Raw genomic sequence first — 114,619 nt, forward strand, 5'->3', positions numbered from 1 at the left:
GGCAGGGATCATCCATCGCGCATTTAAGGACGTGAAAGATCCGAAGGGCTACGAGATTGCTCGGCGATCCGTGCTGCAGCTTGGCATTGATGATGCGCCAGAGATCTACAGTCCAAAGGGATTGCACGAAGTTCTGCAGGCTGCGCGAAGCATAATGCCGAAAGACCCAAACTTGCTTTCAGACGCGGCGGTTCAGCAGAAAATCGATATTGCCAACAAGAGCCGCGCGCCTTCAACGGCCCTTACTTTTGATCAGCGGATGCAGGTTGCCCAGGCGGGTAAGACGGATATCAACATGGGGGCAGCCGAGAAAGAAGAGCAGAAGGCGCGCGGAAAGCGGCTTGATGCAACAGCCGGCAAACTCCAAGAAAGGGCGGCCGCTGCTGAAAACACCATTGCGCAGTTGAACATTGCCCAGACACTCGACGTGCGCACTGGCGGCTTAGCTCCCCTCAAAAAATGGGCAGCATCCTATATTCAAGGCATCGGCTTCGATCCAACTGTGTGGGGTCTCGAGAGCGCAACAAACGCCCAAGCCTTCGAGGGCGTCATGAACAACATTGTCCTGACGAAGATGCAGGCGCAGAAAGGCCCGCAGACAGAGAACGACGCCGCGCGTATTGAGCAGACACTCGCGAATCTCAGGAACACACCGGAGGCCAACAAGTTCCTATTCCGATCTGCAGAGGCTCTGGCCAGGCGCGACCTGGAGCAGGCCCGGTTTTTTGAAGACCACTACGCCAAGAACCGAACCTATGACGGTGCCTTACGGGCCTGGGACCAGTTCAAGCGTGAAACGCCATTGCTCGCCACGGATCCAGATACCGGGCAGACCATCTTTTTCAATGAATTTGAACAGGGCGTCATGCGCGTCAATCGCGGTGTAACCCGTCAGCAGGTGGTTGAATTCTGGAGGACAGAATATGGCGGGTGAACAGCTCGTAAATCCATTCAAGGATCCGGGGTTTATGGAGCGCAGCGGGGGCGGTCAGCCGAATGCGCCGCCGCCTTCAGCAGGTGCCCCGCTGCCCAGTGGACAAAGAACGTCCGCAGGCCGGAAGCTGTATCAGGGCGAAGGCGGTGAACAATATTCCGAGAAGAGCATAACGGTCACGCATCCGTCGATTAACGGCGGTCAGCCTACAAACATCCCTTCGGTCTTCGGCGGGCAAATTCTTTCGGAGCAAGACGCAATCAAACGCATTGCGGCCTCTGGTGGCCGTGATCCAGAAACGGGTGAAGTGCTGCGGGTTTTTTCGTCGATCGATGAAGCCGTATCGGCGGCGCGCGCGCGATCAGATGGTTTCGGGCAGGAGATCCGTCAGCGCTCCGGCGGCTTGGTGAATCCCTTCAAAGACCCCGAATTTCTCCAAAAGACGGCGGGTGGGCCAGAGCTTACGCCAAGAATCCCTACGCATGGTGCCAATCCTTTGGATGCTTCCAGGCCACCTGCAGAACCGGCAGACGACAGCTTTTTACACAGAGCGGCCAATACAGTGAGGGACGTGGGCCAGTTTGTCGGAGATGCCTACACTGGAGATAAAACCCGCGAGTTCGATCTCCGTGAACTGCCGCAGAACATCATCAGAGAGAGCGGCGAGACGATTGCGCCAGGTGCGGATATCGCCTTGGCCCGTGGCAATCCCGCTGGCGAAGCAGCAATCTTTCAGTCGCGGTTTCCTGATGCTCAGATCGACTTTGATGCTCACGGGAACCCTATCGGCATCTTTCCCGATGGCCGGCGCTTTTATCTGAACAGGCCGGGCGCGTCGCTGCAGGACGCAACACAGCTCATTGTCGAGGGAACGTCGGCACTGGCCGGTGCTCGGCTTGGTGGCGGCGCAGGTTCGATTGCGGGAAAGGCTGGGCAGATCGGAGGGGCTGCGGTCGGCACAGCAGGGCAGAGTATTGGCTTGGACGTGGCAGCCCGGTCTCAGGGATCTGAGCAGCCAATCGATCTGGACCGCGCTGCCGTCGAGGCCCTGTTCGGTGCGGGTGGTGAGATCGCGGGATCTGCAGTCGGTGCCATCTTCCGCAGGTTCTTCGCCTCACCGGCCTATTTCAACAAGGCCACAGGAGAAGTTACAGAGCGGGGCCGGAAAGCCCTTGAAGAGATCGGCGTTGACCCTGATGTCGCATCCCGGCAGTTCCTGGAGCGCTTTGAGGACACTGCACGGCGCGCAACGACACCACAGCAGAGCCTGGCCTTAGCCGAGGCGGAGAGCCTGCCATCGCCTGTGCGGCTCTCCCAGGGCGATGTAACGCGTGATGTGACACAGCAGGCGACTGAGGACGCGCTGTTGAAGGGTGTGCACGGTGAGGGCGCCAAGGATGTGATGCAGGGCTTCCGGGCGAACCAGCAGGAGGCATTAAGGCAGAACATTCCCGGTGTCCAATCGAGGCTTTCTGGCGGCCAGCCTTTGGTTACGGCACCGGGTGAGGGCGCTGGCATGGCCACCACTCGCTTGAAGGCGCAGGCAAAGGCTGAGCGGGCGGGCGTTACTGCGGCTTATGACAAGGCACGCGCCAGCAATGCCGCTGTGAATGTCGAGGACGTGGGCAATCTGGCAAAAGACATGCGCCAGAGCATGGGGGATTTCGACATAGGGGCTCTGCCGAATGCCACGCGGGCACTGCGGACATTCGAGAGCTTCCAGGAGCTGGCTGGCGGCAAGATTACCGCCGTGAAGGTCGGGGCGATGGAACAGTGGCGCAAGCGTCTTGTAAATGCCATCCAGGGCGCTGAACGCACCAATCCGACAGAAGCTGCGGCGCTGAAACGTTTACGGGCTCAATACGACCAGTTCAGCGACACGGCTCTGGAGCGAGGGCTGATCACGGGTGACGATGCCGCGCTGGATGCTTGGAAGAACGCCAGAGACGCCCGCCGGAAGGTGGCGCAGCGCTTTGAAAACGACAAGATCGTCAAGCAGCTGGTTGATGGCGATCTATCTCCAGAGCATGCGCTGAATACGATCTTCGGGGCTGGAAAATTGGGCTCCAAGGCTGCCAGCGAGAAGGCGCTGCAAAAGATGAAATCTGTTCTTGGCCCGAACAGCCAGGAATGGAAGGCCATGCGGGAAGAGGCTTTTCTGAAGCTTGTGCAGAATCAGGATATCGGAGCACGCGGGCAGGATCTGGCAGTGCTGTTTTCCGGCGACAAATACGCGACGGCGCTTGATGCCGCGATGAGGAATTCGCCAACGCTGATGAAGACCCTCTTCACGCAGTCGGAAATCGGGTTGCTCCAGCAGCTTAAGCGAACGGCGCTCCAGGCTACGAATCGCGTGCCCGGCGCGGTCAACACCTCGAATTCGGCCTATGAGTTCTTCCGGAATGGCGCACGACGGATGTTTGGTGGTGCCTATGATCTCTCGGCTGCCGTGGCTAAGAAGGCCGCGGGCGGCGTCCCTGGACAGATGGCGGCCAACGCTGCGACCAAGGGACCTAGCGTATCCATCTCAACAAGTGGCCTTGGTGGCGCTGTCGGTGCCCTGGCTGGCGATGAAAAGAGCTATGAGCCCCCGCAGCAGCAACCGACTGGCGCGCTCAACAATCAGCAGGCCATAGCGCCAGCACCTCGGAGCCAGAATGCGTTGCGGGATCTCATGCAAAGTCGTCCGGAGCCGGTGAGCAGGAACGCCATGCGTGAATTCATTCAACCCGGTGGCTTGTCTGGGAGTGCTATGCGGGGTCTTGGGCTGACGACACCGGGCGGCCAGGCGATCGGCATGAAAGAGCTAAGGCGTATGGCCAAGGAAGCCGGACAGCCTGCCGAAACCATGGCGGTCGAGATGTTGGCCGAGCGGCACGGCCTTGAGGTTGTTGGGGCCAGCATTGTTTTCGATGACGGGGACAGGATGACGCTGCAGGAGCTCGCCACAGAAGCGAAGCGGGAAAAGGTGAGCGTGTCTGAGCTGATTAAGGCCTATCAGGAAGAGGACTTCGGCGGCCACGACGATCTTAACGACATCAGCCGTTAGGCCGATTCCTCATTGCAATGGACCAAGATGGCAATTCCCTCACGCCGAGCAAAATTCAACGCGCCGGCAGCAATTCTGTCTTGCGGTGGCCGGTAGACTGAAGCAACGCCGTATTTCTCGCGATATTCCGGCGTCTTGACGACTGTAACGCAGTAGGGATACCCGACCGGCACGGGGTTCGGAACCGGCCCGTATTCGCCGTGTTCCTGCTGTGCGCCGTGGTTTGGTTTCGGCGCCTCTTCAGCGCTTACCGACAGCGCCGGTAGGACAACGGCGAGCATAGCGAGAAGGCGTTTCATTCCTCAAATATGGCAACTCTGGGTTTCAGCAACAATCGGTTTTGCGGGGTAATCGGGTAAACGACTGAATCGATGGATCTATTTACTGGCCAGCAGATCGGCGGACCACCAGCAATGGCCGATGATTCTGTTGATTCGTTCACTGGCCAGGCAATCCAAGGTCAGGCTCGCGGCCCACAATCGCAGTCTCCGGGCGTCTCCTCCGCAGGCTTTGGCGGCAATCAGCTGCCTGGAGTTCCTGGTGAACATGATTTCTCCGGGGCGCTGCGCAACCGCGTATCTGCCGAGACGCAGCCGGGCTCTTGTCGTAGGTGCAACGAGACCCGGGACGATCGCGGGAGAGATGCTGCGAAACGTTGCGCTGCTCAAGTCTTTTGCGGTCAGTCATACGTACCGTCACGGCTCTCGGATGCTGGCTCAGCGAGGTCTCGCATCGAAGGCGAAGTACATGACATGGGTTTCGATATCGATGACGGCAGCCGGTGCTCTTGCAGAACAGTTCAGCGCCGTTGCAAGAGGCAAAGACCTAAAGGATATGGATGATCCGAAGTTCTGGTTGGGTGCCGTTCTGTCCCGCTGATCTCAAGCCCTCCACAGGCGCGCCCACCCGGCCAAAGACGAACCATAAGTTGCTGAATTTATGAGCGGACGGGTTTTAAGGAGGGACAACTTTCCGTCAGATCTCCACATCATAGGGCAGGAAGGCAATCTCAGCATCTGTGTAGGCATCCTTCCGAATCTGCTTATCATCTTTCCATCCGAATAAAATCTTGGACCGATCGCGGTGACGTTCCCTGCGACCCTCCTTAGTCGTCCACTTGCTACCCGAGCCTAAATCCACACCCACATTATACGTCCGCCCGAACACGTAGGTCTCTATGCCAAGGTTTTTTAGGTGGCGATGAAACTGAGCAGCGAAGCTGCTCATCGACTCGTTGACCCGGATCCCATCAGATGGAGTGTCCTCATCCCGGGCCAGTTTGCAGCAGATGAGGCTCACGACTGCAACACTACACATGCCTGCCGACCTCAACATTGCGGCGGCCGTGTCAGGTCCCCACTTGGTCCCCACCGTGTGATTCTTCCAGCTTCCGTGACCGATCAAATAAACTCGGGTACCTTCGTTCCAAAACCCCGTGAAAGCCGACCGGAGTTTCCTTGCGGCAGTAGCCAGTGAATCACTTTGCCCAATCCGACATGTCCTGTGGCTCCACCCTCTGTCCTCCGCATTGGCCTTAAGTCCGACAAGCGTGGGTTCGATTGGAAACTGGTTACCACCTTCCAATAAGATAGCGACCTGGTTAGTGTACTGGTCATGTTTCCCTGCAGTCATGATTCATATACCTTCGGCGCTAGTCCGGTCGGCGACACCGGTCACACCCTTCCGATTCGTGACGCCGGGATGAGGGAAATGAGCGGGTAAATACCTCGCCACGCCCGGGCCATCATCAATACCACGGGCACAGGGCATAGTGAACAAAGCACGATCCCGACACGGGTACAAGCCACTAGTGGGCCATGCGGCTAATTGTGTAGCGCATGTTTGGCGCGTTCTAGAACATCTTTTTCGACTTCTTGGACTATCTTGAGCTTGAGAAGTTCGTATGCTTCGTCATGGGGGATCGAAACTAGTTTATCGTCTTGTCGCGGGCTCATATATTTTAATTCCAAAGCGCCAAAAACCCAATTGTATCACATTAGAACTTATGCGTGAAAAACAACATGCGCTGCGAGGATAAGCTGCAGGTTTGCGAATGAGAAAAAATGTCGGGATGGCAATGCTCACTCCGAAGCAAGCTCGCTTCATCGAAGAACACCTGATGATGTCAACGCTATCCAGGCTGCGATCCGCGCGGGGTATAGCGAGAAGACAGCAGTTGACGAGTTCCGCTAAATCGCCTCGCCCACCACCTCAGCCAGCTCTGGCCCCCGGTTCCTGACATTCCCAACCGCCGGCCCTACAGGATAAGCGCTCATCAGCTGACTGGGATATTGGCCAGCAACAGCCAGTGCTTCCTCTGTCTCGCCATTGAGCCAGGCCTCATAGTCCTCTGCCTGCAAAATCACCGGCATTCGCTTGTGAATCCGTTGCATAAAGTCGTTGGCGGCCGTGGTCATGATGATGAAGGAATCGATGTCGACAGCCTCGCCTTTGCTCTCGCCTCGCCAATGCGTCCAGAGGCCGGCAAAGAAGATAGGTGTCTCGTCCTTGTTGCCGATCGCGTAGGGCTTGCCCTTGCCTTTCCACTAGTAGAAGTGCTGCACCGGGATCAGGCAGCGCTGGGACTTCACAGGCCCGCGGTAACTGGCTTTTTCGGTCACTTCCTCGGACTTGGCGTTGAAGGTGGCGAACTTCAGCTCCTCGAGCGGCTTCTTGAACCAGGACGGCACCAGTCCGAAGCGTGCGAGCGTGCTGCGGTGCTGTTCCCGGTCGCTGGCAATGATGGGCGCCAACTGGGTTGGGGCGATGTTGTAGGCCTCTCTCAGGGGCTCTGAGGGGATGCCAAGCGTTGTGAGCGTCGACATTGCGACTATCTGCTCCCAGGTGAGCCGGGCTGTGGCATAGCGTCCGCACATGCACGGCAGTTTATGTGGCTCGATCGAGGATGGGAATAACTGCCTGTTGTTCCCTTTTTGTTCTTGTTCTACGGTTAAGCAATGAAGGAACAAATCAGTCGCAGCGTTGCCTGGGCTCTCAAGCGATCGAAGACGATCACAAACCCGAAGTGCATTCCTCGTGCGGCTAGCGAGGTCACGGAGGATCTGCTGCAGTCACATGATGTAAAGCGCCGGCCGCCACCGAGTGGGCACAAGACACCGAGGAACGACTAATGATCGAAGATGAACTTGTATTGATGATGCAATTCGACGGCACTCAGGAGCGCGCACTTGAAATACGGGATTGGTTGAGGTCGTTCGCCGATGTACGGCAACTCGACAAGGCGGCTTTAATCAGCACGGCGTGGCAAGCTGATGGAGCGCTCTCCGTCTCGCTGTCACACGATGGGATTACGGAGCGGCTGAATACCGGCGACTGCGTTGTTCGGAACTTGGAGACCGCGACATTCCATGTCGTGTGCCCCGAGGACCTTGCAGACATTCCTGGCGAAGGGGAGGATATGGATTTGAGTCGGGTGCTCTACTAGCCGCCTGGAGAGGATCTACTGCAATCGTTCGTCAGTTCGCGGCAACTCTCGCGACAGCTCTTCCACTGCCTTCAAAATCCGCTTCCAAACGGCTTGGCCATCGAGGTCCCCTTTCTCGAGCATTCTGTCAGCGCGCATAGCTGCCTCTATAGGAGCATCCTTGCCGTACTGCTTGACGATCTCATTTGCGCATTGCCAGATTTCACGGTCGTTTATCATCAGGTGCCTACATGGCCTAGTTGATGTGGTTGTCATCGGCAGACGAAGCGCTCAGTAGCTTTTTGGAAGCATTCGCCAAGCGTTTCCAGATCACGCGCCATCGTCTGCCTTCCCTATGCAAAGCAGCTTCAGCTTGAAGTTGAGCTTTTGAGAGCATCTGGTGGCATCAACAGATCAGTCATACCCAAATATTCGCGAAACTGCACTAATTGAACAACAGACATGTCTCCATCTAATTCGCTTTTGGCTCGTTCTAGCGTCGTATGAGTAAGCTTTGTTTCGCTAGTGAGTGCCGTAAGTGTGTCTTTGGTGTCATGATCGAGCAGCTTTAGTTGATCGATTGTGCGGACTCCCTTTGTCCGAAGGTCGTCGAGCTTGTCAGGAAAAAACACACATAACTTGGCTTGCAACATCCAATCGATTAGTTGCTTCGCTGGAAAGGGTGTTGTGAAGAGTAAACGAATGAAGTCTGCTTGTGCCAAGTCGAAACATGAATCTACACCTTCATCAAGAAGCCGCATTCGGTCGTTCACCGAGATGCCTTGAATCAACTCCAGCGGAACTTCGATTCCTTCGGTGTCTTGTGGACGAGCGAAAACGCTTATTTTATCGGTAAAATGTTGCAGCACGCGCTGAGGGAAAATGCCGATAAGAAAGGCCAAAAGTGAAGAGATAGCGCCGCCGAATTTCTCAAGCGCTTCTGGGGCTTTCGATGGTGACCCATTACCTCCTATTATTTGATAAACAAGTAACGCAAGAATCGCAGCGAAAATCATCCTCACGCCGAGGGTATAATAGACGCCTGGTGAGAGGTCATTAGTTAAGTAGCGCCGGATTATTTCCTGCAGACCCCAGAGATATGCTCCGAGGAATGCGAGGCCGAAAAACAGCAATGACCCTAATTGATACTGCGCATGCGCACGTGCATCGCCCCCCGAGTTAATATTAGTTTGACTTCCGAACGACCCCCGAAGCAATAAGTTGAGTCCTTTGTTCAGATTCAGCTCCGCACCAAGCATGACCGCAGTTAAGCCGAGAAGTGTAACAACAAATGTAAATGTTGCAGCAAAGAAAAAGTGAACTTGCTTTGTCTCTCGACCGTAGATTCCCATATAATATTCGTAGTTGAGACTGAGTAATCTGCAAATTTCCATTAACTCACGCTTTCTTACTCGACGTCGAGCAATGAAATAACTGATTGCGGTGCAGGGAACAAACATCGACAAGGCAACTACGGAAAACGTGCGGTAGGCCACGCTTTCCCACTCATACGCGATGGATTCCGAAGTGTCTCCATAACAAAATCGGTGGAATAACAGCGGTCCAAGGATGAATAAAATGAGTGCAATTGTAGTGAGTCCAAAAACAGCTGCTTCTTTTAAATCTTTAAACAAGTCGTTGGCGTCCAAAGGGTTGTTGCCCTCCTGACCGTCTTTTTTCGTTTCATGAGGCATTTCAAAATCTTCCTTCGTTGAGGCTTGCGAAGGTCAAAGAGATCACGCCAAACTCACACTTAGTACTGCATCTATAAAAATCAGAATCGAAAATAATATTTTTATCAGTTATTTAGCCAAGATTGATGCTGCGTTGCATGTGGATTAGCGCCATTTAAACAAATTGCATGTAGGTGGGTAAAAAATTTCATGCAAACTCACCTTGAGTTAGTTTGCTACCCAACCGACATGTCTAGTATGATTAGCAACAATTGGTTGCAATGATAGCTAAGGCGGCGCCTAATTGGAACCCTTAGTGAATCTGCCTGTGACCGAATTCCCCTGCTTGCCTGAACTTTTTTAAGAAAAATGTCTCTGAATTTGGGGGGGTATGTACTTGATTTGTGGCAAGTGGTGATCATGACTGCACCTGCAAAACTCTTCGTTCAGACTTGCGGTGGTTTACGGCACTTAAGCGAAGCCTGAAGGAACTAATGCCAATATGACGTATGATGTCGCGAAGGATTTCCAAACGCTGATCGTTGGCATTCTGGGCTTTGCAGGCGTCATGACCACTCTTTGGTTCAACTCTTGGCAAGCAAGAATGCAACGACTAGCGGAAAGGCAGCACGAACGCGAGACCCTAAGGGCTGCGATACTCGAGGAATTGAAGATCATACACTATGCAACGATGCAAAACGTAGAGGCTGGGAACGAAGGATTTTTGTCCGAACCTGCCGCCAGTGCGGTACCTGTTTATCAGTTGAGCGACGCATACAATTCGTTTGTGGGAAGGCTTGGGCTTCTTTCAGAGGATGAAGTCGCTTCTATCATGCAAGCATACCTTTCTTACCGCGCCTTTCATGCAAATCTGACGCTTTTTGGTAAGCCTCTTGGGCACACTGGGGCCTTTGTTGAAATTCCTAGCCAAAAATCAGAGATCTTGATCGAGATGTATCAAAAACTCTCACCCAAGATCGAAAGTGCTATTCAAGCAATTGAGCGAGAACGAACCGCTTAAACTGTGTACTCGTTAGTGTGCCTGGAGCCAGATGCATAAAGAAAGAGGCGGGAGTTACCCCGCCCCGAGTGGTCGACAGGCAGGGGATTATTAGTCTCCTGTTGGCACGGCCTTCGCAGACAAGGATGCCGCTAAACTTCCGACAGCGCCAGAAAGGTCACCCAGCAGATCGGGCCAATGCTCGTGTGTGCTCTCGAACACACTAGATGCGCCATAGAACGCCCCAAGTGCGGCGTTTCCAACTTTGGGCCTGTGACCGTCAGCAGAGTTCAGGAAATCACCATTCGCGAGAGTGATGATTGTGGCCTCCGCGAATTTCAGCTTTTCGACCGTCTTTTCAAGGGCCGAAAGGTGTTTCCAGACTTCGGCCAGAGCCTCGGATGTTGCGGCTTGGTCCTGACAGGCTGTGTTGCTACTGGTAGTCATGCCGCGTCCTTCTCTTGCGTCTCTGTCGCTGCCTTGGCCTTCCTCGCGGCGTCTTCCTGCTCGTCGAGGTCCTTCCGCACCTGCTCAATGAGCGTCTCAAGGTGCTCACCGACAACCATGATGGCCATAAGCTTGCTGGAGGACGGCATCTGATCCCCAAGCGCACCCGGCTCCGCAACGGCGGCCAAGAGGCCGGCAAGGTTCTGACATAAGTCCAATTGGTCATCGATGGTGCTCATGCTGCTTTCTCCATAGTTGTAATGGCTACCTGCCGAGGGCTTAAGGCTGCTTCCTGCTTCCTGCGTCCTCAGGTTGAGGATTGAAAACTATTATCCCGTTTTACTAATCTCTTCAGCAAATTCAATTGCGCACTCCCTCAAGATCCGGGCTCGGCGCAGCAACTGAGCATCAGCCAAGTGGTGGTTGCGGCCCTGGCGCTTACAGGTAAGGCGGTTCTTGCGGAGATAAGCCAGTGTCTCGGCAGCCTTGCGCTTAGCCGTCCGTGGGCAGCGCATGGACAGGGCGATGCCAACTGCACCCATGAGGCCGCTACCAAGCTCCGGAGCCTGATTGTTGGCGATGATCTTCTGAGCGAGGGCGCAATGCGCTGCGGCGGTATCTGCGATCTCGTGTGCGCGCCTCTCGGCGGCCGCAGCCTCCATCTGGGCCAAAGCTGCATCCAGGGCGGAAAGCTTGATAGGGTGGCTGTCGAAGGGCATTTGCTGCGTCCGTGTTGCAATTGGCATCGGTAATGATTTAATATGCATCACCAAAGAACAATAAGCAACGTATTAAATCACAAATGAGGCAAATTAAATCATGATTAGCTCTGAGCAGATCCGGGGCGCGCGTGGCATGGTTGGGTGGTCAAGCCGCGAGCTTGCTGAGAAAGCCGGATTAGGGCTCGCAACGATTCAGCGAATGGAGAACAGGGGAACAGGGGCGAGTACAGCCGCAAACGTCGAGGCGGTCACGCGAGCGCTTGCTGCAGCCGGCATTGAATTCATCGCGGAGAATGGCGGCGGTGCCGGGGTGAGGTTCAAGGAGAGGGCGGGGGAATAGCGCCCGCATCCACAATTTGGTGACTTGTTTTAGCACCGTGAGGTTCTTAGGTTTTACCTGGCTGCCAAATCAGCATTGTCCATTAAGTTGGACCAAAACAGCATTGCGGCCTTTCGTTTCTCAACATGAAAGGTGCCTTTGATGGATAAGCAAAAGACGCACGATCACTCATCCTGCAGAAAGCAAGGAGGTCGTGTGGAGACCATGGATGATAACGAAGCCCGCCGCATCGTAAATGCGGCTATCGATAAGATCAGCGAAGAGACTAACGGTGATCGGGTTGCCTCGGTTAAGTGCCTTCGCAATCAAATGAAGGTAGATGATCAATTGTGGACTGCGCTCCAGATGCGTTGGGAGCGCCGCATCGCTTACGACGAAATTCACGACAGGATTTCCACAAAGCGCTCACGTGCCAGGAAAGGTACATCTCATAAGGCGCCTAAGCCTGACCGGAATTTGGCCGACGGCGGGTTAGATGCGTTGGCTCGCGCCAGGGCAGAGCAGCTTTCCGCCAAAAAGAGCCGCATCGCTTAAGCGCTATGCATGTGGCTCGTTTACAGGCCCCGCTACCAGATGTCGGTAGCGGGGCCGTCTTGTTTTGTGTGGCATTTAAGCTTCGCCTAATGGTCAGGCATGGGATGTAGTTTGGGTGGTCAGGCTAACTTTCATTTTAAGGCGCTAACCGAGTAGGCTGCGGGCTTCGTCGTAACCCCAGCTACAAGGAAACGGTCAATTGAGTTCTACGCGCCGCGTCTCGAGAGAAGAGCTCTATGCGCTGGTCTGGCAGAAGCCAATGGAACAGGTGGCGGCCGACTTAGAGATATCTCCAAAACGATTAAAGATCTTGTGCCATCGAGTGGACGTTCCTATTCCCATTGACGAATTCTGGGCTAAGAAGAAAGCTGGCGAAACTGTCGAGGCTTCAAGCCTGCCAACGCAAAAGCGGGGCGTTCAGGGCTTCGTCAAAATTCGTTTGAGCGAGGGGATCTCTTGCCTTGAAACGCCAACTGCAGATCATTCTGTTCACCAGGAGATCACTCCCGAGCCAGTGCTGAGTGCGCACGATTACAAGCGGCTCCACCCAAAGATCCGCTTCTGGGTTGATGAACACAAGCGGATTCAGGCAGAACAAAGGCGAGCAAAGCTTCAGGAGCAGAACGATCCATCGTTTGATGGGTGGTCCTGGGTAGACGACCCAAGAATCGACCTGACGACAAGAGATATATACAGATTTCAGTTTACGAGTTCGCTTCTTTACGCCATCGAAAAGGCGGGTGGTAGAGTTGCTGAATCCCCTGTTTCAGGCCGGCTTGTCGTCTTAGTCGACAATGAGAAAATCGAATGCACGGTCGTTGAAAAGATGGCGCGTTGGCGATCTCGATCTCTAGGCGACCCAGATGCTTGGTCGGCCTATCCCGAGCACCACAGTGGTGGCCTGCATTCGACTGGATTTTTGCGCGTCGAAATCACGACGCACTTGAACACCATACGACAACGAAAATGGATTGAAGCGTCGGACAAAAGGATCGAGACACAGCTATCCAGTATCGTGGCCGAGATCCTTGCGGCTGGGCCTGTACTGGTTGAGATGAGAAGTGCAAGAGAGGAACGCGAGAAGCAATACGAGAAAGAGCGGGCGGAGGAGCGTGAGCGAGTGCGGCTTCAGAGACTCGACAATGAGCGTTGGTCCAAATTTCAAAAGCTCGCGATTGATTGGGAAGAATGCCGCAGAATTAGGGTTTTCCTGGACGCTCTGCGCGAGAAAGCAAAAAGCGATACCGATACAGTCGTTGATGATCGCACAATCGCGGATTGGATTGCTTGGGCCGAAGCCAGGCTTTCACAAGTGGACCCTGCTCAGCGATCTGCCATTGAGATCGTCGAAGCCTTTATGCCTGACAGATGGGCGGGTTACTCAAGTTATGGCGCTGGCTGAACGAGCCAGATTCTCCGCGGCTACGATCTGAAGGCGATCGAGCTGTGGCTGGATGAGCGCAGCGGGATTAGTGAGGGGGATGAGCTTGATCCGCGTCAGGTGAGACCTACACCTAGTTCTCGATAAATCTAAAACTTGATAAATTATCAAGTTAGCGTTATCTTAACCGCATCTCGCGGTATAAAGGAACGTATCAGTGATCCCGTTAAAAAACGACGCGAATCGGATTGAAACGGAGTTCATTAACGAATGGGCTCGCCATCAACCGATGGACCTAAAAGTTGTAGTTGAATCCGTGGGGCTTCTTGGAACCGAGTTCCCTGATTTGGCTGACGTCGTGCATGTTTTGCGAACTGGCTATGTTCGTGTATCAGACATGTCGGATCGAAGAGGTCTCTGGACCATAGTCGGCGAAACTACCGATAACCATGTCCTGGAGTTGGAAATTGTGGTCGCGTCAGAGAGGTGCGAAGTCGAACTTCGAAGCGTGACGGTATTGAAGAGGAGTGAACTGTGATGGCTCTTTCATTGAATAGGAAAGAAGCCGTCGAGCATGTTGCCGATGTCTTTGAGGCGACTGCCCTCGGCGCGCCTTTCAAGGTTCTGCTGCACAAATCTGTGACGGTCTCGTTCGATCCGATCAGCAATGAGGTCGTGAGCTATAAAATCCCAGATATACCGCAACTGCTGGGTACTGTGCTTTTGACGCGTCTTTTGCACTCGCGCAAGCTGTCGGGGCCTGAGGTCAAATTTGCTAGAAAAGTAATCGGACTAAAGCAATCCGAGCTAGCCAGAAAGACAGAAGTAAGCCCGGAGCATCTTTCTCGCTGTGAGAATGGAGCAACACCCCTTTCTCCACAGGGTGAAAAGCTACTTCGTGTTTTTGCACTCAAGGAAGTCTTGAAGTTGCCAGACATGCCGAAAAGTGACGACAAAGCCAAGCTGGAGGATGCTCTTGATTCCATTTTTGACGATATGAGTATTAGCTCGGCTCATGCGGCAGGCGACGAGATTGAACTTCATTTCACTTGCGAGAAAAGTGAAATGGGGAAAGATGAGAAACCTCAAAATTGTCATATTAATTGGCAAGAAAACGATGAGAAAAAAGTCGCATAGCTCACAAAAGCCTTCGAGCTAAGTGGACCCGCGCGATTGAGCGCGGGTCTTTTTTTGCCATCACAAAGATCCCACACACCGTCGTATTCCACCCTCCAACACAATTGCCCTGCATTGAATTCCGTGTCAGTGTTTCCCGCTATGGGGGAGGCAGGATGCCGGCAGCATAGCTCGCAGCCCGCCTCGAGGAAGCGAGGGACGTATGGCACACTATCGACATTCCGCATTCATTGCATTGAATAGGAAGAACTGGGCATGAGCCTCAGGTTCTCCGATCTGGTGGTATACCCTGGGTATGATGACGTTATACCCTGAGTGTGATTTTTTCTTGTTTTTTGTCGCAAAAAATAACATATGAGTAATAAGTTTTGTGGAAAGTACTCCAATACGAAGCTGTTTACGACGACCTGATAGGGAGTGTTGACGATGCCGCCGAAGCAAGAATTTACAACGCCGTCGTTCAACTTAAAGAAGAAGGGCACACTCTACGGGGCAAAGTCAGTAAACCGCTAGGCGACGGGTTATTTGAACTCCGGATTCGCCACAAGCATATGGCATTCCGTCTTATTTATTTCTTTGACGGGGCCAACATTCCAATAGTTGTTGCATTTGTTAAGAAAACGCAGAAAACGCCTCCGCGGCTAATGAAGCTCGCAAAGGCACGAAAAAACGAAATGATTTTGGAGGGAAAGAAAGGTGTCGAAATTACGTTCCATTGATTTGAACCTCGCCCCCAAGTTAGAGAGGCGAGGATTTCGCGACGAGTGGTTCCAGATCAAACTCGAGGAGAGCGTTCCTGAGCAATTTCGAGAGCTGAGAGAGAGGCGCGGGCTTACCCAGAGCGAGCTGGCTGACGCGGCAGAAACGAAACAATCGATGGTAAGTCGCCTGGAGAAGTCTCACACCCCAAATTGGCAAGTCTCAACTCTGTTAAAGCTATCGCGTGCGCTTGATGCGCAACTCAAGATCACCCTTGAGCCCGCAGAGGAGGTGATTGCGAAACAGCGAAAAATTGAGTCACAGAGCGTGAATCTCGATGCAGCGAGCCAAATGGGTACTGTATGGGCTTCGGGCACTACTACTCAGACATCGTCAGCGTCACCGCAACGCGTTGGCGCAGTCTTCTATATTGAACACCTAGACAACGAATGAGTAAAAAAATCAGATTTCGCAATGTTCTACTGTGTGATGATATCAGGCAGGAAATCAGTAATAAGCTAATACTTATTGGGGTGTACACTGGCCACATAGTGTTGAGCGAGTTCCCTGCCAACATCAGGCTCGCAGTCTATGCGGAATTCAAACCCAGAGAATTGACGGTTGAAGATGTGCAATTGCGATACAAACTTGATGGTAAGCTTCTCGCAACGATTTCTGGCCGAGTTGAAGCGCACGACCTAGATAGCTGGGCTACAGCTGCGATCCCAGCACTTCCGTTGCAATTGGAGTCTATGGGCGAACTCTCAATTGAAGCGCAATTCGGAGATGGTTCAGTCGAAGTGATCGGTCGAAAACAGATCATTTCCGGTGAGGTTACTCGCTTAAGTCTTACCAACCAACCCGCGCCGCAGGTTGATGAGTAGTATTACCGTAACACTATCCATCAATTCCTTTTACGCCACTCCCACGGCATCTTGAACTCACTCCCCCACAGCCCCCTACCTGCTTCGCGCGCCTCAGCCTCGATTGGCAGGTACTCTGGGTTCGACGCCTTGCCTCTGTACCGGTAAGCCACAGCAAGGCCGTCCCGGATAATGCCGGCGCCCAAATCCTCGCCGTCAACCTTACAGACAGCCAATAACCGCTTATAGCGATCCCGCTTACTGGCCATACAGCGCGTCTCCTTGCCCAGCGTACGCTCGACCATCCATGCGGTTGCCATCACGCCGCAGGGCCACTCCTGGCCGTTCAAGTTGGCTTTCTGTCGGGATTCACAGGCGTCTATGCCGATGATGCGGATCCGTTCGCCCTTTATCTCCAGGGTATCGCCGTCAATGACGATTGCTGGGCCGGTGACGGTCTGGGCTTGGGTTGGAAATGCCAGGAACAGAGCAACCAAGGCGAGGATAACTCGCAAAAGACTCGACTCCAAGGTTGTTCGGGGTGCATCATAATTAATCATTTATTAACGAATTGGTTTATGCTGCAACTAATATAAGTTGTTTAGGGACTAAAATTCTCTGGGGGGCAAGAGAATGCGTGAAGAGTACGACACCTATTTTGTTAATCGACTTCAAGGAGATAGGAAACCACCAAGACCTACGCTAGACGATTTACACCTATTGGAGGAGCTTATTGGGGAAAAGCATAATTGGCGGTCAGATGCGTTGTATTTTTTTACGTTTAATATATATCTGATGGTGCTGCACCCCCTAAAGACCGTCAATCATCGCCCTAATTTGAACAATTTGTTGCATTCTGATGACGGTGAGTTGATTAGGCAGGATATCGAGCTAATTAAATCCAGATCAGAATACGTATCTAGAGCTCGAGAGAGGCAATATGTGTCGGCTACTTCTGTCGCAATAGCTTTGGGAGAAGTTGTTGAAGAATTACGGTAGACAAGTTTTCAGATTTGGGGACCAAAAAACAACCACGTAGGTGCAATGTGAGCACCGACCCCTCAAACACTGTTCGGGATGCAACGAACCACGAAAAAAGCGTCGCGATGGCGATGATAACATGCGCTGTTGCCATTTTCGGCCCCACCCTGCTGGGGATCATTGCTTTGTCGAACACGGTCAGCGATGACGCCCAAGTAGTATTGGTTGTAGGTGGAATTTTTATAGGAGCCTTCCTCTTATTAAGCATTTTATTTGGCGCACGAGGAATTACACATGGAGTTAAGCGAGGACCTTGGAACAATTTTGATTGTCAGGTTAAAGCCGGGTTATTGGGATTGTTTGTTATGTTAGCCCTTCCTGTTGGAACTATTTTTACTCGGCAAGCCTCTACTACTGATAATTTTAGTAAAGTAAGCGAATTACGGAAAGAATTGCAAGAAATGCAATCATCACTCGGTGATAAATTAGAGGCGCTAAATCAGTCTGTGGACGCAAATGCGGCGGAGATTAACCGGCTTGGAACTGGCATTGAAGGTCTAAGACAAGACATTGATGCGTTGGAAGTTACTCTACCCCAGAGGGACTAATTGGATTTCATATAGAAGCTCTGATCTCCGATCACTTTGACCGTATGGAGCTATTCGGCGAAGTGCCGTGCCCTCCCACACTTGGACTTTCTGAACTACGCAGCAACCTCAACAATTGATGTACTCGGGTTCGTCGTCCTTGCTAATTCCTTCGCCTGATCGAGACCTCGGCTCCCCCCTCATATCCATGCTCGCTTATGTTGTGAATTATTTTCGGCGACAATAACATTTGGTAGAGTTGGTCGCACTGTTCGAAATTTAAACTACGAGTGCAAATGGCTGACACTTGGTCTGCTCCGTGAAGCACCGGCAGCATCCGGGCGTGATCGCCTTCGAGGAGTGGCTACTGTCAGAGTGTGCTCGGGAGCAGGTCGCGGTTTTCGCTGAGCCGCTCAATCGTCGTCACGCGTTCGCGGCACTACCTTGACAGTACCATTCTGTGGATCCAGATCATTGCGTAGTCGATGAGCGATATCGGAAATCGATTTGACTCGACGCTGTACAGTCTTTTGAGAGTTGGTGTCTCCGAATACGCCTCCCGCTCGGGCGACATGAAAATTGTGTCTGTTGATCAAGTTGGTGAAATCGATACACCGACGCTGATATTCGTCGGGAAAAAGAGACGTAACCTCCCAATTAGATAGAGTTGCTGGAGGCTTTAAATAAAGTGGGTCTTTCATCTCTTCCGTCAGCGTTTTATTCGCGGCGATGATCACTTTAATAGTAGCCGCTGCCTGATGAGCTCGCTCAGAAACATGAGAGAGTTCTCCTGCAAGTATATTAGCGCCATGCCGTCGCCGGCGGCGTTGCTGATCGCGCTCATGCCTTTCCTGTTGTACCGCAGGAATATGAGCAGAGCGCCAAACTGCATAAGCCGTTCCTGCGGCTGCGATTACAGCTAAAAGTCCAGCGATTAGTGTCTGGAAAGCAAAAACGCAACTCCAGAAGCCAGCGCAGATAGGAGCGAGATCATTCAATGCTGAGTGCTCACCGAAAACTTCTTTTCATACTTCGTCAGGAAGTCGGCCGGCACCTTAAGCACATTCTCGTCGTCGTGGTCGATGACCTGGCAGGTGCAGGAAAACTGCCTTTGGCGCTTGTTGTCGTTGCAATGTTTTACAGCGTTAAACGCTGCAATTGACCAGTCTGGATGTCCGCGTGCGTGCCAGGAGTGATATTCGACGCGCAGGTCCGTATAGTCCCAGATCAAGCACGCAGACAAAGCTTTGTGCGGAGAGCCTCGGAGACCCTCTTGGTAAGGGTTTCGCTCTCCTTTTCTGTAACTGGAGCCGCTGCCAGCTCGCCCGACCTGTGCCTTCAAAATACGGCTCATGAGCTCTTCATAGATCCAGTCCGTGCCGGTCTTGGCAGGGGCATCCGTGGAAGCACTGACGGCCGAATCCAGTTGACCATTAGATGCCGGTTTCTGGACGCACGCACTCAAGACAATCAGGCCCATGCCTAAGGCGGCGACGGTCGAAGCTGCTCGCATATCCATCTTCCCCAACGAAATTACCTATCATTGCAGGCGGTATTGAAGCACGATCATAGATGGTTGGAAAAGCCTGTTCGGTAGGTGTCGGCCGACGGCAGTTCTATATTAAATCGCCCCACGTAGCGAAGGATCCGCATGCTGAGTGAATGTCCGATTTGCCAAAATAAGTACTCCACAGCTGCTCAAGTAGTTGTGAACGGTGGAGACCTTAGCGTTAACTGTCCCGTCTGCGGTCAATACGACTTGTCTGAAGAGGCCTGGAGAGACCTGTTGCACCCTCCTAAGCCTGCTGGACACAGACTCTCAGATTTGTGTCGTGCCAGACTGTCGCACCGCCTGCGAACTGGAAGTGGCGAGGATTTCTCTGATCGGCCTGACGTAAGATCTGAGTTCGTGATCAAATTTATCGAAAACGGCTGCACTGGGCCGAATCCTTCCGAACAGGCAACCAACATCATAAAATATGTGGGTAATGAAGTGGCCGTTTCAGGCGAACCTGTTCCCTCCTTACCCATTGAATTTTATGCCGTTGTTGGAGCGCCAAACCCCGAGTTTGCTGCGCAATTGGCGTTAGAGCTTGTGAGCAGGGGCCTACTCAGTGGGGTGAACGCCAGTAGCAAGGACGGAAGTGGCCTCATAAATATCAACCTTACGCTAGACGGTTGGGACAGTTACGAGGCTGAGAAACGAGGCCGGATAGCTGGAAATTACGGTTTTATGGCGCTGCAATTCAACAACGATATACTTGATTCATTCATCAAGAACTCCGTCAAGCCGGCCGTGAAAGAGGCAACTGGCTATGATCTTGTGGACATGCGCGATATTCCCCGTGCAGGAATCATCGACAACATAATGCGGGCTCAAATTCGCGACGCAGCTTTTGTAATCGTCGATCTCACCCACGATAATTCGGGAGCCTATTGGGAGGCAGGCTACGCGGAGGGTTTGGGGAAACCAGTTATCTACACATGTGAAAAAACCAAATTTGACGAGGCGAAGACGCATTTCGACACCAACCACTGCACAACTGTTCTGTGGTCTGTTGAAAATGGTGACGAATTTAATCTCGAACTGATTGCCACGCTGCGTCGCTCACTTAAGCTGTTTCCCGGAGCCGGTTAACGCAGCTGTTCGTCAATTTCGGCCACTGCCAAATTACTACAAAACTCATGCGGCCAAGCTGGCATCGGCAAGGGAACAAATGTAGAATCTCCTCCAGAACGGAGACGAGGAGATTGCGACATTGGGCGGCTGGGGTAGCGGACCAACCCTGTATCCGAAGCAGACGGTGGACGACACGCCGGAGATATCGGTCTTCGACCTGAACGAGGCCGGCGCCTTCGATCGCTTCGGAAGCACAACAGGCGAGGCGGCTATCGGTTGGGGGCACAGCGTTACGTTCGAAGCCCAGATGTACGGCGAGGATAATTCCAAGCTCAATCTGCGATACGCCGTAAACGGCAAATCAACGCTTGAAATCATCCTGCTTGAATCGACGCCATGCCACTACGGCGGGCAACGCTGGTGGTTCATATGCCCCGACACCGGGGAGCGGGTAGGGAAGCTGTATCTTGCTGGACGGCCGCCGTACTTCGCCAGTCGCAAGGCCCACAACCTGACTTACCGCTCTTGCCAAGACAGCGGAAAGATCAGCCCGATCATGCGGCTGTTCATGACGATATCCGATGCCGAACCGGCCATGCTCAAAACAGCGCTGAAACAAGAAGGACTTGTCTGATGGAAGCTAAGCCCAGCACCAATCGCGCGGGTCTGATGAAGCTCTTCAAGAAAACAGTTGTCGAGGACTTCGAGAAAGGCGGCCAGGAGGCCATAGAGCGCTGCACACCTTCAAAGGTGCCAGCTGGCCTGCAGCCTGTGACGGCCACGCCGGAGGACCTTATTGCCGAGTATGAGCGGCGCATTGTCGAGCTCAAGCGGGAGATCGAACAGAGAGCAGAGGGCCAGCAATCATGAGCAGGCGACGGAAGCCTTACTTCTGGAGAGACACGGCGTTTACTGCCTTGGTGGTCCTGAGCATGGGCGCGTTGTTGGCGATTGCTTTCGATCTAACACCGGCATGGGGCATATGACCCCGCAGCGAGTTTCGCGACAATTTCACGCGCGCGGGCGCGTTGGGCGCTCTGGGAGTGAGGGCTGGTAAATGCCGGGCGGAAGACCAAGCAAGTTCACTGAAGCTGTGGAAGAGCGGCTGATTGACGGTCTGATGGAGTTCAAGAGCATCAGCCAAATCTGCAAGGCACCCAACATGCCGTCGGCGAAGACAATCGCCAGATGGTTCCACCAATACCCGGAATTCCGGGAGCGCTATCTCAAGGTCTGCGAACTCCGCGAACAGATGTTCGTAGATGACCTCCTGTCGGACGGCCCCGGAGCTTTCACGACACCACGAGCCAGGCACGCTGCAGACCGAGCAATATCGGTGTTCAGGCGCATGCAGCCCAAGGGTTTGAGGTCTGGATTGACCATCTACTGGACCTGACTTTTGCTAATGATTTAGGAAATCTGGAAATGGGCGGATATGGCAGCGGACCGACCAGATGCCCGAAGACTGCGGCGGAAGATACGCTCACGCTGTCGATCTTCGATCTGAAGCGGCTTGGCGTCTTAGGCAAGGATTCGCGCACTGCGGGTAGCCTCTCCTGGTCGAGCGGATCCAGTATCAGCTATAGCGCGATGGTCTACAGCGCAGGCTACCCCAACATCCGCCTGGACTTCTCGTGTCGAGGCAAGTCCATAACCCAAGAGATCCAGCTCACACAGACAACCCTGGCCAGCGGTGGAAAACGTTGGTGGTTCTTGTGTCCGGTCACGTTTGAGCGTGTAGGCAAGCTTCACTTCGCGGGGAGCCCGCCACGGTTCGCCTGTCGGAAGGCTCATAACCTCACCTATCGATCATGCCAGGAGAGCCGCCGCTTCGATCGTCTTCATGCTGCCATAGCTGCGCAGCTTGGTACGACACTGGCAGATGTTAAGCGAACGCTGAAGGGCTGAGTTTTCGGACTCCGTCAAAAGGAGTTTCGGGGGGCCTTAAAGGCGATGCCGTGAAGTGACCTGTTCTAGCAGGCAACTAGCAGGTTGAGCATGACGGAAGACGGACGAGAAGCGGGAACATTTGCGGCGGCGGAAAGAGATCTGGGAATTGCGTCAAGAGATGGGTGGGAAGTGATTTCCCACCCACGACGTATTGGGCAGGCAGAAGAGCCCGCAGCAGCAGCAAGGGTTCGCAGCAGAGACCGCAGCGGCAACAGGACTCAGTAAACGACGCATCAACCAGTTGCTCGCAGATGCAAAGCCTTTAACGCCGCCCGCCGAGCCCCTGAACGACTACGAAGCAGCGAACAAGGCGAAGTCGAAGTTGATCGCTGCTTGGAGCTACAAAGCTCGCGAGTTGCACTCAGGGCATTGCAACTGGCCGACTTTAAGCACAAAAGTGCTGCTTCTAATTGATTGGCGCAACGCTTTCTGTTCTAATATTCTAGATTGAAAACACTGAAGAAAAACCATTCATGATTGCTCGTTTCATCATTGCTTTAGGAGTGCTTGCAGGGTTTCCGTCATTAGCATCGGCCTGTCCAGCGGCCAACACTGTTCTGTGCCCTGATCGAAAATACTGTGCCATCGAACCACAACCTTTGCTGTGGGTGGAGCATTACAGGGTCAAGACCCCTCCTATGACACATCAGGTTCCACCGGATGGCGAATGGGTTCTGGCTTTCACAAGAAATTCTATATCTGAAGGCGGCCCAAAGTACACGCACACATTTGCTCAATTCGAGAATTGCCGATGGAGGTTTTCAAAGGTCCACGTGGCGAGAAACATAAAGGGCCTAATCGGCTGGATGCGCCTAAACGAGCCTCCCCACCAATGGGAGACTTATTAGCTCGTTATGGCCAGTGCCAATTGAGCCAGTGCTCGCATTGATTGGTGCAGCCGGAGACAAACCTAACTGCAGCTAACTGCAATTTCTGCTGTGCAGATAGGTTGGGGCGATAAACGACAGAAGTCTGCGGTTTTTGAGGACACAAAAAGCTATCTGCGCTATCCGCACTAACTGCATAGGGGAGGAGAGAAAGAAGCCGTCCCGGGAAATCCCATTCAATCCCGCAAAATCCCGGCTCGACTGATGTCACGGTCATGGGTTGATTTGTGGGTAAGTACGAATGTGTCCTGAAAATCTGCAGAATATATAAACTATTCGCGGACTCTCACTCCGCCAATTTCCTTGGAACCGGTTCTATAGAATTCTGCCGTTACTCCTCGGCAGGATACCAATAACGCGCGGTTTTGGCTCCGCGTCTGATCACGACGAAATTGTTGGTGAAAACCCGGTAGGGCTGGCTCCAGGCGCCGTCAGGCCATTTGACGCGAATCTCGGCGCGCTCAGCAGTCCCAGTACCGACATGCAGAAACCCTAGACGGCCGGAGCCATGACCGCCGCCGATCTGAATTTTCCGAACTCGGGTTTCGTTACCGGATTTTACGGCGATGCTCGCACCGACCGCGTTTCGGTTCACGCCATCCTGTTGCAGCTCGACGGCTAACCAATTGCCCATAGGCCGTAATCCATAGGCTGTTCGGGTGCCCCGGTTGCGAAACAGGCTCAAAGGAGCCTCGCGATTGATGACTGCTAAATCGAGCAGGCCGTCCATGTTGAAATCGGTGATCACCGCGCCGCGACCCCTGCGGTCGAGCGCGATGCCGGCTGCTTTGCCGGCCTCGTAGAAGCTGCCGTCGAACTGCCCTAGAAGTAGATTGTCGGGATCATAGGCCGCGAAGTCAGGCATCTGTTCCACGTTGCCCTTGGCAATAAAGAGATCCTGGCGGCCGTCATTGTTGAAATCCGCAAATTCAGCATGCCAACCGGTCGAGGGTTTAAGATCGTCGCCGTCATAGGGGCGATGCGCCGTCGCGCCTCTCTCGAATGCGATGTCCTGATAGGCCGGCCGGTTGTCTTCCGCTTCCTCGTCCAGCGTCTGCAGTTTTGTGTCGCCCATGGAGGTCAGCGCATACTCCGGATAACCGTCGGCATCCAGGTCGGTCTCGGCGATACCCATGCCCCAGATCTGAACGCGCTTCCAACCGTCGGCGGCGCGATAGGGACGGGCAGGGCGGTTTGGTTCCACCCGCCATAACTGCTCCTGTCCGTCGCGATAATACTGGCGATCATTCGTGATGCGCAGCGCCGGCTCACCTGAGCGGTTCCAGTCGGTAAATATCATTGAGAGTGCGCAGTACCCCGGACTGAGTGCTTGCGGCTCTGAGTAGTCAGGTTGGCCGTCTTGCCCGCCAGGTCTGAACAGGAAGTTGTCATGACACGTACCCCAGGGTGAACCGGGGGCCGAGCGGTCGACATAGTTTCCGAACGCAAGAGTGGGATAAAGACGATCGGGCTCGAAAGTGGCCGCGAAGGCCGTGGTCCAGTTGCGGCCGCCATCAAAGACGAATTCGCGGTTGGATTTTGCAAAGCTGCAATCCGGTCCACCCTTCAGGATCACGTTCTCGCCCACGCGCAGGAGAACCAAATCCATAAAGCCGTCGTTATCGATATCGAGGGGATAAAGGCCGGTAACCTTTTTTGCGGCACTCGCCGGAATCGCATCGGCTTTGTGTTCGAACTTCAATGCCCCTCCCGTCGGGCTTCGATTGAGGTAAAGCTTGGCTGCCGCTGTGCCGCCTGCAAGTACCAGGTCCGGAAGGCGGTCACCGTTGCAGTCAAATGCCGCTGCGCCGCCGCCGACGAAGTACTCCCAGGGACCGTTGTAGCGATGCTCAATTCCAGCAAGCGAAGCCTGTTCCTGCAGGTCGGGAACATCCATGGCCGGTGATGTTCCGACTTCCTGTGCGAGCGCAGATTCAGAAGCGATTGCAGCGAATAGGACTGGTAGGATCCAGGCGCGCGTCAAAACGTATCGTGTCATTCGACGATCACCAGGCTCTTGAGGAATGCAATGAGGGCTTCGCGGTTTAGGAGCGATAGTCCCACATAGCTGTCGCGGCTGGCCCGGGCTTCGCCGCCGTGGGCTCGGATCACTTCGTCGAGGGTCGTCATGTCGCCGCGATGCCCATAGGGTGCTGTCGATGCGATGCCCCAAAGTTCGGTTGTCTGAAAGACATTCCGTTCGACAAAACGCTGGGAGAGAAGTTCGTTGCCAAGCCCCGCAACCTGACGGTCGGTCATGATGTGACGTTTCAGGTCGCCAAAGAGCGGGACCAGGATCTGGCCTTTCTCGTTTCGCGCCAGGCGTTCGGCCCATTCCTGACGCCCCAAATCGTAACTCGTTGGCGTTTGCACGTCGCTGCGTCTTAAGGTGCCCGCGGTATCGAGTGGACCTGGATCCTCGAAAATCAGGCTGTTCAGGGGAAGCGCAGGTTTGTGGCAGGCGGCGCAGCCGATGGCGTCGAAGAGGGTATCTCCTTTGCGCGCCGCCGCCCGCCATTCGACGACGTCAGGCACGAGCTGCACCGGTGGTTGCCGCGTGGCCTGCCAGACGACCAGCGCAGTGACATCGCCCTCGCTGATCTCGTCTCTCTTACCGTCCTCGTCGAAGTCCGCCTCGCCGGTCCAGCGGATACCGAAGCGCTCGCTGGCCTGTAGGCCATGATGGTGGTTCAAGGCATTCACGCTAAACTGACGCAAAGACGTCATCACACCTTTTTGGCCAAAAGGACGTATCACCAAATCACTGTCGATACCTTCGATCGCGTCCAGATCGATCATGCCATCGGGCGTTGCTGTAATATGGCCAAAGCTGACGCCCTTACTCACCAGATCGATCTTTTGCGGCTGCCCTGTTTTGCGCGCGTCACGCAGCGCCTGACGCCGAGTCGTCTGCAATTCCAAAGTCATTTCCCGCGCCAGCAATTCAATGAGCCCCGAACCCATCAGGTGGTTGGTATTGCGCTCGTTGGAAAACTGGGGATCGGTGCTGTCAAAGTCAGCATTGTTGAAACCTTCCGAAACGAAGGCGTTTACGGCAAAACCGCCGGCGCCGCCGGCAAGTGGATCATGATGACAACCGGCGCAACTGCTTGCGTCCAGACCGGCTGTTCGGTGAAAGGTTTTTGCGGGCGGGCGCTTACGTTTGGTCGGAATGATGGCCTGCGTGGCCATAGGCCGTCCGACGCCGTCGAGGGAAGACAATTTTCCGGTAAAGAGCATCTCCCCCTTGCCAATGAGTTCGGCAAGAGTTTGGCCGGTCAGTCGGCCAGAATAGGCAGTACGCTCGACCTGCTGGCGCGCCTGCTCTCTCCAGGGCGGCGCCGGGTCCGCTTTGGCCGGCAGGGCCATCAAAAGTAAACCCAAACCCGAATGCACGCACAAACCGGGCAGGAGCGGCCATTTCCATTTCTGCATCATGTGCCGCGATGTCTCCTCCCGCGTTAATGCGTTCGCCTGAACTTCTGAACTTCCATCTATGGCCTTCCATTATTGCCCCCGGCCGGCAGCTAGATGCAACAGAGACGTTTCCGAAAGAGGGCTGGGGGCTTCAGGCCGCGTAGAGGAACTGCCAAGTGCCTGCATTCGCAGGTTTTCTCGCGCAGGTTGGCATCGCGTGTCGCTGCAACTGCTCAGAGTTCGTCAAATTTCTTGACATATTCAAATATTCATAAATAATGATATGTGAGACAAATGTCCGGAAATAGAGACACTACATGCTGGATCGCTATGCAAAGATACTTGAAGCGGTAACAGCGATCGGGGAACCGGTTGCGGTGGGGAGTCTTGCGAAATTAACAGGCCTGCCTCGTCCGACTTGCTATCGTTTGGTCACGGCACTCGAAAAATGCGGCTTTCTGGAAGCCCCCGAAAACGACGGACGTTATACCATCGGTATGCGCTTGGTGCGGATTGCACTTTTGGGTAAGCCGGACGGCCACGTGCAACGTGCAATCTCCAGCGTGATGGAACACATGGTCGTGCAGGTCGGTGAGACGGGGTTTTTCTCCCGTTTCAGAGGTGGCCGCGTTGACCTTATTCACGTCGAGACTCCCCAGGACCCCAACCTGGCCTTCATCTACCCCGGAATGGGCGAGCGCCCGGCCCATGCCTGTTCGTCGGCTAAGGTGATCGCCGCGTACGCTCCGGAAGACATTCGCGATGATCTGATCGGTGCTATGCCGACGGAATATACCGATCGCACGCGGGTGCGGCGTGAAGACATTCTCGCCGATCTGGAGGAGACAAAAGGGCAGGGCTACGCGTTATGCGACGGCGAAATTGACGAAGGTGTGGTGAGCGTAGCAGTCCCCATCATGGTCGATCGGCTGGGGGCGGTTTTCAGCCTCGGTGTGGTCGGCCCTTCAAAACGAATTCACGGCAGGCCCGTGGGTGCTCTGGTTCCAATCCTGAAAGATACGGCAGTACGCGCTTCAGCGGCGATTCAACACTGCTCGCTCTTAGAGGCCGAGCAGTTACACCAGTGACAGAAAAACCGGGGTAAGACGCCGAAGGCGCACCCCGGAAAACCTTCAAATTACGCGCAAACGGGAGGAGCGTCATGAAACAGCTTAAAAACAAGCTTGCGGCAGGCTTTGTCGCACTATTCGCCTTTGGGACGACACCGGTCATAGCCGATGAAACCTGCCAGTCGCCTTACATGCCCAAGATCACCGGCCAGGAAGAATTTGTCTACGTCTGGACGCTGGGTGAAGCCGGTGTCGGCGATGAATCCGACAAACTGGTGACGGTCGATGTGCGTCCGGAATCAGACAGCTATGGAAAGGTCATCGCGTCTCTCTCGGTGGGTGGGCTCAACGAGGCCCATCACGGCGGCTTTTCGGCGGATCGGCGTTATTTCTGGGCTGGCGGTCTGGACACCAACAAGATCTTCATCTTCGACATCCATTCCGACGCGGCCAAACCGAAGCTGCACAAGGTTGTCGACAGCTTTGTAAAGGATTCAGGCGGTGCCGTGGGGCCGCACACTTTCTACGGACTGCCTGGCCGCATGATGATTACGGCACTGTCCAATGACAAGGATCACGGCGGGCGTACGGCACTGGTCGAATACACCAATGAAGGCGATTACGTCGCGACCTATTGGATGCCGACGGCCGAGAACCCACAGGGCGCGAAGATCGACAGTCCGGTGGTCGATGGTTTCGGTTACGACGTGCGCGCTCTCATCCGTAAAAACATCATGCTCACATCATCCTTTACCGGCTGGTCCAATTACATGATGGATTTCGGGAAGATGCTGAAGGACGAAGCGGCAATGAAGCGCTTCGGTCAGACGGTGGTGCAGTGGGATCTGCATACGCGTCAGCCGAAGAAGGTCATGCATGTGCCCGGCGCGCCGCTGGAAATCCGTTTCCCCTGGGGCCCGAACAGCAACTATGCCTTCACCACGACGGCATTGACGTCGAAGCTCTGGCTCATTCATGAGGATGACGAGGGGGAGTGGCATTCGAAGCCGGTTGCGGACATCGGTGATCCTTCCAAGGTGCCTCTGCCGGTCGACATCTCTATCGCGGCTGACGACCAGCATCTCTGGATCAATTCCTTCCTCGATGGCATGACCCGGCTGTTTGATATTTCCGATCCACATGCGCCGAAGCAGGTCTATGAAAAGAAGATCGCGAGCCAGGTCAACATGGTGTCGCAGAGCTGGGACGGAAAGCGGGTCTATTTCACCTCTTCGCTGCTTGCCAACTGGGACAAAAAAGGCGCTGACAACGAACAGTTCCTGAAGGCTTACGATTGGAACGGCAAGGAGTTGATCGAAAAATTCTCGATCGATTTCCATAAGGAAGGCCTCGGCCGCGCGCACATCATGCGGTTTGGCAGCAGCAAACTCTATTCAAGCTGATCCTCCCGTGCTGGGCCGGGGTGGTTCTCCGGTCCAGCTTTTTTTCGGATCAGACGCGATGGAGGGCTGGCATGAAATACGCAGTGTTATCTAATGGAAATCTCGAAGGCTCGCAGCGGCGCTTAGGCGCAAGCTTGCTGGTTTCGTTTGGGGTTCTTCTCATCGCCGGTATCGGGCTTGCTGTAGGGACGAGAGACTGGCGGCAAGAAGAACAGGTATATCCGGTCATTGCCGAGGCTGGAAACTTCGCCGATCTCTTCGAGAAGACAGAAGAGTATAATTTCGATCCTCCCGTGCCTGGCAGTTACGCGCTGCCACCGCTAAAGCAGGCGCCAGATGGTCAGGTTCTCGACTTTGTGGGCCGAGAAACGGAACTCGCCGGGCTGCTGAAAGGTAAGATTTCCCTGGTCAGCTTTGTGTATGTTCTCTGCAGTGACGAGAACGGTTGCCCGATCGCCATGTCGACCCTGTTCAACATTCACGAAGCCAGTGCGGAGTTACCGGCGTTGCGCGACGATGTGCAGCTGGTCACGATCTCCTTCGATCCCGAGCGCGATACACCGGAAGCTATGGCGAGTTTTGCCTATCCGGTTTTGAGCGATGCCGAAAAGGAAAGCAAGCTCGACTGGCGGTTTCTGACGACCTCCGGCAATAGGGCTCTGAAGCCGATCATCGATGGTTTTGGACAGGCGATCGACCGCTCCGGCGACGAAGACGTCATCAATCATCTGCTGCGCATGTATCTGGTCGACCGTTCCGGAAGGATCCGCAATGTTTACGGCCTTGGCATGATCGACCCGCGTCTTCTTATGACCGACATCGAAACCTTGATGATGGAGGAGGTCAGCTAAGTGCAGACGGTGCCGGCAGGACGGGTTTTTGTGAATGGCGTTGCCATCCTGCTGGCTGGTGTATTGCTCATTCCCGGTAGTCCGTTGCAGGCAGCGGACACAAAATCCAGCTGGGCGGAAGAGGCCTCCCGCCGGGCTAGCGAGCCAGTATTGGGATTGCCGAAAATTAATCACCCGGAGGAGAACCAGCCGACACCTGGAAAAATTGCGCTGGGCCGAAAACTCTTTTTTGATCGCCGGCTCTCCATCAATCGAACCATGTCCTGTGCCATGTGCCACATACCGGAGCAGGGTTTCGCGAATTGGGAATTGCAGACGGCTGTTGGAGTCGAAGGCCGGACTGTGCGGCGGAATGCGCCTACCGTGTTGAACGCGGCGTTTTATCGAGTCCTCTTCGTGGACGGGCGGGACACGTCTCTCGAAACCCAATATATCGCGCCATTGGTCGCGCGGAACGAGATGGCCAATCCCTCAGCCGGCTATGTCGTGGAGTTGCTCCGCAGCCTTGAAGATTATCGGGGCGCGTTCGAGGCCAACTTTGATGGCGGTCCGTCACTCGATCGGATCGGCAAGGCGCTCGCGGCCTATCAACGCAGCCTGATCGCCGGGAACAGTCCCTTTGACCGCTGGCTGTACCAGGGTGACGAACGTGCTTTGAACGCGTCACAGAAACGCGGCTTGGGGCTTTTCAAAGGAAAGGCTGGCTGCGTCAGCTGTCATCTGATCGAAGAAACACATGCGATTTTCACGGACAATGCATTTCACGACATCGGCTATGGCTGGTGGCGGGAACAGCAGCGCCAGACACCGCGCGATCATCAGCAAGTCGAGGTGGCGCCGGGAGTTGTCTATCCGGTACCTCATGCCGTCATCGCTTCAGTGAGTGAGAAACAACAGCCCGATCTGGGGCGCTACGAGGTGACTCAGGACCCTGACGACAGATGGAAATTCCGGACACCGTCGTTGCGGAACGTAGCTGTGACACCGCCCTACATGCATGACGGTGGTTTTGCGCAGTTAAAGGACGTTTTGCGTTTCTACAACGAGGGAGGCCGTGCTCATGACGGCTTGGATCCCGTGATCCGGCCGTTGGAATTAAGTGACCGGGACCTTAGGGACCTGGAAGCTTTCCTTACGGCACTGACCTCGCCGGATATTCCGCGCTTGATCGAGGAGGCGCGGACAGCAGTGCCGGATAACTGGTAGTCTAGATACAAAAACATAAGAGGCCACCAAACATAACAATGTTGGAGTGGCCGGATCGAATGGGGAGAGACAATGTTTTACGTAACGCGTTTGTGGCGTCTCGGCGCGATTTCGATGCTTCCGCTGGCTTTCGCGATGGCGGAGGCCAGCGCACAGGACCTGGAGCTCGGTGAGTATCTGGCTCAGGAATGCACAAGTTGCCACCAGCCACAGCAGGAAGACAGCGGTATCCCGTCTTTCCATCGTCTGGATCAGGCCGAGTTCATCGAAGCCATGGCTGATTATCGCGACGGGTTCAGGGAAAATCACGCTATGGAGATGGTTGCCCGCTCATTTAGCGATGAAGACATTGCGGCCTTGGCTGCGTGGTTTGCGGCACAGAAGTCCAAGTAAGCCGCGAGGAAAGTAAACCGAAAGCCCAATTGATTGCTTTCGCGTGTTTTCCATAAAAGGGAGGAAAATCATGACGATATCTCGAAGAAGAATGCTTGGTGTCAGCGCCGCGGCAGTTACGGCGGCATCGATGTCATCGCTTGCGCGGGCCGCATCCAAACGGGTCGTGGTCATCGGTGGCGGTGCGGCCGGGGCAACCGTCGCCCGCTATCTAGCGAAGGACAGCAAGGGCGACATCGACGTCGTGCTGGTCGAGGCCAGCGAACGCTACACCACCTGTTTCTTCTCGAACTGGTATCTTGGTGGCTTCCGCACCATGGATCAGATCACCCATGACTATAAAGGCTTGGAAAGCGGTTACGGCATTCGGGTCGTGCATGCGCTCGCGCAATCCGTCGATGCTGCCTCGCAAACTGTCGGTTTGAGCGACGGTTCTACAATTGAGTATGACCGCTTGGTGGCTGCGCCCGGGATCGATTTCCGCTACGATCTGATTGACGGTTACGACGAGTCTATGGCCGACAACGAAATGCCGCATGCCTATAAGGCCGGACCGCAAACCGCTCTGTTACGCAAACAACTTGAAGCCATGGACGACGGCGGCGTCTTCCTGATGGCGCCGCCGCCCAATCCCTATCGTTGTCCTCCGGGACCTTACGAACGGGCTTCGACGGTGGCGCACTACCTCAAAACTCATAAACCGAAATCGAAGATTTTGATCGTCGATCCGAAAGACAAGCATTCTAAGCAGGCCCTGTTCCGGGAGGCCTGGGAGACCCATTATCCGGGAATGGTCGAATGGCTGCCCGGCAAGGAAGTCGGCGCGCTTAAGGCGGTTCGTAACGGTGAGATCGTTACGGAGAAGGCAAGCTTCAAAGGACAGGTGCTCAATCCAATACCGGCCCAGAAAGCCGGTAAGATCGCACAGATTGCCGGCCTGACGGACGACAGCGGCTGGTGTCCGATCAAAGATGCCTCCAGCTTTGAATCCGCATTGGTGCCCAACGTACATGTGCTCGGCGATGCCTGCATCAACGGTGCCATGCCCAAGTCGGCTTTTTCCGCCAACAGCCAGGCGAAGGTTGTGTCCCAGGCGGTGCGGAAGGCACTGACGGGTTCACGCCAGTTCGAGCCGCGGTTCCGCAATACCTGTTGGTCGCTGGGGGCAGAACAGGATTCCTTTAAGGTCGGCGCGGATTACCGGGCGGAAGGAGACAAGGTCGTCAAGGTCGACGGCTTTATCTCAAGTACGGGTGAAGAAAGTAGCGTGCGGGTGAAGACGGCGCGCGAAGCCGAAGGCTGGTATCAAGCCATTACCAGCGACATGTTCTCGTAACGCCGAATCATTACCGAAAGCCTAAATATGAGTATTGGCGGGTGCCTCCGCGTCCGCCAATACTCAATTTCATACTTACCTTAGATCAAAATCAGACTGACTTTGGGCATTGAAATTGGTGTCGGTCCCGTCTTGCCCCAAAACCATATCCGGCCTCAGAATCATCTCCAGCCTCCAGAATTGCAGGGGAAATACGCCGGATTGACAGTCTCGGTTTCTTCACGTCAGATCTTTCCGGCATTTGCTCAGACGCATTGTACTCTTTGGCCCATTGGAGTGAGCATGCCGTCCTGCGCCCAGACCGGAGATTATCCTGAATGACCGAAGATACGATCGACTATTTCTATTCCATCCGCTCATCCTTCACCTACCTAGGCGCAGCCAGACTCAATGCGATGGCGCGGAAGTATGGCGTGGTCATCCGTCACTATCCGGTCGATTTGGGCAAGGTGATTGAAGCCTATAACAGTCTTCATGATCCGCGTCCCTCCGATCGTACCTATGCCGGAGCGCGCGCCTACGAGAAGTTTCCGGCCCGCGAACGTTACACGCAGATTGAGTATCAGCGCTGGAGCGATCTTTTAGGGATTCCCATTCAACTCGACCCCAAGCATCACTATGGCACGCGTGAACTTCCTTCAGGTGTGGTGATCGCCGCGCAGGCGATGGGGTTGAATGCCGACCGTCTCAGCCACGACGTTCTGGCGGCGCTTTGGCGTGACGATCGCGACATTGCGGATAAAGCGGTCATGCGTGAACTGATTGCCGGTGCCGGCTTGAACGTTGATCCGGAAACGCTTTGTCAGACCGCCCTGCGCCAAGAAACTCAGGCTCAGTTGCAAAGTAACACTGAACTTGCCGTGGAGCGGGGAGTCTTCGGTTCGCCATTTTACATTTTCCGCGATGTACCCTTTTTGGGGCAGGACCGCCTGTTTTTTCTCGAAACTGAGATCGCACGAACACAAGAGTCCTGAACTCAATTTGCACTGACGTACCTGGCCGTAATCGCTGATCTGCGGCGGAGGCCCGTAAAAAGAGGCGAGCCGTCTGTTCCTGTATCTTGCCGTCACAAATTACACTTAAAAAGGGAATAAATATCGGGCAAATCGTCTGTGAGAAATCCTTCGGTAACCGCTATTTGACCGAAAAACAGCGCGGCACAGTGCTTTTGATATGTTTGCATATGAGAAATGCTATAATAATATGTCTACGTTGTGTTTTTTGGGGGAACTTGGACTATGCGTCGTATCGAGTTCAAGTTGGCGCTTGCAGCGATTTTTGGTTTCAGCCTTGTTTGGTCCAATCCGGTGTGGTCGGGATCCTTCGAGACCGGCTTTGATGCGCTGCTGACAGGTGATGCAGTACGGGCGAAGGAAATCTGGGAGCCGCTGGCTGAAAAGGGCCACGCACAGGCTCAGTTCAGGCTTGGCTGGATGTATGAACAGGGCAGTCCGCCGCTTGAGAAAAACCTTGATCAGGCACTCAAATGGTACGGTCTTGCAGCCGAACAGGGTGTCGCTGCCGCGCAGAACAATCTTGGACAACTCTATGCCGAAGGCCGCGGTGTCGCGGTTGACAAGCGGCGCGCCGTCGATTTCTGGCGCACTGCAGCTGGACTTGGAGACCGGCAGGCTCAGTATGCGCTTGGTCTGGCGTATTTTCGCGGCGATGGAACCGAAGAAGATAGCGCGCTTGCAGCCAAGTGGCTGCGGCAGGCGGCAGAAGGCGGCCTCTCATCCGCGCAGTTCGTTATTGGTCAGCTAAGAAACGAGGGCCTTTTGCTGCAGCAAAACCAGGGCTTGGCTCTGGCTTGGTATCAACGCGCGGCGGACCAGGGGCATAGCAAAGCCAAAGAAGAGGTTCGCAGACTCCAGGCAGCCGGCGTCGCACCTGAGTCTCCAAAGAAGCCCGCAGCCGCGCCAGCGGCCGTGCCGACCATCGTGCTCGTCCTGCAACAAAAACTTCAAGCCGCCGACCTGGACATTAAAAATCTTTCCGTGGCGTTGGAGAGTGCCAAGTCTCAAGCGGCCGAACAGGCCGATGAGGTCGATTTGCTTCGGCGGGAGATTGCCCAAACCAAGTTATCTGAAACGGAAGCTCGCGATGAGCTTCAGGCGGCAAAATCCGCGGCGGCGGCGGAGACGTCAACGCTGGTGCAGGAACTGGCATCCGCACGCCAGAATATCGGCGAATTAAAGGCTGCAGCCGAGACATCGGACAAAGAGGCAGCCCAGCTGAAAGAACAGATAACCACTGTTCAGAAACAGCTTGCAGGCGCGCAAGAGAGTGCAACGCAGTTGGACCTTTCCCTGACTGCAGCCAAAGAAAAGGAAGCCGCTGCTTCGGCAGAGATTGAAGGCTTGCGTCGGGATCAGACCTCTGCCCTCGCAACTATGGAGGAGTTGAAGGCAGCAGCCGAGGTGTCAGACAAAGAGGCCTCCCAAGCGAATGAACAGGTGGCTTCTACCCAGAAACAGCTTGCGGAGGCACAGGAGAAAATCGAGAGGTTTGACCTTGCTCTGGCCGCTGCCAAGGAGAAGGAAGCCTCTGCTTCGTCGAAGATTGAACGCTTGCTTAAAGACCAAGCTGCGGCGCAGCAGAACATCGAAGAGTTAAAGGCTGCAGCAGCCACGTCGAACGAAGAAGCGGTTCTACTGAAGGAACAGTTAGCCGCTGCACAGCAACAGCTGTCGGACGCGCAGGACAAAGTGAGCCAGTTGGATCTTTCCTTAGTCACCGTTAAGGAAAGGGAAACAGCATCTTCGGCGGAGATCAAAGGTCTGCTTCAGGATCGAGAAACTGCACGCCAGGAAATCAGCACTTTGAAATCTGCTGCGGAGCTTTCCAAGTCCAACGACGATGAGAAGTCAGAAAGTCTCAAAGCAGCACAACAAGATGTCGACCGGCTTACGGCGGAACTCGCCGCTGTTCAAACAAACCTGACGGCGAGTGAACAGGAGGCTGCTGCTGGTGTGTCAAAGCTTGCGGCAGACTTGGCGCAGGCGCAGCAGGAGATCGCAAGGTTGACCGCTTCGGAGCAGATGTTGACTGAAAGCGGGCAGGCGACGCAGACCGAAGCGCAGAAAGTCATCACGCAGCTCAAAGAAGATGTACAAACGACACAGAGAGAGAGCGAACGCATAACTGCCGCCGCAAAGTTGTGGGAAGACGTGGCGACAGAGCGTAGTGCCGAACTCTCGGATGCTAAAAAAGCGAGCGAACGCCTGGCAGCCGATCTGGCCGAGCTCAGTCAACGCTTTGAAGCAACGCAATCTCTAGCCTCTGAAAACGGTGCGAAGTTGGATGAGGAATTGTCGATTGCCCGACAGGATATCGAAAGCTGGAAAGAAAAAGCGGCGGTGGCGAGCGGCGAAGCCGTGCAGCAGGCTGAGCAGCTTTTGGAGGCTCGTCAGGAAATTATCAAGCTGACAACTTCGCTGACTGTGGCTGAAGATGCGCTGCGCGCCAAAGAGGCGGCCATTGCTGAAGCAGCTTCGCCGGATCCGGTCGTCAACAAACCCGCCGAAAGTTCTGCAGAAACCATTGTCGCGGCCAAGTCGCCAAGTTCGAAGCTCATCCCAGCGCCGGCAGGTTCGACGGATAACACCTACATACAGCGTGGCGACAAGCTCTTGGCTCTGGGCGATATCGCATCTGCCCGTCTGTTTTATGAACTCGCAATGGATGACGGTAATCCGAAAGCGGCGACGGCGATCGGCCGGACTTATGACCCGGTTTACCTTCAAGGTTTGGAAGTGGTGGGAGCGCCGGGAAAACCCGAGAAAGCTGAGGAATGGTATCGCATTGCTATCGATGCCGGGGACTCGGCTGCAGTTGCCAATCTCAAAGCGTTGAAGGAATGGCGAGATCAATAGCGATTCGCTTTGGGCGTTCGTGCCGGCAACTCGAACTATGAAGCAAAAATAAGACAGTCAGGGAGATTGATAATGTTGAGATGGCTAAGCGGGGCAATGGTCGGCGTTCTTTCTTTGATCGCAGCCGGCAGCAGTGCTGTTGGTCAGGACCTAAGAGAGAGCATCAACAAGGGAACGGTTGGGATTATTTCGGGTGGTATTGGCGGCACCTACATCCGCATTGCCACGGATCTCGCATCGGTGCTCGATAATGGTGAAGACCTCCGGGTGTTGCCCATCATGGGGAAGGGATCTGTGCAAAATATCGACGACATTCTTTATTTGAAGGGGATCGATATCGGGATTGTCCAGTCAGACGTTTTTGCCTTCGTAAAGAAATCGAACCGGCATCCAACGATCGACAGCCGCATCCAATACATCACCAAACTTTATAACGAGGAATTCCATCTGCTCGTTGGCGAAGGCATCAAGTCAATCGAGGACCTGGCTGGCAAAAAGGTCAATTTTGGTGTCGAGGGCAGCGGAACCTATATGACGGCCTCGATTGTTTTCGAAAAGCTCAATGTCGATGCCCAGCCTGTCTCCTTCGATCAAGGGCTTGCAGTCGAGAAAATTAAATCGGGTGAAATCGCAGGGCTTGTCTATGTCGCCGGAAAACCGGCCCAGCTGTTCAAGGACATCCAAGCGGCAAACGGTATTCGTCTTATGTCTGTGCCGCTGACCGACGCCATTCTCGACACCTACCTGCCGTCGCGATTTTCCAACGATGATTATCCGCAGTTGGTCGCTGAGGGCGAGCAGATAAAGACACTAGCGGTCGGTGCAGTCATGGCCGTTTACAACTGGCCGCAAGGTCATCCCCGGCGCCAGAAGACCATCAATTTCATCGATAAGTTTTTTTCCAGATTTGCGGAGTTTCAGAGCCCGCCGCGTCACCGAAAATGGCAGGAAGTCAGCCTCACGGCTGTTGTTCCAGGTTGGAACCGTTACCAGCCTGCGGAACGCTGGCTTAAAGAAAACATCATGACCGTTTCTGATGCTAAGGGCACGAAAGCGGCTTTTGATGTCTTCCTGGCATCTCAGGCACCTGCGCTCTCAAAGCAGCTTTCGGACGAGGCCAGCAAGGAGGAACTCTTCAAGCTGTTCATGCGCTGGCAGGCTGAACAGGAGCAATGACAAGCATGCATAATTCAGGGCTGCTTGAAGGGGCGGGGTCTCTTTTGTTGGGTTGGAATTAATGTACGTCGATTACTACAACCTGCAGGGATTTCCTTTCCGGCTTAACCCGGATCACCGGTTCTTCTATGTGGCCGGACCGCATGAAAAAGCTGTGGCCCATCTGGACTATGCCCTGAACCAGGGCGAAGGGTTCGTGGTGATTACCGGCGAGGTCGGCGCAGGCAAAACCACGCTGGTCAATCACATGCTCTCCGATCTCAAACAATCGGGATGTGTTGCCGGGAACGTCGTGACCACCTGCATTGAGCACGAGGATCTCGTGCGTCTGGTCGCCGACGCCTTCGATGTCGATCAGGAGGGAGCCGACAAGGTGACGCTCCTGCTTAACATCCGGACCTTCCTGGAAGAGCAGCATGAGATTGGGCGGCGTCCGGTTCTGTTCGTCGACGAGGTTCAGAACTTGCCTGAGTCGTCGCTTGAAGAACTGCGGATGCTGTCAAATTTCAGCCTCCCGGGCCGATCGCTGATACAGATTTTCCTCGTCGGCCAACCGCAGTTCAAAGATATCCTGGCCGACCCCAACTTCGAGCAATTGCGTCAGCGGATCATTACGTCTTGTCACCTGGGCGCATTGAGTGAGGACGAGACACGCAACTACATTCTGCATCGTCTTCTGCAGGCTGGCTGGAAGGACGATCCGACATTCTCGGATGAAGCGTTCCATCAGATACATCGATTGAGCGGCGGACTCCCGAGGCGCATCAATCTGCTCTGTGATCGTCTCTTACTCCTTGGGTATCTTGAAGACCTCCACCGGATCGATGAAGACGCTGTTGCTTCTGTCTTGAAGGATATGACCGAGGAAGGCTTGATCACTGCGGCGATTTTGAATCCGGATCCGGAAGACCATAAGGAAACGGACCTGCAGGAGGAGCCGGGGGGAGAGCAGGAGAGTAAAAATGTCGCGGAAACAGATGAACCGGCGGAGGACGAGCCTGAGCTGACAGCGGGTGAAGAAGACGCCCTGGAGGCCGTAGTGTCTGAGGTGGCCTCATCGCGGCAAGCGTTGGAATCTGGTGCGGAAATAGGCGAGGATGCTGCTGCGCCGCAGGATGTAGCAGACGATGAACCGTCTTCTACTGCTCCTGCGGAAACGCCTGCGCAGCCGAGCAAAGATGAGGAAGCTTCCGATATACCCGGACAGACACAGCCACCTGTTGAACCGGTATCTGATAGTGCCGAAGTTATCGAGTTGGATGCCAAAAGACTGCCTTCTCGGCAAAAGGGAGTCAGGCGATACGCGTTGGCAGCGGCGGTCGTCTTGGCGATTGTAGGTTTGCCAAGTGGTTTATGGACGCAGTTGCTGCAGTTGCAGAGCGGCGCTGATAAAGACGGCGTTTCTTACGAGAGTATTTTGAATAAAATCTCGACCGTGGCAGGCTTGGGCGGACCTGATGAAGAAATCGAAGAGGCGGAAACGGGAGTTGTTAAATCGGATTCAGTGAAGCCCGATATGGTCGCGCCCACACTGAAAGTCATCGTGCAAGACGAGCAGCAAAGCGAATCTGGTGTTGACGGTTCTTACCTCATTGCCGCCTCGACTGACTCGAGTGAGAGTGTGGCTGAACAAAGCAAAAACAGCCTTGCTGAGGGCTCTCCGGTGCCAGAAAATGCGGCGTTGCTTGAAGCCATCGAAGAGTCTGTCGGGACAAAAGGCTTGCAGACCGCCAATCTCGAAGTGCCGGTTGCCGATGACACTAACGAAGATCGCTTTTTGATTCAGCTTGCGGCATTGCGGACTTCCGAAAAAGCGTCGCAGATGCGCGAGAAGCTGCAGCTGCAATTTGCCGAACTTCTGGGAGGCATGGCGCTGGGCATCCAGGAAGCGGATCTTGCAGGACTTCCCTATTTCCGAATCCTGACGGACGAGAGCCTGGGGCGGAACGGCGCTTCGAGGATCTGTGCGGAGCTTAAGAGCGCAGGGCAGGATTGCATCATAATGCTGCAATCGAGCGCTGGTCTTGAATAGCGCGTTTAACCCCCCTGGAGTGAGTAAGTTTCTGATTGGGTTACATGCGATCGGCAGCTTCTGATCACGCTAACGTTCGAACGATCTCGGCAGCACGCACCTGGACTTTCCCCGCATAGTATTTACACCTGCACAATCCGTAGTCTTGAATTTCGTGAAGGCCCCAGGCCACAATACGTGAATGGCAAAGGTGGCATTACGCAGGCGGCTGTGTGCCTTTGGTGACCGTTCTTGTTTGAAATAATCGAGGACGTGGTCAGCCTTCTATCTTTGCATCTTAGAGTCTGAGGAGATCTGGTTTGCCCGACGGCATCTATTTTACTGCTGAACATGAACTGCTGCGCGATCAGATCCGGCGCTTTATCGCGGAAGAAGTTCTGCCTTTCGCCGATGCCTGGGAAAACGACGGCATGGTACCGCGTGCGACATTGCGCAAAATGGGGGCCATCGGGTTGTTCGGGGTTCGCTATCCCGAGGCGTATGGTGGTTCGGACATGGATACGCGGGCGACAGTCGTTCTGGCTGAGGAACTCGGCCGTTCGACCTATTCGGGCTTTGCAATTACTGCGTTGGTTCACACCGATATGGCGTCGATTCACATTTTCAATGCTGGGAGCGATAAGCAGCGCAAGCGCTATATGCCTGGGATCATTTCCGGGGACTTGATCACCGCAGTGGCCGTAACCGAACCAGACGCGGGCTCAGACGTGAAGTCCATTCGGACGACGGCACGGTTTGAAGAAAACAACTTCGTACTCAACGGCGCGAAGATGTTTATTACCAACGGTGTTCATGCCGATCTCTACTGTGTCGCCGCAAAAACGCTCAGCCAGGAAGAGGGCAGTAACAACGTAACCATGTTCCTAATCGAAAAGGGCGCGCCCGGTTTTACGGTGAGCCGCGCGTTGGACAAGCACGGTTGGCGTTGTTCCGATACAGCAGAACTTGTTTTCGAAGATTGCGTCGTGCCGGCCGACTCTGTGCTCGGTGAAGTCGGGCAGGGGTTCTACGCGATCATGCGGAATTTTCAAAACGAGCGCATTGTGCTGGGGGCTATGGCTATGGGTGAAGCTCAAGCCGCTCTCGATCTCACGCTGGATTATGTCCGGACACGGAAAGCCTTCGGCGCTCCGCTATGGGAGAAGCAGGCGATCCGACAGCGTTTAGCGATGCTCTCTGCCAAAGTCGAGGCGGGCCGACAACTTGTCTATGCCACTTCCGTTCGGGATGCGGCTGGAGAAGAAGTCGTAAAAGAAGTCTCCATGGTCAAGGCCTACTGCGGCGAACTGGTCAATGAGGTCATGTACGATTGTCTGCAGTTTCACGGCGGCATGGGCTACATGCGCGAATGTCCAATCGAGCGCATGACGCGCGACGCGCGCATTCAGGCGATTGGCGGTGGTGCAACTGAGGTCATGCTGGAGGAGGTTGCCAAGCGTATCTAGCCGAAGGCTTAGGCGGTGCGGGCTACGCCCGCTTTCTCGACTGCCGCGGCCTCCCGCCATTGGCGATCTGGCGCATTGCCGGGGTATCGGCGAGAAAGACTTGATCGGACTCGGGTATTCTGATCCACCGCACCTGTTCGAGTTTTCTAATCGCGCGGCTTACTGTCTCCGGTTTGACCACGATATAGTCGGCGATGTCGACACTTTCGACACTTGAACCAGAAAGCCTGAAGCGCACACCAACTCATGCGGCGTTGGAGGCCATTGGCTCAGTTGATTGGAGGCGACCGTAGATCGGTTGAGCCGCCGTGAAATAGCCGGTAACCGGTTAATTTCGTCACAAATGCAAAGCAATAGTTAACACGATCTTCACCGTGGTCCGATATGACCAAGAGGTCATTGTACCCAGGTGAAAACATGGCCTCGATTTCTGAAAGTATGGCGCGCCCGGTTGGCTGGCTGCGTGGTCCGAGCTTTGATGTCAGTTTTGTAGTCGGCACGACCGCTGTCGCTTTGGCATCAGGCGCTGCCGTGGTCGCCAATCCAAAGCTTTTTGCTCCGATCCTGCTGCTCGATTTGTGGCTTCTGGGGTATCACCATGTCATCGCAACTTACACGCGCCTGTGTTTTGATCGAGAGAGCTTTCAGCAGCATCGCTTTCTAATCCTCTGGCTGCCTTTTTTAGTGCTTGGCGCGACCCTGGGACTCGCGCTGGGTTTTGGGTTGTGGATCCTGGGGAGCATCTATCTTTATTGGCAGTGCTTTCATTATGCGCGTCAGAGCTGGGGTGTCAGTCAGGTCTATCGTCGGAAATCCGACGGCTTGGTTAATGAAAACGAAACGCTTACCAAGCTCGCGTTCTATCTCTTGCCGCTCTGGGGGATTCTCTATCGCTCGTGGCAGGCGCCGGAGACTTTTCTGGGATTAGAGGTCAAGGTTATACCCGTCCCAGAGATGCTAGTAGACGTCGTTGCCGTGGCTTCGATCGCCACCTTGGTGCTGTGGACGGCGGCTCGCCTCCGCGCCTTTTGGGAAGGCCGTGGCGCGATCGCACACAGCCTCTATATGGCCTCGCATGTTATCGTTTTCGGCGTCGGCTATCTCTATATCGAAGATGTTACATACGGCTGGCTTGTCATCAACATCTGGCACAATGCCCAATATCTGCTGTTTGTTTGGCTGTTCAACAGCAATCGCTTCCGAGGGAAGATCGACCCCAAGGCAAAGTTCCTGTCCTGGATCAGTCAACCAAACAGGTGGTGGCTTTATTTCGCAGTGTGTTTCGCTGTAACGACGATTCTCTATCGAGGGATCGATAGTTTTGAGGCGGTTTTCTACAGCCTCGGGCTGCCGTCGCTGATCGTCGTCTACCAGGCCGTCAACTTTCATCACTACATCGTCGATTCCCTGATCTGGAAGGTGCGCAAAGCGCCCATCCAGAAAACTCTCGGTCTGAAACAAAGCTGAGCGGAAAGGAGAGGCGGGTTGGCGGGCAAAGCGGAAGCGTCAGGCGCGGCTGCGGCCTATTTCGCCTTTCCTCGATCGACAAGCGCGATCGCAGAGCTCGACGGCTTGCGCGCACTGGCTGTGATGCTGGTTCTGGGCCGGCATGCGGTCTGGCCCCTATTTAGTGGGGATGCACAGCGTCTTGATTTCAGTGGTTTCGATGTCACCGTTCCCTTTTTGAACGGTTGGATCGGGGTTGATCTTTTTTTTGTTCTGAGTGGCTTCCTGATCACTCACCATCTGTTGCGCAGAGGGGCGGAAACACCTCTGGCGCAGTTTCGGCTCTATCTTGGTGCGCGCGCCCTGCGCATAGTGCCGACCTATCTCGCCGTCATGCTTCTTGTCGTTGCGGGCGTCGTCCCGCTCTACCAGATCGCCCCTGAACTTCTGTCGTTCAGGGTCTTTTATCACCTGCTGTTCCTTCAGGATTATCTGCCTGCAAACATCGTCGTCGCCTTCTGGTCGCTCGGCGTCGAAGAAAAATTTTATCTTTTGGCGCCCTTTCTGTTGCTTCTGGCGGTCAGGTCGGGATCAAGCGTGTGGCGCTATGCATTTCTGTGCGGACTGATTTTTCTGCCATTCCTGTTGCGGGTCGTTACGAATCTGCAGCATCCGGAGATAACAGAATACGGTGCCTATTTTCCCGTTTTTCGCAGCCCCTTTCATTTGACTTTTGACGGCTTGGCGGTCGGTGTTTTTTGCGCATTCGTCAGCCATGAGCACTATGGTTTCGGCAGAAAACAGGGCCTGCGCTGGCCGATCCCGTTATTTTGGGCGGCTGCGCTGCTGCTGTTGTTTCAGCTTTTTGGTTGGGAACTGCTTGAAGAGGCTGGCATTTACGAAAAGCTCTTTCAGCCGCTGGTGCTCTCGATCACATTCGGTGGCATGCTTTTGGCCGCAGTTCAGGGTGGGGCACCCCGATTGCTGCTGGGCAATCGCTGCCTGCTCGTCGTCGCACGCATCAGTTATCCGCTCTATCTGATACATATCCCCCTTGTCCCGCTTGCGCTCGCCATGACGGGATATAGAGTCGAGCAGGGATTTGATGGCTTCCTGGGCTTCTTTGCCGGCTTTTGGGCGCTGTCCTTTCTGGCGGCTTTCGCATTGCATTTTTCGGTCGAAAAGCCGTTTTTGCTACTAAAAGACCGCTTGTCGCAAAAGCATCCCTGGCGGATGCGTCCCGACCCGCAACTAACGCCTGAATCCGCAAAGTTCTAGGCTTCGCTATGCCGGCCGCGGCATCTCAACTTGTAACACAAGCCTGTGATACGGCATTTCGATGGTGGAATTCTGTCCTAACTATGCCTCCACAGGTGATAGAGCGGAGGCGGGTCTGTGCCCAGGACGATCGCATCGATTTTTGGAGCATTCTTTCTGTTAACGGCGATAGCCGGTAAGCCTGCTATGGTGCAATCGGCGCCTTTGAGTGATAAGGCGATTGCCGACTACAGCAGAGATGTTTTTTTCGGCACTGCGGATCAACGCACGATCGCCCTCCGGCATCTTGTGGCGCGTGGACAGGCCGATGTTGCACCGGCTCTGGTCATGGCCATGCGCTATTTCGGGGCCGATGCGGAGATAAGTGACGCCTTCAAACGCCTGACAGGGAATGACGCTACGGATTGGTTCGACGGCATGCTTTGGCAGGAAGCCAATCCCGAGATCGCCGCGCATCCAAGCTACCGGGATTTAAAGATCGAGCTGTTTTCGCGTCTCGACCGGGAATTCCTTCGCTTCGTCGGCGGCGAGCGCTCTTTGCCGGAAAACATGGAAATCCGGCTTGAGGAAATCACCTGGGGCGGTGTTGTCGTTGATGGCATTCCTTCACTGGACGACCCGGAACTGATTGATTCCCAGGATGCTGACTACTTGCTGGACGACGATCTGGTCTTCGGCGTTTCGATTAACGGCGATGTCCGGGCCTATCCTTTACGGATCATGGGTTGGCACGAGATGTTCAACGAAGTGATTGGCGGCGTGCCGGTTGCTCTGGCCTATTGTACGCTCTGCGGTGCCGGCATCCTCTTCGAGACCCAAGTGGAAGGGCAGGAGGCGCCCTTTGTCTTTGGTTCGTCCGGTTTCCTCTATCGTTCGAACAAGCTGATGTTCGACCGGCGCACCGACAGTCTTTGGAACCAATTCACGGGCGAACCGGTCAGCGGCCCTCTCGTTGGCAGTGGTATCAAGCTCAAGATTCGGCCTGTTGCCATTACCTCATGGAAGAACTGGAAATCCAAGAACCCGGATACCAAGGTTCTTTCTCTGAACACCGGCCACAATCGCAACTACGATTCCGGTGTTGTCTATAACACCTATTTCACCAGTCCCGATCTGATGTTCCCGGCAGTTGTTGCGCGGGAGAACGAGGTCAAGCGCAAGGAATACGTTTTCGGTATTCGCGACTTCGGCGCTGCCAAGGCCTGGCCGCTTGACGCCTTTCAGGACGTAAGAGTGATCAACGACAGGGTCGGAAACCTCGACGTGGTTCTCATAGGCGATGCTTCGACCCGAACCGTCCGGGCCTACGAGCGCAACGGCTTGTCCTTCATGCAAAGCGAACAGCCGGATTTCCTTACAGGCCCCGGCGGGCAATGGAAAATCGGTGAAAACCGTATCGTTGGCCCCGACGGTACCCGGCTTCCCCGCGTGGCCGGACATGTCGCCTATTGGTTTGCGTGGGACGGTTATCTCGGTGTGAAAAGCGAGCTCTACTCTGACGCGTCGGTTAAAAGTCAATAAAGCCGGCTACTCTTCGCCTTACAATTACGCAAGCGCAAAACGGGCGTAGCCTTAAGTTGGCATCGTCTCTAGCATCGACCTCTATCTTAGACGGTTAGAGTGTGATGACTGGGGCGGCTGCGTTATGAAAATTACTTTGGCTCAGTTGCGGGCTTTCATCGCCGTTTCGCGTGAGCGTTCGTTCACGCGCGCGGCTGAAATGTTGGCGTCGTCACAACCGTCCGTCAGCGCAGCGATCCAACAACTCGAGACCACCTTAGACCTTAAGCTTTTCGACCGGACAACGAAGGAGCTGTACCTCACTGCCGAGAGCAAGGCGTTTCTGCCGGTTATCGAACGATTGATCGCAGACCTCGATACAGCGGTATCGGACCTGCAGGCCATCGCGGAACGGCGCCGTGGGAGTGTGGCAATTGCCGTGCTTCCCTCGGTTGCTGCGAACATCCTGCCGAAAACCATCGCCAGTTTTTCTGCCGCTTATCCCAACATCAGGATTTCTCTACGCGATGACAATACCGCGGGCGTATGGGAACGCGTGCGAAACGGCGAAGTGGATTTCGGCGTCGCGGGATGTCGCCAAGATGCCGAAGGCCTTCAGTTCGAGACCTTGCTCCGCGATCCCTTCGGCGCCGTGATGCGTTCCGATCATCCTTTGGCCAGCGACGCCGGGCCGATGACATGGGATCAACTCGGTGAGTTTCCCTTTATTGCGCTGGGTGCGGATACGGGCATTCGACCGCTCCTCGACAAGGTGCCTGCGGCACCGCCCAATATCGCCGCGCCATCAATCGAGGGCTCAAATATTGCGACTGTGCTGGCGTTGCTCAAGGCAGGTCTCGGCGTCACGGCGTTGCCCGAGCTGGCGATGAGAAGCGACCAGGCTGATCTTGTGTTCCGGACACTCGTCGATCCGCCCCTCTATCGGGAAGTGGGCCTCGTCACCCGCAGCGGTCGCAGTCTATCGCCTGCGGCGGCAAGCCTGGCTGAGCAGATGAGAGAGACGATCAAACCTCAGTGGTTGAAATAGGAACTGTAGATTTATTTATAGTAAAATTCTATAAATAAGATAATTATATTTGAATTATATATTTTCCCCATTGTGTGCTTACCGCCTGCGAAGGATGCTTTTCCTCAAGCAATAAAAGGAGGAAGCATTCAATGGTCAACGATACAAAACGGTGGGTCTTTCTGGCGGCGATCGGTGCTCTGGCACTGTCCTCGGCGGTCATCAATTCCGGCCCGGTTCAAGCACAGGATCCTGAGTTCATTACTATCGGCGGCGGGCCAAGCGGCGGTACTTTTAACGTCGTTGCAACCGGATTGGGCGATATCCTGCGGAAGTCCTTTAGCGAAAGCCTGATCGACGTTCAGCCAGGTGGTTCAGGGCCAAACCTATTGCGGGTGTCGAGCGGTCAGGCGGACCTGGGCATCACCTCGGCGAGCAACGCTTCCGACGCCTGGCATGGCAAGGATCCGGCGACTCCTGAAAAGCCGATCCGCAACGTCCGCGGGCTCATGACCTTTTTCCCAAGCGCAATTCAGATCTGGGTGGCTGCAGATTCCGATATCCACACGATCCAGGATCTGAAGGGCAAGCAGGTTAGCGCGGGTCAACCCGGACAGACCTCGTGGAACGCCTTCATAAATCTGCTCCAGATCCATGACATGACACCGGATGATATCGAAGCGGATGGCGGAACACTGCACAAACTCAGCTGGAAAGAGTCTCAGAACGGGCTGCGTAACGGACAGCTCGACGCGGTGATGTGGGTTGCGCTCTATCCGCACACGACTGTGCTACAGACAGAAGTCGCGCGCCCGATCCGTGTTCTCTCGTTCGACGGTGCGAAGCTCGATGCCTATCTTGCGGCGCACGGGGGAGGCTTTGAGAAAGTCACGCTGCCGGCGGGTCTCTACAAGGGGCAGACTGAGCCGGCCTTGTCCGTTGGCACGAAGACCTACCTCTTTGCATCCGAGAAGATGCCCGACGAGGTCGCCTACAAAGTGACAGCATCGATCTGGTCGAACCTGGATAAGTTTAAGAAGGTACATTCCCTGCTGAACTATATCGACGAAGAGACGTCGGGACGGGGTATGGCCGTTCCTTTGCATCCTGGTGCGTTGAAGTTCTATCAGGAGAAAAAGATCCCTGTCGATCAGCCGACGCTGAACTAATCCCGATCAACCCTGTAACTGGAGGCCGCCGGAATGTATGTCACGTCAGATAGGATCGCAGGTGTTTTGGCGATCGCAATGACGGCGTTCCATCTGATTGCGGCCTCGCCCTTTTTTCTGGTTCCCAACCTGGTGCTTCGGGGATCGCACCTGCTGTTTGCTTTGGTGATCGGATACTTGATCTACAGGGCTGCGACAGGGTCGTTCCAGCGATGGATCGACGCCGCACTTATCGCTCTTTCGGTGTTCTGTGTCGGCTATCTCGTATGGTTCCATAGGGAGATCGTGGTCCGGCCGCCTTGGACCCTTGAAGCGACGTCGCTCGAACTTTTTGTTGCGATCGGAACGATCGTCGCGGTGTTGGAGCTGACGCGCCGCTCACTCGGGATGACAATTACGGGCTTGTGCCTGGTTTTTATCGCTTACGGTTTTGCCGGTCCTTACCTGCGGCACGTCGAGTTCCTGCGGCCGCTCGCTCATCGCGGTGTGGGCATGAACGAATTCGTCGATCAAATGTACTTCAGCTTTGAGGGCATCTTCGGCATCGCGCTGGGCGTCTCGACCGACTTCATATTCTTGTTCGTGGTGTTCGGTGCGGTTCTGCAGGTCATCGGCGGCGGTGATTTCTTTGTCAACATTACCCGTGTGGCGACGGGAGCGACGCGCGGCGGACCGGCCAAGATGGCGGTTATTGCCAGCGCGTTGATGGGGACGATGTCGGGCAGTTCGGTGGCGAACGTTGCGACCACCGGAGCGCTCACGATCCCGATGATGAAGCGCCTGGGATATCCCAAGGCCTTCGCAGGTGCTGTGGAGGCGGTAGCTTCGACCGGTGGACAGATCACGCCGCCGATCATGGGCGCAGCCGCCTTTCTTATGGCCGCCATTCTGGGCATCAGCTATCAGGAGGTCACGCTGGCTGCGGTTATCCCGGCAGTGCTGTTTTTCCTTTCCCTGTTTGTAGCTGTGCACTGGGAGGCATTGAAGCACGACCTTCAGCCGCTGGAAGTAAGCGAACGGGGAGCAACCTTGCGGGAACTTAAGTCAGGCTGGACCTTCCTGTTGCCGCTCGTTGTGATCGTGACCTTCCTCATATTGGGTTATACGCCGAGCCTATGCGCCTTCTACGGTGTGGTCGCGACTTTGGCGACACCTTTCCTGCGGCGCAGCACTTTCGTTTCGCCACAGGTTCTTATTACTGGGCTAAAGTTGGGAGCCAAGGCCGCAGTCGTCGTGGCCGTTGCCTGCGCCTCAGCTGGGATCATCGTCGGCATTGTCCAGATTTCCGGATTGGGCTTTCGCTTCAGCAGTCTGGTCACCTCCTTTGCGGGGGGCGATCTTAACATTGCTCTGGTCCTGGCGATGTTTGCCGCTTTCGTTTTCGGCATGGGAATGCCGACCACGCCTGCTTACATCATTCAGGCAACTTTGGTCGCACCTGCGCTGGTGGACCTGGGTGCCGATCCCCTGGCCGCACATCTCTTCGTTTTCTACTATGCCGTTCTTGGCCAGGTGACACCGCCCGTTGCCGTCGCGGCTTTCGCAGCGGCGCCCATCGCCGGTGTGAGTTCCTCTGCCGTCGGCTGGCGCGCCTTCATGCTGGGCATCCCCGCTTATGTGATTCCGTTCTTGTTCGTCGCCAATCCCGAATTGCTGGGACAGGGCGAGTGGGGGGAAACGATCCTGGTGGTCGCTCGCTCGGCAGTTGCTATCGTCTGTCTCGCCATTGCTTTGACCGGATGGCTGGGCGGAGGGCGGTTGGGATGGTTCGGCCGGACGCTCTTGTTTGCGGCCGCGGCATTTCTTGTCGCGCCTGATTTGCTTGCCAACGTCGCCGCGGTCGCTTCGATCTGCGCCGTATGGTTCACTCAGAGGTACCGGCAGGGACGGTCTTCATTTTGGGGGGCGCGTGATGGAGGACGGTAAACTTTCAGCTTCAAGCGACAATGATCCAGAACTGCTAAGCCTCGGCGAATTGGCAAGATCGCTTCCAAACCCCGAGCCGACCATATTCGCATACGATCCAGTCACAGTGCATGAGCGTACCGCTTATGTTGCCGGACAGATTCCAAAACGAAATGGCGGGCTGGCCTATAGCGGACTGGTCGGGTCGGAGGTTTCCCTGTCCGATGCGAAATGTGCCTCCCGTATATGCGCGGAACAGACGCTTGCGTGGCTCAACCAGTCGGCAGGTGGCCTCGAAAACATCAAGCGGTTGCTGCGCCTAAATTGTTTTGTGGCACATACGGCCGGCTTTATGGAGATTTCCGAAGTCGCTGACGCAGCTTCGCTCTATTTGCAAGACGTGCTTGGAGAAAAGGGGCGGCATTCCCGTTCTGTGATTGGGGCCCGCAGTCTGCCGCGGAACGCGCCGGTTCTGATTGAAGTGACGGCGGCACTGCGACGTTCTACGGAATGATTTTTCGGTTGGAAGCGACGATTTCAAAACTTACAATCAATAATAACAAAATATATATGTGAATAAAATTTATTTTACATTTAGTTTTGACAAATTAATTCAGCGCGCTATTTTGAAGTCACGGCGGATGGTGAGAGCAGGATCCAATTCCAGGATCCCGGTTCTCTCTTTCAAGGACATCACGAGGCACTGAAGCAACAGACTCGATTCCACTGCTGGCGCAAGGCTAGCCCACCCCTGACATCAACAAACCGAATTTGAAGATCTCTCATGAATCGCTTAGACGAACTTGAGGCGCAGTCGATCTATGTCCTGCGCGAGGCCTACAACACGATCGAACCCATGGCGATGCTGTGGTCTTTCGGTAAAGATTCCAACGTCATGATCTGGCTGGCACGCAAGGCCTTCTTCGGTCACGTGCCCTTTCCGGTCCTGCACGTCGATACCGGACGTAAATTTAAGGAGATGTACGCGTTTCGAGACCGCTACGAAGGCGAGTGGGGGCTGGACCTGATCCGTGGGACATGCCCGCCCGTCGAGGAGATGGATCCTGGCTTGCCGCCTGCGGCCCGCTCGGCTGCGCGTAAGACCGCGGGGTTGGCTGAAGCGATCGAACAATACGGCTTCAAGGGTATAGTTGCCGGTATCCGGCGGGACGAGCAGGCGATGCGGGCCAAGGAGCGGGTGTTTAGTCCGCGTGATGAAACCGGCACCTGGGATTTTCGTGCGCAGCCCGCGGAGCTTTGGGACCAGTACAAGACCGATTTCCCACCCGGCACACACATCCGCATTCATCCGTTGCTGCAATGGACTGAACTGGATATCTGGCTCTATACGAAACGGGAGAACATCCCACTTGTGCCGCTGTACTTTGCGCAGGACGGCAAACGCTATCGTTCGCTGGGAGATGAAGACATTACTTCTCCGGTAGAGTCGGATGCTTCCAGCATCGATGAAATCATTTCCGAACTAAAGATGACCACGACCTCGGAACGGTCGGGGCGCGCCATGGACCACGAGCGCGAAGACGCTTTCGAGCGGTTGCGCACACAAGGCTATATGTAGGAGCTGACCGGATGTTCGAGAAATCCAATGAGCGTAGCGAAAAGCCGCTCGTGAAACTGGTTGTGGTCGGCCATGTCGATCACGGTAAATCCACCCTTATCGGCCGCTTGCTCTATGACACTGGGGCTCTCCCACCCGAAAAGGTCGCCGAACTGGAGGCCGTATCGTTGCGCCGGGGCATGGAGACCGAATGGTCCTTTGCGCTGGATGCCTTTCAGGCTGAACGCGACCAGGCCGTCACTATCGATTCGACCCAGGTTTGGTTCAGTTCCTCTCAGCGCGACTACGTGATCATCGATGCGCCGGGTCACCGTGAGTTCCTGAAGAACATGATCAGTGGCGCAGCCGACGCAGACGCCGGCGTTTTGGTCGTCGATGCCGTTGAAGGTGTCAGGGAGCAGACACGGCGTCATGGCTATCTCCTGCATCTGCTGGGAATCCGGCAAGTCGCGATTGCCATCAACAAGATGGATCTGGTGAACTATGACGCCCGACGCTTCAACGAAGTTTCGCTTGAGATCAGGCAATACCTTGCGGAAATCGGTATCGAGCCGAGCATTGTCATTCCTCTATCCGGTCGTGCCGGAGATAACATCGCATCGCAGTCGGAAAATATGCGCTGGTACGACGGGCCTACGGTGGTCGCGGCGCTCGATCAATTGCAGCCGTCGTCACGCCCGGACTCGCAACCACTGCGCTTCTCGGTTCAGGACGTTTACAAATTCGACGCACGGCGGATCATCGCCGGGCGGGTTGAGGCCGGCACATTAAAGCCCGGAGACGAGGTATTGTTTTCGCCTTCAAACCGGACTGCAAAGGTACGCTCGATCGAAAGCTGGAATAGGTCTGACACACCTCTGGAAGCACGTGCAGGACAATCAATCGGCGTTACTCTGGATGAGCAAATCTTCGTCGAGCGGGGATCGCTTGGCAGTCATGTTGAAGATGCACCGATGCTGACCACGGTTTTCAGAGCGACCCTGTTTTGGCTGGCTCAGGAATCTCTGACACTCGGCAAGAACTATAGCCTGAAGCTCGGCACTCAGCAGACTTCTGTGCAGATCCAGTCTATCACGCGGGTTATCGACACGGATAGTCTTGCCGGTCGAGACGCCGAGACGGTTGCGCGCAACGCTGTTGCCGAGGTCGTTGTCCGCTGCCGGAGTGTTGTCGCTCTCGACGAGTATCGTGACATAGCATCCTGCGGCCGCTTCGTTCTGGTGGACGGGTACGAGACCGTGGCAGGGGGCGTGATATCGATGGAGGGTTACCCGGACCAGCGCAGCGCCTTTGCGGTGCGCGCCACCAATATCACGTCAGTCGATCACCGCGTCACGCGGGTTGGCCGCGCGACGCGAAACCAGCACAAAGGAGGGGTCATTTGGTTCACTGGTCTTTCAGGTGCCGGAAAGTCGACCCTTGCGATGCAGGTCGAACAGCAGCTGTTCAATAGGGGCTACCATGTTTATGTGCTCGACGGCGATAACGTGCGCGGTGGACTGAATGCCAATCTTGGTTTCTCTCCGGAAGATCGCACAGAAAACATTCGCCGGGTCGGCGAAGTTGCGTCACTGTTTGCCGACGCCGGCATGATCTGCATCACGGCCTTTATCTCGCCTTACCAGGCCGATCGGGATCGCGTGCGCTCATCCGCGGGAGACTCGTTCAGGGAAATTTACATCCGTGCCGATGTCGATACTTGCGAGCAGCGGGATCCGAAGGGGCTCTACAAAAAAGCCCGGGCGGGCGACATCTCTGAGTTTACCGGAATTTCTGCTCCCTACGAGGCACCGTCGTCACCCGAACTTCTCGTCGATACGGCCAAAAATCCGGTCGATGACTGTGTCGCCCAGATTGTGGGTTACCTTGAATCCGAGTTCGGAATCGGTCCCGCCGAAGTCGTGCCGTCAATTAAACTGGTTGATCAGAGGTAGATTTACACAAGTATTCAGAGCGAACCCTGGATATTACATCTGCGCTGTTTAACGGTAAGGATTGTGGAATATCAATGACCTTTGGTTCAAGTTCGGCGCGCATTAACATCTTTTTATAGGGATGGCTCTTACTCTTAAGCTGTAATTCGGCCTGGTTTGGCCGGAGCTTGCGGTTCAAGAGTAAGGACTTGCCTAGACAATGTGCGCTGGTTATTTTCGTCGCGCTTCAGATTCTGCGGTTACTTGGCCTACCGGTGGTTTTACGAGTCGCCGAGGCTACTTCGCGGCATTGGGGGAAATTCGTCAAGGAACAGTCGGCGCTGTTCCCGGATGTTCACCGGGAGCCAACAGTGGATGGCTGACATCCGCCATGGGTCACAACGCTTTCATAAGAGGGCTGCAGTGACATGACGGATCAGACGGAAAGGGAGAAGGATCGAGTGCCTGCGAAGGGAATGAAGGGCCGCCTGTCGGCTTTTCTCGACCGGGTCTTTGTGCCTCGCGAGATTCATCTGCGCTCGAACGATGAGATCAAGTTCGTTCGGCTTTCTCCGCGCCTGCAAAAATCAGTTGCCGGCAGCGCTTTGGCGTTTGCGGTCTGGATCGGTGCGTCCACCAGCGGCGTGATTTTCATGGGCGGTGTGCTCAATTCGAAGAATCACGACATCGACATCGCGTTGGCTGCAAAAGATGCGGAGATCGAGCGTCAGAAACTCGCTTACTTCGAACTTCTCGCCGAAGTGTCCGAATATCATAATCAGTTTGCCGAGATCACCGAAGGCCTTGAAAAGAATCAAGACCTCCTGCTTTCCCGGTTGGGCCGCGGACAGGTGGCTCCCAACGAGTTGGCGGCCCTTCAGGAAGAACTGAAGAATTCCAGTACTGAGCGCGCCCGCGTAGTGATTGCGCGCGAAGGCCTGCGTGAGAAACTGCAAAAATTTGAAAACGACCTCCTGAAGATCGCCGGACGAAATTCTGCTTTGAAAAGCCAGGTTGCCGAGATCCAGGATACTTTAAAGAATACCGAAGCCGGACGTCAGGAAGTCGTGCAGGCCCGCGAACGCCTGGGCCGCAAACTCCAGGACGTCGAAAGCACGCTGGTATCAACGCTGGACGAAAAGCGTGGACTGGAAGCAGATCTGGCTGAACTTTCACGAAATCTGGAAGAGTCACGCTCGGCGTTCGACAACGCGATGGCAGAATCCAACGCGACGCGGGCGAATCACCTGGCGGCGCAGGCGCTCGTAGAAGCACGGATTGCAGCTTTGAACACGCGCCTGTCTGACAATGGTGACCGTCGCGAGTCCCTGAACGCTGATCTGGCGTCCACCCGCGACATCCTCGCGCAGATGGAAGACAAGGCCCAACGCTTCGCTGAAGAGAACGGCCAGCTAAAATCGCAGATCGTCGAACTTCGTCAGGAAATGGGCGGCGTCAAGGACGCCCAGAGCATCATTGTCCGCCGGCTGACGGAACGCACCAAACTCGGTATCGAGGCGATGGAGCGCACCGTTGCGATGACCGGTCTCGATCTCGACGATCTCTTGTCCGGGGCAGGCGAGCGCATGGACGGACAGGGTGGTCCTTTCGTTCCCGCCGACCGGGAACACGAGTCGGAAAGCGACCGGGACTATGATTCCGCGATGTCGCTGCTGGATCTACGTCTCAATCGCTGGGCGGCCCTGCAGGAAGTGGTTTCGATTCTTCCACTGGCACCTCCGCTCGACCAATACCGGATTACCAGCACCTTCGGCAAACGGCGTGATCCAATCAATGGCCGGACCGCAGTTCACAATGGTCTGGACTTCTCGGCGCGTTCAGGTGTGTCGGTCTATGCAACGGCCCCGGGTAAGGTGGTCTATGCCGGCTGGCGTGGTCGCTTTGGACGATTCATCGAAATCGATCATGGCAATGGCATTCGTACCCGCTATGCGCATCTGCGTAAGATCATGGTGCGCAAAGGCGATATCGTCGCTAATCGTGATAAAATCGCATTGCTGGGAAGCTCTGGCCGCAGCACGGGCCCACACGTGCACTATGAGGTTCTGTTCAATAACAGGGCCGTCGATCCCAGGAAGTTCCTTCAGGCGGGCAAACACGTCTTCAAGAGCTGAACCACCGAAAAGCTGAACGTGGATTTGGATGGCAGCTGGCCTTGAGGGGCCGGCACCGTCTAGCTCTTTAGCGATTCCGGTTCTCCTGGTTTTTCCAATTCGCTCTATATGGGACATAAGACGTCTTCCAGCGTTCGTCTTTGCTTTCCGTTAACCATTCTTATGATAACTTCCGTTAACACATGGTTTTGCGCTGTACGCTGTTTTGCGAGGAGTGGAGTGACCGATCTTAATGGTTAACGCCGCTCGAATTCATGCTAGTATCCCGCCGCTTTCGGCTGGAACAGGCTCGCAGAACTGCCTGCGCCGACGGTACTCGTGCGTTACCTCTCTTCGAACTGATTTATAGGGTTGGCTGAAAGATGTTTTCGAAATCCAACAAATCCAATACGGAAGCCACCAAGTCCGATGATGCCGGCCAGCAGGCAGGTTCGACCCGGGACAGTGGTGTGCCTTCTATAATCTCCGCGGATCTGACGATCGTGGGGAACCTGACCAGCAGTGGCGACCTCCAGGTCGATGGTACTGTTGAGGGTGATATCTCCAGCCGTACTCTGACCATCGGCGAAAAAGCGCAAGTGCGGGGTTCAGTTCTCGCAGACTCCGTTCGCGTTTGTGGCAGCATCAATGGCCAGCTTCAGGCAGCATCAGTGGTGCTCGCCAAGTCTGCCCGCGTGACCGGTGATATTTCCCACAGCACGCTCGCCATAGAGGCAGGTGCCTTCATCGAGGGCAACATCCGGCGTCTGGAAGATAAGGCGGTCGGCTTTTCCGCATCGTCAGCGGCGAAAACCTCTGCTCCGGCCGCCGATCCTACTGTGGCTGCAGCGGCGGCGGCACATATGCAAACATCCGCCAGCGCGCAGACCAACGGAAGCGCGACCAAGCAGTAACAACATCGGCCTCCATCGTTATCGATCGACCTGCGGTTTATCCAGCGGGATCTATGAGCGATAGCGTAAATGACAAAAAAACTGCGGTTCGGGATCATCCTGAGCCGCAGTTTTTTTTTCTGCTTGAGTGCGATTGCTCGAAGCAATCAACCACGAACTCAGTCCAGCAGTTTTCTTTAGCATCTATCCGCTGTGGTTTAGCCCCAGATCACAGGGAACCAGTCTTCCCTCAAGCGCTGGCCGGCGGTCATGTCGTGACCTGGGTAGGGGGGCGAGGTTTTTCCCGGCCGCGCCACATAGTGTGCGTCGTCGCCAACCCAGCGGAGCGAGAGCGCGCGCCGGCGTTGGTCGGTCATGTTCGCGCGGGCACCGTGCACGGTTCTGAAGTCGAACAGGACTGCATCGCCCGGCTCCATCTGCCACTCAAGGGTTTCGAACTTGTACGGGTCTTGGTCCGGGTCGGGGACAGGCAGATAGGCCTCACGATCAGGATAAAAATTGTCATTGTTGAGCCAACGGACCGGCAGGACCATCTTGTCCCAGAGGTTCGAAGCCTTGATCAGACGTAGTGAAGTGTCTTTCACCGGGTCGATCGGAATCCAGAAACTGACGGTTTGTCTGCCGTCAACGAAGTAGTAGGGCGCATCCTGGTGCCACGGTGTCGGCTTTGACGTACCGGGTTCCTTGACCAGAACATGATCGTGAAAAAACTGGGCGGATTTGGAGCGCATAATGCGCGCCGCCGCCTCTGCAGCCGGAGAGTGCTTGACGATATCCTTGAACTCCGGGATGCGGTCCCAATTGCAGTAGTCGTCGAAGAATCGCCCGCTATCGCTGTCTGTGACGTTTTCCGCCGCGTAGGGACCCGGCGCACGCATATTGTGCTCTATGCCTGCAGCGATCTTATCGACCCACTCCGCAAAAAGTCCGGGGATATGCACCGCGCCATCACGGGCATAGGCGGTAATTTGGGGTTCTCCGATGAGTTTTTTCGCGATGGACATTGTGTCTGCACTTTCAGGTTTAGTTCCGCATGACTCTGCCATCTTTGTAGTGATAAAATGAAATAATGAATTCCTATAAACTAAATATATTTTGATAATGAATGTCACTTTACAGCAGTTGAGATACGTCGTGGCTGCTGCGGAACATGGTAACCTGACGCAAGCGGCCTCCGCCTTGTCCGCTTCGCAACCTTCCCTCTCTGTTGCCATCCGTCAGATCGAAGAACAATCGGCACTGCCCTTATTTGTACGCAGGCGTGGCAGTGGTGTGAAACTGACCGCTTTCGGACTTGAGTTTGTTCAACGGGCAAAGGTCGTTCTCGACGAAGCCGCAAATCTGAGCGAGATGGCGGAGACGGGGGTAACGACGAGCGGTCGCATCGTCATTGGCTGTTTTGCCGATTTGGCGCCGATGTTTGCGCCGGCAATTTTCGACCTCTGCGAGGAGGCTCAGCCAGGTATCGAGGTCGAATTCCGCGAGGGCGGATTCGACGAGCTGTCGGCCTGGCTTTCAGAGGCCATGATCGATTTGGCGGTTACCTATGACGTGGCTCTGTCGGCGGAGGTCGAGCGGACGGACCTTGCGCGCCTGCGGCCCTATGCAATGCTCCCACGCGGGCATCGTCTTGCCGGCAACGGAGTTGTATCGCTGAGGGACCTCGCGCAAGAACGGTTGATCTCGACGACGCAGGCGCACAGTTGGCCCTACATACTTGAACTCTTTCGCGTACAGAAGTTGACGCCGGAAGTAAGAATGCAGACGGCCTCTCTGGAAACACAGCGGAGTCTGATTGCCCATGGCTATGGGGTCGGAATCGCCTATACGCGACCGAAAAACGATAGCTGCTACGATGGAACCCGCCTGTCGATTTGCGAACTTGCAGAAGAGACGTCCGGCGCGCGAGTCATAGCTGCGCGACTAAAGAATGTCGCCAAGACCCGGACGAGCCAACGCATAGTTGAGCGAATGGCTACGCGCCTGAGCAGAGATGTAAGTTAGCCGCCTAGAACAGAGCAGAAGAGGGCAGGGTCGACGTTTCCTCCCGAAAGCGTCATAGCGGTCACCTTGTTCGCAGTGTTGATTTTTCGGTTCAGCACTGCGGCGAGGGTTACTGCACCGCCTGGCTCGACCACCAGCTTCAGGGTGTTGAAGGCGAAGCGCATGGCCTCCCTGACCTCGTCGTCCGTTACTGAAAGCGCGCCAGCCAGGAGTTCTCGGTTGACTGCAAACGTGATTTCACCAGGCGTGGGCGTCAGGATCGCGTCGCAGATAGAACGATGATTGCCATCGTTGCTGACCCGCTGGCCGGCATCCAGTGATCTTGCCGTGTCGTCAAAGTTTGCTGGTTCCACGGCATAGATCTTCGTGGAGGGGCTCTTTTCCGCCAGCGCCAGGGCTATGCCGGCGGTCAAACCACCGCCGCCGCAGCAGACTAGCATTTGATCCAGGGGCGCTCCGGCTTCGTCCGCCTGCTGAGAAATTTCGAGCCCGCAGGTGCCTTGACCGGCGATTGTATGGGGATGGTCGTAGGGCGGCGCGAAGATCATACCGCTGCTGGCGGAGATCGCTTCGACGATTTCTTCGCGGGATTCGGTATGGCGGTCGAAAAATACGACTTCGGCACCGTAGGATCTTGTGTTGTCGATCTTAATCTGCGGCGCATCCTTCGGCATCACGATCGTTGCCTTTAGCCCGAGGATTGCGGCCGCAGAGGCGACGCCCTGGGCGTGATTGCCCGATGAGCACGTCACGACGCCGGCGGCCTTATGGCGCTCGGGAATTTGGCTGAGCAGATTGAATGCGCCGCGAAACTTGAAGGAGCCTGTGCGTTGAAGTGTTTCGGCCTTGATCAGAACCCGGCCGCCGCAAATCTCGTTTAGCTGAAGGTTTTCCAGCAATGGTGTGCGGATGGCCCGGCCAGACAGGCGCCCGGCCGCCGCGTGAACATCGGCAAAGCTCGGCGGCACTGTCAGATCAACGGATTCGGCTACCACTGTCATTGCCCAAGGCCAATCAGATCGGAAAGATCGGTCAAAGTGTTGATAACAGCCTTCGGACGCCCCGGAAGAACTTCCTGAATTTTACTGAAGCGGTTGAGCCAGGCGACGTTGAAACCGAAATGGGCGGCCCCTGCGGCGTCCCAGGCGTTAGTGGATACGAAACAGATTTTATCGGGTGCGACGGACAGGCGGTCGACCGCAAGCTGATAAACCCGGTTGTCTGGTTTGTAGATGCCAACGTCCTCGATGGAGAGGTTTTCATCCAATAGATTGTCGATACCGGCCGAGGTGACTGCGGCTTCCAGCATTCTTGGCGTGCCGTTGGAAAGAATGCCGGTCTTGAGGCCTGCATCCTTCAGCTTTTGCAGCGTGGGACGCACATCGTCATAAGCTTCAAGTGTCAGGTAAAGATCCATCAGGTTCGCGTGGAGTTCTTTATCCTCAACGCCGTGGGCTTCCAAGGCGTAGTCGAGGCCGTCTGAAGTTACCTGCCAAAAATCCGCGTGCGCGCCCATAAGGCTGCGAAGCCAAGTGTATTCCAGTTGTTTCTGGCGCCAGGTGTTGGAGACTGCGTCGGCTTTTTCGCCAAGCCGCTCGCCACCGCGTGCGACCGCAGAGTGGACATTAAAAAGAGTTCCGTAAGCATCGAAAACGCATGCTTCAACCGAGGAAAAGTCTGGGTGACTCATCTGTATTCCTTCTTATCCACACCCTTTGAGGGCCTGACTTAGAGCACAAGAGGCTGGTTCACTTTCCGCGTTGAACGACAGTGAGACTGTTACGCTTCAACGAATCGAGCGCAATGCTATCGGAAAGAGAACGCACCTGAAAGACAGAGAGCCTTAAAGAATTAGTGATCTGGTTGGTCCAGGAATGAGAGTTGAGTTGTGCTCGTCGAGAACGATTTAAGATGCAAAGCTGTCTCTAGTAGCAGCAGGGTTTTACCGCTTTATGGCCCCAGGAAGCGAAGGGATTGGAGGTAGGCAGCGGCATGGTGGCCGGTGTCGTTCGGCCGTTCGCGAGCATAAGACGGTAAATGGACAGACTCTCCAGAATACGCTGGACGTAATTTCGAGTCTCATTAAAGGGGATCTGTTCGATCCAGTCGATCGGATCCACGCCCGGATCCCGGGGATCGCCGAACTGACGCACCCAGCTGCTGGCCCGGTGTGGCCCCGCATTGTACGCGGCCAGTCCCAGAATGTAGGAGCCGTCAAAACGTTTCACGACCTGTGCCAAATACGCTTGTCCGAGGATCAGATTGTATGCCGGATCGCTGGTCAAGCGTTCCTTGTCATATTTTTTCTTTTGAGATCTGGCAACCTCTTTGGCCGTTGCCGGCATGAGCTGCATCAAGCCCCTTGCACCCGCTCGACTCACCGCTTTTTCGTCGAAGGCGCTTTCCTGTCGTACCAAAGCCAGGGTGAGGGCGGTTTCCGGTTCGGCCTCTCCTACCTCGATGGAGGGATAGAGATACTCAAGCAGGGTGATGCCGGTGCGCTGCGCGGTTTTGGCAACCCTTAAGGCAATGCCAGAACGCTTTTGAACCCGTGCCAGTTTAGCAGTCAGACTGAAGTCCGCAGAAGTTTTGGCATCGAGGCGCAGCCGGCTGAGAAAGGTATCCTGATAGCGTGTCTGTTTGACGAGACCGAGCAGCGTAACGGCCTGAACCAGGTCCATGTTGTGGAATGCCTTACGCTCAATTTCGCTGGGCGGACCATGCGGATTAATCGGCAGTCCCGTCTGCCGCCCAAGCCGATGGGCAGCGAGCTGTCCATAGAAGGTTGTTCGGTAGCCGGCAGCGATCTTGTGCCAGCGCTTGCTCCAGTCGTCATTGCCCATGACCCGGGCGGCTTCACCTGCCCAATAGGCGCCACGCGCCTTGCTGATCGGGGATTTGACACCATAAAACAGGCGGGCGAAGTGTTCGTATCCGCGGCGCGGTTGTTTCAGAAAGCGCAGGGAAATCCATCCGGCCAACCATTCACCGTCGGCGAATCCGATGCCGCTTTCCATGCCGTGCTCGCTGCTAATCCTATAGGCCCGCTCTACCTTGCCTTGTCTTAACGCCTTACGCGCGACCGTGTGGCGCATCGACCACCAAAGGTGCGGATACGGCGTCTTGTCCCCGGCTTGTTCGAGTAGATCAGCGACGTCGTTGCGGCGCTTACTGCGCCAGCGCCAGCGCGCCCGTTCGTACAGCAAGCCCGGATCGTCCTGTAGATGCGCCGGGACACGCCTGACAGCAGCGTCGACTCCCGCGCGCTTCCGACCCAGGGTTATTCGGGCTTCTGCAAGTTTGCGCTGGTCTTTTGCAACCAGTCGAACCTGACGCTCGGCCGCCGAGTACTTCCGATCCCACAGCAGACGGTCTAGCCGGGCCAGCTCCATTTCCGGAGTGATAAGCGATTTGTAGCGCCGGTGAAAAGCCTTTGCCTCATCCCGGCTAAAGTCCAGTTCAACCCAGCTTTTAGCCACGAATTCAGCCAGCGTCTCTTCGCGTCCGGCCCGTTTCAGGGCTGCGGCATATGCGACGGCACCTTTACCCTTCAAGGCAGGCTGGGCGTCAAACCAGGACAAAATCTCGGAATCGGGAGTTCGATTCGAAACTGCGGCTTCGGCTTTGCGCCTGAGCGTCGAATGTCCGGGCCAGTGCGCGTGACTGACTGCAAACTCAGTGTAGGTCTTGAAGGATGCACTGGTTCCACCCTTTTGCAGACAGACCCAGGTGGTTAGATCTGAAGCGACCTGATTGCTGATGGCACCAGTATTGGCACAGGCCTTGGCAATGCGCCCGGCGTCAATGTCCTTAAAGAATTTCTCTAAAAGCGAGTGATCAGCAGGATCAAGTACCACATCCTGCGCGTTGGCAGGCTGTATCCCAAAACATAGTGCTAAAAAAAAGAACGCCGAGAGTCCACGCATGACTTATCCATTTGGGGGGCTACGGCCATCTTTCAACATCCCGCTTTTCGCGGAGCCGATCGATGATTCTTGCCGCCAGCTTATCAGCCTTGTTTTACATTCCAAAGTGACCGAATGAGGGTTTTGATGAAACTATTGTGTAGAGCCGATCAGATAACGCTTTTTGATGCCCTTGCCGGGGTTCCGGTGAGAGAGTATCTTCGCGCGTCGCAAGTATGCATTTGTGACGCTTTATATTTGATTACTGGGGAAAAGTTATGGCCGGCCCAATGTTTAAGGGCTCACTCCCGGCGCTGATCACACCGTTCACGAATGGTTCGGTAGATGAAAAGGCGTTCCAGGACTTCGTTCAGTGGCAGATTGACCAGGGAAGCCACGGCGTCGTGCCTTGTGGAACGACCGGCGAGTCGCCGACCTTATCGCATGACGAAGACATGCGGGTAACCAAACTCTGTGTGGAGGTCGCCGACGGCAAAGTACCGGTTATCGCCGGCACAGGGTCCAATTCGACCGAAGAAGCCATTAGCCTGACCCAGGGCGCCAAAGCTTCCGGTGCCGATGCCGCATTGGTTGTGACTCCTTATTACAACAAACCGAGTCAGGAAGGCCTGTACCAGCACTTCAAGGCGGTTCACGACGCGGTCGAGATCCCAATCGTCATTTACAATATTCCCGGCCGAAGTATCGTGGATATGACGGTTGAAACCATGGCCCGGCTTGCCGAACTACCCAATATTGTCGGCGTCAAGGATGCGACGGCCGATCTGGCACGCCCGGCCCAGACACGCCTCGCGATCGGCGAGGATTTCGCTCAGCTTTCAGGCGAAGACGCGACGGCTGTTCCGTTCCTGTCACAGGGCGGGCATGGCTGCATCTCGGTGACCGCCAACGTGGCGCCAGCACTCTGCGCAGATGTGCAGAATGCGTGGCAGCAGCGCGATTTCGACCGGGTGGATCAAATCAACCAACGCTTGATGCCGCTGCATGAGGCCATGTTCATGGAGCCTAGTCCGGGACCTGCCAAGTATGCCTTGAGTCTTCTTGGGCATTGCGAAGATCGTTTGCGGCTGCCGCTCGTCTCGATCTCCCAGAGCTGTCAGACTGCGGTTCGAAACGCCATGGTCCACGCCGGACTGTTGAACTGACGGAGTAGGTGTACAGGGGTTCCGCACTCTCCGCGCCCTGATCGAGATCAGATATGACAGTCAGTGAAAACAACCTCGTTGCGCAGAATCGGCGCGCGCGACACGACTACTTTATTGAAGATGTCGTCGAAGGCGGTCTTGTTCTGACCGGCAGCGAAGTGAAGTCGTTGCGTCAGGGCCGTGCGTCGATCCTTGAGTCCTATGCGGCGGAGGAAAAGGGCGAGATGTTCCTGGTCAATGCCCATATTCCGACCTACGACGCAGCCAATCGCTTTAATCACGAACCCAAACGGCCGCGGAAGATCCTTTTGAAGCGGAAGGAAATGGCCAAAATGATCGGGATGGTGCATCGCGAGGGCTACACCGTTGTGCCGGTGAGCCTCTATTTTAATAAGCGCGGTATCGCAAAGGTCGGCCTGGGCCTTGCCAAAGGAAAGAAGCAGGCCGACAAGCGTGACACCGAGAGGAAGCGGGATTGGCAGCGGGATAAAGCCCGTCTGCTGCGGAACAAAACCCTCTAAATAAACGATCGGCAGACTGCGTTGCGTTTTTTCACTGAAACAGTGAAAACGGACAGGCATTAACCCCCAGCATCGATCCGGCTGCGCACGGTCTTGAACACGGCTTCGAACATTTCTTCGGTCAGGCGTCCGGTGTTGGTGTTGTAGCGTGAGCAGTGGTAGCTATCCACAAGCAGCAGGCCATTCGGCAGTTCGTGTACCGCCTGATGAGCGAATTTGCAGTGGCTTTTCCGCAATCCAAGCGCCGACAAAGCCGCGCCATGGGCAATACCGCCGAGCGCAACCAGCACCTTAAGGTTGGGCAGCGTCGTCAGTTCAGAAGTCAGGAATGTCAGGCATTCCTTAATTTCCTGGGTTGCCGGCTTGTTTTCGGGGGGCACGCAGCGAACGGCATTGGTGATCCGGCAATCTTGCAGATCCAAACCGTCATCCGGGCGCTTGTCGTAATTGCCGCTGGCAAAGCCATACTTTTTTAGGGTCGCATAGAGCAGGTCGCCGGCATAGTCACCTGTAAAGGGGCGGCCGGTTTGGTTCGCGCCCTTGAGACCGGGCGCGAGTCCTACAATCAGTAGACGCGCGTCCAGCGGGCCGAATGACCTGACTGGCGCATTATGGAAACTCGGAAACTTTTCCTGATTGGCCTGCCGAAATGCGCTCAGGCGCGGGCAAATCGGACAGTCGGACGCTGGGCTGTCGGGGACGGCGCACGCGTCTGGAGCGGCAACGGACATCTCTGAATTCCGGCGTTAGGCGGATTCCGCTTCATAGACATCGTCGTAATCCTCGAATTCCTCGTCTTCGCTGACTGGTTCGCTGGGCCGGCGATTCTCGCCACCGCTCTGGCGCTCGATCTTCGGCTGGAGGTCGTAAAGATCGAGAAAGGTATCGGCCTGTCTGCGCAGTTCATCCGCCACCATGGAAGGTTGCGAGCGGACGGTCGAGACAACAGTCACGCGGACACCTTTGCGCTGAACCGCTTCGACCAGGCGCCGAAAGTCTCCGTCGCCGGAAAAAAGGACGATGTGGTCCAGATGATCGGCCATTTCCAGAACGTCGATCGCCAATTCGATGTCCATGTTGCCTTTGATCTTACGGCGGCCGGTTGCGTCAGTGAACTCCTTGGTCGGTTTGGTGACCATGGTGTAACCGTTGTAATCGAGCCAATCGACCAATGGACGGATGGGCGAGTATTCCTGATCTTCAATCAAAGCCGTGTAGTAGAAGGCTCTGATCATATTGCACTGGCTCGCAAATAGTCCTTGCAAGCGTTTGTAATCAATATCAAAACCTAGCGCTCGGGCGGTCGCGTATAAGTTCGAACCGTCGATAAATAACGCCACCTTCTCCTGTGGGTAGAAGTTCATGATAATTCCTCACGCGGGTTTAAAAACGCAAAATTGTTTGTATGTAAATCGACTACAGATTGAACTGGTTCTAGGACGTCTAAAACAGCGTTCTGTATACAGTGCAATATTTAGGACACATTGATCTATCAGCAAGAGACAAAAACCGGGGTAGCGATTTCGTGATCTTTATCGGATTAGGAGCGAATTTATCAAGTCCAGGCTTTGGTCTGCCAAAGGATGCCTGTGAGGCTGCGCTTAAAGAAGTTGAAAATCAAGGTATTAAGATTGCGAAGCGGTCACGCTGGTATCGAAGTGAGCCTGTGCCTGTCTCGGATCAACCCTGGTATATCAATGGTGTGGCTGCCTTGGAAACGCAGCTTTCGCCGAAAGATCTATTACTAGTGTTGCATCAAATCGAAGAAAAATTCGGACGTGTACGAAAGATTCGCAATGAAGCGCGCGTTATTGACTTGGATTTGCTTGTGTATGACGAGCGAATATCAGGAGAGGGTGAGGTTCCTGTCTTGCCGCATCCGCGATTGGCAGAGCGGGCGTTCGTCGTCCTGCCGTTGATTGAGATTGAACCTGAATGGCGGCATCCTGCCACCGGGTTGACCGGCAGGGACCTTGTTGCTGCGCTGCCGACGGGGCAGGTCACAGAATTGGACGAATAGCAGGCTAACTCGCTGCGCAGGGACGACCTAAGGCGCATCAACACTGATGATCTGCCGGTGGGTTCATCTTTTTCAAAACCCTGGAGTATCTTCGACGTACCATCTGTGGCGAACGACGCTCTATTCAATTGTGATGAAACGATTCCAGGAATAGGCCTAAAGTCCGCGGAATACTTGACAATTTGCCTTGCGCATCACACCTCAGATGCCTATAGTCCGCGACCCTAAGGTCCCCCATACGACTAACTGAATAACCGGAGCTCCCAATTCATGGCGCGCGTTACCGTTGAAGACTGCGTTGTTAAGATCCCAAACCGTTTCGAACTGGTGATGGTTGCCGGCCAGAGGGCCCGTGACATTTCCGCCGGCGGAAGCCTGACGGTCGAGCGTGATAATGACAAAAACCCGGTGGTTGCCCTGCGAGAAATCGCGGACGAGACGATCAGTGTTGATGCTCTGGGTGAAGAGCTGATCCAAGGGTTGCAGAAGCATATCGAAACGGATGAGCCCGAAGACGATATGCCGGAGTTCGATGAGCCGATGGTTGATGCTGCAAAAGCAGCCGGCGAAGAGCTGGTTGCAGCCGGTGTTCTCAGCGTTGAGACGGCAGAAGGCCCGGCGGCTGAAACAACCGAAGCAGCTGCGCCATTTGCCGATGATGCGGTCATGGGTGGAACTCCGAGCGACGATCCAGACGTCGCCTGATCAGGCAGGCCTGCACACAGTGCCTGCGAATGACAGACCATCAGGAGAAGCGACCTGGACCTTTTGTCCGGGTGCGAGAAGGCGCCTGCTAGTAATTCCTGTTTGGGAATTTGTCCGATAGGATAATGACCGGACGATAAGGCAGGCGCGGAATGATCCGACAGTTTGAGCTTGTAGAACGGGTTAAGGCCTACGATCCCAATGTGGATGAGGAGGCCCTTAACCGCGCCTATGTCTATGCGATGAAGTATCACGGCTCGCAAAAACGCGAGTCAGGTGATCCTTATTTTTCTCATCCCATCGAAGTCGCCGGTATCCTCACGGATCTTAAGCTCGACGACGATTCCATTATTACTGCGTTACTCCATGATGTTGTGGAGGATACCGAAGCCACGCTCGCCGACGTTGAGCGGGTGTTCGGCAAGGATATTGAGCGCCTGGTCGACGGCGTTACCAAGCTGACGCGCCTGGAGCTGCAGTCCGAACAGACCAAGCATGCCGAGAATTTCCGCAAGCTGGTCTTAGCGATGTCAGAGGATATCCGCGTCTTGCTGGTCAAGCTCGCGGATCGGCTCCACAACATGCAGACTCTGCGGTTTGTGAAATCGCCCGATAAACGCCGCCGGATCGCCCGGGAAACGATGGATATCTACGCGCCGCTGGCTGAACGCATCGGTATGCAGCGCTTTAAAGACGACCTGGAAGACCTTTCGTTCGCTGAACTTAATCCGGATGGACGTCAGTCGATCCTGGCGCGCCTTGAGTTTCTCAAGGGACAGGGTGACGATCTTTCGATCCGCATTGTCGATAAACTTCAGGCCGACCTCGCCAAGCATTCGATCGACGCCAAGGTTTCAGGTCGGATGAAAACGCCGCACTCGATTTGGCGCAAGATGCAGCGCAAGGACGTTACCTTCGAGCAGCTTTCCGACATCATGGCGTTCCGGGTCGTGGTCGCCGACATCAAGGATTGTTATGCGGCGCTGGGTGTTTTGCACGGTGACTACCCTGTCGTGCCTGGCCGCTTTAAGGATTACATCTCGACGCAGAAACCCAATGGCTACAGCTCACTGCACACCTGCATCATTGGTCCGGAGCGTCAGCGTATCGAGATCCAGATCCGCACGACCGAGATGCACGAGGTGGCTGAATACGGTGTCGCGGCGCATTGGGTTTACAAACAGGGCCACAAGCAGGAGGGGCGACAGTACCGCTGGCTGCGTGAGCTGCTGGATATTCTGGAACATGCTTCCAATCCGGAAGAATTTCTCGAGCATACGAAGCTGGAGATGTTCCAGGATCAAGTTTTCTGCTTTTCCCCAAAGGGCGATTTAATCGCCCTGCCGAACGGTTCGACCCCCGTTGATTTCGCCTATGCGGTTCACAGTGAAGTCGGCAATGCCTGTGTCGGCGCCAAAGTGAACGGACGCATGGTCCAACTTCGCTCCGTCCTGCACAACGGCGATCAGGTTGAGATCATTACATCCAAGGCCCAGACGCCGTCACCGGACTGGGAGAAATTCGTCGTCAGCGGAAAGGCAAAAGCCTGTATTCGCCGTTTCGTAAGATTGAAGGAAAAGGATCAGTACGGCGAGCTGGGGCTTCAGATTCTGCAAAAAGCCTTTCGGTTAGAGGGTTACGATTACACAGAAAAAGCCGTGGCAGGCGTCCTGAAGAAGTTCCGCTGTGATGCAATTGAAGACCTGTACTTCCGCGTCGGACAGGGGCACCTGACCGGACGCGAAGTATTGGTTGCGGTCTTTCCCGGTGCCAAGGACGATACCAAGGCGCAAAAGATCGTTCCGACCAACCGGAGTAAGCCCAAGACGGCCAAAGCTACGGACAATGCGGTCCCTATCACTGGCCTGATTCCTGGCATGGCCGTCCATTATGCTCATTGCTGTCACCCCTTGCCGGGGGACCGTATTGTCGGGATCGTGACCACTGGTAAGGGCGTAACCGTTCACACGATTGATTGTGAAACGCTGGAGACTTTTCAGGAGACGCCGGAACGGTGGGTTGATGTGTCTTGGGACTTCAAGGACAGCGATGATCGGCATACTGGACGGCTCCACCTCGTGGTTGCCAACGAGCCGGGGAGCCTGGGCGGTCTTTCAACAATTATCGGCAAGAATTATGGCAATATTAGTAACCTCAAGATTACTAATCGCTCTATGGACTTTTTTGAGATGCTGATCGACGTCGAGGTCCATGACGTCAAGCACCTCAGTAACATTATTGCCGCCTTGCGGGCGACGCCTGTTGTAACTTCGGTGGATCGTGCTCGCGGTTAGGGCCCTCCGTTCCGAACGGCGGGATCAGACCATTGCCTTGATCGGCGATGTCAGCGTGCTCACGTAAGGGGGTAAGGCAAAGAATCGGCGTGGTACCGCGGAGTTCCCGCGCCAATCGAGGTGTGACCGCGCAGAATGTTTCAACGACGTAATCCTTTACCCTGGGCAGCGCGCATTGCTCAACTGATATGGCCCACGCAAGGTTGGCGTCGTGCCGGCTCCTATGTCGCGCACCGGCTTCGGCGTCTGCCGGGAACGCCCTACAGGATTGCTGCAGGTTTCGCCAGTGGTGCTGCCGTTTCTTTCACACCCTTTATCGGTCTGCATTTTGTCCTCGCGGGACTGCTCGCGATGCTCTTGCGCGGAAATCTGATGGCGGCGGCCATTGGGACAGTTGTCGGTAATCCCTGGACCTTCCCCTTTATCTGGTGGTGGATCTACGGATTGGGAACTTGGATTCTCGGCGGCAACGGTACAAATGGGCTGCCGGATGAGCTCACTTTCTCGTACATATTCGACAATCCCCTAAAGGTTCTGGTTCCCATGGTGGTCGGGGCTGTGCCGACCGCTACGTTGGCTTGGTTCTTGTGTTTCTGGCCATTGCGCCGCATGGTTGATCGTTACCAGACAGCGAGGCTGAAGCGCCTGCAGAAAAAACTGGAGCGAAAACGGCGAGAGGCGGCTGCTGCAACCGCCGCTGTGCCGTACGACCATGTGGCGGAGACGAGAAGATGAGCGATTATCTGCGTTTAGGGGTTAATATCGATCATGTTGCGACAATCCGGAATGCGCGGGGTGGTCGCCATCCTGACCCGGTTCGCGCCGCCCGGATGGCTGCTGCAGCGGGCGCCGACGGCATAACCGCACACCTGCGTGAGGATCGCAGGCACATCAGCGACGATGACATCGAGCGCCTGTCCAAGGACATCGATTTACCGCTGAACTTTGAAATGGCGGCGACCGAAGAAATGATCGGCATTGCCCTGCGCCATACGCCCCATGCGGCCTGTCTGGTACCGGAAAAGCGTACTGAAGTTACCACGGAAGGCGGCTTGGATGCCGCAGGAGGGCTAGAAACATTGCGGCCGGTGGTCGCTCGGCTGGCGCAAGCCGGTATTCGAGTATCTTTGTTTATCGACCCGGATGCTGCACAACTTGAAGCCGCCGTTGCATTGGGAGCGCCGGTCGTCGAACTGCATACGGGCGCCTATTGCGACAGTTTTCTTGAAGATGACGGGGGCGCCGGTACCAGAGCTGAACTGGCGCGTATCGTCGATGCCGCTGCTGCCGCTGATGAACTGGGATTGGAATGTCACGCCGGGCACGGGCTAACCTTTGATACCGTGTGCGACGTCGCAGCGATTCCAACGATTATGGAGCTCAACATCGGTCACTTCCTGATGGGCGAGGCGATTTTCGGCGGATTGGATAGCTCGATCAAGCGCATGCGTGCTCTGATGGACAAGGCGCGGGCCGAAGCCGGCGGTGCGCGGACCGCATAGCGCGGTCGGTATGGCTTTGATGCGACCGCAATAGAGGTGTTCGATGATTTTGGGAATCGGTAACGATCTGATCGATATTCGCAGGATCGAAAAAAGCCTCGAGCGGTTTGGTGACCGCTTTACCAATCGTGTCTTTACCGAGTTGGAACAGACGAAATCGGACCGCCGGGCGCAACGTGCTGCGAGCTACGCTAAGCGGTTCGCAGCCAAAGAAGCCTGCGCGAAGGCGCTGGGAACAGGTGTACCGCGAAAGGGCGTCCATTGGCGCGATCTGGGCGTTGTGAACCTGCCGTCGGGGAAACCGACGATGGCACTCACGGGCGGTGCTGCGGAAAGATTGCGTGAACTGACGCCCGAAGGGATGACAGTTCAGGTCGATCTGACTATAACCGACGACTTCCCGCTGGCGCAGGCCATCGTGATTATTTCTGCCGAGCCGGCGTGACGCTCTCGGCGGTACCGTGACCGGCAACATGGCGTTGTGCCGATTTAGTGCGCTTTCGAACCGAGGCTCGGTCTCGCTCAAATGTAAAGCGTATAGCCAAGGAACTGAGTAAAGAATGTCGAAAAAACGTGAAAGTTCGGATCTGGATGCGGAATCCCGGGTTTCGGGAAGCGGCGAGAGTGGGGAAGCGCCCGGCGCCGCGATGGAGACCATCAAGACAGTCGTCTACGCAGTCTTGATTGCGTTCCTGGTACGGACCTTTGCTTACGAGCCCTTTAATATCCCCTCAGGTTCTATGAAACCGACTCTGTTGGTCGGCGACTACCTGTTCGTTTCCAAGTTCTCCTACGGCTACAGTCACTATTCCCTGCCGTTCAGCCCAAAGATTTTCAGTGGCCGGATTCTCGCTGACGAACCAGAGCGCGGCGATGTCGCGGTCTTCAAGGAGCCGCGCGACAATAAAACGGATTACATCAAGCGCATTGTCGGCTTACCGGGCGATACAATACAGGTCGTCGGTGGTATTCTGCACATCAATGGTACTCCGGTTAAGCGTGAAAAGGTGACAGACCGGCCTGACCGCAATTCTATCAATATGCCCACGACGGTCACCGAATATGTCGAAACCCTGCCAAATGGTGTAAAGCACCTGATTTGGGAGGAGGGCGACGCTAGGCAGCTCGACAACACGCGGGCGTACACAGTTCCCGAAGGCCACTACTTTGGCATGGGGGATAATCGGGACAATAGCCAGGATAGCCGGGTGATCGGTTTCATCCCTGCAGAAAACCTGATCGGGCGTGCCGAGTTCCTGTTCTTCTCTCACGATAGCTCTGCACGGATTTGGGAGATCTGGAAGTGGCCGTCGGCGATCCGCTTTGGACGGTTGGGTGATGGCATCGACTGATCTATCCGTGACGGGTGATCGTGATCTCGACCGCCGGAAACCCGGACAGGGGATCGATCCTCAAGCTGACCGTGGCGGGGAACAGCCGGCTGTACTTGCCAAGCTGTTAAATTACGAGTTCTCGGATAGCAGTCTGTTGCGCCGTGCGCTTACGCATCCAAGTGCTGCGGCAAAACGCAAGGCAGGTGCCAACGACAGCTATGAACGGCTGGAGTTTCTTGGCGACCGTGTCCTGGGTTTGATTGTCGCAGATATGCTCCTGCGGCGTTTCCCTAAGGAAAGCGAAGGCGCGTTGGCGCGCCGTCATACGGCTTTGGTGCGCAGGGAAACCCTTGCTGAAGTGGCGGGTGACCTCCAAATCAGCCGTTTTCTACGCCTTGCCAAGGGTGAAGACGAGGCTGGCGAAAGAAACAATCCCGCTATTCTGGCAGATGCCTGCGAGGCCGTGATCGGCGCGCTCTACCTTGACGGCGGGCTGGAGATTGCACGGCGAACAGTGGTATCGGCGTTGGAACCCTATCTAAATTCCGCTGGAAAACCGCCCCAGGACGCCAAAACGGCCTTGCAGGAATGGGCGCAGGCCCGCGGACTGCCCTTGCCGCAGTATCGGGAAATCGATCGTAAGGGGCCGCCTCATCAGCCTATCTTCTCCATTGAGGTCTCAGTGGAAGGACATCCGCCAGAAAATGGTGAAGGGCGATCGAAGCGGATTTCGGAGCAAAGTGCTGCACAGACCCTGCTGAAACGTCTAGCGGCCGGAGGTCAAGATGACGGATGAGCCTGAAACGACACCTGAGGTAACCGGACCTGAAACGGCGCCTCGGCGCTGTGGTGTGGTTGCGCTGTTGGGGGCACCGAACGCAGGAAAGTCGACTTTGCTGAATGGCTTGGTTGGCTCGAAGATCTCGATCGTCACCCATAAGGTGCAGACGACCCGCGCACGCATCCGCGGCATCGCCATGGAAGGCGAAACGCAAATCGTTCTGGTCGATACTCCGGGCATCTTTGCGGCACAGCGGCGGTTGGAGCGAGCGATGGTTGCTGCCGCCTGGGCCGGCGCGCGCGATGCCGATACTGTTGTATTGATCTACGATGCCGTGCGGACGCGGGTCGACAAAGACACGCGCATGATTATCGACGGATTAAAGAAAACCGGCCGGCGTGCGGTGCTGGTGCTGAACAAGATCGATACGATCAAGCGGGACCGGCTGCTCGAATTGGCAACCCTGTTCGAAGCTGAAGGCATCTTTGACCAGACCTTTATGATTTCAGCCTTGAACGGTGATGGCGTCAAAGATCTGATGAACTTCCTGGCGCAGTCTGCGCCTCTGGGCGAATGGCTGTTTCCGGAGGATCAGCTATCCGATCTCCCCATGCGCTTGCTCGCAGCCGAAGTGACACGGGAAAAGCTATTTCTCCATCTGCATCAGGAACTGCCCTACGCGCTGACGGTGGAGACCGAAAGCTGGGAAGATTTCAATGATGGCAGCGCGCGTCTTGAACAGACGATCTACGTTCAGCGGGACCAGCACAAATCTATCTGTCTTGGGAAAAAAGGACAGATGATCAGGCGGATCCGCGAAGAAGCCCAAGCGGATCTGGAAGCCATGACCGAACGAAAGATCCATCTGTTTTTGTTCGTGAAGGTGCGCGAGCGCTGGGTCGACGATCCCGAGCGCTATCGCGAATGGGGATTGGAGTTCAATGCCTGAGCGTCAGGCGCCAGATCAAACGATGTCTCGGCAGTATCGATTGAGTGCCTATTATTTGATTTGGTTCAATAAGCTTGAGAATTTTATCTGCGCCGAACTTAACGCAGGACGCTCTCGATTTCCGCGATTGGTTGCGAAATGATCGAGTGGAGTGACGACGGCATCGTATTGTCCGCACGTCCGCACGGAGAGACCGCCGCAATCATCCATGTCCTGACGCCTGAACGCGGACGCCACGCTGGCTTGGTCCAGGGCGGGCAGGGGAGGAAGGCTCGGGCACTTTATCAGCCCGGCAACAGATTGCTGGTCAATTGGTCGGGGCGTTTGGCAGATCATCTCGGGACCTTTAAGTGCGAGCTCGAGACCAGCCATGCAGCGCGCCTGCTCGACGATCCCAAGCGCCTTTCCGCACTTTCCTCTGCTGCGGCCATCTGTGAACGGGCGTTGCCGGAACGTGAACCGCATCCGGCCTGCTACCATGGTTTCCTTGCGCTGCTCGGCGCGTTGGAGGGTGATCACTGGGCTGAAGTCTATGTCCGATGGGAACTGGGTCTGCTGGCGGATTTGGGATTTGGATTGGACCTTTCGCAGTGTGCCGCAGGCGGAGATAACGACCAACTGGCGTATGTCAGCCCGCGTACCGCCCGTGCCGTGTCACTTGCTGCGGGTGAACCCTATCGGGAAAAGCTGCTGCCCCTTCCGCCATTTCTACTGGGACGCGGCACAGGTGGTGCTGACGAGGTCGGACAGGGACTGCGGCTGTCGGGCTATTTTCTGGAACGCTCCATTTTCCATCTCCAGGATCGTCCGCTCCCGCCGGCGCGGGAACGTTTGGCTGCACTGTTCCCCCTTGCGCCGCCGGCGGGGGAGTCGGTCTGACGCGACTTAAATGCTCATACCTAAAATCCTTTTGGTAAGGGCTCGAAACATCCTCTAATTACATGTATTCGACGCGGGTCCACGTTTTTTGCCGGTTCAGTGAAAAACGAACAGACTCCAAGCGCAATCGGTTGTCTTGCGGCAGCACTCAGGTACTATATCTGGTAGCCTGACCGAGGAGAATATGAGTCAATCCGTTATACCTGCCGCCGGTGGCGGAATCCGTGATATCCGCCTGACAGACGCACTGTCAGACCGCTATCTCAGTTACGCGCTATCCACCATTATGGCCCGGTCGCTGCCCGACGTGCGCGACGGACTGAAGCCGGTTCACCGGCGCCTGATGTATGCCATGCGGCAGTTGAAGCTGGATCCCAATTCCGGTTTCAAGAAATCGGCTCGCGTGGTTGGTGATGTCATCGGTAAATTCCATCCCCACGGTGACCAGTCGATCTATGACGCGCTGGTGCGTCTGGCCCAGGATTTTGCACTGCGTTACCCCCTGATCGACGGCCAGGGGAACTTTGGTAACATCGACGGCGATAACGCGGCTGCCATGCGATACACCGAGGCACGCCTGACCGCCGTGGCGCAGGCCTTGCTCGAAGGTATAGACGAGGACACGGTCGACTTCCGTCCGACCTACGACGGCGAAGCTGAAGAGCCGGTGGTTCTTCCCGCGAATTTTCCGAACCTGCTGGCCAATGGAGCCCAGGGTATTGCCGTCGGCATGGCGACATCGATACCGCCGCATAACGTCGGGGAAATCTGTGATGCCCTGATCTATCAGATCAAAACCCCCAATGTGGGTTTCGACAAACTCGTCGACTTTATCCCTGGGCCGGATTTTCCGACTGGCGGCGTTTTGGTTGAGAGCCGAGAATCAGTGCGGCAAGCTTATAGCACCGGACGTGGTTCTTTCAGGGTGCGTGCCCGCTGGGAGCAGGAAAATCTGAAAGGCGGCGGTTATCAGATCGTCGTCACGGAAATCCCGTTTCAGGTCGCGAAGTCCCGTCTTGTTGAAAAGATCGCCGAGCTACTGATGGTGCGCAAGCTCGCGATGCTGGGTGACGTGCGCGACGAATCGACCGATGTTGTGCGGCTTGTGCTCGAACCAAAGAGCCGCAATGTCGATCCACAGGTTCTGATGGAGTCGTTGTTCCGCCAAACTGATCTCGAGACTCGGATCGGCCTGAACATGAACGTGCTGGATGCGGATAACACACCACGCGTCATGAACCTGCGCGAAGTGCTGCAGGCTTTTCTCGACCACCGGCTAGTGGTGCTTGAACGCCGCACCAACCATCGCCTGGAAAAAATCGCCCGGCGTCTCGAGGTTCTTGAGGGTTATCTGGTTGCCTATCTGAACCTGGACGAGGTCATTCGGATTATCCGCGAGGAAGACGAGCCCAAGGCTGTCATGATGGCGCGTTGGGACCTTACGGATGCGCAGGCCGAGGCGATTCTGAACATGCGCCTGCGGTCATTGCGCAAGCTCGAGGAAATCACCATCCGGCAGGAGCGGGATGAGTTGTCGGCTGAGCAGACTGATCTGCAGGATCTGATGGGCGATGAAAGCCGTCGCTGGTCGGTTATCTCCAGCCAGGTTCAGGACATCAAAAAAGCTTTCGGCCCCAAGACCGAACTGGGTGTCCGACGAACAGAGGTCGGCGAACCGCCGTCCGATGTGGTCATTCCCATGGAGGCAGTGATCGAGCGCGAGCCGGTCACCGTCCTCTGCTCATCGAAGGGTTGGATCCGGGCGATGAAAGGGCATCTGGAAGACGTTTCCGATGCCAAGCATAAGGAAGGCGACCGCGGCCGCTTTGCGGTCCACGCGCAGACGACGGATAAACTGTTGGTCTTTGCGACCAACGGACGGTTTTACACGATCGGGGCCGACAAGCTGCCGGGCGGGCGAGGATTCGGTGAGCCTCTGCGCCTGATGATCGATTTACCGAACGACCAGGATATCATCGGCCTGTTCGTTCACGATCCCGACCGTAAATTAATCGTGGCTTCAGCAGATGGACGCGGTTTTCAGGTGCCTGAAAAGGACGTGGTCGCTCAGACCAAGGCGGGCAAGCAGGTTCTCAATCTATCCGCCGGTGTGGAAGCGGCGATCTGTGCAGCGGCCGAGGGCGATATGGTCGCTGTGATCGGCGAGAATAGAAAACTTCTGGTGTTCCCTTTGGCACAGGTTCCGGAAATGACCAGAGGCCGCGGTGTGATCTTGCAGCGCTACCGTGATGGTGGTCTATCGGATGTGAAGACCTTCTCGATGGCGGAAGGTCTCACCTGGTTGATAGGAAGCAAGACCCGGACCGAACCGGATTTGGATGCCTGGCTTGGAAATCGCGCCGGCTCGGGCCGCCTTCCGCCTAACGGTTTTCCACGATCAAACCGGTTCAGCTGATAAAGCGGTTTTCGCGGCCTGGTGAAAAGCTTACAACGTTCATGTTTGGCCGTGCAGGCGGCCGGATCCGAAATTGCATCTGATACGAGGAAATTGAAATGCAGGGTGCTCAGACTGTAAACGCGACGCTTGCTGAAGCGCTCTGGCCGTCGAGCGGCCGGACGATGCCTGCGGCGCGCACTGTTCTTCTGGTTGTTGCCGGCAGCTTGTTGCTGACGCTTTCGGCCAAGATTCAGATTCCTTTCTATCCCGTCCCGATGACCATGCAGACCTTTGTTGTGCTGGGTCTGGGCATGGCGCTGGGTTGGCGCTTGGGAGCTGCGAGCGTCGCTCTCTATCTCGTGCAAGGCGCCGCCGGCTTGCCGGTTTTTGCCGGGACTCCGGAAAAGGGAATCGGGCTCGCCTATATGATGGGTCCGACTGGCGGGTATCTGTTGGGGTTTCTGCTGGCTGCTGCCCTTTGCGGGTGGCTGGCTGAGAGAGGCTGGGATCGCAAGGTTCTGACGACCGCTCTGGCGATGCTGATCGGCAATGCCGTGATTTATGTGCCGGGCGTATTGTACCTCGGTGTGCTCTTCGGCTGGGACAAGCCGATATTGGAATGGGGCATGACGCCGTTCCTGCTTGGTGATCTGACCAAGCTGGCGCTTGCCGCAGCGGTTCTGCCCGCGGCATGGGCGGTGCTGAAGCGTTTCGGTCGTAACTGATTACACGACCCTAGAGCTTGAAAAAGGGCCGTCGGAGAGATCCGGTGGCCCTTTTTGTATTCTGGCTTGCTTTACGCGATTGAGACCATGGTTCGCCTCTAAAGCTATACGGCATAGAGCCTGATCAGGAGAATCTGGACCGCAGGTCAATGTCTAAACGATCCAGTATATGGCTGTAAAAGCCTGTTGCGTCGGTTGTGCGACCCCGATCTGCTTCATCTCCAATATGGTGTGCGAGGATGGCGCAGGCGGGACAAACCGGCCTTAAACCTGCGGTCAAGAGGAGCGCGAAGTGGAGAACATAACTTAAGGAATTCAAAGCCTGATGGAGATGTACAAGCCGGGTTTTAGATTATCAAAAGTTGATTTTTATATAGAATATTTCGAATAAAAAGAGTGTAAATAATCTTACTGAAAACGCTATTTAGTTGAATTAAATCAAATAATTAAATGGCGTCATTAGTGCTGACTTTATCTGACGCCGTATATTCAAAAAGTTGTCACTTCCATTTTGAGGCCTCAAAAGGCCCGAGGTGGAAAAGCCCAGCCTTGCACTTGGTGGGAAATATCCTGTATTGCTATGCGGCGAGGCAGGTAGCAGGTCTCTAGGCTGCTGCCTATTTGAAAAACAGGGAGGTTTAATAAATGGATCGTCGTTCCTTTATCAAAAAGGCCGGTGTCGGCAGCACAGCAGCTGTCGCGGCGAGCACTCTTGCAGCGCCAGCCATCGCGCAGGGCCGCGAGAAGCTCGTTATGGTGACTGCGTGGGGGCGCGGACTTGCGGGCGTTTTCGATGCGGCACAACGCGTAGCCGATTCCGTTAACGCGATGTCCGGCGGTACGCTGGAAATCGAGATCAAAGCACAGGGGGAGCTCGTTTCAGGACTTCCCGGGCTTTTCGACGCGGTGACATCTGGCCAGGCGGACATGTACCATGCCGCTGACTACTACTACGTAGGTCAGCACCCGGCCTTCGGTTTCTTCACAGCTGTGCCTTTCGGCATGACCCCGAATGAGCTGCATAACTGGTATTATCATGGCGGTGGTCACGGGATGCACCGTGAGCTTGGCGAGGAGTTCGGCCTGGTGTCGTTCCTGGCTGGTAACACCGGCCCGCAGGCCGGCGGTTGGTTCCGTAAGGAAATCAATTCTGCCGATGACTTCAAGGGCCTTAAGTTCCGTATGCCCGGTCTCGGCGGTAAGGCGCTCGGCAAGCTCGGCGCTTCGGTACAGACCATTGCCGGTTCCGAAGTTTATCAGGCACTGGCTTCCGGTGCTCTGGACGGTACCGAGTGGATCGGTCCCTGGGCAGACGAGAAGGCCGGTTTCCAGGAAATCACCAAGATCTACTACACCTCCGGCTTCCACGAGCCCGGTGCAGGCCTGGCGCTGGCAACCAATGCCGACCGATGGGCTTCGCTCAGCGATCAGCATAAGAAGATTATTGAGATCGCAGCCGGTGAAGCCAATCTCTGGAACCTGCACCAGTACCTGGCAAACAACTCCGAGGCTCTGGCCCGCCTGCAGGCCGGCGGCGTCAAGACTCTCGAGTTCCCTGATGCGGTTTGGGATGCCTTCGGCGCGGCTTCGAAAGAAGTCATGGAAGAAAACTTTGGCGACCCGCTCTTCAAGAAAGTCTTCGATTCCGTCAACGATTCGATGAAGAAGTCGGCGAGCTGGGATTCACTTTCTTCGGTCGCCTACACGCGTCAGCGGACGCGCGTTCTCGGCTGATTTCCTGATCAGACCGTTAAGTAAAGTGACGAGGCCGGGTTTTACCCGGTCTCGTACACTTTCTATCCTGGCAACAAATGCCAGGGACGGTGCCGGTAGGGAGCCGGATCTGACTGGGACCCAGGATTGACTGGGAGATGGGAACGATCAACAGCTGAATTGAGCTGCCGCAGCGCTTTCATGCGCGGGTGCAATTGACGCTGATTGGGGATAATCAATGGATATTCTGGGGCAGTTCGTTCTTGCGTTTCTCAAGGGATTCGCGGACCTCCTCTTGCTACCCTGGCACATTATTAATTGGGCGCAGCTTCCGACCCTCAAGGAGCGACTGAATGTCGTGCTTGTGGCAGGCATGTCCGCGGAGTTTCTCTTCGTGGTTCTTGCTGCGGTGCTGATTCTGCTGGCGGCCGGCCTTTACAGCCGGCGTTTTCTACGCGGGTTGGTTTTCGGGCTCGAGCGCTTTAACGGCGCTATCGGTAAGTTTGCGGCCTGGTTTGCGCTGATCATGGTCATCCAGCAGGTACTTATCATTGCAATGGGGCAGGTGTTCCGCGGGAACGACCTTATTTTTTCGCCCTTCGGCATGATTATGACGTCCCATGAACTGCAGTGGTTGTCGGGTCAACTCAAATTCTACAATGCGATTCTTATTGCCATCGCTTCGGCCTACACCTTTATCGAGGGGGGGCATGTTCGGGTCGATCTGATCTACAGCACTGTCAGACACCGCACGAAGAAGCTGGTTGATCTGATCGGCACGTTGATCTTCCTCTTTCCGTCCTCAATTTTGCTTTGGTGGTTTTCCTGGCCCATCGCAACCAATGCGTTGTTCGCGCAGCGGCCCCTCAATATCTGGTCTGAGACCGCTCGCTTTCGTGGCTTCCGGTTTGAAAGCTCTGGCACGGCCGAATTTACCTGGGTTTGGTCTTTCAAGGTTCTGATCGTGATCTTCGCAGGTCTCATGTTCATCGTAGCCGTTTCCTTCTTCTTCAGAAATATTCTGGCTTTGTTGGAGCGCGACGAGGAAATTCCGGCCCACTATTCGCTTGATAGCTCGGCGTCGGAAGACGGCGAACCTCATCCAACACACTAGAAGTTCGGACTCGATATGCTTTTTGGTCTCTCGGGCGTTGAACTTTCGCTCATTATCGTTTTTGTCCTGCTGTTCGGCGGCATTCTGTCAGGCTATCCGGTTGCCTTCGCGATATCCGGGTCGGCGGCGCTTAGTTTTCTGATCATCGCAATCCTCAGCGAATACGGTTTCCTCTACGTCATGGAAACCCATAACGGTGAACTTGAGAAGGTGCCTGTATTGGCACAGGGCTGGCAAAAGGCGCTGTTATCTACCCAGTCGACCTGGGCGCAAGGCGTGTTTTCACGTGCCTTCGGCGGCAATGTCGAGACTCTGCTGGCTGTTCCTATGTTCGTTCTCATGGGTATTGCACTGGAGCGCTCGCGGATCGCCGAGGACCTTCTGATCACCATGGCAAAGCTCTTCGGCACCTTGCCGGGCGGACTGGCCATCGCTGTGGTCTTCGTGGGCACTCTGCTGGCGGCATCGACCGGCATCGTCGGGGCAACGGTCGTGACCATGGGGCTGATTTCACTGCCGACCATGTTGCGCTACGGCTATTCCAAGTCGCTTTCGACCGGCGTCATTGCCACCTCAGGCACGCTCGGTCAGATCATTCCGCCGTCTATCGTGATCGTGCTGCTCGGCTCGATCGTTGGGGACATGTATGCCATCGGGCAGGAGAGCAGAGCACAGGAACTTGGGGTCACGGTTCTGGAAATGTTGGGTGAGCCTGCGGTTCTCTCGACGGGCACTCTGTTCAAGGCTGCCTTCATTCCGGGTGTGGTGCTGGCGCTGCTTTATGCCGGTTATGCCTTCATCTTTGCCCTTCTCAAGCCAGACCAGGCGCCTCCCGTCGACTTGACCAAGAGTGACGAGTTTCACTTGGTGACTTACTACGGTGGCAGCAGCGGTCGTATGGTTGCGGCGGTGATCGGGCCGATATTTGCCCTTGCTTTGATTTGGATCCTCTTTGCCTGGGGTGGGGTTGCCGGTTCCATGGTCGTCGATGGTGCGCTCAAGAGCGGACCGATAGAGCATGGCACCATGGCCGCGGTTCTGTTGATCGGGTCCCTTTATTTCCTCGCTCTGTCATTGCGCCCACAGCATCCGCGCCGGCCTTTGTTGATAGGCTTAGCAGGCCTGGCGCTAATGGTGGTGGCCGACAGCCTGTTTGTCGAACCAGATGCCTCTGGCGGCACACGGTTTCTGTACTTCTTCATCCCGGCCGTGCTGATTGTCTACGGTCTACGCGCGGCTCTCCCGCGGCTTCTGGAAGTCGAAGCGCTGAGGGTTGTTTCACCACCGGTGATTCTGATTGTTGCAGTCTTGGGTTCGATCCTGGGAGGTGTGACCAATCCCACGGCGGCCGCGTCGCTGGGGGCGGCCGGTGCAATCATGCTGGCGGCGACGCGACGGCTCCAGGATTCCGGACAGAAGGGGAAGATCATCGTCTGGTCCGCCCTGGCGATCATTATCATGCTGTTGCTGCGTGGTAACTTCGACCTCAGAATGACCCTGGACAACATCAGCTTTGAGGATCGCGTCGCGATCTTCTTGGCGATCGTCACCTATCATGTTGCGGTCTTCGGCCTGCTTTATTCCTGCTGGATCCTGATGCGCGACGGCACCATGAAAGCGGTGGTTCAGGAAACCACCAAGGTGACCTCAATGGTGTTTGTCATCCTGATCGGGTCGCTGTTCCTCAGTCTGACCATCAGGTCTTTCGGTGGCGAGCACTACATCCAGGAGAGCCTGCGTTCCTTTAATGATCCGCTGACTCTGTTGCTGGTGGTCATGCTGGTGCTGTTTCTCCTGGGTTTCGTGCTCGACTTCATCGAGATCATCTTTATCGTCATTCCGATTGTGGGTCCGGTCATTTATGCCGCCGACCCCTCGGTGATGCCGCCGGAGTGGATCACGATCCTGATCGCAGTGAACCTTCAGACGTCGTTCATCACGCCGCCGTTTGGCTTCGCCCTGTTCTATCTCCGTGGCGTGGCACCACCGGGTGTGACGACGCTGGACATATATCGCGGGGTGGTGCCCTTCGTGTTCATTCAGATCATCGGCCTTGCACTCCTCTGGTACTTCCCTGGAATCGTGACCTTCTTGCCGGATTTGCTGCCGCAAAGTTAGCGACTGCAAGGTTAAGGCGTTAGAGCGGAAAAATTGAAACGGACTCTCGTTCCTGGAATGAGAGTCCGTTTCACGTTTAAGCTCATGTTCGAAGACCAGGTAAATCAGGAATTAGGGTCCCGGGCGCGTGAAGCCCTTGCGGGCGGCATCGACGTTGGCCCGGATCACGCAGTCTTCAGCATGATCATTGATCAGTCCCATAGCTTGCATGAAGGCGTAAACGGTCGTCGGTCCGACGAATTTCCAGCCTCGCTTTTTCAGGTCCTTCGAGAGGGCTATCGATGCCGCTGAGGTCGATGCCGTCTGCGGCGCCGTGAGTTCATCGCTTCCCGGTTCGAAACGCCAGAAGAAGGCTGCTAGCGAACCTTCTTGCTCGGCGATTTTCTGTGCCTGGAGCGCATTATTGATAACCGCTTCGATCTTACCGCGATGGCGGACGATGCCTTCGTCCTGCAGTAGGTGTTGTACGTCGTGTTGGGTGAAACGGGCGATCCGGTCGAAATCGAAATCATGAAAAGCGGCACGGAAGTTTTCACGCTTGGACAGGATGGTGCGCCAACTCAGTCCTGATTGAAAAGACTCCAGGCAGAGCTTCTCGAACAGGTCTCGATCATCACTGACCGGGTAACCCCATTCAGTATCATGGTAGCCAATGAATTCCGGCGCGGTGCCGCTCCAACGGCAGCGAAGTTTTTCGTCCGGCCCCAATATTGATGTGTTCAAGTGTCTCGTGTCCCTGTGTCGAAAGAATTAGAGGAAAAGAGCGTTTCGGACGCGCTTTACTCAAGCAGAAATGCCAAGCGTTCGTCGGCCTTCGCCGGTGAAATTTCGAGAATTTCCGCGCTTACGATGTTCTCTGCGACAAAGGGGTCATCGTTCACCCGGTTTTCGAGTTCTTGCAGCGAGGTGTTGTGTGCCACAATTCCACCTCCCGCATTGGGTTGTAGACTGCCGACCAGCAGAAACACACCGTCATCGAGACCGCGTTTGATCCATTCTTTATGACCGTTCATGAATTGTCCGGCATGGCTTTTATTGCTGGAAAACTTGAGCAACACGATGAACATGCGAAGTGGTCTCCTTTAGACAGATTGTTCCGGGGCTCTAGCATCTGCGGCGTCTCTTACGCAGGCGCTTAGCCAATCGCACATGGCGTCGACCTCCTGCCGGATAAACTTCTCGTCGTGGAAGGCGCTGGCCAATGTCGCGACACCCTGGCTGCGGGCAAGAAGATGCATTGCCAGGTCGTCAGCATCTGCCGCACGGCCGAGGAGTGAAAACTGCCGGCACAGCCAGGTCCGAAACAGCGTAAAGAGCTCGTTTGCCTGGGCTTGCGAGACATGGTTCAACTTGGCCAGTTCGCTGGTCAGTGTGCCGACCGGGCAGCCGTATCGTTTTATATCAGCCTTGTTCGCGACCAGAATATGGATGAAGCAGCGGATGCGACCTGCTGGATCTTTGCCTTCGATGTCCCACTGCTCCAGCATCGCCCTGGTCTTCGCCAGTCGAGCTCCAATCACAGCATCGAGGATTTCATCCTTTGTTTTGAAGTGATAGTAGAAATTTCCCCGTGAAATCTGCACGGCCTCTGCGATGTGTGAAAAAGAGGTGTGCTCGAAGCCCTGCCGGTAGAACAGTTGGTCTGCCGCTTCGACGATGTGATCGCGTGTTGTCGTTTTGCTCATCGATACACCTCTTCAGCCAGCGAAGGTTTGTATGTCGGACCGTGTGGGGTTCCTGACTCAGACCAAGGGAAGAGCTCAGTCAGTTGCAGTAATGTTGTAGGACGTTCGTCCTACAGTGGAAAATAAGACGGTCGTCCTAATTTGTCAAGATCCAGGGGATGGGCCTGAAAGATGTGCCTGCACCAGGCGACCTGAATTTGATCTGTCACGCGAGCCTGCCAGCCATCTATCCCACAGGTCACCTGTCTCACAGGTCACCTATGCCACAGGACATCTAGCCCACAGGTCATTCAATCCTGCAGAAACTCTGCACAGATCAGAACCCATTGCGTTTCATTGGAGGCGGAAAGGCGAGTTCGAATTGGCAGCTATTGCGAGGTTTGCCGAGAAGCAGAACGTCGATCGCTCAGGCGGTGAAAACTTCCCAGCCGTCCCGTGAAAACCGCTGGATCGGGCGGAAGCGGGTCTTGTAGGACATCTTGGGCGAGTCCTTGATCCAGTAACCCAGATAGACGTAAGGCAGGCCTTTCTCGACCGCAGCTTGGATAAGCCATAGCACCATGTAACTGCCGAGGCTGTCGGTTTCCAGATCTGGGTCGAAGAAGCTGTAGACGGCAGAGGGACCATCGACCAGCCAGTCAACCAGGCATGCGGCGATCAGGCGCCCGTCCGCTTCCCGAAATTCAACCACGCTGGTGTTGAGCCGGCTGTGCTCAATCATACCGCTGTAGTCGTCGAAGCGCATTCCGATCATCTCGCCGTCCGCGTGGCGGGAGGTCAGGTAGAGATCGAACAGGGCATATTGTTCGCGCGTTGCCACTGCGGCCTGCTCGATGATCCGCAGGCCCTCATTGCGTTTCTGGACCCGCTTCAGGGATTTGCCCGGCTGAAACTCTCCAGCCACAACCCGGACCGGTACACAGGCCTGGCAACCGCTGCAGGCTGGACGGTAAGCGAAAAAATGACTGCGCCGGAAGCCGGCCCTTGAGAGCAGGTCGTATTGCTCGACCGCATTTGCGCCGGCGATATCGGTCATAACCTTGCGCTCCCACTTGCCCTCTAAATAAGGACAGGGGGTTTCCGGCAGGGCGCAGTAAACCTGCGGCGGGGCATGCCAATGAGATGCCGCCGTACCCGGTTGCGCAGAGCTGTTATCAAGTTTCATCGGCGCTCTCTCGCTGAAACCGTCAGAGCTTATCGCGCTTTGACGAAAAGCGGCAGCAGAAACTTGTCCGGAGAATTAAACGAGGATTTGGACCACGGAGCATTTCTACTGCGCCTCTTCGTAGCCGAAATAGTCATGCCCCAGTTCACCATGAACTTTAATCAGCGTTTGTTGAATCCAATCGAGAAACTCATGCAACCCGCTCTTTACGACGGAGTCCGCGGTTTGATTGACCAACCCGCTGCGTAATGCATCCAACTGTTCGAGCGCGCCCACACCCTGCCGAAGATCATAAGTTGTCTTCAAGTCATGCAGCAGTGCCTCCATCTGCGCGACGCAGGCACGGACAGACCGGGGAAACCTTTTGTGGAACAGGAGGAAACCGGTCACATCCGTGGGTGTCATTCCACTGGGATGAATCCGTCGGAAGGCGTGGTAACCGGCAGCTGATCGCAGAACCGAATTCCATTGGCTGACGTCCAGCGGTGAACCGACGTTGTCAACGGAGGGCAGCAACAGGTGGTACTTCACATCCAAAAGGCGGGTGGCCTGGTCGGCACGCTCGATCCAGCGGCCAAGCTGATAGAAATACCAGCCTTCATCCCGGTAAAAGGTGCCCTCGGTAATTCCCGTGTGTGTCTGGCAAGCTTCTTTGATAAAGGAGCAGAAGCGTGCGATGCGCGGCTCGGCCAAGTTGGCGCGGGTCATGGCCCGCAGATGGTTGTAGAGAATGTTGAGCTGGATCCACATCTCGGTGGAGATTAGCGGGCGGAGAGTCCGGGCATTTTCCCGCGCCATATGGATCGAGGAGATGATGGACGAAGGGTTGTGCTGGTCGAGGGCGTAGAAATAGAGAACGTTTTCGGCCGTGGCTTCCTGGCCGGTCTCTGCAAACCGCTCCTCGTCCCGGTACAGCTGCAGGATCGATTGCCAGTTCTGTCCACCGCGGCTATCGCGGCTGAAAGTTTCGTTTACGTCCAAAACACGGGCTAGATTTTCTGTCCGTTCGACGTATCTAGCGAGCCAATAGACCGCTTCGGCATAGCGAGAGAGAAGATGCTTACTCAAGAACCCAGGTATCCTTTGAACCGCCGCCTTGCGAAGAATTAACGACAATCGACCCTTTGGTCAGGGCGACGCGGGAAAGGCCGCCTGGAAGGATCCAGGTTGACTTGCCGGTCACCGCAAAGGGTCGGAGGTCAACATGCCGTGGTTCGATGCCGGCGTCGACCAGGGTCGGGCACACCGACAGATTGATCATCGGTTGGCTGATGTAGTTGGAAGGATCCTCCACCAATTGCCGCCGGCATTCCTCAAGGGCTTCAGCCGAGGCCCGTGGACCAATAGTGATGCCGTAGCCACCGGCTTCCCCGACCGGTTTGACAACCAGCTTGTCGAGATTGGAAAGCGTGTAGTTCAGGCCTTCTGTTTCCCGGCAAATATGGGTTTCGACATTGTCGATGATCTGATCTTCGTCCAGGTAGTACTTGATGATGCGAGGCATGTAGGCGTAGACGGCTTTATCGTCTGCCACCCCGGTCCCTACAGCGTTGGCCAGGGCGACATTGCCCTTGCGATAGGCACTCATCAGGCCCGGCGCGCCCAGCATGGAATCCGGGTTGAAGACCTCCGGGTCCAGAAAATCGTCATTGATCCGCCGATACACGACATGGACTTCACGCAGGCCGTTGACCGTCTTCATGTAGACACGGTCGTTTTCTACCGCGAGATCCCGGCCTTCGACCAATGGCACGCCCATTTCGCGAGCCAGGAAGATGTGCTCGAAATAGGCGGAATTGTAGGTGCCCGGCGACAGCAGTACGACCTGCGGGTCCAGAACGGAATCCGGCGCCATTTCAGTCAGGGCTTCGTGGAGTTTCTGGCCGTAGTTCGAAACCGAACGGATCCCGATGTTGCTCATTAGATCAGGGAAAATCCGCTGCATCAGGTGCCGGTTTTCGACCACGTACGATACACCGGACGGCGAACGGGCATTGTCTTCTAACACATAGAAACCGCCGTCGTCCCCGCGAACAAGATCCGTTCCGTTGATGTGAACGTAATTCTTGTAGGCAACGTCCAGGCCTTCCATTTCCGGCCTGTAACCAGGATTTCCAAGTACCAGGTCCTTGGGAATAATGCCGTCGCGCAGAATCTTCTGGTCGTGATAGATGTCCCAGAGAAAGCAGTTCAGAGCGGTGACCCGCTGCGCGACCCCACGTTCCAGAAAAGCCCAGTCCTCCGCCGAAATGACACGGGGAATCACATCGAAGGGCAAGATCCGGTCGATGGCTTCTTTTTGGGTGTAGACCGTAAAGGTGATGCCGAAGTTGTAGAGCTCCAGTTCGGCATCCCGTGCCCGGTTACGCAATTCATCGACGGGAAGCTGGCCAAGTCGATAGCGGACCGGCTTGGTATGTGCTGCGAGTGACGCGTCTTTGCCGAGCATCTCGCAGTAAAAGTCATTCGGATCGTAACTATCGAGCAGGCGCACGTGCTCTGTTTCGGTCATGCAATACCCCTGACTAATTCGCCTGTTCTCATTACAGCGTATCAGGTTGCTATCGCAATTTGCGGCGTTAACGACCCGTCGCCGTATTTAATTGAGTTCAGTATTGCAGCTAACTGCTGTACTGCGCCAGCACGGAATGAAATTCAGCGATTAGAGAGGTGACCTTGCCTCCTAACTCTACGTGGGAGTCAATCGAGAGAGGAACCTTCAGACGTCCCATGCCTGACGGATTCTTGCCGGTCGATCCGTAGGACAGAGAGCGCCGCGGCCAGCCCTGCTGCCGAACAGAGCAGCATTATGCCGACAAGTGTATAGGGCCCGTTGGTTTCGGTAAGGACCGCGCCTGTGATTGAGGTCATAAGAGCGCCGGCGCCGACCGTCAGTGCACCGGACAAGCCCGATGCGCTGCCTGCAAGCTGCGGCCGAACCGAGAGTGCGCCGGCGTTGCTGCTCGGCATCGTCAAGCCGTTGCCGATGCCGACAAAGATTGTTGCCCCGAACAACGAAAATACATTCACGAACCCGGCCAGAAGAAATGCCATACCCACCAAAAGTCCGCCACAGGCAACGATCCGTCCGGCAATCATCATAGTCGTCAGTGCAGTTTTCTTTGCAAAGCGGCCTGACAAAAAGCTGCCCAGGAAAAAGCCGGCGGTGATGGAGCCGATGTAGATTCCCAGTTCCGCCGAACTTAGCCCAAGCAATGTCTGTGCGACCAAGGGTGCGCCGCTCAGAAAGGCGTAGAAGGCAGCCGTGGAAAAAGCCATGCACATGGAATAACCCCAGAAGCGCCGAGACCGAAAAAGCTCTGGATAGCTGCGGAACTGTCGCGCGAAAGTTTCGGACGGCTCGTTGTTCGTTTCTCCCAGATCAATCCAACTGAGCAATAACAGAACAGCGCCCAAGCCGGTGAAGGCCAGAAAATTCGCCCGCCAGCCGAAGACCGCGTCCAGGACCCCGCCGAACATCGGTCCCAGCATGGGCGCAACCGCCATGGCCATGCTGACATAGCCCATCAGGCTCGCCGCTTCCTGTGCCGGCACCATATCCCGAATCACTGCCCTTGATAGGGCGGCCCCGGCGATGATCGACCCCTGGAGGATCCGAAATCCCAGAAAAACCCATACGTCGGTTGCCAGCGCGCAGCCCAGTGACGCGAGCACAAAGATCGTCAAACCCGCCAGCAGGACCGGTCGCCGTCCGTAGCGGTCCGACAAGGGGCCCATGATTACCTGCAGCACCGCAGTAATCGCCAGATAACCTGCGATGGAGAGATTGACCAGCGCGTAGTCTGCCTCAAACGCCGCCGCCATATTAGGCAACGACGGCAGAAACATGTTTAGCGACAGCACCGAGAGCGCGGTGAGCAGCACCAGCGTAATCAGTTTCGGTGGGGATGTCGCGGCTTGGAGCATGGGTTTCGTTTGCAGTATGTTGTGGAGCGAAAGTCAGACCGATCTTCTTTAAATCAAAGGTGATCGAAAGAAAGCCTTATCTTCAAATCCTTAGAACAGGTCTGCGCTTGTTTGAGTCAAGCAGAAGCGTTTCTGCCATGGTGCGGCCAAAGTTTGGGTAACTGGGCTGCACGCACGCCATCGATCCGGTGATTCAGCCCTAGCTATTCGATGTAGAGCGAGTCCGGCTTTGCCGAAACCCAAAAGTCGTTCCAACAAAATATGACCCGCGCTAGAGACCGTGTGCCCTGGAGCCTTCCAGCCATTTCAGAAAAACCAACGCCACGGCTTGTCGGATCGGCAGGCCGCAATGTGATTAATATTTGTTGTTCTGTTGTAGGATGACTGACTTCATGCTATCGTTTCTATAGAAAACCATAGATTCGATTTGGAGTTTGAGCCCGATTGTGTGCGACCGGAAAACATCAAAACAGATCTATGCTCAGCTGACTTTCCCAGATCGCTCAAGCTGCGTTGCTTCCGCCAACCGCAGTCAGTTTTCCACATTGGAGAAGAGGTGGGACCTGACCGTGACTCAGCGTTGGAGCTTCCTGTTCGTTCCGACAGATTTTGGGAATCCGTGGCCCTTAGCGGCTGGGGAAGGGACGCTTGCATGAGGCGGATATCCGAAAAGATAGGCGCTGTTGAACATCTTCCGAGCAAGGTTGCGTCCTTCATCAGGCGAGAAATTGCGGCGGGAAACTTCCGGCCCGGAGAGCAGTTGCCAACCGAGCACAAACTCGCCGACACACTTGGGGTTAGCCGTAATGTTGTGCGCGAGGCGATATCGCAGCTGCGTGCGGATGGCGTCGTCCAGGCGAGGCAAGGTGTTGGTGCGTTCGTGCTCGAACCCGAGCAGCGTTCGGCAATCCGGTTGGATCCCGAAGCCTTGAAGGCGGACGGCTCGATGGAGCGCCTCTTCGAATTGCGTGGGATACTGGAAATCGAGGCAGCCGGTCTGGCGGCCGAACGGCGAAGCCAAGAGAACCTTGCGGAAATAAAACGGGCGTTGGACCGCATGGGAGGTACGGAACGTTGGGAAGAAGGCAGCGTTGAAGCGGATCTCGTCTTTCACCGCGAGATCGCGAAGGCGACCGGCAACGACTACATCTACACCTTTGTCTGCTTCATCTGCGAACAAATCCGTCGATCGATACATATCGCGCGCCATACCAACCCGCTGCGCGAACTGGTTGAAATCAACGTGGCCGAACACGTGCGCATCTACGAAGCTTTGGAGGCGGGCGACGGAGAGGGCGCGCGCCGCACCATGCGGGAGCATATAAGAGGTGCGGCTGAGCGTGCCGGCGTTACTCCTGCAGTGTCTTCGGATCGAGACGGGAAGGGAGCGTGATTGCGATGGGACTGGGTAAGCTCAAATCGATCACCGACATCTGTATCCTGGTCGAGGATATTGAGCAGACGGTAGAGTTTTATACGAAGAAACTCGATTTCAAACTCCGTCGCCGCGCCGAAGGATTTGCCGATTTCCATGCTGACGGCGTTACCTTGGCGGCTTGGGAGTTGGATCATATCAGTGAACACACAGGCGTCTCAAACCGTCGTTCACCAAAAGCCGCCCACAAAGCCTGTGTCGCCGTCCAACTTGATAGCCCGGCGTCGGTCGATGAACTTCACGCCGAACTCATAGCGCGCGGGGTCACGTTTTACGGCGAACCGGCAAGTTATGTGTGGAATGCGCGATGCGCCTATTTCACAGACCCGGACGGGACGCTATGGGAACTTTATGCCTGGGAAGAGGGCGGTCCAGGCGACTATCACGAGACAGACGAGCATTAGTAAAGCGGAGTTAAAACTAAGGGCATCTTGAGAAATAATCAATAACAGGGAGAGGAGATCAGGCCAATGCAACAGCGTTCAACACAAATCGATCGCAGATCGTTTCTAAAGGCGTCCGCCGCGGGCGTGGCGGCATTCGGGACTGGCGTCCAACTGATCATTCCCAAAGACGCCCGCGCCGCAGCCAAGGTCGTGATTAAGTATGACTGGCTGATGTCCAATGGACAGATCGGTGATATTGTTGCGGTCGAAAACGGTTACTTCCAGGAGGCTGGGTTGGAGGTTGAATTCAGCCCGGGCGGCCCGAATTCAGCAACCGTGCCACCTGTCGTTTCTGGGGCGGCCGCGCTCGGGCAGTTCTCTGAAACTGCGCAGTTGTTCGGTGCACGTGCCAGCGGCGTCCCCGTCAAGATACTTGCCTGCGGCTACCGAACCGGACCCTACGCCTTTACGTCCAAGCCAGCCCGGCCGTTGCGCTCCGTCAACGACCTTCGGGGGTTGAAAATCGGTATTCAACCGACCGCGCGTTTTCTCATCGATGCCATCGCCGCCAAGAACAATATCCCGATTGGGGAACTGGAAGTCGTCAACGTCGGCTTCGACAAGGCGCCTTTGATCCGCGGAGAGGTCGATGCTATCGGCGGCTGGATTACTAATACGCAGGCTCTGAGTGTCGTTGGCGATGACCGTATAGACCTGCTGGTCAGCGATCTTGGGCTACCTGCCTATGCCGACGTCTATTTTGCGACCGATGAGGCCGTGGCAAACAATGCCGATACTCTGGCGAAATTCATTGGCGCAGCAGCAAAGGGATGGGGCTGGACTCACGCAAACCCTGAAGAAGCTGTCAAGAAAGCCGTTGCGGCATTCCCCAACATGGACTTGGATTGGGAATTGAAAACCATCGACCTCGTGCTCCGCATGAGCTTCGATGCCGACACGGCAAAGGATGGCTGGGGCGCATTCGATCCGGCATCTCTGGAAGAGCAGATATCGATCTACGACCAGATCAAGCAATATCCTGACGGGCGTCCCAAGCTTGAAGAGGTCTACACGTCGAAGATCCTTGAGATGACCGCAGCGGACCGTCCAAAGCTCAACGCACCGGGCGCCTGACACGTCGATGACTCTTGCGGTGGAAACCCACGATCTTAACATCGGTTATCGCAACGCCGAGTCTGATGTGATCGTTCTCGCCGGCCTCAATCTTACCATCGAGGCCGGTGAGTTTCTAACCATTCTCGGACCCTCGGGCTGTGGGAAATCAACTCTGCTGCGGGTTGTTGCCGACCTTCTGGATCCGCTATCGGGCAAGATCGGCGTTCTCGGGGCTCACCCGCGCGATGCCAGGCAAAACCGTCAGATTGGGTTTGTGTTTCAGGATGCAACGCTCCTTCCGTGGCGAAACGTCAGAGACAACATAGAGCTGCCAGCTGTTGTCGGAGGACGCAACATACGACCGTTGCCTCTCGGTCGAACTGACGAACTCCTGACAATGCTGGGCCTGGAAGAGCTTGGTGAACGCTTTCCTCACCAGCTTTCGGGCGGTCAGCGCCAGCGCGTGGCCATTGCACGTGCGCTGATCGAAGAACCGCAATTGCTTTTGATGGACGAGCCTTTCGGCGCGCTGGATGAAATTACGCGTGACCGGCTCAACAACGAGCTTTTGGCCATCTGGCGACGGACGGGAACGACCATCCTGTTTGTCACTCATTCGATCATGGAGGCAGTCTATCTCGGCCAGCGTATCATGGTGATGGCAGCCAATCCGGGCAGGGTCGTCGAAGTTCGAGACCTCCGTCCGACCAAGACTGCGGACAACAGCTGTAGCCGCGAAGACGCAGGGATCATTTCAGCTATGTCCGACATGCGTGCCGCGCTCGAGGCGGCGTCATGAAGGAACGCCCGCTGTCCCGAACGGTGCTGATCGTGCTGCCGGTCCTCGGGGCTTTGTCGATCCTTGCCGCTTGGCAGTTCCTCGTCCCCTGGACAGGCATACCCGCCTACATTGTGCCCACACCGACAACAATCCTTGGCGTGTTTCAAAAACAATGGCCGTTGCTGCTTTCAAATCTCTGGCCGACCGCGGTGGAAAGCGTCGCCGGGTTTCTGATCGGCAACTCCGTCGCCATTTTTCTGGCAGTCGTATTTGTTTACAGCCGCATTGTGCAGACTGCTTATTTCCCGGTGGTCCTGTTCTTCAACACCATCCCCGTTCTGGCCTTGGCGCCGATCATTATCCTGATCTTCGGCCTCGGTATGACGCCGAAGATCATTATCGCCGCAGTAATCTGCTTCTTTCCCACGCTGGTCAACATGATCCGCGGACTGAACTCCGCATCCCACAACGAACAGGAACTGCTGCGCATTCTATCCGCTACGCCGTGGGAGGTTTTTTGGCGGCTGCGGTTTCCACGAGCCTTGCCGATGTTGTTTTCTTCCTTGCGGATCGCCTCGACGACCGCAGTGATTGGTGCAATCGTTGGCGAGTGGATCGGATCTGATAAAGGGCTCGGGGCGCTGATCATTCAGGCAACATTCAATTACCGTGCGGGCCAGCTTTATGCAGCCATCGTCCTATCCTCTTCGATGGCAATCTGCCTGTTCCTGATTGTTGCTTTCGTTGAACGCAGGGTCATCCGTTACGCCTGAAAAGGACGATGATGAAAGCGTAATCAGGACCGGTCCTGGTTATGGCCGGCGACTCAGACTAGTCTGGACAGTCTCCAAAGCCTTCTTCCTTCGAGGTTAAATCGTGCGCAAGATCACGCTGCAGGTTCAGCCGATCTCATGGTTCGGCGCCATGGGATACCCGTCCAGATCCACAATCACTTCCCGGCCGCTATTGAGCACACCAAGGGTCTCGCGGGCATAGTCTTGCCAGCCGCGCAGCCGCAGCCCCGGGTTTTCAGTAAGAGGCTGCGGCCCCTCATTCTTGCTATCAGACCGCGCTCAACCGGAGGCCTCAACTCGGACCTCCGGAATTGCGGAGATACAGTTCAAGCCGCCACCCGCCGGCGTCCCGCGACCGCTTCGGCGAGATTGTAAAGCACCTCAACCGAGCTCGCCCAGTCGATACAGCCGTCGGTGATCGACTGGCCGTATTTCAAGGGTTTCGCACCCAGCTCCTGGCGTCCGGCAATCAGATTACTCTCGATCAGGAGCCCAAGAATGCGGCGCTCGCCGCCGGCAATTTGGCCGGCAATTTCCGCGGCCACCAAGGGCTGGTTCTCTGGCTTCTTGGAGCTGTTGGCATGGCTGGTGTCGATCATGACAGTCCCGCGCAGGCCGGCGGTTTCGGCGGCCCGGCAAGCCGCATCGACCGAGGCCGCGTCGTAGTTCGGCTCGGTTCCGCCGCGCAGGATGATGTGACAGTCCTCGTTGCCCGCGGTCGCGGCAATGGCGCAACGGCCGGTCTTGGTGACGGCCATGAAGTGGTGCGGATGGGCAGCCGACTGCACCGCATCCAGGGCAATCTTTACGTCGCCGGAGGTGCCGTTCTTGAAGCCGACAGGGCAGGAGAGGCCGGAGGCCAGTTCCCGATGCACCTGGCTTTCGGTCGTGCGTGCGCCGATAGCGGCCCAGCCAACCTGATCGGAGATATACTGCGGCACGGTGGTATCCAGGAATTCGCAGCCGACCGGCAGTCCAAGCTCGTTGATCTTTGCCAGCAGGCGCCGCGCGGTCTCGAGTCCTCTATTGATATCGTAGCTGCCGTCCAGATGCGGATCGTTGATCAGGCCCTTCCAGCCGACGGTGGTGCGCGGCTTGGCGAAGTAAACCCGCATCACGATCTCGAGGCTGCCGGCAAGATCCCGACGCAGGGTGGCAAGTCGATTGGCGTAGTCCAACGCGGCCTCCGGATCATGGATCGAGCAGGGTCCGACCACCACCAACAGGCGGTCGTCCTGGCCCTTCAGAATGCGTTGAATGGCGGTACGGGTACCTTGCACCGTCTTTGCGGCGGCCGGGGTTAACGGGATGTCTTTCAGCAGGGTTTCAGGCGAAACCAGCTCTCGTATTTCTTTAATTCTCAGATCGTCAGTTGCTTGTTGCATCGCTCGGGTTCCTTATCTCAGGCTGCCGGCGGAAACAAAAAAACCGCCAGAGAGCTGGCGGTTGGTTCGGTTTGTTATGTATCTGGTTGATCAGAACATAGGGTCCCCTCCGTCCGCCTGTTGGCCCGGATAGCTAAAGTAAAACCAGAAAGTGGCGAACGAATTGATCATGGACTTAGCGTTACACAGGTGACGGCTGGCTGTCATCTGCTTTTTTGAGGGCCTGGTCTCAAGCGGCGCCGAGTGCCTTTCGAGTGACGATGTGTTTCTCTCTCGGATTGAGTGAAAAACCGGGCTGGTAGAACCGACCCAGAACGTTCAACTGATTGTATTTTATAGCGCAATAATATGGCTTTACATGATTGCGTGCATGGCAATGAAACCAAGATACGAAAGATTTTCCAGACTGTTTGAAAAATCGAATTTACGCTCCCTCTTTAATCTAGGCTAAGAGAAGTCTGTAAGCGGTTTCATCGCTGCGTTAATGTACAGCGTTACTGGGCTGCGTTCTTTCGCACCGCCGTGCCATTGGGGAGACAGCAATGAACATCAATGTCGACATCAACGATTTCAGCCAGGTCATCGAGAATGACCGCACCCGCATCTGGCACCATCTGACCCAGCACAAGAAGTTCGAGACGGTCGATCCGCTGCTGATCATCGAAGGCAAGGGCCTGCGGGTCTGGAACCAGGCCGGCCGCGAGCACCTGGATGCGGTCTCCGGCGGCGTTTGGACCGTCAATGTCGGCTATGGCCGCGAGCGCATCGCCAACGCCGTACGGGACCAGCTGGTCAAGATGAACTTCTTCGCCGGCTCAATGGGCACCATTCCCGGCGCCAATTTTGCTGAGATGCTGATCGCCAAGATGCCCGGCATGAGCCGCGTCTACTACTCCAACTCCGGCTCCGAGGCGAACGAGAAGGCCTACAAGATTGTCCGCCAGATCTCCCACCAGAAGCATGGCGGCAAGAAGCATAAAATTCTATATCGCGAGCGCGACTACCACGGCACCACCATTACCGCTCTCTCCTCTGGCGGCCAGCAGGAGCGCAAGGGCATGTACGGGCCCTTCACGCCCGGCTTCGTCGAGGTCCCGCACTGCCTGGAGTACCGTTCCCAGTGGGGCGAGATCGAGGACTACGGCATCCGTGCCGCCAATGCTATTGAAGAGGTCATTCTGCAAGAGGGTGCCGATACGGTCGGCGGCCTGATCCTAGAGCCGGTGACGGCCGGTGGCGGCGTGATCGTACCGCCCGCGGGCTATTGGGAGCGGGTTCAGGAAATCTGCGCGAAGTACGACATTATTCTCATCATCGACGAAGTCGTCTGCGGCATGGGGCGCACCGGCGAGTGGTTCGGCTATCAGCACTACGGCATCAAGCCGGATATCGTGACCATGGCAAAGGGCGTTGCCTCGGGTTACGCCGCGATCTCCTGCACCGTGACCACCGAGGCGCTGTTCGAGGAGTTCAAGTCCGACCCCGAAGAGCCCATGAGCTACTTCCGCGATATCTCGACCTTTGGCGGCTGCACCGCCGGACCTGCGGCGGCGATCGAGAACATGCATATTCTCGAAGAAGAAAAGCTGCTCGAGAACACCACCAAAATGGGCGACTACCTGGTCGGCCGTCTTGAGGAACTCAAAGGCAAGCATGCCCTGATCGGCGAGGTCCGCGGCAAAGGGCTCTTCGTCGGCGCCGAGCTGGTTTCCGACCGAGAAACCCGCGACCCGGTCCCTGAGTCCGTGACACAAGCCATCGTCGGCGACTGCATGAAGCACAACGCCGTCGTCATCGGCGCCACCAACCGTTCGCTGCCGGGCCTGAACAACACGCTGTGTCTGTCACCGGCGCTGATCGCCACGAAGGACGACATCGACGAGATTGTCACTGCGATCGATGAAGCGCTGGGACGGGTGACGGCGGGGTAGGGCGTGCCGCGATTTTGGATTGAGAAACCGCGTCATCGGGTTGCCCGTGGCGCGGTTTTCATTCGTGCATCCTGTGCCGTGCCTGAACGTCTTCGGGTTGGGCAGGCTGTCGCTGGACGCGAGGTCCCATCTTGAATCTCTTCTGATCGTCACCAACATGAATTCAATTGTATGTATACGATGAATTTTTAATGACGAATGAGAGATTGAGCAATGTCCAATCTGACTGAGCCCCTGAGATCAACTCCCACAGACCCGTCGGGCCCGCGACCCACCGCCGGCATGATCGGCTTTGCCATCGGTGCCGCCGCCGTGCTCCTCGTCTTGATGCACTTCTGGGCCGGCCCTTTCGCCCCGCAACAAAGCGCCGGCATCTCCATCGGTGAAATCGCCGGCGAGATCCGTGATTCCGCAGCCCGGGCTTTGTCCGGCGAACAACAGCCTGAACCAACCGCCGCCCCCTGGGACATCGACCGCGTGCTAAATCTCTTCGCCGCCGTCCTCGCCGGCGCGGCCATTGTCCTCGGCCTGTTGGGCATCGTCCGCCGCGAGACCTGGCGCCCCGCCGCCGGCGCGATCGCTTTGGGCGCGAGCGCGGTGGTGTTTCAGTTCTTCGCCTGGATCATTCTGATCGTCGTGGGACTGATCGTTTTCTTCGTGATCATCCAGAATCTAGACGGGATTTTGAGTGGATGAAGCGTTGTGTTTGCTGGAGGCAGGGGACGACAGGTTGGTGTAAGTTATTTTTTGTAAACTGCTTTGGAAGGCAACTGCACAATACACGATCCGATTCGCTGTAGACATTTGAATACCCGTTCGCCCTTAGTTGACAGGGTCGAAAATAAGTATTCACTACTCAGATTCCCTGCGCAAAAACTGCTGCGTTGCCGTAATTGCAGTTTAGGATTCTTGAAGCTGGCATAAGGAGAATTCGCGATGAGAATCGACGGCGCGTGCCACTGTGGCTTCATTCAATTTGAAGCTGAAGTTGATCCCGAAGGGGTTTAACTCTGCCATTGCACCGATTGTCAGTCCATATCGGGCTCGCCTTTTTGCTGGGCGGTTTCGGTGTCCGTCGAGAAGTTCAAACTACTGTCTGGTGAGCCCAAGACCTACGAAAAAATTTCGGCGAACGGTGCGACAAGCCTTCAGTTATTCTGCCCGGAATGTGCTTCACCGCTTTACTCGACAGCGGTAGGCGTGGAGCCCAAGTCATACAACCTTCGTCTGGGGACGGCTCGACAGCGAGCGGCGTTGCCGCCCAAACTGGAAGTTTGGTGCGCCTCGGCACAGGAATGGAATTCCGTAAAGGGGGATACCGGGAAATTTAATACACAATAAGCCTAGATCAGCCTGACTGTTGAAGCTTTACCAATTGGCTTGAAGATTGGGAATCAATGAAGTAGGCGGCGGCAGGTTCCAATTTATGCGTTTGACCAATCGACGAACGCGCAAATGCAAGTCCGTCCTAGAAGCTTCGCTTACGCGCGACAATCCTCAATCCACCTCACCGCCGCCGTCAGATCATCAACAACAGCACTTGGCCTCGGATCCACACTCACCTCAACCCCCTCCACATACTTTCCCGTCCGCACCAGCACGCCGTAACCCAACCCCGCCGCCAGCGCCCCGGCGACATCCATCTCCGCGTCGTCGCCGACCATGACCGCGTCCTCAACCGCACAGACCATGCTCTCCAGCGCAGCTCCAAAGAAATCCGGCGACGGCTTGCCCAGCACGGTCGCCTTGCGCCGGGTGGCGAACTCCAGCGCCGCGACGAAGGGGCCCGCGTCCAGGCTCAGTTGGCCGTCCTGGTCCTTGAAGGTCCGGTTGTTGGCCAGCGCCAAAAACTCGGCGCCGTCGAAGGCCCGGAAGGCGGCGTTCAGGCTGTCGTAGGTGAAGCTCTTGCCCGCGTCGCCGATCACGACGGCCTTTTCGGCGTAGTCCGGGAGTCCCTGAAAGTCCTCCGCCAGGTCGGGATGGATCAGCAGGTGAGGGGCGCGCTTGTGGCGGATCAGCCAGTCGCGCGCGGCGGCGGCCGGGGTGAAGAGCTCGTCGTCCGCGATCTCAAGCCCCATCCCGCGCAGCTTTTCCAGGATGCCCTGTTTCGCGGTGCGGGTGGTGTTGGTCAGGAAGCGGATCGGCAGGTCGGCGTCGCGCAGGCGCGCAACGGCCTCCAGGGCGCCCGGCAGAACCCGGTTGCCGACATAGATCACCCCCGAAAGATCGAGCAGGACGGCCTTGATCATCACCCAACCCGCCAAGCTGCTGTGAGGAGGGTAGTCTAGCAGCGTGCGGGCTGGGCGTTAAGGCCGTCGGCCATCATTCAGCAGGTTTGTAGGTTTCAGGCTGGAAACAAAGTGGTTCCGGACTTGCGGTGACCTTGCCGTAAGCTTCTTTCTCGAAAGCCTCCGCGTTGTTTTCCATTTCGTCGTAGGTCGGCGCTTCTATGCCTTTGACCTTGCGGCCCCAATGGACCATTTCATGCATAATCGTGGCTTCCAGGTACTCCTCCCAGGCAGCGAGCTTTACCTTGTCGCCGCTGTTCGCGCTATGGAATGCCTTCAACTTCGCGCTCTCGTAGTGACCTATGACCGCCCTGGAAATCCCGAACACCTTTTTCGACCAGGTCATGCCGACGCTGATCCGGTACTTGCCGGTCTTCGGATCCCGCTCGCAAGGGAAGTTCGCGGGCGAGACTTTGGGATTCATGTTGGGACGAAGGGCCAACGCAGCGTCATGAGGGGCGAGGCCCGACCATTTTACATAGGCATCGAACACCTTTTTCTTGTGAAAGACTCGATCTTTCATCGAAAGCAAGAAGGCGTGGAAATAGTAATACTTCTTTTGGTCTTCGAGTTGAAGGTACATCGCGAATCTCCTTTTGGTCTGCATTCCGACCGGTGCATCCTCTTCAACTCTCTAACAGATCAGAGTGTGGTTTTATTCCCTGGTGTCGACAGGCCTGAGGCCCTACGCCCCGCAGCACTTCTTGTATTTTTTTCCCGATCCGCAGGGACAGGGCTCGTTGCGGCCGACCTTCACGACCTGCCGCGGCGCGCCTTTCGGATTTATCTGCCCGTCGGTGTAGACCCAACGTCCGTTTTCGCGTTTGAATGTGGCCAGTTCATGATGAGCGAGCTGCTGACCCTCCAGACGAAAGCTGGCGACAAACTCGACCGTCCCGGTCTCGTCATTTTCGCCGCCGCCTTGAGTGTCGCGGACTTCCAATCCCAGCCATGTCGCATTATTGGCGGTGTTCTCCGCTTCGACCTCGTCGAAATCCAATCGAGATTCGGAAGACAGTGTCTGAGAGAGATAGCCGACATTGCCGAGCGCGAAGGCGGTATAGCGTGAGCGCATCAGCGTCTCTGCAGTCGGTGCGGGCGCACCGCCTATTATGGTGCCGCAACAGTCATCTAAGTTCCGGCCGGTACCGCAGGGGCATGACGTCACGGTAAAAGACTCCTTTTGTAGCCAAGTAAACGCAATCTGCTCTAACTTTATTCGGTGGCGAAGCAAAGAGGAATTGTACCTCTCCGGGGCCCGATCGTATTTCACTGTTTCGCTGAAAGATGCGAATCAACCGCCACTTCATACAGCCAGAGCCTTTCCCGTTCATATGGATTCATTCTACCGTGCGGATTTTCAGTGCTGACGAAGTACGAATTGGAGCGGTTGGCGTTTGTTCAAAAAAGCTTTAAGCTTAAAGAATGGCCAAACAAAATCCATACCGTCCCTTCACTCCGGATCCGGAATTCGTTGCGCTTCTGCCTGAAACGAAAGGCAGTGAGACGAATGGTCTTGGAGAGACGGAGGTGCGTCGGCCGTCGATGGTCTGGTGGGCGCCTGACATGGACGCCGTCTCCTTTGGTGAGGCCCAGAAGTGGTTTTACCGGCGTGAACCGCAAGACCCGGTCTTGATGGACTTCCGCACACAGCGCCGTGCGATCCTGGAGGCGCCGCTGCCCGAGCTTGCCGATACGCCGGCGGAGCGAAGTCCGGAGGAGTGGACGGATGCGCTGAACAGGTTCATCGCCGATGGCGATTGCGAGATGGTCGGCGTGACGGCGCTACAGCCAGAATGGGTTTTCGAGCATCACGAAACCGACTTCGGCACTGTGGTCATGCTGGGTGTTCAACATGATTATGACGAGCTGAAGCATGTGCCGGAAACCCGCGGCGGCATTGAGGTCACACGTCAATACTGCCGCGCCGCCGCCGCTGCGAAACGCGTCGCCGGCTGGTTACGTATGGAAGGCTGGGACGCGGCGCCCGTGACCGGCCCCATGGTCGGCGAAATACTGATGATCCCACCGGCTCTCGAATGCGGTTTCGGAGAGCTGGGCAAACACGGCTCCCTGATCAATCCGGAGTTCGGGTCCGCCTTTCGGCTCGGCGCAGTCCTCACGGACGCACCTTTTGCCCACACGACCAAACGCAGCTTCGGCGTCGACGATTTCTGCAGCCGCTGCCGGGTCTGCGAAGACGCCTGTCCGCCCTTCGCGATCGGGCCTGAAAAGCAAATGGTGCGCGGTGTCGAAAAATGGTTCGTCGATTTCGACAAATGCATTCCCTTTTTCGCCGACACTTCCGGCTGCGCCATCTGCATCGCCGTCTGCCCTTGGTCCCGCCCGGGCGTCGGTCTGAACCTGGCGGAGAAACTGGCACGCCGCCGGGAACGGGATGAGGTATCGGAGTGAGTGGGGCGGCTGTTGGAGATTGGGCTAACGGCTAGAAGGCTGTCCGGCAGGCGTTTCTCGGTCGCAGCCCGTCACCGGAACCTGAACTTCGAGAATGCAGCGGATCGAACAATTCTCTGGGGCGAAAATTGTGCTGTTCCTTGCCGATGCTCTGCATCGCCTGCGTTCCTTCTCCTGCCCGAAGGACCCTGGAGACAATCTCTATGGGGCATTATCAATGCTCCTTGGTATAAGGCCTCCATTGTCCTTTTTCAGCAGCCTGTTAGAGCGTTTTCAACTTATGTCGAATCGGTTCCAGCCCAGTCAAATGACGCTTCAGTTAAATAAACAGAACAGCGCGTAGCAGTGATCGGTGAAGCGGGTGAAAAGAAAATACATAAAGGCATCGGCCAGCAGGCTGACGGCCAGCACCGGCAGCACGATGTAGAGAGTGAAGTAGTAGAGCGCCCAGCGCGTGAAGCGGCGCTTGGGAATCCGGTGCCCCCGGACTTCCGCCAGCTTCTCCGCCTGCGATGAAGGGCTGTCGGCCGACTGGGTCATAATCACAGACTAAAGATTGCCGGGCCCGGTGAAAACCGGGATTATGACGGCCATGGTCACCGCCCCCGAACCCGAACCCGAACCCGACGCCGATATTACCTGGCAGCCCTGCCCCCGCGAGACCTGGGATGTCCTCACCCGCCAGGCCGGGCAGAGCAGCCTGGAACAGGCCTGGGCTTACGGCGCGGCGATGGAAAGCCAGCAGGGCCTGCGGGCCGAGCGCGGCCTGATCGGCCAGGGTGGCGAACCGCTGGCCCTGGTCCAGGCCTTCTGCGGAGACCGCCTCTTCACCCGCATCGCCAGGGTGCTGCGCGGCCCCATCTGGCTGATCGACCCACGGGAAGACCCGCGCACACCAGAGGTCTGCGATACCATCGCCCGGCATTTCCGTCGTCGCTTCGGCGACTTCCTGTTCTGGCTGCCGGAACTGCCTGATAATCCGAAGAGCGCCGCCATGCTGCGCGCCCAGAGCCTGCGCCCGGTCGTGACCGGCTACAGCTCGATCTGGCTCGACCTGCGACCGCCCCTGGAGGCCTTGCGCGCCGGCCTGCACGGCAAGTGGCGCAACGCCCTGCGGCAGGCGGAAAAGGCCGGTTTCGACGTGGGGGTGACGACCAACCCACGCCGCCTGAGCCAAAGCCTGCAACTGTATGACCGCTTTCGCCGCAAGAAGCGCTTCGTCGGCCCCAACGGCGATTTCATCGCCGCTCTGGCAGGCCACGACCGCAAGGCCGTGGTCGCCCTCACTGCACGACTGAGTGGCGACCAGGTCGCTGGCGTCATCTTGATTCGCCACGGCAGAGCGGCCACCTACCTTGCCTCCTGGACCAGCGACGCGGGCCGCGTTGGCCAGGCCCATAACCTGCTGCTCTGGCGCGGCATCGAGACCTTGAAAGAGAGCGGGATCGACTGGCTTGACCTCGGCGGCGTGAACACCGAAAGCCAGCCCGGCATCGCCCGCTTCAAGCTCGGCCTCGGTGGCGAAGTCTTTACGCTGGCTGGGACGTATTTGTGAGCGACGAAACGAAGAAGGCGAAGTAGAGCGACCAGCGTTTCTTTTCGAAGATCAGTCATCGCTTGACACCATACGTCGTAATTTTTCCATGTCGGGGAAATCCACCAAACGAACTTTCTAATCATCATCCGTAAACTTCCGTCGGCCAGGGCTCATACCAATCTCCTATCATCAACAATGGTAAGTTAATCCATTGTCCGGAAACAGGAACGAACTCCAGGGCGCGCTGTCTGCTCGACCACCTACCGTGGGATCTCTCTGAACGGCTTGCCGTGCATCTTGGCCAGTGTCTGCACCTGTGCGGCGCGTTCCAGGTAATCGAGATCGTCAAACGCCGTGGCCATAGTCGATGCCGTCACGACAACGCCGTGGTGGCCGAGGAACGCGATTGGCTTATAAGCCATCGCATCAGCGATCCGATCTCCTTCCTGATGATTCAGCGCCAGTCCGCCATAACCATCGTCGTAGGCAATGCGGTTGTGAAAACGCAGCGCGCCCTGCTCAACCATCTCCAACCGGCCATCCTCGACGATGGCCAACGAAGTTGCATATGGCATGTGGGTATGGAGCACGGCTTTGGCGGCTGGTCGTCCTGTGCGGATCGGCGCATGGATGAAGTACGCTGTCGGCTCTACCGTATGCTCGCCGTCCAGCACCCGGCCGTCGCGATGGCAGAGCACGATGTCTGAGGCTTTCAGCTCCGACCAGTGAAACCCCTGCGGAGTCACCAGAAACTCCTGCCCATCGTCAGAGACGGCGAGGGAGAAATGATTGCAGATGCCTTCACTCAGACCAGTTTATCGGCATAGCGCAATGCGGCGGCCAAATCTTCACGCGCTTCCCGCAGGTCGGTTCTCATAAACGTCTATTTCCCATATGACACCCCGTCCTGACCTCATGGCTTGAGCAGGGACGCCTTCGAGCATTTCGAGGCGACGACTTCTGCAGCCGCTGCCGGGTTTTTGAGGATGTCTGTCCGCCTTTCGCGACCGGGCCGGAAAAGCAAATGGTGCACGGCGTCGAAAAATGCTTCATCGATTTCGACAAGTGCATCTCCTGCTTCGCCGACACCTCTGGCTGCGCCATCTGCATCGCCGTCTGCCCCTGGTCGCGGCCGGGTGCCGGCATGAAGCTGGCGCGCTGGCGGGAGCGGGATGAGGGCTAGGAGTGAGCGGGGTGGCTGTCGGTGATTGGCCAAACGGGCTGCAGGCTGTCCGACAGCCGGTCACAGCCCTTCGCCGGAGCGTTGCGGCGGGCGACACAATTGGCGTGGATCCGTCGAGAGCGTCACCGAACAAAGGCAGGTGTCAGGCCACCAAAGTTCGTGAGCGAGCCTGCGTTGAAAGACTGCACAAAACCGGACCTGGCCTTGTTCTCTCAAATCCGCCACCCCGGCGGGGCTGGGGTGGCGGAAGGGTCAATTGGTATATGCTTTGCTACCGTCCCGATTGCAAACGTGCCATGACAATCAGGGCAAGGCAGCTTGGGTTCCCCGATGCCGGATCAATATGGAGCTATTCGGACCCAGTTGTCGTCGCCCTGGGAAATGTGGTTGGGGATGTCCGCGCGCCATTTCTTCTGGGCGCCTTCGTGGACCTTGATATAGAGCTTGTTGTCTACAATCTGCCAGACTTGGGGATCCCCGGGCCTCTTGTAGTTCTGCGAGGCCGCCCAGGCACAGTAGCCATCGTACTGCGGTGCATAAGCAGATGGATTCGCCTTGAACTTGTCGCGGTTTTCTTCCGATGCGAAGTACCACACGGCACCATTCCAGAAGTGATGGAACTTGGCACGTCCCTGGGTCGGTTCGCCCGCGGTGAAATAGGCGACAGTGTCGTAGCCGCCGATCGCCGTTGCCAGTTGGTTGGTGGCATGGGCCACAGAAGACACTGCACCTGCAAGCAGGAACGCCGTGGCCATTAAGAGTTTCTTCATGACATATTTCCTCATGTGCTGAACAGACGCTTTTGTCAGAAAACGCAAACACCAAAAGTCCGTTCAATGTTCTGGTTGCTTGGATGTCAGTCTTGACGTAAAAAGTTTGATGGGAAAAATTCCCATTGTACAATAACCTCGTTATCACAAAATGTTGTGCTGAGTTTTACAAACTGCTGCGCCGGATTTAAATGTACCGCTAGGACCATGGCGAATGACGACAAAATATCAGCAGAACAGTCGCTTGCAGCGATCATGACACCGATTGCCCGGCTCATGATTGAAAACGATGTAATGCTGAATGATGCAGTGAAGCTTTTGAAGGCCGCGCTGGTCGAAACCGCCTTTGCCAAGGTTCCCGATGCATCTGCGAGCCACGTCAGCCTGATGACCGGTGTGCACCGCAAGGACACCAAGCGGCTGGAGCGCAAGGATCCAATGCCCGAACGCAGCTCTGCGGCGGCCCGTGTCTTGACGATCTGGCAGAACGATCCAGTGTTCCAGGGCGCGGACGGCCCGCGCGATCTGCCGCGTGATGGCGAAGACGGTTTTGATGCGCTAGTCCGGTCCGCCAAGGTTGATGCCGCGCCCGCTACCGTCCTATCGCTGTTGCGCAATACCGGAAATGTCGAGGAGCACGATGGCAATATCCGCCTTGTTTCAACCGTGCTTGTGCCCGTTGATAGCTCAGAGAAACTGAAGGCTGCGGTGGCGACCCTGCTGCCGCATCTGGAGACGACCATCGGCAATGTAGTCGGCGACAAGCCGCAGTGGGATCGGGCGTTGCGCTATTCGCACCTGTCGCAAGCCGCTGCCAGGTCGCTTGAGGAAAAAGGCGCGAAACTGGCCCTGGAGATGCTCCAGACGCTCAATGCGGAAGCCAAGAAACTGCAACAGGAAGAAGAAGGATCGACCCTCTTCGTTGCGGGGACCTTCATGCATACGAAGGAAAAAGAGGCATGAAGCGGATATTGCTGGTCTTGAGCCTCATGATGATTGTGACGCCGATTTTCGGTGATGAAAAGGAAGGCGGGATCGTCGGCACGGGGGTTGTCGGCAGTGTCACAGGTGTCGACCAGTTTGAAGTCAGCGGCATGCGCTTTGGATTTTCCTCGGACCTTGAACTGAAAGGCTTGAAAAGCCTGGAAGACCTGCGCATGGGGATGACACTGGTGCTGAGCACGGCACCGGACGGCAATGCCTGGCAGGCCACACAACTGCGTCACCTACCGGTGCTTTCCGGGCCGGTAACCGGACCCAATGAAGTGATGGGGGTGCCGGTGACCGGTGATCTAGAGGATGCAGCATCGGTAACGGTTGATGGATTCTGGTCTAAGACAGGTGTCGTTGCGTCGCGCATATCGCCGGCTCCGGCGGGGCTTCAGCAGGTCACCGGGGTCTATGATGCGGATCAGGCAACGGTCGGAAGGGTTAAAGTACAGGCTGCACCATCGCTTAGCCTTGCTGACGGCAAGATCTTCACGGTCACCGGACGCTTTGAAAACGACCTTCTGGTCGCCGAAACCGTCGAAACCGAACTGTTCATGGGCAATGCGCCGGACCTGATTCTCGTTGAAGGTTTCTTTTCTGAGCCCAACGAAAAGGACGAGGTCAGCCTAAATGGTGTCGCCGTTGCTGCGGCAACTGAGGGCGGCGCCATCGATCCGGCCACTCAGGTCAGGCGCTGTGCTCTGCGCGGCCGTCTGGATTTCGCCCTGAGCGACCTGCCCGCCAATGAGCTTGCAACAATCGAGTCCTTCTGCGCCACCGTCCTGCCACGGGAATGAGGCATTGCCGGCCGACTTCCTCGCAAAAAACAAGCAAAGGCTTCGGACGTTGGCTCAGTAACCGGCAACCGCCAGGGCATCATGCAAAGCGCCACCACGACCGGCCTTCAGTGTGTCCCTTCGCCTTCCCCCGGCGTGGTCCGCGTTAGCTCCTGTTCCGCCGCTAAAATCCGTCTCCACACCACTTGGCCCTCAAGGCCGCCGTTCTCGAGCATCGCGTTGTCGCACATAGCTGCTTCAAGCGGTGAATCATCTCCGAAATCAAGGGTTAGCTCAGGTCTCGTTTTGTGCATATTAAAATTCGAGAGAATCAGTTCGTAGCTCTGGCAAACAGGCCAGAAAAAGTGGGGGCGCGGGGGAATGTGTTCCCCCGAAATTCAAGCTTGCAGCCTACTTTTGAAAAGGTGCGAAACTAACCCGCCGTCGCCGCAAAATAACTTCGAGGAAGTTCAGCCCTTCGCCAGCACCCGTCCAGCTATAACGCAGATGCTGAAGCGACCGATTGCCCGCCTCGTGACTTGATCATCTTCCGCAAGGCTTTGGTCAAGGACTCTTGCAAGGGGCCCTCAAATGCAGCGCCTGTCGGCATCGGGATGATGATCGTGTCGCAGTCGGTTTCGGAGGCTGTTTCCGAAAAGCTCTCCGATGTTTCCTGGCCATCCGGCGTGATCTCCGTCACGACGAAGGTTGAGGTTATTCGCGACGTCCACTTTGAGCACAGCCCTGCACCGGACTGGTAGGTCAGTCCCTTCAGCACCAGTTCGAGTCTGATCCGGGTCGTCGCATCTGGGTCGATCTCAAACAAGCGTGTGGCGGCCTCTTGAAGCAGGGGCTCAGTATCCTCCTCCAGGAGATAATCGGAGTTCAGGTAAATCTTTTGGAAGCCGCGAAAGTGATGGGTTCGCGACTTGACAATGATCGTTCCCTTGACGGGCGCGACGAACTCGATGGCGGCGATTTTTTCTCGCTGGACTTGAATCTGCTCAGGTCCTTCCAGAGACCCAAATTCGGGTATGCTCACGTCAAAATCCGCAACTCCGGGTTCTCTTGCCGCAAGGCCGCAACCCGAGAGCGCAAGTGCACAGAGACTGGCAACGATGAGCCGAAACAAAATCGAGCGTTCAAAGGCCGCAAGTTGCATAAGGGTTCCCAACTGATCTTTTCTACAATGAGTATAGATCTTGATAGAGGAGCCTATCATTGGATGCAAAGCCAAGGTGGCGCGGGGAACGTGTTCCCTCAAAAAGCTTTTTTTTAACCTCCGGAGCCTCGCGACCTCAGCCCGCCGTCGCGCTCGCCTCTTGCCCCTCGACCGCCTTGTTCTCCCGCAACAGGATGATCGAGATCCGCCGGTTTTGGGGGGATGTCGGGTCTTCCACAATCAGGGGGTCCTGCGCTGCGCGGCCCACTACCGAGACCACGCGGTCGGGGGCGAGGCCTTCGCTAATCAGGGCACGGCGGCTGGCGTTGGCGCGGTCGGTGGAAAGTTCCCAGTTGGTATAGCCGTCGTCGCCACGGAAAGGCGTGGCGTCGGTGTGGCCCTTGATGGAGATCTTCTGAGGCAGGTTGCTGACGGCCTTGACCACCAGGCCCATAAGTTCGGTGGTGTGTTCGAAAGGATCGGCTTTGCCCGACGGGAACATGGACTTGCGGCTCTGGTCCACCAGTTGGATGCGCAGGCCCTCCGGCGTGTGATCGACCACCAGATTGTTCACCAGTTCTGCCAGTTCGGGCGCTTCCTCGATCGCCTGCTTTAAGGCGGCTTCGGCGGCTTCGAACTGCTCGGTCTCTTCCTCGAACTTCGCCTTCTGTTCGGCGAGAGCCGCGGCGGCCGCGGCTTCTTCGGCCTCGCGGGCAGCCTTGGCCTCGGCGGTTTCGGTCACAGGCGCGTCAGGATCCGGTTCACCTGGCGGCGCGTCCGGATCGTCGACGGCTTCCTCCGAGGGGCCCAACGTGACTTCGACGCCAATGGCCGAACGCTCCGAGATCATGGCGCCGTCCGGGCTCATGGTCCGGCCGGCCAGCACGCCGTCGGAACCGCTGGTCGATGAAGAGACGCGGGGGTTTGGGGTGAAGTAGTCGGCGATGCCTTCCTTCTGCTCTTCCGAGGTGTTGGCCAGCAACCACATCAGCAGGAAGAAGGCCATCATGGCGGTCACGAAGTCGGCGTAGGCAATCTTCCAGGCGCCGCCATGAGCGGCGTGGCCACCCTTCTTGACCTTCTTGATAATGATGGTGTTGCCACCATCTCCATCGCCGTCAGCCATCTAACATTGTCTCCCTCCGTTTTTCCCGTTGTCGCCAGGGGCCTGTCTAGGCGGGCGCGGGCAGGGCGTCTGAGGCTTCCTCGACCTCTGCGAAGCTGGGCCGGGTGTGAGACAGCAGACACTTGCGGGCGTATTCAACAGAGACTGTCGGCGGATTGCCGGCCATGTGGGAGAGCATGCCCGACTTGATGCACTCGTAATATTTTGAGTCCTCCGCGACGACCACGTTGAAGGCGCCCGCCATGGGGCTGATCACGCCGTAGGCCATGAAGATTCCGAAAAAGGTACCGACCAGCGCCGCACCGATCAGTCCGCCCAGAATCTCCGGCGGGGCGGAAATTGAGCCCATGGTCTTGATCACGCCCAGGACCGCCGCGACGATGCCTAGTGCGGGCAAGCTTTCGCCCAGACCGCCGATGGCGGCGCCGACCGCGTGCTCCTCTTCGTGATGGGTTTCCAATTCGAGATCCATAATGGCCTCGACCTCGTGCGGATTGTTGGCGCCAAGGGACATTAGCCGCAGATAGTCGCACACGAAATCGACCGCGTGATGGTCTGAATTGAACTTGGGAAACTCGGCGAAGAGCGAGGATTCATGCGGGTTCTCGATGTGTGGTTCGAGCGCCAGCATGCCCTTGGTCTTGGCCAGTCGGTAGATCTGGTACTGCAGGGTTAGCAGCTCCAGAAAATCTTCCTTCTTGTAGGTCGGGCCTTTGAACATCCGGCCGAAGGCTTTGCCGACCCCACCCAGGATTGCCTTGGAATTGCTGGTGACGATAAAGGCGCCAAGACCGCCACCGAGGATAATGACGAACTCGAACGGCTCCCAAAGCACGCCGAGCTTTCCGCCCATGGCGACATAGCCGCCCGCGACGCAGCCGAAGACAACGACAAGACCAATGATTATAAACATGCGCGCCCAGGTTTTTAGTTGCGACAATTTGAGTAAAGTTAGATCGATATCGGTTAATAACCTGTTTAAGCGGGGAAAATCAGGTTGCCATGGAACGGAGCCTCGCCGGTGCTACAGACGGTATAGCAGCAAGCGCGTTTCCCGCCGATCCTCGACCTCGAGCGTCGCCTCGGGTAAGACCTCCGGTACCGCAAAGGAATTGCTGATCAGCAGGCTGCCAGTCTGCATCTCGGCTCTTGCCTTTTCGTAAATCCGGGGCATTGGCTCCGGCGAGAGGAAGCAGTAGACCAGATCGTAGTCGGCCAGATCCTGCTTCCAGAGGTCGCCGTATCTGATCGACAAGTTTGAAAGACCGCTGAGGGCAACGCGCAAACGCGCGATTGCGAAGGGCAAAGGCGCCGACTCGATGCCGACGAACGAGGCCTCCGGGCACTGTCGGGCCAGATAGAGCAGGGCGCCACCCAGGCCACAGCCGACGTCCGTTGCCTTGAAGTCGTTTCCCTTGCGCGTGCTTTCCCTGGTGATCAAATCCTGCAGCGTCCGCCAGGTGGTGCGGTTGGTCAGGTAGAGCGGCACCCTGTCATCTGCGCTGTTCCAGAACACCAGGGCCAGGGCGATAAACACCACCGGATAGACCCAGCTCGGCAGATTGAGAGACAGTGCCAAGGCTACGGCTGCAGGGATCACCAGATTGATCGGCAACCACCATCTGGCCAAACCCATGACCTGTCCGAGGCCGGCTGCGATAACGCCCTGCACGGCCAATAGCGCGGGCAGGGGAAGGATAAGATCCATCCGGCTTCCAAGGATCTGTTGTCCGCCAATGACAATGGCGGCGCCGGTCAGCTGTGCAAAGACCGCCCGGATCAGGGGATAGCTTCTCCGGCTCCGTCGGACATGGCGAACCTCGTTCGGAGAGGGTTCGGTTTCTGGTGTTTCGGATGAGGGCAGGGGTCGGGTCTCTATTGGATCATGGAATGACGGCCGATGATTGGGAGCTTAAGCGCGCGGCCGGATGCCCGCAACTCGTCTTACGCTTGCCAAATAGTTCGCCGTGCAGCCTGCCATCGGCACACCTCTGGTTCGCATCTCCGTGGCATTTGTATGCCGGAAGGTTTCCGGAGTGGCGAAAGGTAAGATATTTATTTTTTTGGCGCCGTGCTGTATCGATGCGCGATTAACAGCGGATAAGAAGAGATCGATGACGTTCGATTCAAAAGATTATCGGACAGCCCTCGGCTGCTATGCGACCGGCGTTGCGGTTGTCTCTGTGCTCGATGACGCCGGCCTGCCCCGCGGCGTGACCGTGAATTCGTTCAATTCGGTCTCGCTCGAGCCGCCGCTGGTGTCCTTCTGCATTGATAGAGCCGCGTTCAGTTTTACCTGTTTTCAGAAAGCCGAGCATTTCGTTGTTAATGTTTTGGCTGAACAACAGGAGGCCCTCTCCACGCGCTTCGCCAGCCCCCATCCCGACAAGTGGGACGGCGTGGCCTATGAGGTCTGGGAGAGCGGCGCGCCGATCCTGCCCGGTTGTCTGGTCAATCTGGAATGCGCCCTCGATGCGATACATGATGCGGGTGATCACATTATTCTGGTCGGGCTCGTAACCAAACTTGCTTTGGGCCCGGCAGGTTCCCGGCCCTTGCTCTATTTCCGCGGCGCCTACAGCAGGATGATCGATTAAGATCAAAGTGAAATGTTAAGCGACAAGCTTCTGAAATCGCGATGTTTTTAGACTTACAACCCCATCTGTGCACGGCCCAAATCAGTCAGGTCATCGAGGGTTGCGCGTCCGTTAAAGTCGATTTCGTAATCTTCCGGTGCGAAATCAGGCGCACTTCGGCCTTCTAAAAAGGCCTGGGCCTGCAGCCGGGCATAGACCGCGTTCTTTTCGCAACGCGGAGACGCCCCCACATAAACCACATTCGAATAGCCTGCGCCGTGGTGCTCGTCCTCTACCGCATGAATGATATCCGGATGCCACCAGACTGTGTCGCCCGGCTCAACGGTAGGGATAGAGACCAAACCTTCCATCAGAGAGGGGTGCCATTCCCTGCTTGCGCCCAGCGCGCGGCCTGGCAGGGCACCGCAGAGATCGTCTTCGAAGACGTCGTCTTGCAGGGCGCGCAGAAGCATGTAAGCGATGCCATTGGCGATGGGCACGAGTTGCAGGGTACCGTCGTTCGGTCCCTGCGGGGTCAGTCCGGTCCAGCCCTGGAAGGTGCGGAACATCGAACAGACGGCGGGAGAAGGAAATTCTTTGGTCTTTGTTCTTTGGCTGGCGTTCCAGGGGTCGTAACTCCGCCAGTCGCCGGCAAAGACCGACTGGTAGATTTTTTGGAAAGCCGGATCCGTCCAGCGCTCATATGAGCCTGAATCCATATGCGGGGACAGGCCCAACGTCTTGTCACCCGGTTCGCGGCGGCGGGTCCGGTCGGCGTAGGTGTAGTCGTTGTCGGGATCGAACTCCTGGCCGCCCGGACCATCGACTTGCCACAAACGGTTCAAAAAGCGTTTGGTATCGGCCATAGTCTCGCTTTGACGGATCATCACCTGCGGCTTGGACCAATAGATGCCGAAGATCTGCGGACGGCCTGAGGCGAGACCGCTGAAGTATTTATCCAGGCCGCGCTTTTCGACTTCTTTTTCGTAGTAGCCGTTCTCAGTGATGTAGTTGCTGAGTTCCTCGTTCCAATCTTCGGTCCGCGCTCGTTCGAAGACACCGCGTATCACGACCGCACCGCGTTGCCGTATCTCGGCACGGGTGTCGTCAGAAACGGCGCCGTTCCGTATCGCCGCATAGTCGAGCTCCGGAATACAGGGGCGGCCGGCGGCGACCGTGGCCTGGATTTTGTCGGCTTCCGCTTTCATAGCATCGTCGAGTTCGTGAAAGGCGGTGCGCAGCCTATCCTTGTCGCGCCGCAACTGGCGTTTGGCTTCCACAATTTGCGATTTGATCGAGTCTTCCATGCTTTCCTCCCGGAGAGCGGTGCCCGCAAGGGGACCAAATGAATTTCGTGTTCCACAGGTTGTCGGATTGGCTATCCGGCCGTAGCGGTCCGAAACCGTTGCTCCGGCATTCCGATGGACTGCAGAGAGTTGACAGGTTTGTCCTGAAGACGCCGCAACAGGATGTTAGCCAGCTCTCTACCGGTCCCCGTGAGGTCCTCGTAGATCGTGTCAATTTGCGGCAGGTAGTGATTGAAAATACTTGAGGTTTGCTTGGCGACGATATCGACGTCGTCGCCGATTTTTAAACCCGCATCCGATAGTCCGGCCATCAAGGCGATTGCGGAGACCTCGCCGCCGCAGACAAATCCGTCCGGTCGCTCCCCCTGCTTGGCGAGTTCACGAACCGCGGCCCTGATTCCTTCGGAGGTGCTGTCCAGGTCAACCTGAGGAAGTTCGATCCGTTCGACGCCGGCTTCACGTACGGCGGTCATGAATCCGTGGGTCATGTGTTGGTGAAAGGTGTGGACTGCAGGCGGCGCAATCAAAACCAGTCGCTTGCGCCCTTTTTCGATCAGACGCCGGGCTGCGATCAGACTGAATTGGTAGTTGTCGTAGTCATGATAGGGGTGCGCAGAGGCAAGTTCAGTCCGCCCGTGACATACGAAGGGAAAATCGATCTCCATTAGATAGCGAACTCGCGGATCCAGAGGCTCTGTGCGGGAAAAGACGACACCATCCGCTGAACCACTTTCGGTAATGTAGCGGATTGGATCCATTGGATCGGCGTTGAGGAAGTGCGGCGTGACAACCAGGTGATAGGGCGTGCTGCTTAAAACCTGAGAGAGGCCGAGAATGATCGATGTGCCATAGCCGACAACTTCTTCGTGGGGGTTGAGTATCAGGCTGATGACATTGGTTTTACCGGTCCGAAGCCGGACTCCGGCGCGGTCCGGATAGTATCCGACTTCGCGCGCGATCTCGCGGACCTTGCGCTTGGTCTCTTCAGCAATTTCAGATCCGTCCTTCAAAGCACGAGACACGGTGGTGACGCCTAAGCCCGCGATGGTGGCGATGGTCTTTAAGGTCGGCCGTTTGCCGCGTTCGCCGCCACTGCGCGACAGGGACCGGGGAGCTGGAATTTCCAGCGAATCACCTGGCGTTTTGTCGTTCACGGACGGACCTTTCGCTGTCGAATTTAGACGATCAGAATACCTGTAACGTTACAGATTGCAATCCTGATTCGGAAAGTAGTTTTTTGTGTGTTTCGAGAAATATATAAAAAAAATAACAATAACAGTCGGATAGAGAACTTACTGTTTAAGCGTCTAGAATTGAGGCTATTGACCTGATCGGCCTGTAACGTTACAGATTTCATAAGGCCTGGATTCTTCAAAACTAATCCAGCGCCACGCCGACAATGGGAGGAAGAGAAAATGAAGCGTACCCTATCCAAGCTGGCATGCGGTGTTGCCGTCTGCGCAATCATGACGGGCGCAG

108 protein-coding genes and 3 pseudogenes (1 of these 111 cut by a window edge) are annotated in these 114,619 nt (G+C 56.0%); 73 read left to right on the forward strand and 38 right to left on the reverse strand.

The window, feature by feature from the left end; translation table 11 throughout:
* Both QMZ18_RS24210 and QMZ18_RS24215 read left to right on the forward strand, forming a co-directional pair.
* Positions 1-934 (forward strand): hypothetical protein (locus tag QMZ18_RS24210; protein WP_282608950.1); only part of this gene is annotated, 934 nt, incomplete at its 5' end.
* Entirely contained in the window at positions 924-3,983 is a 3,060-nt protein-coding gene (locus QMZ18_RS24215; RefSeq protein ID WP_282608951.1) for a hypothetical protein, read from the forward strand. The genes QMZ18_RS24210 and QMZ18_RS24215, both read left to right, overlap by 11 nt.
* Here QMZ18_RS24215 and QMZ18_RS24220 read toward each other — a convergent pair.
* Entirely contained in the window at positions 3,980-4,282 is a 303-nt protein-coding gene (locus tag QMZ18_RS24220) for a hypothetical protein (RefSeq protein WP_282608952.1), read from the reverse strand. The two genes, QMZ18_RS24215 and QMZ18_RS24220, sit on opposite strands and share 4 nt — an antisense overlap.
* A gap of 121 nt (positions 4,283-4,403) precedes the next feature.
* Here QMZ18_RS24220 and QMZ18_RS24225 point away from each other — a divergent pair, with 121 nt between their 5' ends.
* Entirely contained in the window at positions 4,404-4,862 is a 459-nt protein-coding gene (locus tag QMZ18_RS24225) for a hypothetical protein (RefSeq protein ID WP_282608953.1), read from the forward strand.
* Positions 4,863-6,172: 1,310 nt separating this feature from the next.
* Here the strand turns inward: QMZ18_RS24225 and QMZ18_RS24230 are convergent.
* Positions 6,173-6,859: pseudogene (locus QMZ18_RS24230) on the reverse strand (SOS response-associated peptidase).
* Positions 6,860-7,113: 254 nt separating this feature from the next.
* Here QMZ18_RS24230 and QMZ18_RS24235 point away from each other — a divergent pair.
* The gene (locus tag QMZ18_RS24235; protein WP_282608954.1) at positions 7,114-7,428 is read left to right on the forward strand and encodes a hypothetical protein; all 315 of its coding nucleotides are present in this window, start codon (positions 7,114-7,116) and stop codon (positions 7,426-7,428) included.
* Positions 7,429-7,775: 347 nt separating this feature from the next.
* On the opposite strand, the gene QMZ18_RS24240 is transcribed toward QMZ18_RS24235, so the two are convergent.
* Positions 7,776-9,101: a hypothetical protein gene (locus tag QMZ18_RS24240; RefSeq protein ID WP_282608955.1), complete on the reverse strand. Its 1,326-nt coding sequence runs from the start codon at positions 9,099-9,101 to the stop codon at positions 7,776-7,778.
* A 481-nt stretch (positions 9,102-9,582) separates the two neighbouring features.
* Between QMZ18_RS24240 and QMZ18_RS24245 the strand changes: the two genes are divergently transcribed.
* On the forward strand, positions 9,583-10,101 hold the full coding sequence (locus tag QMZ18_RS24245; protein ID WP_282608956.1) for a hypothetical protein: 519 nt from the start codon (positions 9,583-9,585) through the stop codon (positions 10,099-10,101).
* A gap of 90 nt (positions 10,102-10,191) precedes the next feature.
* Here the strand turns inward: QMZ18_RS24245 and QMZ18_RS24250 are convergent, their stop codons facing one another.
* From QMZ18_RS24250 to QMZ18_RS24260, 3 genes are all read right to left on the reverse strand, one after another.
* A complete protein-coding gene (locus QMZ18_RS24250; protein WP_282608957.1) occupies positions 10,192-10,527 on the reverse strand; it encodes a hypothetical protein in 336 nt (111 codons plus the stop codon).
* Positions 10,524-10,766: a hypothetical protein gene (locus tag QMZ18_RS24255; protein WP_282608958.1), complete on the reverse strand. Its 243-nt coding sequence runs from the start codon at positions 10,764-10,766 to the stop codon at positions 10,524-10,526. Before QMZ18_RS24255 ends, QMZ18_RS24250 begins: the two co-directional genes overlap by 4 nt.
* A gap of 90 nt (positions 10,767-10,856) precedes the next feature.
* On the reverse strand, positions 10,857-11,246 hold the full coding sequence (locus QMZ18_RS24260) for a hypothetical protein (RefSeq protein WP_282608959.1): 390 nt from the start codon (positions 11,244-11,246) through the stop codon (positions 10,857-10,859).
* 100 nt (positions 11,247-11,346) lie between these two features.
* Between QMZ18_RS24260 and QMZ18_RS24265 the strand changes: the two genes are divergently transcribed.
* The 7 genes from QMZ18_RS24265 (at position 11,347) to QMZ18_RS24295 (ending at position 16,224) form a co-directional block, all read left to right on the forward strand.
* On the forward strand, positions 11,347-11,589 hold the full coding sequence (locus QMZ18_RS24265) for a helix-turn-helix transcriptional regulator (protein ID WP_282608960.1): 243 nt from the start codon (positions 11,347-11,349) through the stop codon (positions 11,587-11,589).
* A 141-nt stretch (positions 11,590-11,730) separates the two neighbouring features.
* A complete protein-coding gene (locus QMZ18_RS24270) occupies positions 11,731-12,123 on the forward strand; it encodes a hypothetical protein (protein ID WP_282608961.1) in 393 nt (130 codons plus the stop codon).
* Between the two features lie 259 nt (positions 12,124-12,382).
* The gene (locus QMZ18_RS24275; RefSeq protein ID WP_282608962.1) at positions 12,383-13,525 is read left to right on the forward strand and encodes a hypothetical protein; all 1,143 of its coding nucleotides are present in this window, start codon (positions 12,383-12,385) and stop codon (positions 13,523-13,525) included.
* Between the two features lie 516 nt (positions 13,526-14,041).
* Entirely contained in the window at positions 14,042-14,641 is a 600-nt protein-coding gene (locus QMZ18_RS24280) for a DNA-binding transcriptional regulator (RefSeq protein ID WP_282608963.1), read from the forward strand.
* Positions 14,642-15,009: 368 nt separating this feature from the next.
* Positions 15,010-15,360 carry a type II toxin-antitoxin system RelE/ParE family toxin gene (locus QMZ18_RS24285; RefSeq protein WP_282608964.1) on the forward strand — a complete coding sequence of 117 codons (351 nt, stop codon included), beginning with the start codon at positions 15,010-15,012 and terminating at the stop codon, positions 15,358-15,360.
* Positions 15,338-15,793 (forward strand): helix-turn-helix domain-containing protein, encoded by a 456-nt coding sequence (locus tag QMZ18_RS24290; RefSeq protein WP_282608965.1) that lies wholly within the window; start codon positions 15,338-15,340, stop codon positions 15,791-15,793. Before QMZ18_RS24285 ends, QMZ18_RS24290 begins: the two co-directional genes overlap by 23 nt.
* Positions 15,790-16,224 carry a hypothetical protein gene (locus tag QMZ18_RS24295; RefSeq protein WP_282608966.1) on the forward strand — a complete coding sequence of 145 codons (435 nt, stop codon included), beginning with the start codon at positions 15,790-15,792 and terminating at the stop codon, positions 16,222-16,224. The genes QMZ18_RS24290 and QMZ18_RS24295 overlap by 4 nt, the downstream gene beginning before the upstream one ends.
* Positions 16,225-16,244: 20 nt before the next feature.
* On the opposite strand, the gene QMZ18_RS24300 is transcribed toward QMZ18_RS24295, so the two are convergent.
* Positions 16,245-16,718 carry a thermonuclease family protein gene (locus QMZ18_RS24300; RefSeq protein WP_282608967.1) on the reverse strand — a complete coding sequence of 158 codons (474 nt, stop codon included), beginning with the start codon at positions 16,716-16,718 and terminating at the stop codon, positions 16,245-16,247.
* 591 nt (positions 16,719-17,309) lie between these two features.
* Between QMZ18_RS24300 and QMZ18_RS24305 the strand changes: the two genes are divergently transcribed.
* A complete protein-coding gene (locus QMZ18_RS24305; protein ID WP_282608968.1) occupies positions 17,310-17,792 on the forward strand; it encodes a hypothetical protein in 483 nt (160 codons plus the stop codon).
* 392 nt (positions 17,793-18,184) lie between these two features.
* Here the strand turns inward: QMZ18_RS24305 and QMZ18_RS24310 are convergent, their stop codons facing one another.
* The gene (locus tag QMZ18_RS24310; protein ID WP_282608969.1) at positions 18,185-18,769 is read right to left on the reverse strand and encodes a hypothetical protein; all 585 of its coding nucleotides are present in this window, start codon (positions 18,767-18,769) and stop codon (positions 18,185-18,187) included.
* A complete protein-coding gene (locus QMZ18_RS24315; protein WP_282608970.1) occupies positions 18,766-19,284 on the reverse strand; it encodes a hypothetical protein in 519 nt (172 codons plus the stop codon). The genes QMZ18_RS24310 and QMZ18_RS24315 overlap by 4 nt, the downstream gene beginning before the upstream one ends.
* A gap of 396 nt (positions 19,285-19,680) precedes the next feature.
* Between QMZ18_RS24315 and QMZ18_RS24320 the strand changes: the two genes are divergently transcribed.
* From QMZ18_RS24320 to QMZ18_RS24340, 5 genes are all read left to right on the forward strand, one after another.
* A complete protein-coding gene (locus QMZ18_RS24320; RefSeq protein ID WP_282608971.1) occupies positions 19,681-20,409 on the forward strand; it encodes a hypothetical protein in 729 nt (242 codons plus the stop codon).
* Between the two features lie 121 nt (positions 20,410-20,530).
* Complete coding sequence (locus QMZ18_RS24325; RefSeq protein ID WP_282608972.1) at positions 20,531-21,025, forward strand: hypothetical protein; 495 nt, start codon at positions 20,531-20,533, stop codon at positions 21,023-21,025.
* Complete coding sequence (locus tag QMZ18_RS24330; protein ID WP_282608973.1) at positions 21,025-21,261, forward strand: hypothetical protein; 237 nt, start codon at positions 21,025-21,027, stop codon at positions 21,259-21,261. Before QMZ18_RS24325 ends, QMZ18_RS24330 begins: the two co-directional genes overlap by 1 nt.
* 187 nt (positions 21,262-21,448) lie before the next feature.
* A complete protein-coding gene (locus QMZ18_RS24335; RefSeq protein ID WP_282608974.1) occupies positions 21,449-21,787 on the forward strand; it encodes a hypothetical protein in 339 nt (112 codons plus the stop codon).
* Between the two features lie 29 nt (positions 21,788-21,816).
* Complete coding sequence (locus QMZ18_RS24340; RefSeq protein WP_282608975.1) at positions 21,817-22,299, forward strand: hypothetical protein; 483 nt, start codon at positions 21,817-21,819, stop codon at positions 22,297-22,299.
* A 1,260-nt stretch (positions 22,300-23,559) separates the two neighbouring features.
* Here the strand turns inward: QMZ18_RS24340 and QMZ18_RS24345 are convergent.
* Positions 23,560-25,227 (reverse strand): VCBS repeat-containing protein, encoded by a 1,668-nt coding sequence (locus tag QMZ18_RS24345; protein ID WP_282608976.1) that lies wholly within the window; start codon positions 25,225-25,227, stop codon positions 23,560-23,562.
* Entirely contained in the window at positions 25,224-26,666 is a 1,443-nt protein-coding gene (locus QMZ18_RS24350; protein WP_282608977.1) for a di-heme oxidoredictase family protein, read from the reverse strand. The genes QMZ18_RS24345 and QMZ18_RS24350 overlap by 4 nt, the downstream gene beginning before the upstream one ends.
* A gap of 296 nt (positions 26,667-26,962) precedes the next feature.
* Between QMZ18_RS24350 and QMZ18_RS24355 the strand changes: the two genes are divergently transcribed.
* The 11 genes from QMZ18_RS24355 (at position 26,963) to QMZ18_RS24405 (ending at position 41,432) form a co-directional block, all read left to right on the forward strand.
* A complete protein-coding gene (locus QMZ18_RS24355; RefSeq protein ID WP_282608978.1) occupies positions 26,963-27,733 on the forward strand; it encodes an IclR family transcriptional regulator in 771 nt (256 codons plus the stop codon).
* A 74-nt stretch (positions 27,734-27,807) separates the two neighbouring features.
* Positions 27,808-29,118, forward strand: a complete 1,311-nt coding sequence (locus QMZ18_RS24360; protein ID WP_282608979.1) for a selenium-binding protein SBP56-related protein — start codon at positions 27,808-27,810, stop codon at positions 29,116-29,118.
* Positions 29,119-29,189: 71 nt separating this feature from the next.
* Positions 29,190-29,969 (forward strand): SCO family protein, encoded by a 780-nt coding sequence (locus QMZ18_RS24365; RefSeq protein ID WP_282608980.1) that lies wholly within the window; start codon positions 29,190-29,192, stop codon positions 29,967-29,969.
* Positions 29,970-31,175, forward strand: a complete 1,206-nt coding sequence (locus QMZ18_RS24370; RefSeq protein WP_282608981.1) for a cytochrome-c peroxidase — start codon at positions 29,970-29,972, stop codon at positions 31,173-31,175.
* 72 nt (positions 31,176-31,247) lie between these two features.
* On the forward strand, positions 31,248-31,568 hold the full coding sequence (locus QMZ18_RS24375; RefSeq protein WP_282608982.1) for a c-type cytochrome: 321 nt from the start codon (positions 31,248-31,250) through the stop codon (positions 31,566-31,568).
* A 70-nt stretch (positions 31,569-31,638) separates the two neighbouring features.
* A complete protein-coding gene (locus QMZ18_RS24380) occupies positions 31,639-32,904 on the forward strand; it encodes an NAD(P)/FAD-dependent oxidoreductase (protein ID WP_282608983.1) in 1,266 nt (421 codons plus the stop codon).
* A gap of 317 nt (positions 32,905-33,221) precedes the next feature.
* On the forward strand, positions 33,222-33,878 hold the full coding sequence (locus QMZ18_RS24385; protein WP_282608984.1) for a 2-hydroxychromene-2-carboxylate isomerase: 657 nt from the start codon (positions 33,222-33,224) through the stop codon (positions 33,876-33,878).
* 264 nt (positions 33,879-34,142) lie between these two features.
* On the forward strand, positions 34,143-36,779 hold the full coding sequence (locus QMZ18_RS24390; RefSeq protein ID WP_282608985.1) for a hypothetical protein: 2,637 nt from the start codon (positions 34,143-34,145) through the stop codon (positions 36,777-36,779).
* 72 nt (positions 36,780-36,851) lie between these two features.
* On the forward strand, positions 36,852-37,955 hold the full coding sequence (locus tag QMZ18_RS24395; RefSeq protein WP_282608986.1) for a TAXI family TRAP transporter solute-binding subunit: 1,104 nt from the start codon (positions 36,852-36,854) through the stop codon (positions 37,953-37,955).
* Between the two features lie 61 nt (positions 37,956-38,016).
* The gene (locus tag QMZ18_RS24400; protein ID WP_282608987.1) at positions 38,017-39,987 is read left to right on the forward strand and encodes an XrtA/PEP-CTERM system-associated ATPase; all 1,971 of its coding nucleotides are present in this window, start codon (positions 38,017-38,019) and stop codon (positions 39,985-39,987) included.
* 299 nt (positions 39,988-40,286) lie between these two features.
* Entirely contained in the window at positions 40,287-41,432 is a 1,146-nt protein-coding gene (locus tag QMZ18_RS24405; protein WP_282608988.1) for an acyl-CoA dehydrogenase family protein, read from the forward strand.
* 22 nt (positions 41,433-41,454) lie between these two features.
* On the opposite strand, the gene QMZ18_RS37110 is transcribed toward QMZ18_RS24405, so the two are convergent.
* Positions 41,455-41,670 (reverse strand): helix-turn-helix domain-containing protein, encoded by a 216-nt coding sequence (locus QMZ18_RS37110; RefSeq protein WP_367575959.1) that lies wholly within the window; start codon positions 41,668-41,670, stop codon positions 41,455-41,457.
* A gap of 179 nt (positions 41,671-41,849) precedes the next feature.
* On the opposite strand from QMZ18_RS37110, the gene QMZ18_RS24410 reads away from it, so the two are divergent.
* The 11 genes from QMZ18_RS24410 to QMZ18_RS24460 all read left to right on the forward strand — a co-directional run bounded on the left by QMZ18_RS24410 (position 41,850) and on the right by QMZ18_RS24460 (position 56,277).
* The gene (locus tag QMZ18_RS24410) at positions 41,850-42,899 is read left to right on the forward strand and encodes a hypothetical protein (RefSeq protein ID WP_282608989.1); all 1,050 of its coding nucleotides are present in this window, start codon (positions 41,850-41,852) and stop codon (positions 42,897-42,899) included.
* Positions 42,900-42,917: 18 nt separating this feature from the next.
* Positions 42,918-44,156, forward strand: a complete 1,239-nt coding sequence (locus QMZ18_RS24415; protein ID WP_282608990.1) for an acyltransferase — start codon at positions 42,918-42,920, stop codon at positions 44,154-44,156.
* A gap of 117 nt (positions 44,157-44,273) precedes the next feature.
* A complete protein-coding gene (locus QMZ18_RS24420) occupies positions 44,274-45,677 on the forward strand; it encodes a DUF3179 domain-containing protein (protein WP_282608991.1) in 1,404 nt (467 codons plus the stop codon).
* A gap of 124 nt (positions 45,678-45,801) precedes the next feature.
* A complete protein-coding gene (locus tag QMZ18_RS24425; protein WP_282608992.1) occupies positions 45,802-46,704 on the forward strand; it encodes a LysR family transcriptional regulator in 903 nt (300 codons plus the stop codon).
* Between the two features lie 131 nt (positions 46,705-46,835).
* Positions 46,836-47,852 carry a TAXI family TRAP transporter solute-binding subunit gene (locus tag QMZ18_RS24430; RefSeq protein WP_282608993.1) on the forward strand — a complete coding sequence of 339 codons (1,017 nt, stop codon included), beginning with the start codon at positions 46,836-46,838 and terminating at the stop codon, positions 47,850-47,852.
* A gap of 33 nt (positions 47,853-47,885) precedes the next feature.
* Positions 47,886-49,778, forward strand: a complete 1,893-nt coding sequence (locus QMZ18_RS24435) for a TRAP transporter fused permease subunit (protein WP_282608994.1) — start codon at positions 47,886-47,888, stop codon at positions 49,776-49,778.
* Complete coding sequence (locus tag QMZ18_RS24440) at positions 49,765-50,271, forward strand: RidA family protein (protein ID WP_282608995.1); 507 nt, start codon at positions 49,765-49,767, stop codon at positions 50,269-50,271. Before QMZ18_RS24435 ends, QMZ18_RS24440 begins: the two co-directional genes overlap by 14 nt.
* Positions 50,272-50,541: 270 nt before the next feature.
* Positions 50,542-51,336, forward strand: coding sequence for a sulfate adenylyltransferase subunit CysD (gene cysD, locus QMZ18_RS24445; protein WP_282608996.1), 795 nt, complete (start codon positions 50,542-50,544; stop codon positions 51,334-51,336).
* 11 nt (positions 51,337-51,347) lie between these two features.
* Positions 51,348-53,270: an adenylyl-sulfate kinase gene (gene cysC / locus QMZ18_RS24450; protein ID WP_282608997.1), complete on the forward strand. Its 1,923-nt coding sequence runs from the start codon at positions 51,348-51,350 to the stop codon at positions 53,268-53,270.
* A 407-nt stretch (positions 53,271-53,677) separates the two neighbouring features.
* The gene (locus tag QMZ18_RS24455) at positions 53,678-55,384 is read left to right on the forward strand and encodes a peptidoglycan DD-metalloendopeptidase family protein (protein WP_282608998.1); all 1,707 of its coding nucleotides are present in this window, start codon (positions 53,678-53,680) and stop codon (positions 55,382-55,384) included.
* A gap of 362 nt (positions 55,385-55,746) precedes the next feature.
* A complete protein-coding gene (locus QMZ18_RS24460; RefSeq protein WP_282608999.1) occupies positions 55,747-56,277 on the forward strand; it encodes a polymer-forming cytoskeletal protein in 531 nt (176 codons plus the stop codon).
* Positions 56,278-56,474: 197 nt separating this feature from the next.
* On the opposite strand, the gene QMZ18_RS24465 is transcribed toward QMZ18_RS24460, so the two are convergent.
* Positions 56,475-57,281: a phytanoyl-CoA dioxygenase family protein gene (locus QMZ18_RS24465; protein ID WP_282609000.1), complete on the reverse strand. Its 807-nt coding sequence runs from the start codon at positions 57,279-57,281 to the stop codon at positions 56,475-56,477.
* 97 nt (positions 57,282-57,378) lie between these two features.
* Between QMZ18_RS24465 and QMZ18_RS24470 the strand changes: the two genes are divergently transcribed.
* Positions 57,379-58,281, forward strand: a complete 903-nt coding sequence (locus QMZ18_RS24470; protein WP_282609001.1) for a LysR family transcriptional regulator — start codon at positions 57,379-57,381, stop codon at positions 58,279-58,281.
* On the opposite strand, the gene QMZ18_RS24475 is transcribed toward QMZ18_RS24470, so the two are convergent.
* The 3 genes from QMZ18_RS24475 to QMZ18_RS24485 all read right to left on the reverse strand — a co-directional run bounded on the left by QMZ18_RS24475 (position 58,278) and on the right by QMZ18_RS24485 (position 62,207).
* Positions 58,278-59,282 carry a threonine/serine dehydratase gene (locus QMZ18_RS24475; protein WP_282609002.1) on the reverse strand — a complete coding sequence of 335 codons (1,005 nt, stop codon included), beginning with the start codon at positions 59,280-59,282 and terminating at the stop codon, positions 58,278-58,280. The genes QMZ18_RS24470 and QMZ18_RS24475 overlap by 4 nt on opposite strands.
* The gene (locus tag QMZ18_RS24480) at positions 59,279-59,971 is read right to left on the reverse strand and encodes a haloacid dehalogenase type II (protein WP_282609003.1); all 693 of its coding nucleotides are present in this window, start codon (positions 59,969-59,971) and stop codon (positions 59,279-59,281) included. The genes QMZ18_RS24475 and QMZ18_RS24480 overlap by 4 nt, the downstream gene beginning before the upstream one ends.
* Before the next feature lie 235 nt (positions 59,972-60,206).
* Positions 60,207-62,207, reverse strand: a complete 2,001-nt coding sequence (locus QMZ18_RS24485; protein WP_282609004.1) for a lytic transglycosylase domain-containing protein — start codon at positions 62,205-62,207, stop codon at positions 60,207-60,209.
* A 269-nt stretch (positions 62,208-62,476) separates the two neighbouring features.
* Here QMZ18_RS24485 and dapA point away from each other — a divergent pair, with 269 nt between their 5' ends.
* Positions 62,477-63,352, forward strand: a complete 876-nt coding sequence (dapA, locus tag QMZ18_RS24490; RefSeq protein ID WP_282609399.1) for a 4-hydroxy-tetrahydrodipicolinate synthase — start codon at positions 62,477-62,479, stop codon at positions 63,350-63,352.
* Positions 63,353-63,405: 53 nt separating this feature from the next.
* Positions 63,406-63,873 (forward strand): SsrA-binding protein SmpB, encoded by a 468-nt coding sequence (gene smpB, locus QMZ18_RS24495; RefSeq protein ID WP_282609005.1) that lies wholly within the window; start codon positions 63,406-63,408, stop codon positions 63,871-63,873.
* 59 nt (positions 63,874-63,932) lie between these two features.
* Here smpB and QMZ18_RS24500 read toward each other — a convergent pair whose 3' ends face one another.
* Together QMZ18_RS24500 and QMZ18_RS24505 are read right to left on the reverse strand one after the other, a co-directional pair.
* Positions 63,933-64,604 carry a uracil-DNA glycosylase gene (locus QMZ18_RS24500; protein ID WP_282609006.1) on the reverse strand — a complete coding sequence of 224 codons (672 nt, stop codon included), beginning with the start codon at positions 64,602-64,604 and terminating at the stop codon, positions 63,933-63,935.
* A gap of 15 nt (positions 64,605-64,619) precedes the next feature.
* Entirely contained in the window at positions 64,620-65,237 is a 618-nt protein-coding gene (locus QMZ18_RS24505) for an NYN domain-containing protein (protein WP_282609007.1), read from the reverse strand.
* A gap of 161 nt (positions 65,238-65,398) precedes the next feature.
* On the opposite strand from QMZ18_RS24505, the gene folK reads away from it, so the two are divergent.
* From folK to QMZ18_RS24580, 15 genes and pseudogenes are all read left to right on the forward strand, one after another.
* Complete coding sequence (folK, locus tag QMZ18_RS24510) at positions 65,399-65,893, forward strand: 2-amino-4-hydroxy-6-hydroxymethyldihydropteridine diphosphokinase (RefSeq protein WP_282609008.1); 495 nt, start codon at positions 65,399-65,401, stop codon at positions 65,891-65,893.
* A 270-nt stretch (positions 65,894-66,163) separates the two neighbouring features.
* Positions 66,164-66,412: pseudogene (gene rpoZ / locus QMZ18_RS24515) on the forward strand (DNA-directed RNA polymerase subunit omega); the annotation flags it as partial.
* 338 nt (positions 66,413-66,750) lie between these two features.
* Complete coding sequence (locus tag QMZ18_RS24520; protein WP_282609009.1) at positions 66,751-68,892, forward strand: bifunctional (p)ppGpp synthetase/guanosine-3',5'-bis(diphosphate) 3'-pyrophosphohydrolase; 2,142 nt, start codon at positions 66,751-66,753, stop codon at positions 68,890-68,892.
* A 135-nt stretch (positions 68,893-69,027) separates the two neighbouring features.
* Complete coding sequence (locus QMZ18_RS24525; protein ID WP_282609010.1) at positions 69,028-69,627, forward strand: DUF2062 domain-containing protein; 600 nt, start codon at positions 69,028-69,030, stop codon at positions 69,625-69,627.
* Positions 69,624-70,394: a pyridoxine 5'-phosphate synthase gene (locus QMZ18_RS24530; protein ID WP_282609011.1), complete on the forward strand. Its 771-nt coding sequence runs from the start codon at positions 69,624-69,626 to the stop codon at positions 70,392-70,394. Before QMZ18_RS24525 ends, QMZ18_RS24530 begins: the two co-directional genes overlap by 4 nt.
* A gap of 43 nt (positions 70,395-70,437) precedes the next feature.
* Entirely contained in the window at positions 70,438-70,839 is a 402-nt protein-coding gene (acpS, locus tag QMZ18_RS24535; protein WP_282609012.1) for a holo-ACP synthase, read from the forward strand.
* 115 nt (positions 70,840-70,954) lie between these two features.
* Positions 70,955-71,746, forward strand: a complete 792-nt coding sequence (gene lepB, locus QMZ18_RS24540; protein WP_322097272.1) for a signal peptidase I — start codon at positions 70,955-70,957, stop codon at positions 71,744-71,746.
* Positions 71,733-72,524, forward strand: coding sequence for a ribonuclease III (rnc, locus tag QMZ18_RS24545; RefSeq protein ID WP_282609013.1), 792 nt, complete (start codon positions 71,733-71,735; stop codon positions 72,522-72,524). Before lepB ends, rnc begins: the two co-directional genes overlap by 14 nt.
* The gene (era, locus tag QMZ18_RS24550) at positions 72,514-73,458 is read left to right on the forward strand and encodes a GTPase Era (protein ID WP_282609014.1); all 945 of its coding nucleotides are present in this window, start codon (positions 72,514-72,516) and stop codon (positions 73,456-73,458) included. The genes rnc and era overlap by 11 nt, the downstream gene beginning before the upstream one ends.
* Positions 73,459-73,596: 138 nt before the next feature.
* Positions 73,597-74,337: a DNA repair protein RecO gene (recO, locus tag QMZ18_RS24555; RefSeq protein WP_282609015.1), complete on the forward strand. Its 741-nt coding sequence runs from the start codon at positions 73,597-73,599 to the stop codon at positions 74,335-74,337.
* 184 nt (positions 74,338-74,521) lie between these two features.
* Positions 74,522-76,753, forward strand: a complete 2,232-nt coding sequence (parC, locus tag QMZ18_RS24560; protein ID WP_282609016.1) for a DNA topoisomerase IV subunit A — start codon at positions 74,522-74,524, stop codon at positions 76,751-76,753.
* A 98-nt stretch (positions 76,754-76,851) separates the two neighbouring features.
* Positions 76,852-77,460, forward strand: coding sequence for a biotin transporter BioY (locus tag QMZ18_RS24565; protein ID WP_282609017.1), 609 nt, complete (start codon positions 76,852-76,854; stop codon positions 77,458-77,460).
* Positions 77,461-78,105: 645 nt separating this feature from the next.
* Positions 78,106-79,194 carry a TRAP transporter substrate-binding protein gene (locus QMZ18_RS24570; RefSeq protein WP_282609018.1) on the forward strand — a complete coding sequence of 363 codons (1,089 nt, stop codon included), beginning with the start codon at positions 78,106-78,108 and terminating at the stop codon, positions 79,192-79,194.
* 217 nt (positions 79,195-79,411) lie between these two features.
* Positions 79,412-80,287, forward strand: a complete 876-nt coding sequence (locus QMZ18_RS24575) for a TRAP transporter small permease subunit (protein WP_282609019.1) — start codon at positions 79,412-79,414, stop codon at positions 80,285-80,287.
* A 15-nt stretch (positions 80,288-80,302) separates the two neighbouring features.
* Positions 80,303-82,405 (forward strand): TRAP transporter large permease subunit, encoded by a 2,103-nt coding sequence (locus tag QMZ18_RS24580; protein ID WP_282609020.1) that lies wholly within the window; start codon positions 80,303-80,305, stop codon positions 82,403-82,405.
* Between the two features lie 111 nt (positions 82,406-82,516).
* On the opposite strand, the gene QMZ18_RS24585 is transcribed toward QMZ18_RS24580, so the two are convergent.
* From QMZ18_RS24585 to QMZ18_RS24615, 7 genes are all read right to left on the reverse strand, one after another.
* The gene (locus tag QMZ18_RS24585) at positions 82,517-83,128 is read right to left on the reverse strand and encodes a DNA-3-methyladenine glycosylase I (protein ID WP_282609021.1); all 612 of its coding nucleotides are present in this window, start codon (positions 83,126-83,128) and stop codon (positions 82,517-82,519) included.
* A gap of 56 nt (positions 83,129-83,184) precedes the next feature.
* A complete protein-coding gene (locus QMZ18_RS24590; RefSeq protein ID WP_282609022.1) occupies positions 83,185-83,472 on the reverse strand; it encodes a YciI family protein in 288 nt (95 codons plus the stop codon).
* Between the two features lie 15 nt (positions 83,473-83,487).
* Positions 83,488-84,090, reverse strand: coding sequence for a TetR/AcrR family transcriptional regulator (locus tag QMZ18_RS24595; protein ID WP_282609023.1), 603 nt, complete (start codon positions 84,088-84,090; stop codon positions 83,488-83,490).
* A gap of 406 nt (positions 84,091-84,496) precedes the next feature.
* A complete protein-coding gene (locus QMZ18_RS24600) occupies positions 84,497-85,255 on the reverse strand; it encodes an arginyltransferase (RefSeq protein ID WP_282609024.1) in 759 nt (252 codons plus the stop codon).
* A gap of 105 nt (positions 85,256-85,360) precedes the next feature.
* Complete coding sequence (locus tag QMZ18_RS24605) at positions 85,361-86,323, reverse strand: alpha-E domain-containing protein (protein ID WP_282609025.1); 963 nt, start codon at positions 86,321-86,323, stop codon at positions 85,361-85,363.
* Entirely contained in the window at positions 86,316-87,767 is a 1,452-nt protein-coding gene (locus QMZ18_RS24610; protein ID WP_282609026.1) for a circularly permuted type 2 ATP-grasp protein, read from the reverse strand. The genes QMZ18_RS24605 and QMZ18_RS24610 overlap by 8 nt, the downstream gene beginning before the upstream one ends.
* Positions 87,768-87,955: 188 nt before the next feature.
* Positions 87,956-89,182 carry a multidrug effflux MFS transporter gene (locus tag QMZ18_RS24615; protein ID WP_282609027.1) on the reverse strand — a complete coding sequence of 409 codons (1,227 nt, stop codon included), beginning with the start codon at positions 89,180-89,182 and terminating at the stop codon, positions 87,956-87,958.
* Positions 89,183-89,834: 652 nt separating this feature from the next.
* Here QMZ18_RS24615 and QMZ18_RS24620 point away from each other — a divergent pair.
* The 5 genes from QMZ18_RS24620 to QMZ18_RS24640 all read left to right on the forward strand — a co-directional run bounded on the left by QMZ18_RS24620 (position 89,835) and on the right by QMZ18_RS24640 (position 93,673).
* A complete protein-coding gene (locus tag QMZ18_RS24620; RefSeq protein ID WP_282609028.1) occupies positions 89,835-90,575 on the forward strand; it encodes a FadR/GntR family transcriptional regulator in 741 nt (246 codons plus the stop codon).
* Between the two features lie 5 nt (positions 90,576-90,580).
* On the forward strand, positions 90,581-91,021 hold the full coding sequence (locus QMZ18_RS24625; RefSeq protein ID WP_282609401.1) for a VOC family protein: 441 nt from the start codon (positions 90,581-90,583) through the stop codon (positions 91,019-91,021).
* A gap of 66 nt (positions 91,022-91,087) precedes the next feature.
* On the forward strand, positions 91,088-92,137 hold the full coding sequence (locus QMZ18_RS24630; protein ID WP_282609029.1) for an ABC transporter substrate-binding protein: 1,050 nt from the start codon (positions 91,088-91,090) through the stop codon (positions 92,135-92,137).
* 7 nt (positions 92,138-92,144) lie between these two features.
* Positions 92,145-92,918: an ABC transporter ATP-binding protein gene (locus tag QMZ18_RS24635; RefSeq protein WP_282609030.1), complete on the forward strand. Its 774-nt coding sequence runs from the start codon at positions 92,145-92,147 to the stop codon at positions 92,916-92,918.
* Positions 92,915-93,673, forward strand: a complete 759-nt coding sequence (locus QMZ18_RS24640; RefSeq protein WP_282609031.1) for an ABC transporter permease — start codon at positions 92,915-92,917, stop codon at positions 93,671-93,673. Before QMZ18_RS24635 ends, QMZ18_RS24640 begins: the two co-directional genes overlap by 4 nt.
* A 347-nt stretch (positions 93,674-94,020) precedes the next feature.
* Here QMZ18_RS24640 and QMZ18_RS24645 read toward each other — a convergent pair whose 3' ends face one another.
* Positions 94,021-95,079, reverse strand: a complete 1,059-nt coding sequence (locus QMZ18_RS24645) for a 3-deoxy-7-phosphoheptulonate synthase (RefSeq protein WP_282609032.1) — start codon at positions 95,077-95,079, stop codon at positions 94,021-94,023.
* A gap of 542 nt (positions 95,080-95,621) precedes the next feature.
* On the opposite strand from QMZ18_RS24645, the gene QMZ18_RS24650 reads away from it, so the two are divergent.
* The 3 genes and pseudogenes from QMZ18_RS24650 to QMZ18_RS37115 all read left to right on the forward strand — a co-directional run.
* Positions 95,622-97,010 carry an aspartate aminotransferase family protein gene (locus QMZ18_RS24650; protein WP_282609033.1) on the forward strand — a complete coding sequence of 463 codons (1,389 nt, stop codon included), beginning with the start codon at positions 95,622-95,624 and terminating at the stop codon, positions 97,008-97,010.
* Between the two features lie 213 nt (positions 97,011-97,223).
* Entirely contained in the window at positions 97,224-97,706 is a 483-nt protein-coding gene (locus QMZ18_RS24655; RefSeq protein ID WP_282609034.1) for a hypothetical protein, read from the forward strand.
* A gap of 324 nt (positions 97,707-98,030) precedes the next feature.
* Positions 98,031-98,351 (forward strand): annotated as a pseudogene (locus tag QMZ18_RS37115) (GFA family protein); the annotation flags it as partial.
* A gap of 140 nt (positions 98,352-98,491) precedes the next feature.
* On the opposite strand, the gene QMZ18_RS24665 reads toward QMZ18_RS37115, so the two are convergent.
* The 3 genes from QMZ18_RS24665 to QMZ18_RS24675 all read right to left on the reverse strand — a co-directional run bounded on the left by QMZ18_RS24665 (position 98,492) and on the right by QMZ18_RS24675 (position 100,466).
* Complete coding sequence (locus tag QMZ18_RS24665; RefSeq protein WP_282609035.1) at positions 98,492-99,259, reverse strand: TIGR01458 family HAD-type hydrolase; 768 nt, start codon at positions 99,257-99,259, stop codon at positions 98,492-98,494.
* Between the two features lie 73 nt (positions 99,260-99,332).
* On the reverse strand, positions 99,333-99,881 hold the full coding sequence (locus tag QMZ18_RS24670) for a hypothetical protein (protein ID WP_282609036.1): 549 nt from the start codon (positions 99,879-99,881) through the stop codon (positions 99,333-99,335).
* Positions 99,882-99,983: 102 nt separating this feature from the next.
* On the reverse strand, positions 99,984-100,466 hold the full coding sequence (locus QMZ18_RS24675; protein WP_282609037.1) for a YchJ family protein: 483 nt from the start codon (positions 100,464-100,466) through the stop codon (positions 99,984-99,986).
* A 257-nt stretch (positions 100,467-100,723) separates the two neighbouring features.
* On the opposite strand from QMZ18_RS24675, the gene QMZ18_RS24680 reads away from it, so the two are divergent.
* Entirely contained in the window at positions 100,724-101,713 is a 990-nt protein-coding gene (locus tag QMZ18_RS24680) for a 4Fe-4S dicluster domain-containing protein (protein ID WP_282609038.1), read from the forward strand.
* Between the two features lie 315 nt (positions 101,714-102,028).
* Here the strand turns inward: QMZ18_RS24680 and QMZ18_RS24685 are convergent, their stop codons facing one another.
* Complete coding sequence (locus QMZ18_RS24685) at positions 102,029-102,253, reverse strand: hypothetical protein (RefSeq protein WP_282609039.1); 225 nt, start codon at positions 102,251-102,253, stop codon at positions 102,029-102,031.
* Positions 102,254-102,296: 43 nt separating this feature from the next.
* Here QMZ18_RS24685 and QMZ18_RS24690 point away from each other — a divergent pair, with 43 nt between their 5' ends.
* Positions 102,297-103,268, forward strand: coding sequence for a lipid II:glycine glycyltransferase FemX (locus QMZ18_RS24690; RefSeq protein ID WP_282609040.1), 972 nt, complete (start codon positions 102,297-102,299; stop codon positions 103,266-103,268).
* 242 nt (positions 103,269-103,510) lie between these two features.
* On the opposite strand, the gene QMZ18_RS24695 is transcribed toward QMZ18_RS24690, so the two are convergent.
* Complete coding sequence (locus QMZ18_RS24695; protein ID WP_282609402.1) at positions 103,511-104,059, reverse strand: class II aldolase/adducin family protein; 549 nt, start codon at positions 104,057-104,059, stop codon at positions 103,511-103,513.
* Positions 104,060-104,274: 215 nt separating this feature from the next.
* Between QMZ18_RS24695 and QMZ18_RS24700 the strand changes: the two genes are divergently transcribed.
* Positions 104,275-104,433 (forward strand): hypothetical protein, encoded by a 159-nt coding sequence (locus tag QMZ18_RS24700; RefSeq protein ID WP_282609041.1) that lies wholly within the window; start codon positions 104,275-104,277, stop codon positions 104,431-104,433.
* Between the two features lie 338 nt (positions 104,434-104,771).
* On the opposite strand, the gene QMZ18_RS24705 is transcribed toward QMZ18_RS24700, so the two are convergent.
* A complete protein-coding gene (locus QMZ18_RS24705) occupies positions 104,772-105,203 on the reverse strand; it encodes a YHS domain-containing (seleno)protein (protein ID WP_282609042.1) in 432 nt (143 codons plus the stop codon).
* Between the two features lie 207 nt (positions 105,204-105,410).
* On the opposite strand from QMZ18_RS24705, the gene QMZ18_RS24710 reads away from it, so the two are divergent.
* A complete protein-coding gene (locus QMZ18_RS24710; protein ID WP_282609043.1) occupies positions 105,411-106,166 on the forward strand; it encodes a DUF6502 family protein in 756 nt (251 codons plus the stop codon).
* Positions 106,163-106,990, forward strand: coding sequence for a hypothetical protein (locus tag QMZ18_RS24715; protein ID WP_282609044.1), 828 nt, complete (start codon positions 106,163-106,165; stop codon positions 106,988-106,990). Before QMZ18_RS24710 ends, QMZ18_RS24715 begins: the two co-directional genes overlap by 4 nt.
* 475 nt (positions 106,991-107,465) lie before the next feature.
* Here QMZ18_RS24715 and QMZ18_RS24720 read toward each other — a convergent pair whose 3' ends face one another.
* The 4 genes from QMZ18_RS24720 to QMZ18_RS24735 all read right to left on the reverse strand — a co-directional run bounded on the left by QMZ18_RS24720 (position 107,466) and on the right by QMZ18_RS24735 (position 110,965).
* On the reverse strand, positions 107,466-108,131 hold the full coding sequence (locus QMZ18_RS24720) for a hypothetical protein (RefSeq protein WP_282609045.1): 666 nt from the start codon (positions 108,129-108,131) through the stop codon (positions 107,466-107,468).
* A gap of 136 nt (positions 108,132-108,267) precedes the next feature.
* A complete protein-coding gene (locus QMZ18_RS24725) occupies positions 108,268-109,257 on the reverse strand; it encodes a flagellar motor protein MotB (RefSeq protein ID WP_282609046.1) in 990 nt (329 codons plus the stop codon).
* A 46-nt stretch (positions 109,258-109,303) separates the two neighbouring features.
* Positions 109,304-110,170, reverse strand: a complete 867-nt coding sequence (motA, locus tag QMZ18_RS24730; protein ID WP_282609047.1) for a flagellar motor stator protein MotA — start codon at positions 110,168-110,170, stop codon at positions 109,304-109,306.
* A gap of 111 nt (positions 110,171-110,281) precedes the next feature.
* The gene (locus tag QMZ18_RS24735) at positions 110,282-110,965 is read right to left on the reverse strand and encodes a class I SAM-dependent methyltransferase (RefSeq protein WP_282609048.1); all 684 of its coding nucleotides are present in this window, start codon (positions 110,963-110,965) and stop codon (positions 110,282-110,284) included.
* Positions 110,966-111,371: 406 nt separating this feature from the next.
* On the opposite strand from QMZ18_RS24735, the gene QMZ18_RS24740 reads away from it, so the two are divergent.
* A complete protein-coding gene (locus QMZ18_RS24740) occupies positions 111,372-111,854 on the forward strand; it encodes a flavin reductase family protein (protein WP_282609049.1) in 483 nt (160 codons plus the stop codon).
* Positions 111,855-111,907: 53 nt separating this feature from the next.
* Here QMZ18_RS24740 and QMZ18_RS24745 read toward each other — a convergent pair whose 3' ends face one another.
* Positions 111,908-113,140: a YbiU family protein gene (locus QMZ18_RS24745; protein ID WP_282609050.1), complete on the reverse strand. Its 1,233-nt coding sequence runs from the start codon at positions 113,138-113,140 to the stop codon at positions 111,908-111,910.
* Positions 113,141-113,211: 71 nt separating this feature from the next.
* Complete coding sequence (locus tag QMZ18_RS24750; RefSeq protein ID WP_282609051.1) at positions 113,212-114,294, reverse strand: LacI family transcriptional regulator; 1,083 nt, start codon at positions 114,292-114,294, stop codon at positions 113,212-113,214.
* A gap of 261 nt (positions 114,295-114,555) precedes the next feature.
* Between QMZ18_RS24750 and QMZ18_RS24755 the strand changes: the two genes are divergently transcribed.
* A protein-coding gene (locus QMZ18_RS24755) for an ABC transporter substrate-binding protein (RefSeq protein ID WP_282609052.1) crosses the window boundary here: on the forward strand, positions 114,556-114,619 show its start. 1,199 nt of this gene lie beyond the right edge of the window; the window shows 64 of its 1,263 coding nt (coding positions 1-64); it begins with the start codon at positions 114,556-114,558; its stop codon lies off the right edge, out of view.

Origin of the sequence: Pelagibius sp. Alg239-R121 (assembly GCF_947331435.1) — a bacterium.
Classification (GTDB): Bacteria; Pseudomonadota; Alphaproteobacteria; order Kiloniellales; family Kiloniellaceae; genus Denitrobaculum.

Bases quoted from the DNA above. Each gene is read 5' to 3' on its own strand.
- QMZ18_RS24215 (WP_282608951.1), top strand. From the start codon at position 924: ATGGCGGGTGAACAGCTCGTAAATCCATTCAAGGATCCGGGGTTTATG.
- QMZ18_RS24220 (WP_282608952.1), bottom strand. From the start codon at position 4,282: ATGAAACGCCTTCTCGCTATGCTCGCCGTTGTCCTACCGGCGCTGTCG.
- QMZ18_RS24225 (WP_282608953.1), top strand. From the start codon at position 4,404: ATGATTCTGTTGATTCGTTCACTGGCCAGGCAATCCAAGGTCAGGCTC.
- QMZ18_RS24235 (WP_282608954.1), top strand. From the start codon at position 7,114: ATGATCGAAGATGAACTTGTATTGATGATGCAATTCGACGGCACTCAG.
- QMZ18_RS24240 (WP_282608955.1), bottom strand. From the start codon at position 9,101: ATGCCTCATGAAACGAAAAAAGACGGTCAGGAGGGCAACAACCCTTTG.
- QMZ18_RS24245 (WP_282608956.1), top strand. From the start codon at position 9,583: ATGACGTATGATGTCGCGAAGGATTTCCAAACGCTGATCGTTGGCATT.
- QMZ18_RS24250 (WP_282608957.1), bottom strand. From the start codon at position 10,527: ATGACTACCAGTAGCAACACAGCCTGTCAGGACCAAGCCGCAACATCC.
- QMZ18_RS24255 (WP_282608958.1), bottom strand. From the start codon at position 10,766: ATGAGCACCATCGATGACCAATTGGACTTATGTCAGAACCTTGCCGGC.
- QMZ18_RS24260 (WP_282608959.1), bottom strand. From the start codon at position 11,246: ATGCCCTTCGACAGCCACCCTATCAAGCTTTCCGCCCTGGATGCAGCT.
- QMZ18_RS24265 (WP_282608960.1), top strand. From the start codon at position 11,347: ATGATTAGCTCTGAGCAGATCCGGGGCGCGCGTGGCATGGTTGGGTGG.
- QMZ18_RS24270 (WP_282608961.1), top strand. From the start codon at position 11,731: ATGGATAAGCAAAAGACGCACGATCACTCATCCTGCAGAAAGCAAGGA.
- QMZ18_RS24275 (WP_282608962.1), top strand. From the start codon at position 12,383: ATGGAACAGGTGGCGGCCGACTTAGAGATATCTCCAAAACGATTAAAG.
- QMZ18_RS24280 (WP_282608963.1), top strand. From the start codon at position 14,042: ATGGCTCTTTCATTGAATAGGAAAGAAGCCGTCGAGCATGTTGCCGAT.
- QMZ18_RS24295 (WP_282608966.1), top strand. From the start codon at position 15,790: ATGAGTAAAAAAATCAGATTTCGCAATGTTCTACTGTGTGATGATATC.
- QMZ18_RS24305 (WP_282608968.1), top strand. From the start codon at position 17,310: ATGGCGATGATAACATGCGCTGTTGCCATTTTCGGCCCCACCCTGCTG.
- QMZ18_RS24315 (WP_282608970.1), bottom strand. From the start codon at position 19,284: ATGCGAGCAGCTTCGACCGTCGCCGCCTTAGGCATGGGCCTGATTGTC.
- QMZ18_RS24330 (WP_282608973.1), top strand. From the start codon at position 21,025: ATGGAAGCTAAGCCCAGCACCAATCGCGCGGGTCTGATGAAGCTCTTC.
- QMZ18_RS24335 (WP_282608974.1), top strand. From the start codon at position 21,449: ATGCCGGGCGGAAGACCAAGCAAGTTCACTGAAGCTGTGGAAGAGCGG.
- QMZ18_RS24340 (WP_282608975.1), top strand. From the start codon at position 21,817: ATGGGCGGATATGGCAGCGGACCGACCAGATGCCCGAAGACTGCGGCG.
- QMZ18_RS24345 (WP_282608976.1), bottom strand. From the start codon at position 25,227: ATGACACGATACGTTTTGACGCGCGCCTGGATCCTACCAGTCCTATTC.
- QMZ18_RS24350 (WP_282608977.1), bottom strand. From the start codon at position 26,666: ATGATGCAGAAATGGAAATGGCCGCTCCTGCCCGGTTTGTGCGTGCAT.
- QMZ18_RS24355 (WP_282608978.1), top strand. From the start codon at position 26,963: ATGCTGGATCGCTATGCAAAGATACTTGAAGCGGTAACAGCGATCGGG.
- QMZ18_RS24360 (WP_282608979.1), top strand. From the start codon at position 27,808: ATGAAACAGCTTAAAAACAAGCTTGCGGCAGGCTTTGTCGCACTATTC.
- QMZ18_RS24365 (WP_282608980.1), top strand. From the start codon at position 29,190: ATGAAATACGCAGTGTTATCTAATGGAAATCTCGAAGGCTCGCAGCGG.
- QMZ18_RS24375 (WP_282608982.1), top strand. From the start codon at position 31,248: ATGTTTTACGTAACGCGTTTGTGGCGTCTCGGCGCGATTTCGATGCTT.
- QMZ18_RS24380 (WP_282608983.1), top strand. From the start codon at position 31,639: ATGACGATATCTCGAAGAAGAATGCTTGGTGTCAGCGCCGCGGCAGTT.
- QMZ18_RS24385 (WP_282608984.1), top strand. From the start codon at position 33,222: ATGACCGAAGATACGATCGACTATTTCTATTCCATCCGCTCATCCTTC.
- QMZ18_RS24390 (WP_282608985.1), top strand. From the start codon at position 34,143: ATGCGTCGTATCGAGTTCAAGTTGGCGCTTGCAGCGATTTTTGGTTTC.
- QMZ18_RS24395 (WP_282608986.1), top strand. From the start codon at position 36,852: ATGTTGAGATGGCTAAGCGGGGCAATGGTCGGCGTTCTTTCTTTGATC.
- QMZ18_RS24400 (WP_282608987.1), top strand. From the start codon at position 38,017: ATGTACGTCGATTACTACAACCTGCAGGGATTTCCTTTCCGGCTTAAC.
- QMZ18_RS24410 (WP_282608989.1), top strand. From the start codon at position 41,850: ATGGCCTCGATTTCTGAAAGTATGGCGCGCCCGGTTGGCTGGCTGCGT.
- QMZ18_RS24425 (WP_282608992.1), top strand. From the start codon at position 45,802: ATGAAAATTACTTTGGCTCAGTTGCGGGCTTTCATCGCCGTTTCGCGT.
- QMZ18_RS24430 (WP_282608993.1), top strand. From the start codon at position 46,836: ATGGTCAACGATACAAAACGGTGGGTCTTTCTGGCGGCGATCGGTGCT.
- QMZ18_RS24435 (WP_282608994.1), top strand. From the start codon at position 47,886: ATGTATGTCACGTCAGATAGGATCGCAGGTGTTTTGGCGATCGCAATG.
- QMZ18_RS24440 (WP_282608995.1), top strand. From the start codon at position 49,765: ATGGAGGACGGTAAACTTTCAGCTTCAAGCGACAATGATCCAGAACTG.
- cysD (WP_282608996.1), top strand. From the start codon at position 50,542: ATGAATCGCTTAGACGAACTTGAGGCGCAGTCGATCTATGTCCTGCGC.
- cysC (WP_282608997.1), top strand. From the start codon at position 51,348: ATGTTCGAGAAATCCAATGAGCGTAGCGAAAAGCCGCTCGTGAAACTG.
- QMZ18_RS24455 (WP_282608998.1), top strand. From the start codon at position 53,678: ATGACGGATCAGACGGAAAGGGAGAAGGATCGAGTGCCTGCGAAGGGA.
- QMZ18_RS24460 (WP_282608999.1), top strand. From the start codon at position 55,747: ATGTTTTCGAAATCCAACAAATCCAATACGGAAGCCACCAAGTCCGAT.
- QMZ18_RS24465 (WP_282609000.1), bottom strand. From the start codon at position 57,281: ATGTCCATCGCGAAAAAACTCATCGGAGAACCCCAAATTACCGCCTAT.
- QMZ18_RS24470 (WP_282609001.1), top strand. From the start codon at position 57,379: ATGAATGTCACTTTACAGCAGTTGAGATACGTCGTGGCTGCTGCGGAA.
- QMZ18_RS24475 (WP_282609002.1), bottom strand. From the start codon at position 59,282: ATGACAGTGGTAGCCGAATCCGTTGATCTGACAGTGCCGCCGAGCTTT.
- QMZ18_RS24480 (WP_282609003.1), bottom strand. From the start codon at position 59,971: ATGAGTCACCCAGACTTTTCCTCGGTTGAAGCATGCGTTTTCGATGCT.
- QMZ18_RS24485 (WP_282609004.1), bottom strand. From the start codon at position 62,207: ATGCGTGGACTCTCGGCGTTCTTTTTTTTAGCACTATGTTTTGGGATA.
- dapA (WP_282609399.1), top strand. From the start codon at position 62,477: ATGTTTAAGGGCTCACTCCCGGCGCTGATCACACCGTTCACGAATGGT.
- smpB (WP_282609005.1), top strand. From the start codon at position 63,406: ATGACAGTCAGTGAAAACAACCTCGTTGCGCAGAATCGGCGCGCGCGA.
- QMZ18_RS24500 (WP_282609006.1), bottom strand. From the start codon at position 64,604: ATGTCCGTTGCCGCTCCAGACGCGTGCGCCGTCCCCGACAGCCCAGCG.
- QMZ18_RS24505 (WP_282609007.1), bottom strand. From the start codon at position 65,237: ATGAACTTCTACCCACAGGAGAAGGTGGCGTTATTTATCGACGGTTCG.
- QMZ18_RS24520 (WP_282609009.1), top strand. From the start codon at position 66,751: ATGATCCGACAGTTTGAGCTTGTAGAACGGGTTAAGGCCTACGATCCC.
- QMZ18_RS24525 (WP_282609010.1), top strand. From the start codon at position 69,028: ATGTTTCAACGACGTAATCCTTTACCCTGGGCAGCGCGCATTGCTCAA.
- QMZ18_RS24530 (WP_282609011.1), top strand. From the start codon at position 69,624: ATGAGCGATTATCTGCGTTTAGGGGTTAATATCGATCATGTTGCGACA.
- acpS (WP_282609012.1), top strand. From the start codon at position 70,438: ATGATTTTGGGAATCGGTAACGATCTGATCGATATTCGCAGGATCGAA.
- lepB (WP_322097272.1), top strand. From the start codon at position 70,955: ATGTCGAAAAAACGTGAAAGTTCGGATCTGGATGCGGAATCCCGGGTT.
- rnc (WP_282609013.1), top strand. From the start codon at position 71,733: ATGGCATCGACTGATCTATCCGTGACGGGTGATCGTGATCTCGACCGC.
- era (WP_282609014.1), top strand. From the start codon at position 72,514: ATGACGGATGAGCCTGAAACGACACCTGAGGTAACCGGACCTGAAACG.
- recO (WP_282609015.1), top strand. From the start codon at position 73,597: ATGATCGAGTGGAGTGACGACGGCATCGTATTGTCCGCACGTCCGCAC.
- parC (WP_282609016.1), top strand. From the start codon at position 74,522: ATGAGTCAATCCGTTATACCTGCCGCCGGTGGCGGAATCCGTGATATC.
- QMZ18_RS24565 (WP_282609017.1), top strand. From the start codon at position 76,852: ATGCAGGGTGCTCAGACTGTAAACGCGACGCTTGCTGAAGCGCTCTGG.
- QMZ18_RS24570 (WP_282609018.1), top strand. From the start codon at position 78,106: ATGGATCGTCGTTCCTTTATCAAAAAGGCCGGTGTCGGCAGCACAGCA.
- QMZ18_RS24575 (WP_282609019.1), top strand. From the start codon at position 79,412: ATGGATATTCTGGGGCAGTTCGTTCTTGCGTTTCTCAAGGGATTCGCG.
- QMZ18_RS24580 (WP_282609020.1), top strand. From the start codon at position 80,303: ATGCTTTTTGGTCTCTCGGGCGTTGAACTTTCGCTCATTATCGTTTTT.
- QMZ18_RS24590 (WP_282609022.1), bottom strand. From the start codon at position 83,472: ATGTTCATCGTGTTGCTCAAGTTTTCCAGCAATAAAAGCCATGCCGGA.
- QMZ18_RS24595 (WP_282609023.1), bottom strand. From the start codon at position 84,090: ATGAGCAAAACGACAACACGCGATCACATCGTCGAAGCGGCAGACCAA.
- QMZ18_RS24600 (WP_282609024.1), bottom strand. From the start codon at position 85,255: ATGAAACTTGATAACAGCTCTGCGCAACCGGGTACGGCGGCATCTCAT.
- QMZ18_RS24610 (WP_282609026.1), bottom strand. From the start codon at position 87,767: ATGACCGAAACAGAGCACGTGCGCCTGCTCGATAGTTACGATCCGAAT.
- QMZ18_RS24615 (WP_282609027.1), bottom strand. From the start codon at position 89,182: ATGCTCCAAGCCGCGACATCCCCACCGAAACTGATTACGCTGGTGCTG.
- QMZ18_RS24620 (WP_282609028.1), top strand. From the start codon at position 89,835: ATGAGGCGGATATCCGAAAAGATAGGCGCTGTTGAACATCTTCCGAGC.
- QMZ18_RS24625 (WP_282609401.1), top strand. From the start codon at position 90,581: ATGGGACTGGGTAAGCTCAAATCGATCACCGACATCTGTATCCTGGTC.
- QMZ18_RS24630 (WP_282609029.1), top strand. From the start codon at position 91,088: ATGCAACAGCGTTCAACACAAATCGATCGCAGATCGTTTCTAAAGGCG.
- QMZ18_RS24635 (WP_282609030.1), top strand. From the start codon at position 92,145: ATGACTCTTGCGGTGGAAACCCACGATCTTAACATCGGTTATCGCAAC.
- QMZ18_RS24640 (WP_282609031.1), top strand. From the start codon at position 92,915: ATGAAGGAACGCCCGCTGTCCCGAACGGTGCTGATCGTGCTGCCGGTC.
- QMZ18_RS24645 (WP_282609032.1), bottom strand. From the start codon at position 95,079: ATGCAACAAGCAACTGACGATCTGAGAATTAAAGAAATACGAGAGCTG.
- QMZ18_RS24650 (WP_282609033.1), top strand. From the start codon at position 95,622: ATGAACATCAATGTCGACATCAACGATTTCAGCCAGGTCATCGAGAAT.
- QMZ18_RS24655 (WP_282609034.1), top strand. From the start codon at position 97,224: ATGTCCAATCTGACTGAGCCCCTGAGATCAACTCCCACAGACCCGTCG.
- QMZ18_RS24665 (WP_282609035.1), bottom strand. From the start codon at position 99,259: ATGATCAAGGCCGTCCTGCTCGATCTTTCGGGGGTGATCTATGTCGGC.
- QMZ18_RS24670 (WP_282609036.1), bottom strand. From the start codon at position 99,881: ATGTACCTTCAACTCGAAGACCAAAAGAAGTATTACTATTTCCACGCC.
- QMZ18_RS24680 (WP_282609038.1), top strand. From the start codon at position 100,724: ATGGCCAAACAAAATCCATACCGTCCCTTCACTCCGGATCCGGAATTC.
- QMZ18_RS24685 (WP_282609039.1), bottom strand. From the start codon at position 102,253: ATGACCCAGTCGGCCGACAGCCCTTCATCGCAGGCGGAGAAGCTGGCG.
- QMZ18_RS24690 (WP_282609040.1), top strand. From the start codon at position 102,297: ATGACGGCCATGGTCACCGCCCCCGAACCCGAACCCGAACCCGACGCC.
- QMZ18_RS24700 (WP_282609041.1), top strand. From the start codon at position 104,275: ATGGTGCACGGCGTCGAAAAATGCTTCATCGATTTCGACAAGTGCATC.
- QMZ18_RS24705 (WP_282609042.1), bottom strand. From the start codon at position 105,203: ATGAAGAAACTCTTAATGGCCACGGCGTTCCTGCTTGCAGGTGCAGTG.
- QMZ18_RS24710 (WP_282609043.1), top strand. From the start codon at position 105,411: ATGGCGAATGACGACAAAATATCAGCAGAACAGTCGCTTGCAGCGATC.
- QMZ18_RS24715 (WP_282609044.1), top strand. From the start codon at position 106,163: ATGAAGCGGATATTGCTGGTCTTGAGCCTCATGATGATTGTGACGCCG.
- QMZ18_RS24720 (WP_282609045.1), bottom strand. From the start codon at position 108,131: ATGCAACTTGCGGCCTTTGAACGCTCGATTTTGTTTCGGCTCATCGTT.
- QMZ18_RS24725 (WP_282609046.1), bottom strand. From the start codon at position 109,257: ATGGCTGACGGCGATGGAGATGGTGGCAACACCATCATTATCAAGAAG.
- motA (WP_282609047.1), bottom strand. From the start codon at position 110,170: ATGTTTATAATCATTGGTCTTGTCGTTGTCTTCGGCTGCGTCGCGGGC.
- QMZ18_RS24735 (WP_282609048.1), bottom strand. From the start codon at position 110,965: ATGGATCTTATCCTTCCCCTGCCCGCGCTATTGGCCGTGCAGGGCGTT.
- QMZ18_RS24740 (WP_282609049.1), top strand. From the start codon at position 111,372: ATGACGTTCGATTCAAAAGATTATCGGACAGCCCTCGGCTGCTATGCG.
- QMZ18_RS24745 (WP_282609050.1), bottom strand. From the start codon at position 113,140: ATGGAAGACTCGATCAAATCGCAAATTGTGGAAGCCAAACGCCAGTTG.